Annotated in this window: 103 protein-coding genes, 5 tRNA genes and 2 pseudogenes (2 of these 110 only partly in view); 36 read left to right on the top strand and 74 right to left on the bottom strand. The window is 52.9% G+C overall.

Features of this window, described 5'->3' with window-relative positions; all coding sequences use genetic code 11:
* Nucleotides 1-522, top strand: the 3' portion of a protein-coding gene (locus EPIR_RS07455) for a YceI family protein (protein ID WP_157037514.1). Its footprint begins 51 nt before the window's first position; 522 of the gene's 573 nt are visible here — the last part of the coding sequence; its start codon lies off the left edge, out of view; its stop codon occupies nucleotides 520-522.
* 50 nt (nucleotides 523-572) lie between these two features.
* Here the strand turns inward: EPIR_RS07455 and trhO are convergent, their stop codons facing one another.
* On the bottom strand, nucleotides 573-1,625 hold the full coding sequence (trhO, locus tag EPIR_RS07450) for an oxygen-dependent tRNA uridine(34) hydroxylase TrhO (protein ID WP_023654725.1): 1,053 nt from the start codon (nucleotides 1,623-1,625) through the stop codon (nucleotides 573-575).
* Between the two features lie 209 nt (nucleotides 1,626-1,834).
* Here trhO and EPIR_RS07445 point away from each other — a divergent pair, with 209 nt between their 5' ends.
* Both EPIR_RS07445 and EPIR_RS07440 read left to right on the top strand, forming a co-directional pair.
* A complete protein-coding gene (locus tag EPIR_RS07445) occupies nucleotides 1,835-2,755 on the top strand; it encodes a Kdo(2)-lipid IV(A) acyltransferase (RefSeq protein ID WP_023654724.1) in 921 nt (306 codons plus the stop codon).
* A gap of 189 nt (nucleotides 2,756-2,944) precedes the next feature.
* On the top strand, nucleotides 2,945-3,343 hold the full coding sequence (locus EPIR_RS07440) for a MysB family protein (RefSeq protein WP_023654723.1): 399 nt from the start codon (nucleotides 2,945-2,947) through the stop codon (nucleotides 3,341-3,343).
* A 13-nt stretch (nucleotides 3,344-3,356) separates the two neighbouring features.
* Here EPIR_RS07440 and EPIR_RS07435 read toward each other — a convergent pair whose 3' ends face one another.
* The 3 genes from EPIR_RS07435 to EPIR_RS07425 form a co-directional block, all read right to left on the bottom strand.
* A complete protein-coding gene (locus EPIR_RS07435; RefSeq protein ID WP_048697092.1) occupies nucleotides 3,357-3,596 on the bottom strand; it encodes a YceK/YidQ family lipoprotein in 240 nt (79 codons plus the stop codon).
* Nucleotides 3,597-3,758: 162 nt separating this feature from the next.
* Complete coding sequence (mdoH, locus tag EPIR_RS07430) at nucleotides 3,759-6,317, bottom strand: glucans biosynthesis glucosyltransferase MdoH (protein WP_023654721.1); 2,559 nt, start codon at nucleotides 6,315-6,317, stop codon at nucleotides 3,759-3,761.
* A complete protein-coding gene (locus EPIR_RS07425; RefSeq protein ID WP_193387539.1) occupies nucleotides 6,310-7,845 on the bottom strand; it encodes a glucan biosynthesis protein G in 1,536 nt (511 codons plus the stop codon). The genes mdoH and EPIR_RS07425 overlap by 8 nt, the downstream gene beginning before the upstream one ends.
* A gap of 268 nt (nucleotides 7,846-8,113) precedes the next feature.
* Here EPIR_RS07425 and mdoC point away from each other — a divergent pair, with 268 nt between their 5' ends.
* Nucleotides 8,114-9,238, top strand: coding sequence for a glucans biosynthesis protein MdoC (gene mdoC, locus EPIR_RS07420; protein ID WP_023654719.1), 1,125 nt, complete (start codon nucleotides 8,114-8,116; stop codon nucleotides 9,236-9,238).
* Nucleotides 9,239-9,273: 35 nt separating this feature from the next.
* Here mdoC and EPIR_RS07415 read toward each other — a convergent pair whose 3' ends face one another.
* From EPIR_RS07415 to uvrY, 30 genes are all read right to left on the bottom strand, one after another.
* On the bottom strand, nucleotides 9,274-10,749 hold the full coding sequence (locus EPIR_RS07415; RefSeq protein WP_023654718.1) for a phospholipase D family protein: 1,476 nt from the start codon (nucleotides 10,747-10,749) through the stop codon (nucleotides 9,274-9,276).
* 86 nt (nucleotides 10,750-10,835) lie between these two features.
* Nucleotides 10,836-10,976, bottom strand: coding sequence for a hypothetical protein (locus EPIR_RS18875; protein WP_023654717.1), 141 nt, complete (start codon nucleotides 10,974-10,976; stop codon nucleotides 10,836-10,838).
* A gap of 482 nt (nucleotides 10,977-11,458) precedes the next feature.
* The gene (locus EPIR_RS07410; protein ID WP_023654714.1) at nucleotides 11,459-12,685 is read right to left on the bottom strand and encodes a beta-ketoacyl-ACP synthase; all 1,227 of its coding nucleotides are present in this window, start codon (nucleotides 12,683-12,685) and stop codon (nucleotides 11,459-11,461) included.
* Nucleotides 12,685-13,416: a 3-ketoacyl-ACP reductase FabG2 gene (locus EPIR_RS07405; protein WP_023654713.1), complete on the bottom strand. Its 732-nt coding sequence runs from the start codon at nucleotides 13,414-13,416 to the stop codon at nucleotides 12,685-12,687. Before EPIR_RS07405 ends, EPIR_RS07410 begins: the two co-directional genes overlap by 1 nt.
* Nucleotides 13,413-13,886 (bottom strand): hotdog family protein, encoded by a 474-nt coding sequence (locus EPIR_RS07400; RefSeq protein ID WP_023654712.1) that lies wholly within the window; start codon nucleotides 13,884-13,886, stop codon nucleotides 13,413-13,415. The genes EPIR_RS07405 and EPIR_RS07400 overlap by 4 nt, the downstream gene beginning before the upstream one ends.
* The gene (locus EPIR_RS07395; protein ID WP_023654711.1) at nucleotides 13,886-15,034 is read right to left on the bottom strand and encodes a beta-ketoacyl-[acyl-carrier-protein] synthase family protein; all 1,149 of its coding nucleotides are present in this window, start codon (nucleotides 15,032-15,034) and stop codon (nucleotides 13,886-13,888) included. The genes EPIR_RS07400 and EPIR_RS07395 overlap by 1 nt, the downstream gene beginning before the upstream one ends.
* A 2-nt stretch (nucleotides 15,035-15,036) precedes the next feature.
* Nucleotides 15,037-15,603, bottom strand: a complete 567-nt coding sequence (locus EPIR_RS07390; protein ID WP_023654710.1) for a DUF3261 domain-containing protein — start codon at nucleotides 15,601-15,603, stop codon at nucleotides 15,037-15,039.
* Complete coding sequence (locus tag EPIR_RS07385) at nucleotides 15,600-17,900, bottom strand: MMPL family transporter (protein ID WP_023654709.1); 2,301 nt, start codon at nucleotides 17,898-17,900, stop codon at nucleotides 15,600-15,602. Before EPIR_RS07385 ends, EPIR_RS07390 begins: the two co-directional genes overlap by 4 nt.
* Nucleotides 17,890-18,495: an outer membrane lipoprotein carrier protein LolA gene (locus EPIR_RS07380; protein WP_023654708.1), complete on the bottom strand. Its 606-nt coding sequence runs from the start codon at nucleotides 18,493-18,495 to the stop codon at nucleotides 17,890-17,892. The genes EPIR_RS07385 and EPIR_RS07380 overlap by 11 nt, the downstream gene beginning before the upstream one ends.
* Complete coding sequence (locus EPIR_RS07375) at nucleotides 18,492-18,914, bottom strand: acyl-CoA thioesterase (protein WP_023654707.1); 423 nt, start codon at nucleotides 18,912-18,914, stop codon at nucleotides 18,492-18,494. The genes EPIR_RS07380 and EPIR_RS07375 overlap by 4 nt, the downstream gene beginning before the upstream one ends.
* Nucleotides 18,908-20,617 carry a glycosyltransferase family 2 protein gene (locus EPIR_RS07370; RefSeq protein ID WP_023654706.1) on the bottom strand — a complete coding sequence of 570 codons (1,710 nt, stop codon included), beginning with the start codon at nucleotides 20,615-20,617 and terminating at the stop codon, nucleotides 18,908-18,910. The genes EPIR_RS07375 and EPIR_RS07370 overlap by 7 nt, the downstream gene beginning before the upstream one ends.
* Nucleotides 20,611-20,955 (bottom strand): 3-hydroxyacyl-ACP dehydratase FabZ family protein, encoded by a 345-nt coding sequence (locus EPIR_RS07365; protein WP_023654705.1) that lies wholly within the window; start codon nucleotides 20,953-20,955, stop codon nucleotides 20,611-20,613. Before EPIR_RS07365 ends, EPIR_RS07370 begins: the two co-directional genes overlap by 7 nt.
* Entirely contained in the window at nucleotides 20,942-22,273 is a 1,332-nt protein-coding gene (locus EPIR_RS07360) for a class I adenylate-forming enzyme family protein (protein ID WP_072066021.1), read from the bottom strand. Before EPIR_RS07360 ends, EPIR_RS07365 begins: the two co-directional genes overlap by 14 nt.
* Nucleotides 22,270-22,827 carry a COG4648 family protein gene (locus tag EPIR_RS07355; RefSeq protein WP_023654703.1) on the bottom strand — a complete coding sequence of 186 codons (558 nt, stop codon included), beginning with the start codon at nucleotides 22,825-22,827 and terminating at the stop codon, nucleotides 22,270-22,272. Before EPIR_RS07355 ends, EPIR_RS07360 begins: the two co-directional genes overlap by 4 nt.
* Before the next feature lie 19 nt (nucleotides 22,828-22,846).
* The gene (locus tag EPIR_RS07350) at nucleotides 22,847-23,095 is read right to left on the bottom strand and encodes an acyl carrier protein (RefSeq protein WP_023654702.1); all 249 of its coding nucleotides are present in this window, start codon (nucleotides 23,093-23,095) and stop codon (nucleotides 22,847-22,849) included.
* The gene (locus EPIR_RS07345) at nucleotides 23,088-23,378 is read right to left on the bottom strand and encodes a phosphopantetheine-binding protein (RefSeq protein ID WP_023654701.1); all 291 of its coding nucleotides are present in this window, start codon (nucleotides 23,376-23,378) and stop codon (nucleotides 23,088-23,090) included. The genes EPIR_RS07350 and EPIR_RS07345 overlap by 8 nt, the downstream gene beginning before the upstream one ends.
* 15 nt (nucleotides 23,379-23,393) lie before the next feature.
* Nucleotides 23,394-24,191 carry a lysophospholipid acyltransferase family protein gene (locus EPIR_RS07340; RefSeq protein WP_048697089.1) on the bottom strand — a complete coding sequence of 266 codons (798 nt, stop codon included), beginning with the start codon at nucleotides 24,189-24,191 and terminating at the stop codon, nucleotides 23,394-23,396.
* Entirely contained in the window at nucleotides 24,184-24,912 is a 729-nt protein-coding gene (locus EPIR_RS07335) for a beta-ketoacyl synthase chain length factor (RefSeq protein WP_023654699.1), read from the bottom strand. Before EPIR_RS07335 ends, EPIR_RS07340 begins: the two co-directional genes overlap by 8 nt.
* A gap of 280 nt (nucleotides 24,913-25,192) precedes the next feature.
* A complete protein-coding gene (locus tag EPIR_RS07330) occupies nucleotides 25,193-25,579 on the bottom strand; it encodes a hypothetical protein (protein ID WP_023654697.1) in 387 nt (128 codons plus the stop codon).
* A 219-nt stretch (nucleotides 25,580-25,798) separates the two neighbouring features.
* A complete protein-coding gene (locus tag EPIR_RS07325) occupies nucleotides 25,799-27,178 on the bottom strand; it encodes an efflux transporter outer membrane subunit (RefSeq protein ID WP_023654696.1) in 1,380 nt (459 codons plus the stop codon).
* Nucleotides 27,175-28,263, bottom strand: a complete 1,089-nt coding sequence (locus tag EPIR_RS07320) for an HlyD family secretion protein (protein WP_023654695.1) — start codon at nucleotides 28,261-28,263, stop codon at nucleotides 27,175-27,177. The genes EPIR_RS07325 and EPIR_RS07320 overlap by 4 nt, the downstream gene beginning before the upstream one ends.
* The gene (locus EPIR_RS07315) at nucleotides 28,260-29,948 is read right to left on the bottom strand and encodes an MFS transporter (protein ID WP_023654694.1); all 1,689 of its coding nucleotides are present in this window, start codon (nucleotides 29,946-29,948) and stop codon (nucleotides 28,260-28,262) included. Before EPIR_RS07315 ends, EPIR_RS07320 begins: the two co-directional genes overlap by 4 nt.
* 1 nt (nucleotide 29,949) lies before the next feature.
* Complete coding sequence (locus tag EPIR_RS07310) at nucleotides 29,950-30,381, bottom strand: MarR family winged helix-turn-helix transcriptional regulator (RefSeq protein WP_023654693.1); 432 nt, start codon at nucleotides 30,379-30,381, stop codon at nucleotides 29,950-29,952.
* Between the two features lie 292 nt (nucleotides 30,382-30,673).
* Complete coding sequence (locus EPIR_RS07305) at nucleotides 30,674-31,585, bottom strand: hypothetical protein (RefSeq protein WP_023654692.1); 912 nt, start codon at nucleotides 31,583-31,585, stop codon at nucleotides 30,674-30,676.
* 417 nt (nucleotides 31,586-32,002) lie between these two features.
* Nucleotides 32,003-32,088 (bottom strand) — tRNA-Leu (locus tag EPIR_RS07300).
* 12 nt (nucleotides 32,089-32,100) lie between these two features.
* Nucleotides 32,101-32,174, bottom strand: a tRNA-Cys gene (locus tag EPIR_RS07295).
* Nucleotides 32,175-32,245: 71 nt separating this feature from the next.
* Nucleotides 32,246-32,321: transfer RNA gene (locus tag EPIR_RS07290), tRNA-Gly, on the bottom strand.
* Nucleotides 32,322-32,486: 165 nt separating this feature from the next.
* Nucleotides 32,487-33,035: a CDP-diacylglycerol--glycerol-3-phosphate 3-phosphatidyltransferase gene (pgsA, locus tag EPIR_RS07285; RefSeq protein ID WP_023654689.1), complete on the bottom strand. Its 549-nt coding sequence runs from the start codon at nucleotides 33,033-33,035 to the stop codon at nucleotides 32,487-32,489.
* Between the two features lie 71 nt (nucleotides 33,036-33,106).
* A complete protein-coding gene (gene uvrC, locus EPIR_RS07280) occupies nucleotides 33,107-34,939 on the bottom strand; it encodes an excinuclease ABC subunit UvrC (RefSeq protein WP_048697085.1) in 1,833 nt (610 codons plus the stop codon).
* Nucleotides 34,932-35,591, bottom strand: coding sequence for a UvrY/SirA/GacA family response regulator transcription factor (uvrY, locus tag EPIR_RS07275; RefSeq protein WP_023654687.1), 660 nt, complete (start codon nucleotides 35,589-35,591; stop codon nucleotides 34,932-34,934). Before uvrY ends, uvrC begins: the two co-directional genes overlap by 8 nt.
* 468 nt (nucleotides 35,592-36,059) lie before the next feature.
* On the opposite strand from uvrY, the gene EPIR_RS07270 reads away from it, so the two are divergent.
* Both EPIR_RS07270 and EPIR_RS07265 read left to right on the top strand, forming a co-directional pair.
* Nucleotides 36,060-36,284, top strand: coding sequence for a DUF2594 family protein (locus EPIR_RS07270; RefSeq protein WP_023654686.1), 225 nt, complete (start codon nucleotides 36,060-36,062; stop codon nucleotides 36,282-36,284).
* A 101-nt stretch (nucleotides 36,285-36,385) separates the two neighbouring features.
* On the top strand, nucleotides 36,386-36,724 hold the full coding sequence (locus EPIR_RS07265) for a GlpM family protein (RefSeq protein ID WP_023654684.1): 339 nt from the start codon (nucleotides 36,386-36,388) through the stop codon (nucleotides 36,722-36,724).
* On the opposite strand, the gene EPIR_RS07260 is transcribed toward EPIR_RS07265, so the two are convergent.
* The 3 genes from EPIR_RS07260 to EPIR_RS07250 form a co-directional block, all read right to left on the bottom strand.
* Complete coding sequence (locus tag EPIR_RS07260; RefSeq protein ID WP_023654683.1) at nucleotides 36,721-37,356, bottom strand: Autoinducer synthesis protein expI; 636 nt, start codon at nucleotides 37,354-37,356, stop codon at nucleotides 36,721-36,723. The two genes, EPIR_RS07265 and EPIR_RS07260, sit on opposite strands and share 4 nt — an antisense overlap.
* A gap of 129 nt (nucleotides 37,357-37,485) precedes the next feature.
* Entirely contained in the window at nucleotides 37,486-38,208 is a 723-nt protein-coding gene (gene sdiA, locus EPIR_RS07255; protein WP_023654682.1) for an autoinducer binding domain-containing protein, read from the bottom strand.
* Nucleotides 38,209-38,966: 758 nt separating this feature from the next.
* A complete protein-coding gene (locus EPIR_RS07250; RefSeq protein WP_023654681.1) occupies nucleotides 38,967-39,890 on the bottom strand; it encodes a LysR family transcriptional regulator in 924 nt (307 codons plus the stop codon).
* 235 nt (nucleotides 39,891-40,125) lie between these two features.
* Between EPIR_RS07250 and EPIR_RS07245 the strand changes: the two genes are divergently transcribed.
* From EPIR_RS07245 to EPIR_RS07235, 3 genes are all read left to right on the top strand, one after another.
* Nucleotides 40,126-41,322 (top strand): MFS transporter, encoded by a 1,197-nt coding sequence (locus tag EPIR_RS07245; RefSeq protein ID WP_023654680.1) that lies wholly within the window; start codon nucleotides 40,126-40,128, stop codon nucleotides 41,320-41,322.
* A gap of 10 nt (nucleotides 41,323-41,332) precedes the next feature.
* Complete coding sequence (locus tag EPIR_RS07240; protein WP_023654679.1) at nucleotides 41,333-42,361, top strand: alpha/beta hydrolase; 1,029 nt, start codon at nucleotides 41,333-41,335, stop codon at nucleotides 42,359-42,361.
* A gap of 159 nt (nucleotides 42,362-42,520) precedes the next feature.
* The gene (locus EPIR_RS07235) at nucleotides 42,521-42,937 is read left to right on the top strand and encodes a cyclophilin-like fold protein (RefSeq protein ID WP_072066019.1); all 417 of its coding nucleotides are present in this window, start codon (nucleotides 42,521-42,523) and stop codon (nucleotides 42,935-42,937) included.
* Here the strand turns inward: EPIR_RS07235 and EPIR_RS18965 are convergent.
* Nucleotides 42,927-43,060, bottom strand: a pseudogene (locus tag EPIR_RS18965) (recombinase family protein); the annotation flags it as partial. The gene EPIR_RS07235 and the pseudogene EPIR_RS18965 sit on opposite strands and share 11 nt — an antisense overlap.
* Nucleotides 43,061-43,243: 183 nt before the next feature.
* Between EPIR_RS18965 and EPIR_RS07230 the strand changes: the two are divergent.
* Both EPIR_RS07230 and cycA read left to right on the top strand, forming a co-directional pair.
* Nucleotides 43,244-44,246, top strand: a pseudogene (locus EPIR_RS07230) (Tn3 family transposase); the annotation flags it as partial.
* A gap of 258 nt (nucleotides 44,247-44,504) precedes the next feature.
* Nucleotides 44,505-45,899 (top strand): D-serine/D-alanine/glycine transporter, encoded by a 1,395-nt coding sequence (gene cycA, locus EPIR_RS07225; RefSeq protein ID WP_023654675.1) that lies wholly within the window; start codon nucleotides 44,505-44,507, stop codon nucleotides 45,897-45,899.
* Nucleotides 45,900-45,959: 60 nt separating this feature from the next.
* Here cycA and EPIR_RS07220 read toward each other — a convergent pair whose 3' ends face one another.
* The 3 genes from EPIR_RS07220 to EPIR_RS07210 all read right to left on the bottom strand — a co-directional run bounded on the left by EPIR_RS07220 (nucleotide 45,960) and on the right by EPIR_RS07210 (nucleotide 48,915).
* Nucleotides 45,960-46,940 carry a metal-dependent hydrolase gene (locus EPIR_RS07220; RefSeq protein WP_023654674.1) on the bottom strand — a complete coding sequence of 327 codons (981 nt, stop codon included), beginning with the start codon at nucleotides 46,938-46,940 and terminating at the stop codon, nucleotides 45,960-45,962.
* A 24-nt stretch (nucleotides 46,941-46,964) separates the two neighbouring features.
* Entirely contained in the window at nucleotides 46,965-47,630 is a 666-nt protein-coding gene (gene rutR / locus EPIR_RS07215) for an HTH-type transcriptional regulator RutR (RefSeq protein ID WP_023654673.1), read from the bottom strand.
* Between the two features lie 355 nt (nucleotides 47,631-47,985).
* Nucleotides 47,986-48,915 (bottom strand): DMT family transporter, encoded by a 930-nt coding sequence (locus EPIR_RS07210; RefSeq protein WP_048697082.1) that lies wholly within the window; start codon nucleotides 48,913-48,915, stop codon nucleotides 47,986-47,988.
* A gap of 264 nt (nucleotides 48,916-49,179) precedes the next feature.
* Here EPIR_RS07210 and EPIR_RS07205 point away from each other — a divergent pair, with 264 nt between their 5' ends.
* Together EPIR_RS07205 and EPIR_RS07200 are read left to right on the top strand one after the other, a co-directional pair.
* Entirely contained in the window at nucleotides 49,180-49,410 is a 231-nt protein-coding gene (locus tag EPIR_RS07205) for a YccJ family protein (protein ID WP_023654671.1), read from the top strand.
* A 151-nt stretch (nucleotides 49,411-49,561) separates the two neighbouring features.
* Nucleotides 49,562-50,935: an NAD-dependent succinate-semialdehyde dehydrogenase gene (locus EPIR_RS07200; RefSeq protein ID WP_023654670.1), complete on the top strand. Its 1,374-nt coding sequence runs from the start codon at nucleotides 49,562-49,564 to the stop codon at nucleotides 50,933-50,935.
* Nucleotides 50,936-51,017: 82 nt separating this feature from the next.
* On the opposite strand, the gene agp is transcribed toward EPIR_RS07200, so the two are convergent.
* The 3 genes from agp to EPIR_RS07185 form a co-directional block, all read right to left on the bottom strand.
* Complete coding sequence (agp, locus tag EPIR_RS07195; RefSeq protein ID WP_048697079.1) at nucleotides 51,018-52,643, bottom strand: bifunctional glucose-1-phosphatase/inositol phosphatase; 1,626 nt, start codon at nucleotides 52,641-52,643, stop codon at nucleotides 51,018-51,020.
* A 356-nt stretch (nucleotides 52,644-52,999) separates the two neighbouring features.
* Nucleotides 53,000-53,087: transfer RNA gene (locus EPIR_RS07190), tRNA-Ser, on the bottom strand.
* Between the two features lie 243 nt (nucleotides 53,088-53,330).
* Nucleotides 53,331-53,418: transfer RNA gene (locus tag EPIR_RS07185), tRNA-Ser, on the bottom strand.
* Between the two features lie 228 nt (nucleotides 53,419-53,646).
* On the opposite strand from EPIR_RS07185, the gene yccA reads away from it, so the two are divergent.
* Both yccA and tusE read left to right on the top strand, forming a co-directional pair.
* Nucleotides 53,647-54,303, top strand: a complete 657-nt coding sequence (gene yccA / locus EPIR_RS07180) for an FtsH protease modulator YccA (RefSeq protein WP_012441807.1) — start codon at nucleotides 53,647-53,649, stop codon at nucleotides 54,301-54,303.
* 103 nt (nucleotides 54,304-54,406) lie between these two features.
* Nucleotides 54,407-54,733, top strand: a complete 327-nt coding sequence (tusE, locus tag EPIR_RS07175; protein ID WP_023654668.1) for a sulfurtransferase TusE — start codon at nucleotides 54,407-54,409, stop codon at nucleotides 54,731-54,733.
* Nucleotides 54,734-54,736: 3 nt separating this feature from the next.
* Here the strand turns inward: tusE and yccX are convergent, their stop codons facing one another.
* Nucleotides 54,737-55,015, bottom strand: a complete 279-nt coding sequence (yccX, locus tag EPIR_RS07170) for an acylphosphatase (RefSeq protein WP_023654667.1) — start codon at nucleotides 55,013-55,015, stop codon at nucleotides 54,737-54,739.
* Between the two features lie 88 nt (nucleotides 55,016-55,103).
* On the opposite strand from yccX, the gene rlmI reads away from it, so the two are divergent.
* Together rlmI and hspQ are read left to right on the top strand one after the other, a co-directional pair.
* Nucleotides 55,104-56,294, top strand: a complete 1,191-nt coding sequence (gene rlmI / locus EPIR_RS07165) for a 23S rRNA (cytosine(1962)-C(5))-methyltransferase RlmI (protein WP_023654666.1) — start codon at nucleotides 55,104-55,106, stop codon at nucleotides 56,292-56,294.
* 61 nt (nucleotides 56,295-56,355) lie between these two features.
* Nucleotides 56,356-56,673, top strand: a complete 318-nt coding sequence (gene hspQ, locus EPIR_RS07160; protein ID WP_023654665.1) for a heat shock protein HspQ — start codon at nucleotides 56,356-56,358, stop codon at nucleotides 56,671-56,673.
* A gap of 25 nt (nucleotides 56,674-56,698) precedes the next feature.
* Here the strand turns inward: hspQ and EPIR_RS07155 are convergent, their stop codons facing one another.
* The gene (locus EPIR_RS07155) at nucleotides 56,699-57,118 is read right to left on the bottom strand and encodes a CoA-binding protein (RefSeq protein WP_023654664.1); all 420 of its coding nucleotides are present in this window, start codon (nucleotides 57,116-57,118) and stop codon (nucleotides 56,699-56,701) included.
* A gap of 186 nt (nucleotides 57,119-57,304) precedes the next feature.
* Here EPIR_RS07155 and EPIR_RS07150 point away from each other — a divergent pair, with 186 nt between their 5' ends.
* A complete protein-coding gene (locus tag EPIR_RS07150; RefSeq protein ID WP_023654663.1) occupies nucleotides 57,305-57,943 on the top strand; it encodes a YccT family protein in 639 nt (212 codons plus the stop codon).
* 81 nt (nucleotides 57,944-58,024) lie between these two features.
* Nucleotides 58,025-58,483: a methylglyoxal synthase gene (locus tag EPIR_RS07145; RefSeq protein ID WP_023654662.1), complete on the top strand. Its 459-nt coding sequence runs from the start codon at nucleotides 58,025-58,027 to the stop codon at nucleotides 58,481-58,483.
* A 20-nt stretch (nucleotides 58,484-58,503) separates the two neighbouring features.
* Here EPIR_RS07145 and helD read toward each other — a convergent pair whose 3' ends face one another.
* Nucleotides 58,504-60,558: a DNA helicase IV gene (helD, locus tag EPIR_RS07140; protein WP_023654661.1), complete on the bottom strand. Its 2,055-nt coding sequence runs from the start codon at nucleotides 60,556-60,558 to the stop codon at nucleotides 58,504-58,506.
* 123 nt (nucleotides 60,559-60,681) lie between these two features.
* Between helD and EPIR_RS07135 the strand changes: the two genes are divergently transcribed.
* Both EPIR_RS07135 and yccS read left to right on the top strand, forming a co-directional pair.
* On the top strand, nucleotides 60,682-61,128 hold the full coding sequence (locus EPIR_RS07135) for a YccF domain-containing protein (protein ID WP_048697077.1): 447 nt from the start codon (nucleotides 60,682-60,684) through the stop codon (nucleotides 61,126-61,128).
* Between the two features lie 9 nt (nucleotides 61,129-61,137).
* Entirely contained in the window at nucleotides 61,138-63,270 is a 2,133-nt protein-coding gene (gene yccS / locus EPIR_RS07130; protein ID WP_023654659.1) for a YccS family putative transporter, read from the top strand.
* Here the strand turns inward: yccS and EPIR_RS07125 are convergent.
* Complete coding sequence (locus EPIR_RS07125) at nucleotides 63,267-63,896, bottom strand: TfoX/Sxy family DNA transformation protein (protein WP_023654658.1); 630 nt, start codon at nucleotides 63,894-63,896, stop codon at nucleotides 63,267-63,269. The genes yccS and EPIR_RS07125 overlap by 4 nt on opposite strands.
* A 412-nt stretch (nucleotides 63,897-64,308) precedes the next feature.
* Between EPIR_RS07125 and sulA the strand changes: the two genes are divergently transcribed.
* Nucleotides 64,309-64,815 carry an SOS-induced cell division inhibitor SulA gene (gene sulA / locus EPIR_RS07115; protein ID WP_023654656.1) on the top strand — a complete coding sequence of 169 codons (507 nt, stop codon included), beginning with the start codon at nucleotides 64,309-64,311 and terminating at the stop codon, nucleotides 64,813-64,815.
* A 349-nt stretch (nucleotides 64,816-65,164) separates the two neighbouring features.
* Nucleotides 65,165-66,232, top strand: coding sequence for a porin OmpA (gene ompA, locus EPIR_RS07110; protein ID WP_023654655.1), 1,068 nt, complete (start codon nucleotides 65,165-65,167; stop codon nucleotides 66,230-66,232).
* Nucleotides 66,233-66,321: 89 nt separating this feature from the next.
* On the opposite strand, the gene matP is transcribed toward ompA, so the two are convergent.
* Nucleotides 66,322-66,774: a macrodomain Ter protein MatP gene (gene matP / locus EPIR_RS07105; RefSeq protein ID WP_023654654.1), complete on the bottom strand. Its 453-nt coding sequence runs from the start codon at nucleotides 66,772-66,774 to the stop codon at nucleotides 66,322-66,324.
* A gap of 112 nt (nucleotides 66,775-66,886) precedes the next feature.
* Here matP and EPIR_RS07100 point away from each other — a divergent pair, with 112 nt between their 5' ends.
* Nucleotides 66,887-68,722, top strand: a complete 1,836-nt coding sequence (locus EPIR_RS07100; RefSeq protein ID WP_023654653.1) for an AAA family ATPase — start codon at nucleotides 66,887-66,889, stop codon at nucleotides 68,720-68,722.
* Nucleotides 68,723-68,790: 68 nt separating this feature from the next.
* Complete coding sequence (fabA, locus tag EPIR_RS07095) at nucleotides 68,791-69,309, top strand: bifunctional 3-hydroxydecanoyl-ACP dehydratase/trans-2-decenoyl-ACP isomerase (RefSeq protein WP_012441823.1); 519 nt, start codon at nucleotides 68,791-68,793, stop codon at nucleotides 69,307-69,309.
* 74 nt (nucleotides 69,310-69,383) lie between these two features.
* Here the strand turns inward: fabA and rmf are convergent, their stop codons facing one another.
* From rmf to rlmKL, 6 genes are all read right to left on the bottom strand, one after another.
* A complete protein-coding gene (gene rmf, locus EPIR_RS18165; RefSeq protein WP_023654652.1) occupies nucleotides 69,384-69,551 on the bottom strand; it encodes a ribosome modulation factor in 168 nt (55 codons plus the stop codon).
* 273 nt (nucleotides 69,552-69,824) lie between these two features.
* The gene (pqiC, locus tag EPIR_RS07090; protein WP_023654651.1) at nucleotides 69,825-70,391 is read right to left on the bottom strand and encodes a membrane integrity-associated transporter subunit PqiC; all 567 of its coding nucleotides are present in this window, start codon (nucleotides 70,389-70,391) and stop codon (nucleotides 69,825-69,827) included.
* The gene (gene pqiB, locus EPIR_RS07085; protein ID WP_023654650.1) at nucleotides 70,391-72,031 is read right to left on the bottom strand and encodes an intermembrane transport protein PqiB; all 1,641 of its coding nucleotides are present in this window, start codon (nucleotides 72,029-72,031) and stop codon (nucleotides 70,391-70,393) included. The genes pqiC and pqiB overlap by 1 nt, the downstream gene beginning before the upstream one ends.
* Nucleotides 72,018-73,292, bottom strand: a complete 1,275-nt coding sequence (gene pqiA, locus EPIR_RS07080; RefSeq protein WP_023654649.1) for a membrane integrity-associated transporter subunit PqiA — start codon at nucleotides 73,290-73,292, stop codon at nucleotides 72,018-72,020. Before pqiA ends, pqiB begins: the two co-directional genes overlap by 14 nt.
* A gap of 18 nt (nucleotides 73,293-73,310) precedes the next feature.
* Nucleotides 73,311-75,224, bottom strand: coding sequence for an ABC transporter ATP-binding protein (locus tag EPIR_RS07075; RefSeq protein ID WP_023654648.1), 1,914 nt, complete (start codon nucleotides 75,222-75,224; stop codon nucleotides 73,311-73,313).
* A gap of 6 nt (nucleotides 75,225-75,230) precedes the next feature.
* Complete coding sequence (rlmKL, locus tag EPIR_RS07070; protein WP_023654647.1) at nucleotides 75,231-77,348, bottom strand: bifunctional 23S rRNA (guanine(2069)-N(7))-methyltransferase RlmK/23S rRNA (guanine(2445)-N(2))-methyltransferase RlmL; 2,118 nt, start codon at nucleotides 77,346-77,348, stop codon at nucleotides 75,231-75,233.
* Nucleotides 77,349-77,472: 124 nt separating this feature from the next.
* Here rlmKL and EPIR_RS07065 point away from each other — a divergent pair, with 124 nt between their 5' ends.
* Complete coding sequence (locus EPIR_RS07065; RefSeq protein ID WP_023654646.1) at nucleotides 77,473-78,582, top strand: YcbX family protein; 1,110 nt, start codon at nucleotides 77,473-77,475, stop codon at nucleotides 78,580-78,582.
* 7 nt (nucleotides 78,583-78,589) lie between these two features.
* Here the strand turns inward: EPIR_RS07065 and EPIR_RS07060 are convergent, their stop codons facing one another.
* Together EPIR_RS07060 and pyrD are read right to left on the bottom strand one after the other, a co-directional pair.
* Entirely contained in the window at nucleotides 78,590-79,135 is a 546-nt protein-coding gene (locus EPIR_RS07060) for a cell division protein ZapC (RefSeq protein ID WP_023654645.1), read from the bottom strand.
* A 184-nt stretch (nucleotides 79,136-79,319) separates the two neighbouring features.
* Nucleotides 79,320-80,330 carry a quinone-dependent dihydroorotate dehydrogenase gene (pyrD, locus tag EPIR_RS07055; protein ID WP_023654644.1) on the bottom strand — a complete coding sequence of 337 codons (1,011 nt, stop codon included), beginning with the start codon at nucleotides 80,328-80,330 and terminating at the stop codon, nucleotides 79,320-79,322.
* 260 nt (nucleotides 80,331-80,590) lie between these two features.
* Between pyrD and ssuE the strand changes: the two genes are divergently transcribed.
* The 5 genes from ssuE to ssuB are packed head-to-tail and all read left to right on the top strand — an operon-like array spanning nucleotide 80,591 to nucleotide 84,867.
* Nucleotides 80,591-81,142: an NADPH-dependent FMN reductase gene (ssuE, locus tag EPIR_RS07050; protein WP_023654642.1), complete on the top strand. Its 552-nt coding sequence runs from the start codon at nucleotides 80,591-80,593 to the stop codon at nucleotides 81,140-81,142.
* A 13-nt stretch (nucleotides 81,143-81,155) separates the two neighbouring features.
* Nucleotides 81,156-82,118 (top strand): sulfonate ABC transporter substrate-binding protein, encoded by a 963-nt coding sequence (locus tag EPIR_RS07045; RefSeq protein WP_023654641.1) that lies wholly within the window; start codon nucleotides 81,156-81,158, stop codon nucleotides 82,116-82,118.
* A gap of 16 nt (nucleotides 82,119-82,134) precedes the next feature.
* Nucleotides 82,135-83,280, top strand: coding sequence for an FMNH2-dependent alkanesulfonate monooxygenase (gene ssuD, locus EPIR_RS07040; RefSeq protein ID WP_023654640.1), 1,146 nt, complete (start codon nucleotides 82,135-82,137; stop codon nucleotides 83,278-83,280).
* 10 nt (nucleotides 83,281-83,290) lie between these two features.
* Complete coding sequence (ssuC, locus tag EPIR_RS07035) at nucleotides 83,291-84,082, top strand: aliphatic sulfonate ABC transporter permease SsuC (protein ID WP_023654639.1); 792 nt, start codon at nucleotides 83,291-83,293, stop codon at nucleotides 84,080-84,082.
* Nucleotides 84,079-84,867 carry an aliphatic sulfonates ABC transporter ATP-binding protein gene (gene ssuB / locus EPIR_RS07030; protein ID WP_023654638.1) on the top strand — a complete coding sequence of 263 codons (789 nt, stop codon included), beginning with the start codon at nucleotides 84,079-84,081 and terminating at the stop codon, nucleotides 84,865-84,867. The genes ssuC and ssuB overlap by 4 nt, the downstream gene beginning before the upstream one ends.
* 57 nt (nucleotides 84,868-84,924) lie before the next feature.
* On the opposite strand, the gene pepN is transcribed toward ssuB, so the two are convergent.
* Nucleotides 84,925-87,540 (bottom strand): aminopeptidase N, encoded by a 2,616-nt coding sequence (gene pepN, locus EPIR_RS07025; RefSeq protein WP_023654637.1) that lies wholly within the window; start codon nucleotides 87,538-87,540, stop codon nucleotides 84,925-84,927.
* A gap of 263 nt (nucleotides 87,541-87,803) precedes the next feature.
* On the opposite strand from pepN, the gene pncB reads away from it, so the two are divergent.
* The 4 genes from pncB to EPIR_RS07005 all read left to right on the top strand — a co-directional run bounded on the left by pncB (nucleotide 87,804) and on the right by EPIR_RS07005 (nucleotide 93,404).
* On the top strand, nucleotides 87,804-89,009 hold the full coding sequence (pncB, locus tag EPIR_RS07020) for a nicotinate phosphoribosyltransferase (protein ID WP_048697174.1): 1,206 nt from the start codon (nucleotides 87,804-87,806) through the stop codon (nucleotides 89,007-89,009).
* A 166-nt stretch (nucleotides 89,010-89,175) separates the two neighbouring features.
* Entirely contained in the window at nucleotides 89,176-90,576 is a 1,401-nt protein-coding gene (gene asnS, locus EPIR_RS07015) for an asparagine--tRNA ligase (protein ID WP_023654635.1), read from the top strand.
* A gap of 299 nt (nucleotides 90,577-90,875) precedes the next feature.
* The gene (gene ompC / locus EPIR_RS07010) at nucleotides 90,876-91,982 is read left to right on the top strand and encodes a porin OmpC (protein WP_023654634.1); all 1,107 of its coding nucleotides are present in this window, start codon (nucleotides 90,876-90,878) and stop codon (nucleotides 91,980-91,982) included.
* A gap of 231 nt (nucleotides 91,983-92,213) precedes the next feature.
* Nucleotides 92,214-93,404, top strand: coding sequence for an amino acid aminotransferase (locus tag EPIR_RS07005; protein WP_023654631.1), 1,191 nt, complete (start codon nucleotides 92,214-92,216; stop codon nucleotides 93,402-93,404).
* 89 nt (nucleotides 93,405-93,493) lie between these two features.
* On the opposite strand, the gene EPIR_RS07000 is transcribed toward EPIR_RS07005, so the two are convergent.
* From EPIR_RS07000 to cmoM, 7 genes are all read right to left on the bottom strand, one after another.
* Nucleotides 93,494-94,123, bottom strand: coding sequence for an MBL fold metallo-hydrolase (locus EPIR_RS07000; RefSeq protein ID WP_023654630.1), 630 nt, complete (start codon nucleotides 94,121-94,123; stop codon nucleotides 93,494-93,496).
* A gap of 43 nt (nucleotides 94,124-94,166) precedes the next feature.
* Entirely contained in the window at nucleotides 94,167-94,715 is a 549-nt protein-coding gene (gene mepK, locus EPIR_RS06995; RefSeq protein ID WP_023654629.1) for a peptidoglycan L,D-endopeptidase MepK, read from the bottom strand.
* 176 nt (nucleotides 94,716-94,891) lie between these two features.
* Nucleotides 94,892-96,730, bottom strand: a complete 1,839-nt coding sequence (ldtD, locus tag EPIR_RS06990; protein ID WP_023654628.1) for a L,D-transpeptidase — start codon at nucleotides 96,728-96,730, stop codon at nucleotides 94,892-94,894.
* Between the two features lie 173 nt (nucleotides 96,731-96,903).
* Entirely contained in the window at nucleotides 96,904-101,352 is a 4,449-nt protein-coding gene (gene mukB, locus EPIR_RS06985; RefSeq protein WP_023654627.1) for a chromosome partition protein MukB, read from the bottom strand.
* Entirely contained in the window at nucleotides 101,353-102,078 is a 726-nt protein-coding gene (gene mukE, locus EPIR_RS06980) for a chromosome partition protein MukE (protein ID WP_023654626.1), read from the bottom strand.
* Complete coding sequence (mukF, locus tag EPIR_RS06975; protein ID WP_023654625.1) at nucleotides 102,059-103,381, bottom strand: chromosome partition protein MukF; 1,323 nt, start codon at nucleotides 103,379-103,381, stop codon at nucleotides 102,059-102,061. Before mukF ends, mukE begins: the two co-directional genes overlap by 20 nt.
* Nucleotides 103,374-104,162 carry a tRNA uridine 5-oxyacetic acid(34) methyltransferase CmoM gene (gene cmoM, locus EPIR_RS06970; RefSeq protein WP_048697172.1) on the bottom strand — a complete coding sequence of 263 codons (789 nt, stop codon included), beginning with the start codon at nucleotides 104,160-104,162 and terminating at the stop codon, nucleotides 103,374-103,376. The genes mukF and cmoM overlap by 8 nt, the downstream gene beginning before the upstream one ends.
* Before the next feature lie 127 nt (nucleotides 104,163-104,289).
* On the opposite strand from cmoM, the gene elyC reads away from it, so the two are divergent.
* Nucleotides 104,290-105,072: an envelope biogenesis factor ElyC gene (gene elyC / locus EPIR_RS06965; RefSeq protein WP_023654624.1), complete on the top strand. Its 783-nt coding sequence runs from the start codon at nucleotides 104,290-104,292 to the stop codon at nucleotides 105,070-105,072.
* Here elyC and EPIR_RS06960 read toward each other — a convergent pair.
* The 9 genes from EPIR_RS06960 to cmk all read right to left on the bottom strand — a co-directional run.
* Complete coding sequence (locus EPIR_RS06960; protein ID WP_023654623.1) at nucleotides 105,055-105,948, bottom strand: YcbJ family phosphotransferase; 894 nt, start codon at nucleotides 105,946-105,948, stop codon at nucleotides 105,055-105,057. The genes elyC and EPIR_RS06960 overlap by 18 nt on opposite strands.
* A 116-nt stretch (nucleotides 105,949-106,064) precedes the next feature.
* Complete coding sequence (kdsB, locus tag EPIR_RS06955) at nucleotides 106,065-106,811, bottom strand: 3-deoxy-manno-octulosonate cytidylyltransferase (protein ID WP_023654622.1); 747 nt, start codon at nucleotides 106,809-106,811, stop codon at nucleotides 106,065-106,067.
* Nucleotides 106,808-106,990, bottom strand: a complete 183-nt coding sequence (locus EPIR_RS06950; RefSeq protein WP_023654621.1) for a Trm112 family protein — start codon at nucleotides 106,988-106,990, stop codon at nucleotides 106,808-106,810. Before EPIR_RS06950 ends, kdsB begins: the two co-directional genes overlap by 4 nt.
* 276 nt (nucleotides 106,991-107,266) lie before the next feature.
* Nucleotides 107,267-108,247 (bottom strand): tetraacyldisaccharide 4'-kinase, encoded by a 981-nt coding sequence (gene lpxK, locus EPIR_RS06945; protein WP_023654620.1) that lies wholly within the window; start codon nucleotides 108,245-108,247, stop codon nucleotides 107,267-107,269.
* Entirely contained in the window at nucleotides 108,244-109,992 is a 1,749-nt protein-coding gene (msbA, locus tag EPIR_RS06940) for a lipid A ABC transporter ATP-binding protein/permease MsbA (RefSeq protein ID WP_023654619.1), read from the bottom strand. Before msbA ends, lpxK begins: the two co-directional genes overlap by 4 nt.
* A 36-nt stretch (nucleotides 109,993-110,028) precedes the next feature.
* Nucleotides 110,029-112,293 (bottom strand): ComEC family protein, encoded by a 2,265-nt coding sequence (locus EPIR_RS06935; RefSeq protein ID WP_023654618.1) that lies wholly within the window; start codon nucleotides 112,291-112,293, stop codon nucleotides 110,029-110,031.
* Nucleotides 112,294-112,492: 199 nt separating this feature from the next.
* On the bottom strand, nucleotides 112,493-112,780 hold the full coding sequence (gene ihfB / locus EPIR_RS06930) for an integration host factor subunit beta (protein ID WP_012441858.1): 288 nt from the start codon (nucleotides 112,778-112,780) through the stop codon (nucleotides 112,493-112,495).
* Between the two features lie 81 nt (nucleotides 112,781-112,861).
* The gene (gene rpsA, locus EPIR_RS06925) at nucleotides 112,862-114,535 is read right to left on the bottom strand and encodes a 30S ribosomal protein S1 (RefSeq protein ID WP_012668556.1); all 1,674 of its coding nucleotides are present in this window, start codon (nucleotides 114,533-114,535) and stop codon (nucleotides 112,862-112,864) included.
* Between the two features lie 153 nt (nucleotides 114,536-114,688).
* On the bottom strand, nucleotides 114,689-115,343 hold the 3' portion of the coding sequence (gene cmk / locus EPIR_RS06920; protein WP_023654617.1) for a (d)CMP kinase. 29 nt of this gene lie beyond the right edge of the window; the window shows 655 of its 684 coding nt (coding positions 30-684); its start codon lies off the right edge, out of view — the gene reads right to left on this strand; the stop codon is at nucleotides 114,689-114,691.

Below are 115,343 nucleotides of genomic sequence, written 5' to 3'. Positions count from 1 at the left end.
GCGGCCGCCAACGCAGCCGAGTATAAAATTGATAAGGAAGGACAGCACGCCTTTGTGCACTTCCGTATCAAGCACCTGGGATATAGCTGGCTGTACGGCAGTTTCAAAGATTTTGATGGCGCATTCACTTTTGACGAGGCGGATCCGAGCAAAGATAAAGTGAATGTCGTCATTAATACCGCAAGTGTCGATACCAACCACGCAGAGCGTGATAAGCATCTGCGCAGCGCTCACTTCCTCAATACGGGTAAATTCCCACAGGCGACCTATGTTTCTACCGGGGTGGTGAAAGAGGGCGACGGGCTGACCGTCAACGGTAATCTGACGCTGAACGGCGTCACCAAGCCGGTCAAACTGGCTGCCAGGATGATTGGTGAAGGCAAAGACCCGTGGGGAGGCTACCGCGCTGGCTTTGAAGCAGCCGGTAAAATTGCCCTGAAAGATTTCAAGGTTGAGACCGATTTGGGACCCGCTTCGCAGGAAGTTGACCTGATTATTTCTGTAGAAGGCGTGCGCCAGTAAAGGTTTGCAGCAGGGAATCTCACCGGGCGGTTGCCCGGTGAGAAAACGCATTACTCTTTCGGGGAAGGAATATGCATCGTCGTGCTTAGCAGGCCACGCGATTTGTTGAATATCTTGTTGCCATTCTCACGTCCCGCACGACGGGCGCGCTGCTCCTCAGGCGTCAGAGCCAGCTCCTCCATACACAACGGGCTACAGCAGTGATTAAACTTCACCGCGCAGGCCGGACACTGAATAAACAACAGGTGGCAGCCGTCATTCAGACAGTTAACATGATTGTCGCAGGATGCTCCGCACTGGTGGCAATGTGCAATCACGTCGTCAGAAATACGCTCACCCATGCGCTCGTCGAAGACAAAGTTTTTACCTTTAAAACGCACCGGTAAACCCTGTTCGCGCGCACGGCGGGCATACTCAATGATGCCACCCTCAATGTGGTACACATTTTCATATCCGTTATGGCGCATCCAGGCGCTGGCTTTTTCACAGCGGATCCCCCCCGTGCAGTACATAACGATTTTTTTATCTTTGTCCTGCTCCAACATATCAACCGCCATAGGCAGCTGGTCGCGGAACGTATCGGCCGGAATTTCCAGGGCATTGTCAAAATGCCCCACTTCATATTCATAGTGATTGCGCATGTCGACGAAAACCGCTTCGGGATCGTCCAGCATGGCATTCACTTCTGCCGCTTTCAGGTAGGCTCCGACATCGCTGGCATCAAAGCTTTCATCAGTGATACCGTCCGCCACAATGCGCTCACGGACTTTCAGACGCAGTACCCAGAAGGATTTGCCATCATCGTCCAGCGCAATGTTCATACGCAGATTGTCCAGCGCCGGATGAAATCCATACAAGGTAGTTTTCATCTCCTCATACAGGCTTGCAGGCACGCTGACCTGGGCGTTAATCCCTTCTGCCGCGACATAGACGCGGCCAAATACCTTCAGCCGGGTCAGCGCCACGTAAAGCGCATCACGGAATGCCCGCGGATCTTCAATGGTAAAATACTTATAGAAAGAAACTGTGGTGCGCGGCTCGGTTTCAGCCAGCATACGCGCTTTTAGCTCTTCATTGGACACAAGGTTATGTAACACTGGCATGGTGTACTTTCCTGAATTCAAATAGGGTAAATTTTTTTGCGCGTCTATAATACATTAGTTAACGTGTCATGTCCTTAGCCTCGGGGTATCGCCAATAAGACTGAAGCAGCAGATTATTTCAGTTTTCATATTTATGATGGCACAATAGGCCATAACTAAACTTTAATGAGCTTCATAATAGCTCCCTTTTTTGGACGTTCTGGAAACTCATGACTCAGCTGCCTCAATTTAGTCGTGCATTACTGCATCCCCGTTATTGGTTTACCTGGTTGGGTATTGCGCTTCTCTATGTGCTGGTGTTACTCCCCTACCCGGTGCTCTATTACATAGGGTGTGGATTAGGAAGGCTTTCCATGCGCTTCCTGAAACGCCGGGTGGACGTTGCCAGACGCAATCTTGAACTCTGTTTTCCACAGATGCCAGACGCCGAGCGTGAAGCGCTGGTGAAACGCAACTTCGAGTCGCTGGGCATGGGGTTGATTGAGACCGGCATGGCCTGGTTTTGGCCGGACTGGCGCATCACTAAATGGTTCAAAGTTAGCGGGTTGGAGCATATTAGTAAGGCTGCTGCCGACCAGAAAGGCGTACTGTTAATCGGTATGCATTTTCTGACGCTTGAGCTGGGAGCGCGGATCTTCGGCATCCACAACCCGGGTATTGGCGTTTATCGCCCCAATGATAATGCGCTGCTCGACTGGCTTCAGACATGGGGGCGCATGCGTTCGAATAAGAGCATGCTCGACCGCAAAGATCTGAAGGGCATGATCCGCGCACTGAAAAGTGGCGATATTATCTGGTACGCCCCTGACCACGATTACGGCCCGAAAAGCAGTGTGTTCGTGCCATTTTTTGCCGTTGATCAGGCGGCGTCAACTAAGGGCAGCTACCTGCTTATCCGCAGCGGCAATCCGGCAGTGATCCCATTTGTGCCACGCCGCCTGCCGACAGGTAAAGGCTACGAAATGGTGATCCTGCCTGAAGAGCAGACCATTCCTTTGGACGACGAAGCGGCGACGGCCGCTCGCATGAACCACATTGTTGAACACGGTGTATTGATGGCACCGGACCAATATATGTGGCTACATCGCCGCTTCAAAACTCGCCCTGAAGGCCAGCCTGCGCTTTACTAGATTGCCTTGGCAGGCCGGTTCTCCGGCCCGCCTTCCCCTCACTCTGTCTGTTACCAGAAAATCAGCTTAACTGTCGGCCACACGATTACCACTTTGTGCAGTCGCGCCATTTTTTTATGTTGCGCCCTTGCATCTTTGCGGATAGCGACAACAATTACCCTTTAGTTTATTCACACCACGGAGATAGCGATGAACCTTTATGCCACGCTGGAAGAAGCCATCGATGCTGCTCGCGAAGAGTATCTGGCTGCCAACCCAGAACAGGAAGAGGATGAGGCTTCAGTCAGCCAGTTTAACCTGCAAAAATATGTGATGCAGGATGGCGATATCATGTGGCAGGCCGAATTTTTCACTAACGACGGTGACGACGGTGAGTGCCTGGCCCTTTGTAGCGGTGAAGCCGCACAGGCGATCTTTGACGGCGAATTTGATGAGGTTGAACTGCGTCAGGAGTGGCTGCCGGAAAATACCCTGCATGAGTGGGACGACGGCGAATTTCAACTCGAGCCACCGGGTGATACCGAAGAGGGCAAGGCGGCAGCTGAAGAGTGGGAAGATGATAATAGCGAATCCGATAACCTGAACTGACCTCGCGGCGGCGCTAGTTGTATGGCCCATGTTGCGCATCTACCGGCAGCAATAGCGTATCCACAACCAGTGAAAGCGGCAGGTCGATGATAGCAATAAAACGCCACGGCTTATCGCGTACATCCCACTGCACGCCGGGATAATATTGATTACCGTGTCCTTGTCCGGGCACGGTTCTACTAATAATACTGCCACAGCCGCTTAGTACCAGTATGCTCAGACCCATCGCCATTGCGCGTATCAGCATTGTCATTCTCCCCTTCTCTTCATAAGTTACGCCTGCAAGCGCACTATTTTACCGCTTATTGGCCGGTCCACTGCGATTGCCAATGCAAAGAATGCGTAAAAAAAGCCGGAACACTGTGTCCCGGCTTTGATTCAATGGCCTCTGCGCTGGTACAACAACCAGACAGCCCTACTTGGCGTTATCCAACGCCAACGGATTGAGTTTCAAATTATGGTAGTAATCTGACCAGTCGCGATACTTGTCTGCATTCTGCCACAGGCGATAGTGCATGCGCGAAAGGGTGACCGGATCGCTAATCAGTGCCAGGCGACTGTCGCGGTCCAGATTAGCCGGAGAACCGCTTAACGCCTGCTCGACGCGCCGATCGCGGGCGAAATCAAGGATATCGCTCTGCAAGTGGCGCGAAGTCGCCATTGCGCTTGCCAGCGCGTTGAACGACGGATGGAAGAGAGCATGCATAAAGCCATTCTCCAACGCACGTTCGCGGTTAAGTTCGACGTAGCGATCGGTATCCAGCAGCTCTTGCGGTGGATTGTACTCTTCCGGGATCAGGAACAGCTTGCCGCGCTTAGACGCCTGTCCAAGTGTACGACGACTGGACCATACAGAAACAAACGGTGACAGGATCAGCGAGAAGACAATCGGTGACAGCCACCATAAGAAGTTAAGATCCAGCCAACCCATTCCACCGGCCCAGACCAGACCCAGCAGCATCTGCGAACCATGACGCTTAAACGCCTCGCTCCACGGCGTGGCGTCGTCATCACGCTGCGGTGAGTTCCATACCACTTCCCAGCCGAGGAATGCGCTGACCACGAAAACGGTGTGGAACAGCATACGCACAGGTGCCAGCAGCACTGAGAACAGCATTTCCAGGAACAGTGAAGCCAGCACGCGCAATGCCCCACCGTAGGGCTTCGCCCCTTTGCACCATACCAGGATAATACTCAACAGCTTCGGCAAAAACAGCAGGACCAGCGTCGTAGAGAACAGCGCGATAGCCAGTTCAGGTCGCCACTGCGGCCACACCGGGAACAGCTGGCGCGGTTGCAGGAAGTACTGCGGCTCCATCAGCGTATGCACCACCTGTAGGGCAGTAGATAACGCCAGGAACATAAACCACAGCGGTGCAGAGAGATAAGACATCACGCCAGTGAGGAATACCGCACGGTGAACCGGGTGCATCCCTTTTACCAGGAACAGACGGAAGTTCATCAGGTTGCCATGACACCAGCGACGGTCGCGCTTTAGCTCATCCAGCAGGTTCGGCGGCAGTTCTTCATAGGAGCCTGGTAAATCGTAGGCGATCCACACTCCCCAGCCCGCACGGCGCATCAGCGCGGCTTCGACAAAGTCATGCGAAAGGATAGAACCGGCAAATGAGCCTTCACCCGGCAGAGGCGCCAGCGCACAGTGCTCAATAAATGGCTGAACGCGAATAATGGCGTTGTGGCCCCAGTAGTGCGACTCACCCAACTGCCAGAAATGCAGACCGGCGGTAAACAGTGGCCCATAAACCCGGGTGGCAAACTGCTGGCAACGTGCGTACAGCGTGTCCATACCCGATGCTTTTGGCGACGACTGGATAATCCCCGCATTCGGGTTGGCTTCCATCATGCGTACCAGGCCATTCAAGCACCCGCCACTCATCACGCTGTCGGCATCCAGTACAACCATGTAGCTGTACTGACTGCCCCAACGGCGGCAGAAGTCATCAATGTTACCGGATTTGCGCTTCACGCGGCGGCGGCGGCGGCGATAGAAAATGCGCCCTTCCCCGCCCACATCACGCACCAACTCCATCCAGGCCTTTTGCTCGGCCATCGCGATATCAGGATTGTAACTGTCGCTGAGAATATACACATCGTAGTTGGCCTGTTCACCGGTACGGACTACCGACTCCCAGGTGGCGCGCAGACCTGCGAACACGCGTTCAACGTCTTCATTACAGATCGGCATAATCAACGCCGTGCGATGTTCCGGGTTGATCGGTTCATCGCCGCTGGTCAGATAGGAAATGCTGTATTTATCCTTACCGATCAGCAGTTGCAGGAAGCCCATCAGCGCGGTCCAGAACCCGGCTGAAACCCAGCAAAACAGTACGGCGAACAGGAACAGGATCCCGGTTTGCAGCACGTAAGGCAAAATTTGCAGTACCGACTGCTGCCAGTTCTGGTCGATCATCTCCATCGGATCGATTAACGCCCAGCCCTGATAAGGCAGAATGGTTTTCATGTACCAGGTCGCCACCACCGTCTGAAAGACGGTCAGGAACAGCAGGATATAGCGACGAATGGAGCCTACATGCCGCCATTTATCTTCTGCCTTCTGCTCTTCTTTGCTGGCATAACGTGGGGTGCTTTTGCGTCCACGTACGGCATCCCAGGCACGTGCAACCGGGTTGGTGCGCCACTCCTCGGGATACATTGAAGAACGGGTGTGCCTGGGCATCGCTTTCAGCGTTGTGCGATCCAGCGCATCTTTGTCAAACTGACGCCCCTCATCGACAGATTCAGGCCAGCTCATTTCGATACGTGCTTTGACCGACGCCTGGGGCGCATCATCAGGACGCGGTTCTACCGCCCCCCCTTCAGCCAACTGGTGATGCAGCTGGCTGAAGGTATCATCGGTGTTTTCAGGCGAAACGTCACGCAACGCCCCTTTCCGCTCTGGGGAGAGAGGCAGCGCATCAATATATTCAGCGGGTATTACGGTTGACTTATTCATTGGCAGGCAACTGATTGCTCCAGGTTTCCGTCAGCGTTTTGTCACCGTTCACCAGTGCAGCACGCATTTCCGTAGGTTGTTTGGTGTCTTTAACACGAATGCGCAGCATCAGACGCCAGCCTTTGGTCACCGGATTATAGCGGACGCTGTTCTCCACCAGTTCACCGTTATTACCAATGCTGACCTGAGGCGTCACCGGGGTGTTTTCCGCTAGCTTGCTCATTTCCGGGCCAACAAAATCAACGATAAAGGCTACGGTGCCGTCCGGTTGGCGCACAAGGTTAGACTGTTTTACATCGCCGGTAGAGCGAAGTGTACTCTTCACATAAGCCGTTTCCGGCGAATGCAGTTGGCTTTCATCACGGGTGAAATGCAGACGATAGGCAAATTTCATCTCTTTACCCGCTTCAGGCAGACTTTCCGGGGTCCAGAATGCCACGATATTGTCGTTGGTTTCATCCGCTGTCGGGATCTCAACCAGCTCCACGCGCCCTTTACCCCAATCGCCCTGCGGTTCTATCCAGCCGCTTGGACGCAGATCGTAACGGTCGTCCAGATCCTGGAACTTATCAAATTCACGCCCACGTTGCAGCAGGCCGAAACCGCGTGGGTTTTCAACGGTAAAGGTACTGACCGCCAGATGTTTCGGATTATTCAGCGGACGCCAAATCCACTCACCGTTACCGGCATGGATCGACAGGCCGTTAGAATCATGCAGGGCCGGACGGTAGTTAACCTGAGAAGAAGGCTGATTGGCACCAAAGAGGTACATGCTGGTTAATGGCGCAACGCCCAGCTTACCAATCTTGTCACGCAGATAAACCTTTGACTGCACATCGACAGTGCTGTCTTTACCCGGAGTGATCAGGAAACGATAAGCCCCCGTAGCACGCGGCGAGTCGAGCAAGGCATAAATGACCAGGTGTTTATCCTGCGGTTTTGGGCGTTCAATCCAGAACTGCTTGAAACGCGGGAACTCTTCACCAGAAGGCAGAGCGGTGTCAATGGCCAGGCCACGCGCAGAAAGCCCATAAACCTGCCCGGCACCGATAACGCGGAAATAACTGGCGCCGAGGAAGCTGGAAATTTCATCTTTCTTATCTTTGCTATTTAACGGATACAACACTTTGAAACCGGCAAAGCCGAGGTTTTTCAGCGTGTCAGCATCGTGTGGGACGTTACCAAAGTTGAAATACTCTGGGGAGTATTTGATCTCGCGCACGCTGTTTGCGGTCACTTCATTAAGACGTACCGGGGTATCGAAGTACATACCCTGATGGTAGAATTCAAGTTTAAAAGGGGTCTTGAGCTTACTCCAGTATGCTTTGTCATGGTTGAACTGGATCTGCTGGTAATTGGCGTACTTCATTTCACGCAGCTGCGAAGGAAGATTGCTTTTCGGCGCTTCGAAGCTCTTCCCGGCTAAATCCTTCGCCTGTTTCGCCACATCGTCAATGCTGAAAGCCCAACTGCTGTTGGCATACATTGAAAACAAAACGGCAGCGCCAACCCAGCGCAATTTCATCAGTTGTGGTTTATTGTTCATTTTAATCCGGACATCCCCCCATTTCGGGTGCTTTAACAATTAATTCATCTTAAAGGATAATTTAGCAATCCGACAGCCTGACCGCGTTTTTGTTCCGATATTCTGATTCACGAAACATCCAACTCTTACGCTTTTAGCGGAACCAGATTCGACTGATAGTATACGCTTATTCACCCGGTTAAAGTAAGCGGTAAGCTTTAGGCTGATTAAGGATTCATTTAGCAGATAACGCATTGAATAATGGACATTTATGACTAAAAAAACACAGCAAAGAGAGTACTTCCTTGATTCGATTCGCGCTTGGTTAATGTTATTAGGGGTGCCTTTTCATGTGTCGCTCATTTATTCTACTCAAAGCTGGTCGGTAAACAGCAGCTCACCGTCCGAGTGGCTGACGTTGCTGAATGATTTCATCCATGCATTTCGCATGCAGGTGTTCTTCGTGATATCGGGATATTTCTCCTACATGCTGTTTCTGCGTTACAACCCCTGGCACTGGCTGAAGGTGCGCACGGAGCGGGTTGGCATTCCGATGCTGGCTGCCATACCGCTAATCACCCTGCCCCAATTTTTCATGCTCAAAGAGTGGACCAGCAAGATTGGTGACTGGAGTAGCATGACGTTTTATCAGCAGTACAATGCGCTGGTTTGGGATTTGATTTCCCACCTGTGGTTTCTGTTAGTGCTGATGCTGCTCACCGTGGCGAGTTTTTGGCTTTTCGCTTTATTGCGCGACAGTAAGAGAGAAAAATCAGAGTATTCCGAACTAGGATGGGGCCGCCTTACCCTCTGGATACTGCTTTGCAGCCTTTCATGGTGTATTTTCCGCCGCACGCTGTTTATCTTTGCCCCGCAGATCCTCGGCGATGCGCTGTTCAATATGGCGGTGATGCAGACGTTACTTTATCTGCCGTTCTTTGTTCTGGGGGCGATGGCGTGGAAATATCCCGCAATTAAAGCCCTGTTTGTTCGCCCGATACCCTGGACCTTTGTCGGCTCCGCCCTGGCATTCGTCGTTTATGTCGCCAATCAAACGTGGAGTCATGGTGAAGGCTGGCTGTATGAAATCGATGCGGTGACATCAATGCTGATGGGGCTGTGGATGATCAACGTCGTGTTTGCATTTGGCCATCGCCTGCTGAATTCGCACTCTCCGCGTGTAAAGTATCTGGTCAACGCGTCACTTTTTATCTATCTGGTACACCATCCGTTAACCATTCTCTACGGCATTCTTTTCGTCAATGAAATCGGTAACAACACGGTGGGTTTCTTTGCCGGACTGGTGTTTGTCTTTGGCATCTCATTTGTGCTGTATGAAATCCATTTGCGTGTTCCACTACTGCGTTTCCTGTTTTCCGGTAAAGCGCAGCGTTAGCCTGTTAGCGGGGCGCGCGCCCCGCTAACAGCGGTTCATAACAGCCACTCGATCGGCAAACGCGACACAAGGCGGACTAACAGACGCTGCATCAGTCGCGTTCGTGGCTCATGTTTATGCACGACCTCTTTCTCCGGGTCGCCCGGATATTCCACCCAGTTTATGCGTCCCCAGCTATCCAGGCGGAGCGTCCAGGCCTTGTCGGGCATATGGGCCATAAAGCGCTGATGAATTTGCGTCGCCAGGCTTTTACTCTCAATCACCAGTCCCATTTCTGTGTTCAGCATTGCCGAACGCGGATCAAAATTAAACGAGCCGATAAACAGCTGCTGATTATCTACGCTGAACGTTTTGGCGTGCAGACTGGCTCCTGAGTTGCCGGTTAAGCCACGATCGTGTGGCGAATGAACCATCCCGTCATGAGGCTTTAACTCATACAGCGTCACGCCGTGACGTAATAGTTTTTTGCGCCATTTGGCATAACCGGCATGCACGACGGAGACATCATTAGCCGCGAGTGAATTGGTCAGAACGGCGATTTTCACCCCGTTACGCACCAGCGAAAGCAGCTGCGCCACTCCGGCGCGCGTTGGGACAAAATAAGCAGAAATAATATCGAACTGGCGCTGCGGTTTGCCAATTGCAGACAACATGCGCTGCGGCAAGAGTGTACTGGTTCTGGCACGCCCCAAACCTTTGCGCGGATCGTCACTTAACAGGCGGGTATTGGCCCAGATAAACGGCAAAGAACGGCCTTCAAGCTGGCTGACAAACGGCGACTCATCCACCCGTTGCAGATAGCGCTGTACCTGGGACGTTTCGCGCCACGCCTGCGGTAGCGTTACAGCAGAGAGTTCACCGGCATCCTCGTCAACGACAATGTTCAGAGGCGCAACGGCCCGACTTTGCCAGTAACGGGCAAAATCCTTTGCCACCTCCCCGACAACCGGCCCCACAGCCAGCACGTCAAGATCGGTAAATAAAGGTTCGTCCCCGGCGGCAAAATACTCATCGCCAATATTGCGACCGCCAACGATAGTCGCCGTGTTATCGACGGTAAAACTTTTGTTATGCATACGCCTGTTCAGACGGGCGAAATCCGTGATGTAGCCAATGGCGCGCAGAGTACGGAACGAAAAGGGATTGAATAAGCGTACGTCTATATTGGGGTGACGATTCAGTTCGCTCAGCGTTTCATCAAGCCCACGGGTATTGTTATCATCCAGCAACAGCCGCACCTTGACCCCGCGCCGGGCGGCAGCCAAAACGGCGCTGAACAGTAACCGTCCGGACATGTCGTTTTGCCAAATATAATACTGAATATCCAGCGACCGTTCGGCCATTGAGATCAGCAGATAACGGGCGGCAAAGGCGTCCAAACCCTCCGTCAAAGGGAAGATGCCGCTATGTTCGGGATGTTGCTCCGCCAAAGGTATGACGGCCTGCGCCAGCCGTGGACGCGCAGTCGCCGCCGAAGAGCCGGCATCCGGCGACTGATGTTTCTCGGTCATCGACGATCCTTGAGTTGATTAGGGGGATTTTGCGGCCAATGAGCTATTGTACAAGGGGTGTGAGTCGTCATTCGTTGCTGACAGCATCAGCATACCCAAAGAGTGATAACGAGAACAAAAGCGATCAGCGTAAAGGAGGTGATGGCAAAAACCATAATAGTAAAAGGAGCATCTTCTAACGGCACTGGCTTTTCTTTTCCGGACTCAGTTTCAGAATTGTTTTTCATAGTAAACCACAACAGACCGGCAAAACATTCCTGTTATGGGGCCAGTAAAATGAAAGACGTCCGTTTCACAAGGAGGTTAAGAGTCACTCACGCTAACCCGACACAGGTCAAAAGAATAGCTCTCTGCCCGGTAAAAAAGGTGGCACGTGCAGGCAGTGGAGGATAGCACAAAGCCGGAATTGATTAACTAAATAAATCGATTTCATCTTGTCACTAATCACACAACCCTGGAAAATTAACTGAGCCATAAGCATTAGCGCCACTCTCCTCGAAACGGTCAGGTCAGATTATTAGCCATTTAAATTAAAAATTTTTTTCCATTGAGGAACATTTTCGCTCTTTTAAGCTGATTTTCCCGGCAAAACCAGTGCCTCTGCTAACCCCGTGCCGCCTGAATCAGATGTTGGAAATCAGCGGCTGGGCCATTGCAAGATATCGCCCCGGAGCAACAGCAGGTTCCGCACGCGCCTGGCGCAGCGCTGTCAGCGCCAACGGCGGAAAATGAGCGAGGTATTAATGCCACCAAAAGCAAAGTTATTGGACTGAATGTAATCCGTTTGCAGCACACGCGGCTGTTGCACAATGTAATCAAGCTCTGCGCAATCCTGTGCCGGCTGCGTCAGATTCAGCGTCGGTGCGAACCAGCCTTCACGCATCATCTCAATGCCCATCCACGCTTCCAGCGCGCCACAGGCGCCGAGCGTATGACCGAAATAGCTTTTCAGTGACGAGATCGGCGTGCCGTTACCAAACACAGCTGCCGTGGCGTGACTTTCCGCCACATCACCGCGATCGGTAGCCGTGCCGTGCGCGCTGATATAACCAATATCGCTGGCGTCCAGCCTTGCGGTGCGTAGCGCCCGTTCAATGCAAATCTGCATGGTCTCACGCTGCGGCTGGGTAATATGCGCCGCATCGCAGTTAGTATAAAAACCCACGATCTCCGCATAGATGGTGGCACCGCGAGCCTGCGCATGTTCCAGTTCTTCCAGTACCAGCGTTCCGGCACCTTCACCAATCACCAGCCCGTCCCGACTGGCATCGAACGGTGACGGCGTACTCTGTGGCTGGTCATTGCGCTGGCTGGTGGCAAACAGCGTATCAAATACCGCCGCTTCCGACGGACAGAGTTCCTCTGCCCCTCCTGCTACCATTACCGTCTGGTAACCATGACGGATCGCTTCCCATGCATAACCGATCGCCTGGCTGCCGGAGGTACAGGCACTCGATGTAGGGATCACCCGCCCGCGCAGCCCAAAGAAGAGTCCGGTATTTACCGCAGTGGTATGCGGCATCATCTGCACATAGGTAGTACCGGTAATGTTATTAGTGTGTTTTTCCGTCAGCATGGTGGCAAACTCGCTTACCGGGCCGGTACTTCCGGTCGATGAACCGTAAGCAATGCCGGTTTCGCCGCTGGTCAGCACCGCATCGCCCAGCAGCCCCGCCTGCTCCAGCGCCCGCTCGCTGGCACGGGTTGCCATCAGCGATACCCGCCCCATCGATCGGATGCGCTTGCGGGTGTAGTGTTCCGGCAGAGTGAAATCATCAATCGGCGCGGCCAGCAGCGTGTTCAAACCGTCATATACCCGCCACTCCGGCATTTTGCGCACGGCGTTATTTCCCGCCAGCAGGCGCTCTGATACCGCCTGCCAGCTTTCACCAAAGGCGGTGACGCCGCCCATTCCGGTGACGACGACACGGCGCATCACAGCATGCCCCCGTTGATTGAAATCACCTGACGGGTGACATACCCGGCAATATCCGACATCAGATAGCTCGCCAGCCCGGCCACCTCTTCCGCCGCACCCATACGTTTCATCGGGATCATCTTTAACGCTTCCGCCATCGCCACCGGCTCCATCTGGGTCATAGCGGTATCGATCAGTCCGGGAGCGATACAGTTAACGGTGATTTTGCGCTTCGCCAGCTCAATCGCCAGCGCCTTGCTGGCACCGATAATTCCGGCCTTCGCCGCGCTGTAGTTGACCTGTCCCCGGTTGCCCATCATGCCCGATACCGATGAGAGCGTAATGATACGTCCGCCCTGGCGCAGGCCGATCATTGGCATGACACACGGCTGGATAACGTTATAGAAACTGTCGAGATTGGTGTGGATCACGCCGTCCCAGTCGTCACCGGTTAGCGCGGGAAAGGCACCATCGCGGGTGATACCCGCATTGCTGACCACGCCATAATAGGCCCCCGAGCCTTCAATATCGGCTTCCAGCCGGGTGCGGCACTGTTCGCGGCTGGCGATATCGAAGCCCAGCACACGGCCAGCGCCACCCGCCGCTTCAATCTGACGCAGCGTTTCTGCTGCACCCTGCTCATCACGGTGAAAATGTATCACCACGGTGAATCCATCAGCAGCCAGCCGCAGTGCAATTGCACGGCCAATGCCTTTACTGGCCCCGGTGACTAAAACGGTACGCGTCATGGCTGAAAATCCTGTTGCATAAGTTGTTGAAGTTCCTGATCGTCAGGCTGATAGGTATTCAGGCGACCGCTGGCCCAGATTTCATCATCGATGGTAATGACACCGTTAAAGCTGCCTATTTTTTCATCGCGCATCAGCAGGCTGACGTGAATGTCCAGCAGGCTACCCGGCGGAAATTGCGCCTGCTGACAGCGGTAGCCCCGTCCGCCCAGCAGCATACCGGGACGGGGCGTGCTGTGATGCTGGCGGCCGTGCCAGCCGGACCAGACGCCAATGGTCTGGGCAATGATCTCCATGCCAAACCAGGCCGGTAGCGCACCCTGCTGATTGAGAAAAGGGGCCAGCACGCCGTCTGCGCTAACCCGCACCTGGCAGCGTGCTTCTTCTTCAGCGACCAGTAATACCCGCTCGATTAGCACCATCGGTGCAGCGTGCGGCAGATAGTGTGCGGCCTGTTGATACTCTGACATTACGACTTTCCTAAAATCACGCTGGTATTGTTACCGCCAAACGCGAATGAATTACTGATGATAACCGGCCGTTCCAGTGGGGCTGCGCGAGTCAGCAGCCCGCAGTCAGGCAGGCTGTCGTCCTGCACACTGCCGCTGAAGTCCTGCGGTGGCAGCAGCAGGTCGCGCGTCAGGATCAGCCAGCACAACGCCGCTTCCACGATCCCGGCCGCGCCGAGCGTATGTCCGGTTAAATGCTTGGTTGAACTACAGGGCACACGGTTACCAAACAGTTCAGCGATAGCTCCGGCTTCCATCCGATCGTTTAAGCGCGTGGCAGTACCATGCAGATTGATATAGCCAACCTCTTCCGGCGTCAATCCGGCCTGTCGTAACGCCATTGTAATGGCGCGTTTTGCCCCCTCACCGCCGGGATGGGGGGCCGACATATGCCAGGCATCGGACGATTCACCCACGCCGAGGATCGCCACCGGCTGCGGGTCACGGGTCAACAGCATCAGCGCCGCCCCTTCGCCGATGGTAATACCATCGCGCTGCTCGCTGAACGGCACGCAGCGTCGGGAAGACAACGATTCCAGACTGTCAAAGCCATTGAGCGGCATGCGGCTGAGCGTATCGGCTCCGCCAACGATGGCCACGTCAGCCAGTCCGGCCGCAATCAGCCGCTGCCCGCTGATCAGCGCCCGTGCGCTGGATGAGCAGGCCGTTGACAGCGTATAGGCCGGGCCGCTCAGCTGCAGATAGTGCGCCAGAAAACGTGAGGAGTCCCCCAGCTCCTGCTGCGCGTAGTGATAGTTTGTGCTATCTCCGCTAATAAAGCGCTCGCTCATATCCAGGCCGGAGGTGCTGGTGCCCATCACCACCGCCACGCGATCGGCACCATAGCGCGCCACCGCCGCACGTACCGCCGGTTCGATTTGCGCCAGTGCCGCCAGCAGCAGCTGATTATTCCGGCTGGCGTGAACCGCCAGCCGCTGCGGTATGGTGGGCAGCAGCGCGTCGACGCGCCCGGTCCAGCAGGGCTTATCACCCACCAGCCAGCCGCTGTCGCGGCGCATCCCCGGAGCGGTTCCGGCACACAGGTTATCGGCCATCTCATCGGCCGTTGCGCCCAGCGCGCTCAGCATACCCACCGCAGAAATATACATCGTTACCCGTCCAGGTTTTGAATCAAAATATGATAGCCGAAGGCAAACTGCTGCACGCTAATCGGCAAACGCTGCGTACCGCGTTGCTGATAACGGATCTCGGTCACCAGTTTTCCGTCAGCATCACGCAGCTGGCGGCTGTCGTCGCGATCCTGCAACGTCCAGCCGGGTGGCAGGCGAGACTGCCAGGCGGCCAACGGCCAGTGACTGAGCATGATATCCGCCAGCACCTGCCCGGGCGGTGGCATTTCCGGCAGTACCAGTGATTGCTCGCTGTGGATGCCGTTAGCATCATAGGTCACGCGGAACAGACGAATGCCCAGTGATGACAGTCCGGCCAGCGTCAGCTGCTGCCCGTCCGCGCTAAGCAACACCAGCAGCGACTGCTGCTTGCCTTTGAAACGCCCCGTCAACAACTGCTGCTGGCTGAACGGAGGGGCAATTTGCGGTGGCGGCAAAATAACGCGTACGCCGGGCTTCAGCCACGCCTGTGGTCGGGCCGGGTCGGCTCTGTCCGCACAGCCCGTCAGTAGCCACGCGCAACACATCAGTGCCAGCAGGCGCTTCATTTTTTTCTCCTTTTCACCGGCATTGCCAGCGGTGCCAGCACAAACGCGGTAAAAATACCGCTACACAGCACGATGCCGAAGCTACTGATAGCCTGAGTGCTGCTGAATACCAGCATGCCAAGCGTCAGCAGCGTGACAACCATCGCCAGCGTCACCGCCAGCAGTGAGGTGATCGGCGTGCCGCGCGGATTAGCGAAAAACAGGGTGTAATTGATGCCGATCCCCAGTACCAGCACCAGCGCCAGCAGTGAGAACAGATTCAGCGAGTGACCGGAGAACGCCAGCGCCGCCAGCCCGCCCCCCAGCGACAGCAGGGAAGGTAGCATATTCACCAGCCCCTGCCGTACGCCGAGGCGCAGCACGTTACTGAGGGCAATAGCCGCCAGCGCTGCCGCCAGCAGCCATCCCAGCAGCAGGCGATAAAAGCCAAACAGCGTATCAAAGGTCTGCTTACGATCGATCCAGCTGACGCCAGGCAGGCTGGCCGCCAGCTGCGCCAGTGCGGCACCATTGCTCACCCCGCTCAGGGGCACCAGCACGCCGCTGCGCCCATCCTGCAACGTCAGCCATAGCAAACGCCAGCCTGTGCTGTTCTGGCTGGCAAGCCAGACTGCCGGTGTCAGCGGCGTGGCGCGGAGATCGGGAACCTCCACCGCTACGCCAGCCTGCCGCAGACGGTCAATCACCGACGGAGCAGCCAGCTGCAGCAGCTGCAGGTCCTGCTGCTGCCGCGCCAGCGAGGAGAGCGGCAACAAACGATAACCGGTCAGCCAGCGCAGCCTGCGCGCCTCCTCAAGTTTCGGCTGCAGCGCCTCCAGCCTTTGCAGCGTCTGCTCCGGCGTGTCGCCGTGTACCGCCAGCCAGGTTTGCTCTGCGCTTTGTCCGGTCAGTGCCGTTACCTGGCGCTCCTGCGCCAGCAGCGATGCAGGCAGCGCCTGTAGCTGTGAGATATCGTCATCAATACGCAGCTGGCATAACCCGGCCAGCGAAATTGCCGCCAGCACTAGCGGCAGCCCGACGCGCAAACGTTTATTGCGCCGCCATGCGGCCAGCCAGCGCCCCATCAAAGCCACTGCCGGCACCGGTCGCACCGGCAGTCCTTTCACCAGCCACGGATACCAGCAGATCACCGTCAGGCAGGATGCGCTAAGCCCGGAGGCGGCAAATACCGCCAGCTGGCGGATAGCAGGAAACGGTGCCAGCAGCATCACCAGATAAGCCAGCGCGGTGGTGCCGAGCGCCAGCAGCAGCGTACGCTTCACCTTATTCATACTTTGCCACGCGGTGGCTTCGGCACCGTGAACCATCCGCTCGGTCAGGTAATAGAGGGTATAATCCGCCGAAATGCCGACGATACTCAGACTCATCACCAGCGTCATCAGGTGCATTTCACCAAAGCACAGCAGCGTCACCACGCATCCCGCCAACGCGCCCATTGCCACCGACAGCGCACACAGCAACAGCGGACGCGGCGAACGAAATAGCGCAAACACCAGCAGCAGCACGCCGACAAGGGTTGCCACGCCGAGGGTGGAGACATCATGCCGCGCCTGTTGGCTGGCGTAGTCACTGAACCACACCGTGCCGCGTGACAGGATCTGTGCCTGCGGATAGTGCTGCTTAAGCTGGCGTTCAAGCGCCTGTAATTGCGTGACCACCGCGTGGCTCTGCTGCATATCGAACGAGCTGCTGGCCAGCTCGCCATAAATAAAGTACCAGCGCTGGCCCTGCTTATCGCGGGTGCTCAACCAGCCGTTACTCAGAGCCAGCTGGCTGGCACTTTGCTGAAGCGCCAGCTGCGCGCCGCGCACAAGTAGCAACGGATCGTGACTGATTTCCTGGCCACTGACACCGGAAAAGGCGGAGTAAAGCTGCGCCAGCACCCAGTCCGCCTGAGTCGTCCCGCCCTTTTCAAGCCGGGTGCGGGTGGCGGCGTCGATGGACGTGTTGCGATACTGCCAGGCAAACTTCCCCCATGCCTGCTGCTGCGCGTTATCCAGCGGCCCTTTGACCTCTTTCAATACGTCCAGCTGCCGCAGGCGCGCGAGAAAGGCCTGCACCACCGCCGGGTTGTCCTGCTGACCGCCGCTGACCAGCCACACCATCTGCCTGTCGAGGCGCTGCATAAAACCCTGCTGCAGGTCGTCGGGCATTTCTGCCAGAGTCTGCGCGGGTAACAGCGCCAGTACGCTGCTGTTGATCCGCGCCTTTGGCAGCAGGACACACAGCGCCGCCAGCAGCAGCAGGCAGATAGTCAGCCAGCCAACGGCCAGCGATCGTGAGTTATCAGAAAACAAAACGCTGCTGCTCTTCTTCGCTCAGCCGCAGCGGCGTCAGGCGCTGATGGCTGAAGGTGATGTCGGTGCGGTCGCCCTGACGGTCGTTTAGCCGGATGGCGTCCAGATACTCTGCGCCCTCTAACGTGATGGTATTGAACAGCTTGTCCAGCGGAGAGGTCACCGGGGTCAACACCAGACGCCAGCGCTGTTGACCAGCATTGGTGAAATCCAGCGCAAAGTTCTGCTCCAGCACCCGGCGATCTGCCTGAAATAGCGCACGCAGCAGGTGGTTGAACTGGAACATCTGCGGATTGCTGTCGGCGGTGATAATTTCCGCCGGTTGGCCCCCTATCACCTGAACCATACGCTTTTCATCCAGTACCAGCGTCAGTGGAAACGGCTGCGTCTGTTGCCACCACAGGCCTTTGTCCTGGACTATCAGCAGCTGCCCGCTGGATTTCAGCGGCTGCGCCATGCCTTTAATCGTGCGCATCTGGCTGAAATCGGCCCGCACTATCGGCTGACTGGCAAAGCGCTGCTGCAAGGCTTCCAGCGTCACCGCCTGCGCGCTGATGCTGAACAGCGCCAGCAGGATGAATATCATTCTGATCATGGGGTCACTCCTAAGCGCTCGAACAGGACTGGCGGTGAAACAAAGCTCAGCCCGCTCTCACCCTGCGCGACGGCGACCTGAATGGTATATCCAGTGGTGGTTCGCTGACCGCTGGCCGCATCGAAAATCTGATAGGCGATGCGCAGACGGTTTTCCACCTCTTCAATGGTGGCGCGCACGCGGATGCGCTGCTCAAAAGTCAGGGTTCCGCGATATTTCACCCGGGTATCAACCACCGGCCAGAGGTAGCCGGAGGCCTGCATCTCACGGTAGCCGTAGTTAAATTTACCCAGCAGCGCTTCACGCGCAATCTCGAAATAGCGAAAATAGTTGCCGTGCCACACCACGCCCATCGCATCCACATCGTGGAACGGGACGGTCAGCTCAACGTCAAGCGAGAAACGTTCATCGTTCAGCACCCAGGCTCCTTCTCTTTTTCCGGTAGTGACGATCCCGGCAGTTGCCAGAAATCAAAAAAGTTAAACCAGTCGAGCGGTGAGATCAGCGCATGGTGTTCCAGCCGCTGCGCATAGCGATCTACCGCCTGCTGCAATGCTTGTTGGCGCGCGGCGCGCGGCAGCTCCAGCGGATCGGCAAAGGGTTCGCAGTGCACACGCAATATGCCGTCCTGACGCAGAGCGAACATCAGCAGTACCGGACAGCGCAGCGCCGCCGCCAGGACAAAGGGTCCCTGCGGGAACGGGGCTGGTCGCCCGAGAAATTCGCTCCATACCACGCGTCGGTTACCGCCGCGCTGGCGGTTCACCGCAGTACGATCGCCGACTATTGCCACCCATTCTCCGGCGTCCAGCTTTTCACGCAGCATAATCGCCGTCTCCGGGCCGATGTCGCTGACTGGGATCAGGTTGACGCTGGCCCGCGGAGCAACCTCATCCAGTACCTGTTTGAAACGCTGAGCGTGGTCGGTAAACACCAGGGCGTTAACCACCAGCCCGCTCACCTGCTGAGCCAGCGCGCGGCAGGCTTCAATATCGCCAAGATGAGAGGCGAGGATCAGCCGCCCACCGGGTTGAGCACGTGCGATCACGGCTTCAGCACCGGGAGCAAAATCAATCTCTTTACCCCAGCGCAGATCGCCGCGCCAGCCGGCAATTTTATCCAGCATGGCATCGCCAAAGCGCAGAAAATGATGAAAGCTGTTGCATGGCCGAGGCAGCGTCGTGCGCTGCCGGACGGCGTGACGACGCACGGCCTGTAACCACTGCTGAGACGCCTGGCGCTGCTCGCGCCCGCTCAGCCAGTAAACGGCGGTAACCGGCCACAGCAGCAGGGTAAACAGGCCACGGCCGAAACGACGATACACGGCAAGCATCAGGCGCATGCCCCACAGCCCTTTACGCTCTTCGGTCGCCGACCAGTGCTGTGGCTGGCGCTGGCGCAGCAGCTGCGGAATACGCGGCAGCATGCCAAAAAACAGCCGGGTGTGCATCCACGAGATGCGTAGATTGTCACGCAAGGCATCGAAATGTGAGATCCCATCATGAGGATAGGTCACTCGCGTGGTGATAAAGCGGCTCGGCGTGCCCGCCCAGTAGAGACGCACCATCATTTCCGTATCAAAGTCCATGCGTTGACCGATGGCATGGCGCTCTGCCAGCGCCAGCGACGGGGCCAGCGGATAGACGCGAAAACCGCACATGCTGTCTTTAAGGGTAAAAGAGAGGGTTTCTATCCATACCCAAAAATGGGTGATATAGCGGCCATACAGCCGGGCGCGCGGAACGGAGTCATCATACAGCGGCTGCCCCGATATCAGGCAGTGTGGCTCATCACGCGCGGCCTGTAGCAGTCGGGAAGAGTCTTCGATCTGGTGCTGGCCATCGGCATCCACCTGTAGCGCATGGGTAAAGCCCTGGCGAGCGGCAGCAGCCAGACCGGCAAGCACCGCCGCCCCTTTTCCCTGATTGGTAGCCAGACGATGCAGCTGCACGCCCTCGCCCGCCAGCGCAGCCAGCTGGCTGGCACAATGCGCATCGCTGCCGTCATCGACGATCAGCACCGGCAGACCAAGCGGTGCCAGCCGTGACAGCACCGAACCGATCGTCGCCCCGTGGTTGTAGCACGGGATCACCACACAGGGACGGAAATCATCCGCTAACACAGGCGGATCCTTCCACTGCTGGCCGGGTGCAGCGTCTGCCCCGTCACCCGCTGGTACTGAAAGCTCAGGCCTTTATCATCCTGCCAGGTGAGCGTCAGTTTCAGCGTTGAGCCAGGCATAACAGGCTGTTGGAATTTGATGTTATCCACCGCAGCAAACTGCATGCCGGGGACAAGCAGCGTTGTTCCATAGTGAATAACCCAGTCCAGCTGTGCCACGCCGGGTAAGATGGCACCATCGGGAAAATGTCCTCTGAACCAGAAAAGATCGGGGTCGACGCGCAGCAGCAGTTGTGCTGCACTCCCCTGTTGCTGAAGCGAAAGTTCAACGGGCAGCATAAAATAGCTCCTCTATTTGCGTCCAGTCACGCTTGCTCTGACTGTTATGCGGGATAACGCTCACCACGCGCCAGAAGCGCGGCACGGCCGCCGGTTCCAGCCAGCGCTGCAGCTCCAGACGCCACAGCCGTTTCAGCGTGTTCAGGTCACCGCCCGGCGGGTGTAGCTCCAGCACCACACCGATGCCGCTGCGATTGCCTTTAGCGATCGGCAGTGCCGCCACGTCGGCAATCTGTGGCAGGGCCAGCAGACGCCGCTCTATCTCACTGAGCGACACGCGTTTATCTTCAATTTTAACAATGCGATCGTAGCGCCCGCAAAGCTGGAAGCCCGTGTCATCAAACGCCAGCCGGTCATCCAGCATCAGCCCCCGCTCCTGTGGGATCAGCGCCGACTGCGCCCACCAGCGAAGCTGCGCGTCCTGGCTGAACCTTACCCCGCTAAACGCTTGCCACGGCGCATCGTCCTGTCGGCGACGGCGGTGGGCAAGCACGCCGGTTTCGCTACTGCCGTAAATCTCTTCTACCGGCTGTCCAAGCCAGGCAGCCACCGCCTGCGCATCGCGCCAGGCCAGCGCGCCTCCAGCCGAGACCGTCAGCACGCATTCAGGGGCCGGTAGTGAAAAGTCAAGACGGCGTAAAAAGGCCGGGCTGCTGATAAACGCGTAACGCCCGACAGGCGCGGCGGTCAACTGCTCACTATAGGCGATCTGACGGCTGTCAAACGGCAGCCCCAGGGCAAGTGGCAAAATAATGCGGAAAGTCAGCCCGTAAAGATGCTGATGGCTCACCGAAGCAATCAGCGTACAGCCGTTGAGACGATCGCCCCAAAGCGCATGCAGCCAGCGCGCCTCTTCATCCAGACAGGTGATGGGTTTGACCACCTGACGCGCCGAGCCACAGGAACCGGAAGTAAATATGACCACCACGGCATCTGGTGCAATAGCGGGCAGCGCACGCGGCACCGCCCCGTTTGCTTCTTCCACCTGTAATATCGGGCAGTCAAGATCGATGAGCTGGTCGCTAAGCAAGCCGTCGAACTCTGTCGCCTGTTCCGCCAGCAGTGCCGGGCGGCAGTGGCCAGGGATCAGCGGCGTTTTGCCAGCATGGAGCGCCGCCAGCAGCGCAACGCTGAACAAATAAGCGTCTTCAAAATAGAGCGCCCAGCGTTCTCCCGGCTGGGTAAGCAGCCGATTACCCAGCACCAGAACCTGTTGTTGCCACTGGTGGCGGCTCAGGATGCTGTCGCCGCGCCGGGCAACGATGCCAACGGGCGGCGCGGTCAGCCAGGTCGCTATCGGCAACGCTGTCCCTGTCACAGTGAGGCCCGCATACGCTGGCGCGCCAGCCACTCGCACATCATCAGCAGCCCGATTAACAGATAGCTGATGAATCCATTCCACAACGTCCACCAGAAGAGAGAATTCAGTAAACAGGTGATCAGCGCCATCGCGCCATTGAAGATAAAGAACAGGCACCAGAGTTGCGTGACGCGCCGGGTATAGACGATAGCACGCGGCGGCAGTTCTGCCTCATGCAGCCGGGCCAGGCGTTCAATGACAGGCATCGGACTGAATAAGGAAGCCGCGAACAGCAGCAGCAGAATCGCGTTCACCGCCAGCGGATACCACAGCAGCAGATGATGGTTGCGCAGCAGGATACTGGCGGCGCACAGCCCGGCTCCGCCGAGCGCCAGCCACTTGCCGGCAGCAGCAAAGGCCCCGCCCTGCTGGCGCAGACCCAGCCAGCGCAGGATAAACGGCAGCGCCAGCAGCACCAGCATCCAGCGTGCCGTTGGATGGCTTAATGCATACCACACCAGTACGGGCCACAGCAGCAGCAGTCCATTCGCGCCCTTCAGTACAGCGTTCATCAGTGAATGCCGCCCACGGTCAGCCTGCGCGCATCAGCAGATCAACGGCATCCACTACGTCCTGCACGGTGCGCACTGATTTAAAAATTTCCGGTTTGATTTTGCGACCGATACGTTTTTGCAGGTGAACCACCATATCGACGGCATCGATGCTGTCCAGATCGAGATCCTCATAGAGACGTGATTCTGGTTTGATATCGTCAGCGTCAAGTTCGAACAGCTTAACCAGCAGGTCGGTTATTTCCTGGTAAATTTCATGCTTATCCATGACGGTCTTCTCCTGTCAGCGCCAGCGATGAACGCCGGGCAAGAATAAAGGCCGCAAGGCTGGCAACGGAGTAAAAATGCTGGCGCATCTCTTCACTTTCCGCTGACAGCACTACGCCGTAGCGTTTTTTTACCGCCAGCCCCAGCTCAAGAGCATCTATCGAGTCAAGGCCAAGACCGTCACCAAACAGTGGCGCATCGGTGTCAATATCGTCCACGTCCGTCTCTTCCAGATTAAGCGTGTCGATAATCATCTGTTTTAGTTCAAGCGATAACTCTTCCATACTGGTTCCGAATAATTATTGATGTTCTGGTGTTAATGCGTGTTGCAAATACTGAGTCAGATGACGCACGGCGCGTGGCTGCATATCACCTTCCCCGGCAATAAAGGGTTGACTGGCTATTCGTTGTTGTACCCTGACGGTAAACAGTGGTTTTGCCAGCGGCACCTGATACCAGCGGCTCTGCTTGTCCAGCATACGCTGGGTACAGATGATATGTACCAGACGCAGATCGCAGCCGCAGCGAACGGCGAGATTGGCCGCGCCGCGTTGCAGTTTCAGCGCTTCACCGTAACGGGTACGGGTTCCTTCAGGAAACAGGATAATCGCATCTCCTTGATCAAGACGCTGCTGACTTTCTGCTAACAGCGTCTCCCCCTGACTGTTCACCAGGTAGTCGGCTGCGCGGATCGCGCCGCAGACAAACGGGTTTTTCAACAATCCGGCCTTGACCAGACAATCCGCTTCCGGCATGACAGAAGCCAGCAAGACGTAATCAAGCAGCGAGGGATGGTTAGCCACAACCAGGCAGCAGCGATCCCGTGCCAGCAGCTCGGCTCCTTCAATGCGGTAATCAAATACGCCTGACCGGCGGCAGCAGTACAGAAACAGACGAAAACTACACGATATACTGCGCCGTGCCATGCGGCGGCGGCGCTCTGCATCACGCACTACCAGCAACAGCAGATTGAACCAGACCAGTGATAACAGCAGCCCACCAAGGCCAAACAGCGCAAAACACACGCCGGTCATCATGATGCGCCAGCCGCGATTCACTGCGCCATAACAGCGGTGTATCCGCCCTGATTCAGTCATAACGACATTGCCATTGCCAGAGACAGCGGTCACCGGGGAGGGAAAATTCAGCCTGACGCCCCAGCTGCGCATGCAGAAACAGCAGGCTTTGCGGCAGACTGGCCTTACGCGGCCCCCTGTCAGGCTGGCTGCGGCATTGGCACTGTTCACCCGGTGCCAGCAGTAGCGCCACCGCATAGGCGGCAAACAACGCCTGATCGGAGAGATGCGCATGATAAATATCGGGGATAGCGCCTTCAAAGTCCACCAGCAACACCTGCTGATATCCTGCCTTATGTAACGCTGCGACCTCAAGCATGCCCTGCTGAAAAGAGTCGGCGCCAGCCGCCAGCGACGTGGCAACCAGCGGTGCCTGGGCGGCAATGGTTAAACTGCCTACTGCCGCATTGTGCACCGACATGGCGAAGTCGGTGGGCGACACGCTCTGCTGCTGCGCCAGGGCACTGAGAATGCGTAAGTTGCGCTCCAGCTCGCCGTGACGGCTGGTAAATACCAACGCATCAACCGCACTGCGGCGCAGTAGCGTCAGTCCACAATCTACGGCAGCCCGACTGCCAGCCGTAAGACGGCGCGCGGCCATCATCGGCAGCTGGCTACATTTTGCCAGCGGCTGGGAGCTGTCGATAACCGCAGGCTGTTGCGCCCACCGCACCCAGTCAGCAGGCTGATGCAGTCCGGGAGCGCTCGCCTGCCAGTCGAGGAGTGTAAAGGCTAAATTCATACCAGATCCTTCTTCCGACCCGGGAAGCCCGCGATGAGTTGGCATTGGTTAGTGGATACCGCGCCGCAGCGGGTATTTGACGCACTGATGATGGCTGCGAAGCAGGCAACGGAGCATAGCGATTCTCCCTGACTGCTGATGCGCGGAAAAGACTGAAACTGCGATATATTATCCGATTTACCGGCTGTTGCAGGTACTCAGGTTGTCGGCACTGACGCCGGATCCTTTAGCCCTTGTATCAACCGATGTCGCCGGGATAACAGACGCGTCATTCCGGCAATCATTGCCCCTGCTCACTGGCCAGATGCAGCTGAATGTCTCTGTCGAGGTTGTTGACCCAGCGATTATAGTTGCGGTGAATTTTGCCCGGTGCGGCCAACAGGTTGTTGCTACCAACATAGTTAATCGAGTAGCTATTTGCATCATAGGTAATGCGAATATCGGCGGTATGATCGCGCTGCATCAGGTGCCCGCTAATCACGCCAGGCTGCTGTGGTCGCATAATCCACTGGCGATCGCGCCCGGCGGCAAGGATGGCGGTTTTCATTTGGCTATCGCTGTAGCGAACCGAAAGCGTTTGATTGATATTTTTTACCGGCTCGGTACGTGTGCAGCCTGCCAGCGCCAACACGCATAGCAGCGCGATAAGAAGAGGTTGCTTTTTCATCGTATCCCTAAAATAATCCCGCCACGTTTGCCATTGATTCTGAACCATAGCGGCACATGCAAAAGTAAAACTTCTACATATCTCAAATCACTAAATGTAAAGATCGGTATAATAGCACTCGTTGCTAAGTGATGAAAAGCATTAAAGATTGTGACCGGCTGTCGTTGACTTAACCTATAGTTTTCAGCGGGTTTCAGACCAACGGCAGCAGATATATCATCATGGTCGCCAGCCGCCGCCAAGCGCACGATAAAGGTCTATCTGCGCCAGCAACAGATTGTTTTTTGCCTGCACCACGCTGAGCTGGGTGCTGAACAGCGTTCGCTGGGCATCCAGTTCATCAAGGTAGGAGGCGTAGCCGTTCTGGTAGCGATTTCTGGCGATACGCAGCGCCTCCTGAGCCACCTGCTGCTGGAGCTGCAACTCATCCAGCTGCTGCTGGTAGCGTTCGATGGCATCCAGATCGTTGTTCACTTCGCTGAATGCCGCACGCACCACTTTTTCATAGTTGTACAGCGCCTGATTGCGCGTTGCCATCGACACATCGACCTGCGCCGTCAGCGCTTCACGATTAAGCAGCGGTGCCAGTATGCTGCCACCGACGCTCCACAGCCGGAACGGGTTATCGACCAGCTGATGCAGTACCGAGCTTTGCAACGTGCCGCTGGCGGTCAGATTCAGCGACGGCAGCAGGCTGGCGCGTGCCGATTGCAGCGATGCATCTGCCGCCAAAAGCTGGCGTTCGGCCTGCACAATATCAGGCCTGCGCTGAAGGAGTTGCGATGGCATCACGGCTGGCAACGTTTGTACTGCCAGGTGTTCGAAGTGATTCTGACGCGCGATCTGCCGTGGGTTCATCCCCACCAGAATGCTCAGGGCATTTTCCTGCTGGGCTATCTGATGCCGTAACAGTGGGATCTGCGCTTTCGCCGCCTGATATTCAGACTGCGACTGGAGCCATTCCAGTCTGGAGGTGTAACCCGTTTCAAACTGACGCTGAGCCAGTTTCAGCGAGTTGTTGCGCGATGCCAATGTGGCTTCGGTTACGCGCAGCTGTTCATCCAGCGAAACCAACGTCATATAGCCAGAAGCCACCGAACTGGCGATGGTTAACTCGGCCGCCGCAGCAGCAGCCTGCTGCGCCGCCAGGGTTGCTCTGGCAGCATCGATACTGCTGCTGCGTTCACCCCATAAATCGACCTGGTAGTTGGCCTGTAGCAGCCCCTGGAAAACCGAATATTGATAAGGCTGCCCGGTCACCGCCGAGATGGCCCGCGCCCGGCTACTCGCCACGCCGGCATCCAGCGTGGGGAAGTTATCCCCTTCTGCGCCACGCAGTTGAGCACGATACTGATCGACACGGGATCGCGCCGTCAGTATATCCGGGTTATGGTGCAGCGCCTGTATAACCAGCTGGTTCAGTGCGGGATCGTTAAAGGCCCGCCACCAGTCTGCCTCAACCGCCGCGCCAGGCCCCACCTGATTACGCCACTGCGCGGGGATCGGCAGCGATGAGGGAGCCCGTTCAACGTGGGTGGCACAACCCGACAGCGCCGCCGCGAGCGTCATCACACTGAGCGCTTTGGCAAGAGGGCTCATTTTTTCACTCCATCCTGCGCATCCGCAGTATCGATACTCACTTCCACCGACATTCCCGGACGCAGGCGGGCAGCATTATCGCTGGTGATTTTAATCCGCACCGGAATGCGTTGCGCGATTTTGACAAAGTTACCGGTGGCATTATCCGGCGAAATGGCGCTGAACTCCGATCCCGCTGCGGGAGAGATATACTCCACTTCCCCATTAAAGCGTTCACCATCCAGTGCATCAACGGTGAAGCTGACCGGCAGGCCGGGGCGGATACGCGCCATCTGTGTCTCTTTCATATTGGCGATTACCCACATCTGTTGCGGAACCAAAGAAGTCAGTCGGGTTCCGGCCGTCACGTATGCGCCCTGCCGCACCGCAATCTGCCCCAGCTGCCCGTCCCGTGGCGCAATAATTTTGGTGTTATCAAGATCGATCTGCGCCAGCTCAAGTGCAGCCTGCGCATTGGTCACATCCGCTTCCAGTGAGGCACGATTGACAATGGTGGTTTGCAAATCCTGACGCGAGACTTCAAGCGTGGCCTGAGCCTGCTCGACTCCGGCCAGCATCTGACTGTTGCTGGCGCGTGAAGCATCACGCTCACGCACTGATAAAGAGCCATCGGCAACCAGATTTTCCACACGTTTCAGGTCCAGCGTGCCTTTCAGCGCCTGTGCTTTCGCGTTTTGCAGCGCGGCCTCATTGCGTTTGATCACCGCTTCGGCACTGCGCCGCTGCTGCTGGTTATTGGCCAGCGCGGCTTTTTTCATATTCAGCTGTGCGCTGGATTGATGCACTCGCTGGCGATAAATGCGGTCATCAATCGTCATTAGCAGTTCGCCACGGTGTACCGGCTGAAAATCCAGCACGTTCACCGCCGTGATATAGCCACTGACCTGCGGGCTGATAAAAGTCACCTGCCCGCGTACATAGGCGTTTTCCGTTGACTGCGTCTGGCTGGTAAACGGCGGCAGCTGCCAGGCATAGAGGATGACCAGTACGCCGACCAGCGCGATGCCGGAGCCCAGGGCAATGGAGATAATCCGCAGCTTATTATTTCGCTGGCGTTCAGCAAGCTGCTGTTCCTGTTGACTCATTGTTTCTCCGTGTTCATTTGTTGCATGGCACGCTGTTCCGATTCCGCTTCGCGTTTTGCCTGCTGCCAGTTGAGGTAGCGCAGGCGCGACAAGCGCCACAGCACCCACAGTAAAGTGACTCCCGCTAATACGGCAGTCAAAATATACACATCGTTATAGGCCAGTACGTTTGCCTGTAGTGTCGCCGCAGCTTGTAGCTGCGTGGTGCTTTGTGCACCGAACAGAGTACTATCGCCAATCTGGCTGGCAAAGAGATTGTTGTACTGCATCAGACGGTCGGTAACGTTGGGATCAAGCAGCGATAGCCTGTCGCCCAGCAGGCTGGAGTGATATTTTTCGCGCCAGGTCTGAAAGGTGCCGAGCAGGGCCGAACCCATCAGCCCTCCCAGGTTCTGGCTCATGCCGAACAGCACCACGAAACTGACCAAGTTTTTTGGCTGGGTGACGACGCTGCTGACGCCCAGCAGCATGGCCGGGGCAATAAAGAATGAGGTGCTGAAACCGAGCAAAAACTGGCTGAAATACATGTTATTAGCTCGGGTCAGTGGGCTGGACTGCGCATCCATCAGCGAAGCCACCATCACGATGATCAGCGACAGCACAATCGGCCAGATGAGATGCTTAGGGTTAATCGTTAGCGCACTGCATATAATCCCCGCCGCGACGCCCGCAAGGATCGCCAGCGCCAGTCCCTGCATCTGATCGTTCTGCATCCCGATCTGTTGCAGGTAACCAATTGCGCCCGTATTTTGCTCCGCGAGCATAATGCGCAGCAGGATCATCACAATACCCAGGCGGAATATCGCCCCGTTACCGAGCCAGCGCGTGTTGATCAGTGGGTTGCTGCGGTTATGCTCTACCAGCACCGCTGCCGTCACCAGTACCAGTCCCAAAGCCAGGCAAATGCCCAGCCACGGCGTGCTGGTCCACCACTCAATGCGCCCCAGCGACAATACGCCGCAAAACAGTGCCATGCCCGGTGCCATCAGGAAGAAGGTGAGAAAATCTTTTTTCTCAAAGACTTTCGTGCGTTCGCCGGGTGGCAGTTTGAGGATCAGCACCGCGCCCAGCGCCATCAGCGCCAGGCCCAGCTCGAATAGATAGAGTCCGCGCCATTGCTCCAGCTGCAACAGTTCGGTAGAGAACAGACGCGCCAGCGGGATCGCCAGCTGAGATGCCCCCAAACCGATCGCTAACGCCTTTAGCCGGTGTCTGGCTGGCCATGCCTGCACCTGATAGTAAATACCCAGCGAACTGAGCGCGGCCCCCACCATACCGTGAGCCGCACGCACGATAATTGCCGAACTAAGATCGTTAACCAATAGATGGAAGAAGGCAACCAACACGTAGAGCACGAGGAATGCTTCGGTAAATACGCGCAGACCATACTGTTGACGAAATTTGACCAACAGCAGGTTAATGGAAATATTGCCCATCACATACACCGCCGGTAGCCAGGCGATTTCATTGTTATAGGCACCGAACACACCTTGCAGATTGGTCAAATTGGCGGTGACCAGCGCATTACTGAGCGCCCCGGTGATACAAATCAGCAGGCCAACAATACCAAAGGCGATGCGCTTATAAGCGGGATGATTCGGTGTAGAAGGCGAACCCGGCAACATCGGTTTCTCACCGGGTGCCCACTCGCGCGGTGCATAAGGATTAGCTTTATCACCCGACACGTTACTTTGCCTCGGTCGCCGTCAGCAGTTGCTGCAAAACACGCTGGGTGGTTGCCAATTCAACAGGATCGAGCCCGGACAGCAGTTCGTGGCGCAACGCATCGGCTTCGGTTTTCAGCCGCTGATTAAGCAGCTCCCCTTTTGGCGTGACGTGCAACAGACGTTTACGGCGATCTTCCGCTGGCTGAACGCGCTCTACCAACTGCTGTTTGACCAGGCGGTCGATCAGCGGCACCACGCTGGCATCCTCAAGCCCGAGCGCCTGCGCCAGCGCTTTCTGGTTCATCGGCTGCTCCTGAACCGCAATGGTCGCCACTGCCATCCAGCTGCTCATGCTAAGGCCATTGTCTTTCATCCGCCGATCGATCGCCTGACGCCAGGCATTAGCAGTGAGATGCAGTAACCGCGAGAAGTTGAGTTCATGAGAGTTCAAATTATGAGATGCCTGATTATTAGAGATCTAACTAAAACGTCCGGCCATTATAACCCTGCCCGGACAGGCTATGGAAGCCAGTGAGCCATCAGTTTAGATAATAGTTACCGTCTCTGCCAGGGAAGGTTACGTTACACCGAGGAGTCATATCATGTTGCGCACGGTGGGATAACATACCTTTTTTGTAGAAATCTCAGCCCTTTTGTGACCTGCCCTCGCCCCAGAGTTACGGCAAATACACTTCACACCAAGTGAATATACCCGCTTTGTATGATAGTGGCTGAACGATCGGTTATGCGTGGTTAAACGACTTATTTAGCCATTTTTCGAGGTGTTGAAAACACTTTACAAAACCTTTTTCGATTTTTTCATCATAAGTTGTATCAGCCCGGACGGTGGAAGGTACTGTGGATGGCTTATTCGCCCGAGGTTTAACTGAATGAATATGGCTGCGCGCCTTTGGCTGATGTGCATTGCAATCACTGCTGACAGTATGACGTGGCCGAGTTTTGTTTTCACTGGGTTGGTTATCCGGGGTACCCATCGGTAACAAAAAGACACTTCTGGAACCTAATGAATAATTTCCAGCACGCACTAACCAGCTCTTGAGTGTCAGTATATAAATGCCCTCTTCCTTTGCAACCCTACTGATAATCTCATTTTTACTTATCTCTCGGAGGTTTTGCTGCTGCGAGCAGAGATCGTTCACCCTATTAACGCAATGCTTTTTTAGCCGCATTAGCGTGTGGAAACGGCTCTGCTTAGCGATCTCTCTGGCATTCCCCCGCTTAATCATCTCTCTGGCATCGCCTCGCGCAATCGACCATCTGTAGACTGTCGGATAAGGAAGACAATATTTTTTTGCCACTTGCACAATTGTGTGGGTTAACAGCTCTTGTTTAACCTTGTTAACAAATTCAGTGTCATATGTCCGTCTGCGACAAACCTTAGGCTGACTGGAATGGGATGACGAAGATGCTGCAGCCCGAGCAGGCTTTACCGCCTCCAGGTTGTTCATAACGAGGGTGCCACCTTGGGCAGTTTTCAAATGCTCATTATCTGCCCGCAGAAAAACCGGACCAATCAGAACCTCGCTTATCTGGTTCAGAAAGCTGGCATGCTGGACGGTCGGTGAACTGTTTCGGCTCGTCCTGCCGCTGGTATCTTCCCTATGAGGCGGCTGCAATAGATTAATATTAAACATAAATATTCCTGAATGAACGAGCCACAAGTGTTATTTAAATGCACGACATCAGTAGCCGTATATAGAAAAACGCTTCTCGATCTTTGAGGCATCTACAGATAACTCATCATAAATTTGGCAGCAGAAATGATAAGCTTCATTTAAATAATTAATTAAATCAATAACTTACATTATAAACAAGGGCGATGCCGAAGTATAAGTAGAGTCATAAAATGGGCATCAACACAGACTTGTATCACAACGGTGCCAATGTGCAGTTTGCCAGAATTTACCTGCCCCACAGCGCGGGGCAATTCGTTCGCCGCCGCCCTGCCGCCATTTTGCTGCCAATCCCCAAATGACAGACACAAAAAAACCGCCCTTTGAGGCGGTTATGATATTGCTTTAACTACTTGTTTTTATTCTTTTTTCAGAAAATGGTGCCCGGGGTGGGACTTGAACCCACACAGCCATAAGCCGAGGGATTTTAAATCCCTTGTGTCTACCGATTTCACCACCCGGGCCAGGGTGTAAAGTGGAGGCGCGTCCCGGAGTCGAACCGAGGTAGACGGATTTGCAATCCGTAGCATGGCCACTCTGCCAACGCGCCTTAATTCTTACATTCATAAGAACACTTTTCTTATGATTTTATTTGGGTGTGAAGATAAGTTAGGCAAAATTTGGAGCGGGAAACGAGACTCGAACTCGCGACCCCGACCTTGGCAAGGTCGTGCTCTACCAACTGAGCTATTCCCGCTTAGCCTGTTCTGCATGATGTAATGCTAACAGAACTTGCTGATTTGCCTTATCTTCTGGCAGACATTGCCGCCTTTCGATGCGCTGCATTCTACTGACTTGGAGGAATGAGTCAATATAATTATCCTCACAATGTCACCGTTTGCTGCTTTTTAAATCGCTTCGATCAGTGTTCGAACAAATCACGGCGTGATGCATTCAAATATTGGAACATTGACCAAAAAGTCAGCACGGCAGCAATATACAATGCCGCCACGCCGATGCCTTCGACAAGACTATTTGGACGCCACAACAGCGCGAATAGCGCCAACATCTGCGCGGTAGTTTTCACTTTACCGATCCACGATACCGCTACGCTGCTACGTTTACCAATCTCCGCCATCCACTCGCGCAGCGCAGATATGATGATCTCGCGGGCAATCATCGTTGCTGCCGGCAGCGTAATCCACCAGGAGTGGAAATATTCGGCGACCAGCACCAGCGCCATCGCGACCATCACTTTATCAGCAACCGGATCGAGAAAGGCACCGAATCGTGTCGTCTGCTTCCAGCGACGGGCAAGAAAGCCATCAAACCAGTCGGTGATCGCGGCGAAGATAAAAATTAACGCGCAAACCAGCGGAGCCCATTGAAATGGCAGGTAAAAAGCCAGCACAAAGAATGGGATTAACACTACGCGAAACAGGGTGAGCAAGGTCGGAATATTAAGTGGCATAATTATGCTAACTGTCTGGGCAAAGTCCAATTTGACTCTATGTTCCTACATTGCTCCAGGTGTTGCAATGCTTAGTGTTTCAGCGCATAGAAGATTTTTTCAGCCAACGCGATTGAAATCCCCGGCACACGGGCAATCTCCTCCACCGACGCGTTAATGAGTGGCTGCAACCCCCCCATATATTTGAGCAGCACCTGACGACGCTTGGGGCCAATGCCTTCAATCGTTTCCAAGGCACTGGTATTTTTTACCTTCGCGCGTTTATTACGGTGTCCTGTAATGGCATGATTGTGCGAGTCGTCTCGAATATGCTGAATAACATGCAGTGCCGGAGAGTCTGGCGGCAGAGAAAAGCCCTCCCCTTCTGGCACAAGGAAAAGCGTTTCCAGTCCGGCCTTCCGATCGGTGCCCTTTGCCACACCCAGTAACAGCGGGTGTGATTTATCCCAAGTGACGTCCAGTTGAGCAAAAACCTCTTTGGCCTGTGCCAGTTGACCTTTTCCGCCATCTATCACGATCACATCCGGAATTTTACTCTCTTCAATGGCTTTACCATAACGGCGACGCAGCACCTGGTTCATTGCCGCATAATCATCGCCGGGGGTGATGCCGCTGATATTATAACGACGATATTCATTACGTAGCGGCCCATTGGCGTCAAATACCACGCAGGAAGCAACGGTTTGTTCACCCATCGTATGACTGATATCGAAACACTCAATGCGACGAATAGCCGGCAGCTTCAGCGTTTGCGCCAGTTCTGATAAGCGCTGATGGATTGTTGAATGCTGGGCCAACCGGGTGGTAAGAGCAGTCGTGGCGTTGGTGCGCGCCAGTTTCAAATAGCGGGCGCGATCGCCGCGCGGTTTACTTTGAATACTGACTCGTCGCCCCGACAGCTCCGTTAACGAAGCGGCCAGCAGATCTTTCTCCGGTAGCGTAAAGTCAATCAGGATATCCGTGGGTAGCGTTCGTGCCTGGCTCCCCTGCAGGTAAAACTGACCAACAAAGGTTTGCACCACTTCGGCCAGCTCGGTACCGCTGGGGACTTTGGGAAAATAGCTGCGGCTACCAAGCACTTTTCCCTGTCGGATAAACAGCACATGCAAACAGGCCATGCCAGAGTCAAATGAGACGCCAATAACATCCATATCGTCGCCCTGATTGGAAACAAACTGCTTTTCCGTGACCCGGCGCACCGCCTGAATTTGATCGCGCAAGCGTCCTGCTTCTTCAAAGCGCAGGTCGCTGCTGGCCTGTTCCATTCTGGCTACCAGCTTGTTCAATACCTGGTCATCCTTGCCGGAGAGAAACAGGCGTACATAATCAATCTGACTTGCATACTCTTCTTCGGTGACCAACCCTTTGACGCATGGCCCGAGGCAGCGTCCAATCTGGTACTGTAAGCAGGGACGCGATCGATTACGGTACACGCTGTTTTCACACTGGCGTACCGGGAAAATTTTTTGCAGCAGGGACAGCGTTTCACGCACCGCATAGCCATTAGGGAATGGGCCGAAGTACTCGCCTTTCGCATGTTTAGCACCGCGATGGCTGGCAAGACGGGGATGGTGATCGGCACTCAGAAAAATATATGGATAAGACTTATCGTCGCGCAACAGCACGTTGTAGCGTGGCTGATAGAGCTTGATATAGTTGTGCTCCAGCAGTAGCGCTTCGGTTTCAGTATGCGTTACCGTTACGTCTATCTGCTCAATAAGCGCCACCAGCGCTTCCGTCTTACGGCTGGCGAGGTTGCCGCGAAAATAGCTGGAAAGCCTTTTTTTGAGATCTTTTGCTTTGCCGACATAGATAACCGTACCACCCGCATCGTACATTCTATAGACGCCCGGCTGGCTGGTAACTGTCTTCAGAAAAGATTTAGAATCAAACACATTACTCACTGCTGATTAACGGCTCCGCACTAAACAGACCATGTCGAATGGCCAGGTGCGTCAACTCTACGTCACCACTTATATTAAGTTTGCTAAACATGCGGTAGCGATAGCTGTTGACGGTTTTTGGACTCAGATTGAGCTGTTCGGAAATTTCAGTCACTTTCTGGCCTTTGGTAATCATTAGCATAATCTGCAATTCGCGTTCGGACAAACAGCTAAAGGGTGATTCTGCTCTTTGCGGCTCAATCTGGCTAAGCGCCATCTGCTGAGCAATATCAGAGGCAATGTAACGCTGCCCTGCATTTACCGAGCGTATGGCACTGACCACCTCCTGCGGCGCGGCACCTTTACTCAGATACCCGGAAGCTCCTGCCTGCATCACTTTGGCTGGCAGCGGGTTTTCAGTATGGATGGTCAGCATGATGATTTTACAATCTGGCGCGTAACGTATAATTTTCCGTGTCGCTTCAAGGCCACCAATACCCGGCATGTTCATATCCATCAGCACCACATCAGTACTATGAGCACGGCACCACTTTACTGCATCTTCGCCACAGTTAGCTTCACCGACAACTTGAATGCCCTTAATATCTTCCAGGATGCGTCGAATACCTGCGCGCACCAGTTCATGGTCATCAACAAGAAAAACGCTAATCAAACGATGCTCCCTAAATAGCTAAGGCAGGTAACTATTGTGACAATGGCAGGTCGATTATCTTACTCCTTTTTCCATGCTGTTAGAACAGAAATAATGGTTCGGTCGATGCAACCTAAAATCGCAGATATTATTATATAAATCTAAAATGAGAAAATTACCTTAGGGGTTGACATTTTTATGATGAACTTTAATATCGATAAACATGTATCACTCAAAAATAAATTTCCATAATAACAACAACTTATCTTTACTAAATGTGATTTATTCGTTCAGAATTTCAAATATTGCCTCATTTTTCTGGCACCACAGCTTTAATCCAGCCTCTACGCTGATTCGCAGAGGTTTAAACGGGTATTCTGCATTCTACTTATGCTTAGATTACCCGAAGCAGTTATATGATATACTTTTCACAACTTCAGTGGCTGGCACAAGTGCTGGCTACCGCGTATATGATTATCGGGAGACACTATGAGTCAGATTGACTTTTCAACCAGCGAAGAAGCGCAGACGTTAGCTAATGAGGTGACCTGTATGAAAGCCCTGGTCACGCTGATGCTTAAAGCCATGGGTCAGGCAGATGCCGGTAAAGTCATTATCAAAATGGAGCAATGCATCGCCAATCTGGAAGACCCGCAGCAGGCAGAAGTATTCACAAACACTATCCAGCAGATAAAACACGCCTTTCGCCAGTAATTAACACAAATCGACAGGCTGCCAATAGCAGCCCGAAAAAAGCCCATTGCTTTTTCAACAGTTTTATCACATTTTGATGTTTTAACTGACTGAACAGAGCAATGGGATTACTTTTCAAAGCCATATTGGGTGCCGCCGTGGTGGTGTTGATCGCCATTCTTTCCAAAACGCGTCACTATTATCTTGCCGGGTTGATACCGCTGTTTCCGACTTTCGCCCTGCTCGCTCATTTCATTGTTGCCAGTGAACGGGGTACTGAAGCGCTGCGCACCACTATCATTTTCGGTATGTGGGCCATACTGCCCTATTTTGTTTACCTGCTGTCGCTGTGGTATTTTTCTACGATGATGCGGATTCCTACGGCACTGCTAACGGCCGTTTCATGTTGGGGGTTAACAGCGTGGCTACTGATTGTGGTGTGGTCAAAATGGCATGGCTAGTCAATATGATGCCCGTGCACGCCAAAATTAACGGAAACGTCGAAAGTGGGTAAAACTTCCTCAGGGCTGAAGTGCCGTGCACCGTCGAACTTTTCAGCCAGACGCGGCTGATTCACCGGAATTTTTACCGCAAACAAATTATCTTCGGACTGAACAATACCCGGCATTAGCGTTTGATAACTAATTTCGTATTGGTCGAGTATCTTTTCCAGTAAGGGCGTTGCGGCACTGTGCAGATACCGCAAGCCTAATCCTTCAGCCAGCTGTGTCGCATGCCACAGGATCTTCAACGGCAGTTCAGCATCGATTTCCGTCCTGGCAGAGAAGCGTGACATTTCCCAGACTGCGTCATTTTCACCGACACAGGGTTCCCTTCCCGCTTCCAGGCCCCCCCCGTCCGTAAGCGGTTGGGCCATTAAACGCGCATAGCCACAAATTCCATGCTTTTCGCTCCAGGCAATCAAACAGATAACATCGGAACAATCGTAACGATCGTACTCCTGCCCGGGCGCACTCAAACGAGAAGGTATCGACCATCCTTCCCCGCTGGCAAAAACGCTGTAGCGATAACTACCCAACTTAGCCAGTAACGAGGATGGCATGTCCTTGATCCTGGTTTGGATGATTCTCATTTATGATCCCCTGTCGCAATCCACAGTTAGCGCCTCTCCTGACGGATTGGACAGCTTGATGACGTTGGGGGCAGGGTAGACAACCGCCTGAAAATAGGGAACTACCAAACTTGGTAGTTTCACCCTCTTTCAGATTAAACCGATTGCGGCCGCATAGGAGGCAATTTGCGTTTTGTTGGGTGCGTTGAGCCTTTTCTGCATCTTTTTCTGGTGAAAATTTACCGTATTTTGGGAGATGGAAAGGATCAGCGATATTTCCGCCGATGTTTTTCCCTCTGCTGTCCATTTGAGAACTTCCAGTTCACGTTGGCTTAAATCCAGTTTGATGGTCGCCATAGAAATATCATCAACATCGATCAAAGCAGTCATTGTTAATTCCGATATATACTGAATTTTCAGCTCAACCTCGGGAGTCAACTCGATGTTTTTAAGTGGATTTGCTGTCGACATTGATAAGATACCCACGGATCTATTGCTGGCCATCACCGAGCAGGAAAGACCATGATAAATCCCGTGCATTCTGGCATCTTCAAAAACCCGCTGACCACTGCTTAAAGCTTCATCATCCCAAAGCCACACCTTACCGGGCAAACTACAAATTTTCAGCACCGGATCGAGTTGAAAAAAATCTTCACGCCAATAATGCTCGAGCCAGTTTTTGGGATAATTACTATAAAGAAATGTCTTCGGCCGGGTAAACGGCACCGGATGCCGAATAAAAAGTGAGTAAAAATCGAGTTCCAGTTCTCTTAACTGCTGCTCAATGATATGGGTAATGTGAGCAATTCCACTTCCACTGTCGTAAGCTGATTTTATACCGGCTCGCCAAATGAAATAGTTTTCAGATGTCATTTACACCTCAGCGGAGAAAGGTAAAAACCTTAACCTGAATGATTATTCTGTATGAAAGATGCCGTTAAAGAGCCCTAACCGAGCCGATTTTTATTGCAACGAGTGAGCCAAAAGGAACCAAACTGAGTCACAGTTTCGCAGAAATCGTGAGAATAGGCTTTACGCTGAAAAACCAATAACAAATGTGATTAGTTTTTATCTCCTTCAGGAGTATACCGCGTTTCTATTCAGCCTTAACACGCCCTCTAAGGATAGGATTTTTCCTATAAACATTCAATAATTTTGACGGGTTAATTGTTTTGTTGATTCACTATATTTTTGTTGTATTGCCGTGATTACATCAGGTCAAAAGTGCGACTTTCAACATTGACGGCCGCAAAAATCCTCAACATGGAGGCAACATATTCAAATTTTGTTAGCATTTGGGTTACTGGCAATAAGTTAGCTATATTGTAGCGTCTTCAGATTCATTGTTGTCAGCTCCTCTCTCTAAGCCATCATCTTTGCATCTTTCCTTAATGACATGAATCGCTCCGGTTTTCTTCTGGTAATCTTGAATGCGACAAAATGACCATTGCTCAGGCAGCTCCCGGTCACGTCCTGGTAAGGCTCCGTTTGAGGAACGGAAAATATTGTACGGCAAGGCTATTTTTTAACCACGCCTGCCTTTGAAAAAGCGACTTTGCAATCGTAAATTCCACCTTTGAGGGATACCTGGAATTTATAATCTTTCTGACTATTGAATTTAGGTTCAAAAGCTACACTGTCAGTGACTCACTGGCAGCTTTGCGTTTTCGACTTACCCGCAGCGCTTCAACGACCAGTGAGAATGCCGGAGAGGGTTGTTTCCTGCTGGGATAATATAGGTAGTAGCCAGGAAATGGTTTGCACCATTGCTCCAGTACACGAACCAGCCTTCCGTCTTCAATATGAGTTTCAAACTCTTCTTCTGGCAAAAAAGCAATCCCGAATCCCGCAAGCGCTGCATCGACAATATGTTCAGATGTATTAAATATAAGCTGCCCGCTGACACGTACGTTGAGACCGCCCCCTTCCTGATCAAAATCCCAGATATACAACCCGCCTGACCTGACCATCCGTTGATTTATGCATTGATGTTGCGTCAGCTCATGGGGTGTACCAGGGACTGGATACCTCGAAAAATAATCCGGAGATGCCACTGCGGCCATACGCAGTTTGGGGCCAATGGGGACCGCTATCATGTCTTTATCAATGGTGTCACCCAGTCGAACGCCCGCATCAAAGCGGTCTGCCACAATGTCGCGAAAACCATGGTTTGCGTCGAACTCGATGTTAATATCCGGATACTCATGTAGCAGTGGCGTCAGTTTTGGCAACAGCGTGCTGTGCAAAACATTGGGTCCACAGGTGATGCGGACTGTTCCTGCCGGTTTATCACGCAGTTCGGTCAGAATATCCAATTCGGTTTCAATTTCATCAATATGACTACCTATAGCCAACAGCAGTCGTTCTCCCGCTGACGTCGGTGATACGCTGCGGGTGGTTCGCGTCAGAAGGCGAATTTGCATACGTTCTTCAAGTGCAGAAATCGCCTGACTGAGGGCGGGTTGAGTGACACCCAACTGTGCAGCGGCACGGGTAAAACTGCTTTCACGGGCGACGGTGACAAAATAAAGAAGGTCGTTAAGGTTGCGTTTCATCAAATGCATCCCCTCATTAATAAGCGGTAGTTATAAAGCCATTAAGCATTCATTAGCTAGTAATGATGCACCTTGCGTGTAAAATTTCCAACAATAGAAGAGTCGATAATGGTGAATTAATCCCGTTGCCCTTTTCTTCGTGCTTAACCTTTCATTTTCTGACGCTATTCCTGTGAATAGCGTCCGGCCCCGGCTTACCTGAAAACCACCGGGGGGAATTCGGAGTCAGCAATTTATGTCCACATCGTCGAGAGACTCATATCTTCACAAAGAGCACGCGTATTGGAGCGGCGTATTAGCAATGACGTTATGCGTCTTTGCGCTAATTGCTTCGGAATTTATGCCTGTCAGTCTGTTAACGCCTATATCCGAAGAGTTAGGTGTCAGTGAGGGACTGGTTGGCCAGGGGATCGCCATTTCCGGCGTGTTTGCGGTAATAACGAGTCTCTCTATATCTACACTGGCCGGGGGACTCAACCGCAAGATATTGCTGTTGAGTATGACTGCATTGATGGCGATTTCCGGAGCTGTTGTCGCGTTAGCGCCCAGTTATCTGATTTATATGGTGGGTCGTGCGCTGATCGGTATTGTTATTGGTGGATTTTGGTCGCTGTCTGCCGCAACGGCTATTCGCCTGGTCCCGCAGCATCAGGTTCCCCGCGCACTGGCTATTTTTAACGGGGGCAACGCGCTGGCAACTGTTATAGCCGCCCCACTGGGGAGTTATCTGGGATCCGTTATCGGCTGGCGGGGTGCATTCTTTTGTATCGTTCCGGTCGCGGTGATTGCTTTTATTTGGCAGTGGTTCAGCCTGCCGACAATGCCAGCGGATAAAGAAGATAAACGTACCGGCACTGTTTTTCGCCTTTTTGCTAACCCTGTTGTGGCCATTGGGCTTGCAGCCTGTGGGTTGTTCTTTATGGGGCAGTTTTCTTTGTTTACATACCTGCGTCCGTTCCTTGAGACAGTAACGCAGGTGGATATCACCACGTTGTCGTTCATCTTGCTGACCATCGGTGTCGCTGGCTTTATTGGTACCCTGGTGATTGGCATATTTTTGAAATCCGGCTTTTATTCCACGCTTATTGCTATCCCTTTCCTGATGGCGGTCATTGCCGTTGCCCTGATTGCTTTTGGTCACAGCATATGGATTGTTGCACCGCTGCTTGGCTTATGGGGATTAATCGCCACTGCCGCGCCTACCGGTTGGTGGACATGGATCGCCAGAACTTTGCCGGAAGATGCGGAGGCTGGCGGTGGTCTGATGGTTGCCGTGGTGCAGTTGTCCATCGCACTTGGCTCAACAATCGGCGGCTTAGCATTTGACCACAGCGGCTATCAAAGCACTTTTACCATCAGTAGCCTCTTATTAGTGATAGCGGCTGCCTTAGCTTTATTGACGTCACGTAAAGATTTCCACCACATCCGATGAGGAATTCCTGATGAGAATATTTACCCTACTGTTAGGGCTGTTAATCAGTTCATTTGCTGCCACAGGAGCCGATATGTCTAACGAAGCAGATAATTTTTACAAAAGCGATAAAGTCTCGCAGAAAAAAGTGACTTTTAAGAATCAATACCAGATGAATGTTGTCGGCAATCTGTTTATGCCTAAAGGGATGGATCAGAACGCTAAAAAACCGGCAATTGTCATTGGTCACCCAATGGGAGCGGTAAAAGAGCAAAGCTCAAACCTGTATGCACAGAAACTGGCGGAGCAAGGATTTGTAACGCTGGCGATTGATCTTTCCTTCTGGGGAGAAAGCGACGGAAAGCCTGGACATCTGATTTCACCGGAGATTTACTCAGATGATTTCAGTGCCGCAGTCGATTATCTGAGTACTCAGCCTTACGTAGATCCGGATAAAATTGGCGTGCTGGGTATTTGTGGGAGCGGAAGTTTTGTTATCAGTGCCGCCAAAATTGACCCGAGAATGAAGGCTATTGCCACGGTCAGCATGTATGACATGGGATCTGTCTTCCGGAACGGGCTTCATCATTCGGTTACACTTGAACAACGTAAGGCGTTTATTAAATCCGCTATAGAACAACGTGTTGTTGAGTTCAAGGGCGGAGAAATTACCTACATTCCAGGCACTGTCAACAAGCTTGATGACTCAACGCCTGCAATACAGCGAGAGTTTTTCGATTTCTACCGTACAGCCCGTGGAGGTTTTACGCCTCAGGGTGAGAAAGAAGAGCTGACCACAAAACCGATGTTGAGCAGTGTAGGGAAATTTATGAACTTCTATCCGTTCAACGATATCGAAACCATTTCACCACGCCCAATGTTGTTCGTCACCGGCGATCGGGCACATTCGAAAGAATTTAGCGAAGATGCTTACAAACGTGCTGGACAGCCGAAAGAGTTATACATCGTGTCAAGCGCAGGCCATGTCGATCTGTATGACCGTACCGATCTCATCCCTTTTGCTAAGCTGGCATCATTCTTTAAAGCTAACCTCAAATAGTGTCTGAAGTCGCATCCTGCTGGGTGCGACTAATTTTCGCGGTGATCACCATATGAAATATCTGTATGCCTTAATATCTTGCCTGCTTCTTGCAGGTACCTTTGCAAGCCATGCCGTACCTCGACCCCGCCGTTTGAGATAAACACAATGACCGTTAAAATGAACATTAACGGCCAGCAATCTTATGTCAGACTTCACGACAATCCTGCGGCTAAAGCATTTGTTGATGCTTTACCAGTGCAATTTGGAATGGATGAGCTGAATGGTAATGAGAAGTTTGCTGACCTTCCTCATGCGTTGCCTGCCAGCCCGGAGCCTCCAGGCTCCATTCAGGCTGGCGATCTCATGCTGTACGGTAAGCAAACGTTGGTTTTGTTCAATAGATCATTTGAATCCTCATACCGCTATACACCAATTGGGAAAGTTATTAACCCAGAGAGCCTATCCGCTGTAATGGATAAAAAAAGAAAGTATGGGTTGAGCTTGATAACCATTAAAGCAGCGATATTTAGTTCATGGGCTCATGCAGGTAGAGGGCATGGATCCTGCATATTTGAGAACAACTTTATCCGGTAGCCTCGGATGTTTCCTTAATACAAAGTTTTTTTACCTGCCGGCAGTACATCACTTTCTGGTGTCGTTCATAATCGGCCTGTTTCCCCGATATTTACCCAGCGTATGTGCCCGCTCGATAAATACGCTCTGATGAACCTTTTTTCACCGCATTATCACATTTAGGTTATGTCATTCACCGTGTATCGTCTTGTTTTGATTATGGCATCAGGATGTACCCTTATGCGATACCCGTTTTGTTTAAAATACCGCATGGAATAATATAGATCGCCTTAATGCCATTGAAGCACTGGCGCTAGCGGAACTGGTAATGCTCAGAAATCGCGCCCGCTGGCATCATTATGGGGAGATGGTTCAACCTCATCTTCTGACGACCAGAACTTTAGGGTGGCCAGTCATGGCTACGATGCAGGGCAGGTCAACCTGATGTCCGATCCGGAGCCAGGCGTACAGTTCTATACGCACATTTCTGACCAGTACAGCCCGTTTTATACCAAAGTTATCAGCCGCGTTCGAGACGCCACCCACGTACTTGATGGATTGCTGTATCCCGAAAGTGAGCTTGAGATCGCCGAGCATTACACCAATACGGCAGGCTTTACGGAGCATGCTTTTGGGCTGATGCATCTGCTTGGAGTCGCTTTTGCACCAAGGATCCGGGTTTTTTACGATAAACGGTTATTTATTCAGGGTAAGGCTGATAAATACCCTGCGCTCCAGTCAATTATTTCCACAACAGCACTGAATATCAAAAGAAATAGAAGCCCACTGGAATGAAATTCTCAGATTAGCGATTCCAATAAAGCAGGGAGCGGTGAGCGCTTTTCTAATGCTGAAAAAGCTGGCCAGTTTTCCGAAACAGAATGTGCTTTCTACAACACTAAGGGAAAATGGTCGCATCGAGCGCACACTGTTTATGCCGAATTGGTTCCGTGATCCCGCGTTGCGTCGCAGGATTCAGGCCGGTCTGAACAAGGGAGAAGCCCGGAACGCCCTTGCCAGAGCAGTCTTCGTGCACCGTCTTGGCGAAATAAGGGATTGAGGTCTGGAAAACCAGAGTTATCGCGCCAGCTGACTTACGCTAATTACCGCCGCGATAACATTATGGAATATCGTATATATCGAGAATGTCATTAACCTACTGAAAAGGAAGGGGGTACATCTTAATAAACAATTGCGGTCACACTTGTCTCCGCCAGGTTGGGAGCATATTAATGTGACAGGCGACTATATCTCGCGAAAAAATATAAAATTAGCAGAAGGGAAGTATCGACCTTTGCGACCAATAGGTATCAGTCAGTACAAAAAATAACCTTAACGTACAATGTTTCCCGTTTCCCAAACGGAGCCCTGGTATAATTAACAGCCTTTCTCCTCTTCATTTTTGCCTTAAGTTGAGAGCAATGCCGGGTTTTTAATCAGGCGACACATCGTATTCGCAGTTTAGTCTCAATTTTGCTTTATAGCGGAGAGTTTTGCGTTAAGCTCTTGAACGCACAACGCTGACATATTCTGATACGTTAAAAGCCAACAGAGCTTTAAATTCAATAAAACTGGACAGGAAAACATAATGGTCGATCAATCAAAAGAATCTATCGCCTGCGAGGAGGCACCGGACACGCTCCGGCGCAACCTCCATAATCGTCATATTCAGCTAATCGCCATCGGGGGCGCTATTGGTACCGGACTGTTTATGGGGTCGGGAAAAACCATCAGTCTTGCCGGCCCCTCTATCATATTTGTTTATATGATCATTGGTTTTATGCTGTTCTTCGTGATGCGTGCAATGGGCGAGCTGCTGCTGTCAAATCTTGAGTATAAATCCTTCAGCGACTTCGCCGCCGACCTGCTGGGCCCCTGGGCGGGTTACTTCACCGGCTGGACCTACTGGTTTTGCTGGGTGGTTACCGGCATTGCCGATGTCGTTGCCATCAGCTCCTATTTCCAGCTCTGGTTCCCCAGTTTCTCTATATGGATGAGCGCTCTGCTGTGCATCTTCGTGTTCTTGTCTCTAAACATTGCCACGGTTAAGCTTTTTGGCGAAATGGAGTTCTGGTTTGCGATTATCAAAATCGTCGCCATTGTGGCGCTGATCGTTACCGGTATTGTGCTGGTGGCGATGCACTACCCTTCTCCGGGCGGTAGCCATGCGGCATTGAGCAATATCTGGGATCATGGGGGCATCTTCCCGAAAGGTTTAAGCGGATTCTTTGCCGGTTTCCAGATCGCAGTGTTTGCCTTTGTTGGCATCGAACTGGTCGGGACGGCAGCGGCAGAAACTCACGATCCGAAAACCGTGCTGCCGCGTGCGATTAACGCTATCCCTTTACGCATCATTATGTTTTATGTCTTGGCGCTGATAGTGATCATGGCCGTGACGCCCTGGGATCATGTCGTCGCCGATCGCAGTCCATTTGTTGAGATGTTCGTACTGATTGGTTTGCCGGCAGCCGCGAGTATCGTCAATTTTGTGGTGCTGACTTCCGCCGCATCATCCGCTAATAGCGGTATCTTCTCGACCAGCCGCATGCTGTACGGTCTTTCGCAACAGGGCGTAGCACATCGCAGTTTTGGGATACTGTCGAGCCGTGCCGTGCCCACCACCGGGCTGTTCTTTTCCTGCTTGTGTCTGCTGGGAGGCGTGGCGCTGATTTATCTGATCCCGAACGTTATGACGGTGTTTACCCTGGTGACCACCGTCTCGGCTATTTTGTTTATGTTCGTCTGGACCATCATTCTTTGCTCATACCTGGCGTATCGTAGAAAACATCCACAGCGTCATGAGGCCTCCAGTTATAAAATGCCTTTGGGCAAATTTATGTGCTGGGTGTGTCTGGCATTCTTCGCCTTTGTGCTGGTTCTGCTGACATTAGAAGAAGATACGCGTCAGGCGCTAATGGTCACACCGCTATGGTTTGTGATGCTGGCAGCAGGATGGTTCTTGCGTAAGCGTAAGACGAGGTAATTACAACTGGCTCGCGAGACAGATAATCGCGGGCCAACGCTGTTGTTTCCGTTAGTTTCTTTAAAATCTTGACCACAGTTTACCCAGCACCTTCCCTAACGGAAGGTGCTGATGCTTCACGCGCTCGGGTTTACCTGATGAATTATCCAGTGGTTCTGGGCCAAGATCGAAGGTAAATGGATAAGGTGACTCTTCCCCTATCCGCAGATCGGTGATTTCAACCCGGTTATCCACTCTCTTCATGGCAAAGAAACCGCGACTAAACCATGCCACACGCTGCACGTACCTGTTAGCACTGTACTGTTGATATAACTCCCATCCTCTTGCATGCGTACTCAGCACCAGCGGTTTAAACGGACTGAGTAATGAATAGAACCCTTCCAGATAGCTTTCAGGTGTCATCACTACGATCCGCCACTGCAACGTATTAAATGCTGTGGGCGTCACCAATAATTGTCTTACATCACCTTGCTGCATCAGAAGCTGACGTTGCGCGGCCTGGATGACCCACGTCTGCGCCGCCATACTCCAAACCAGATACGAACAACTGAAAATCAGCCCCGACAAGTTACAGCGCCAACCTTTTCTGTTGCGCCCAACCAGTGCTGCCACCAGCCCGAACAATAGTGGCAGGATATACAGCGGGTCGATAACAGGCATGCAGCCAATGGCAAATGGGCGATCGCTGAAAGGAAGCGCCAGCTGTGTGCCATACACCGTAGTAAGGTCAAGGAAAGGATGGGTGATCAGCGCCAGCCAAACGGCAGCCCAACAGCGGACAAAGGTTGGCGACTGACGGAATATGTACCTGAAAAAAGCCGCCAGCAACGGAGAAACCAGTGTCAGCCAGAGCAAAGCATGGCTTTCGCTGTGGTGCTGAGTCATGTTGTGAACGGCATCACCGTGGTCGATAACCCTATCCAGACCAGGCAGTGTTGCGCACACCGCACCGACCAATGCCGCCTGCCACATCGGCATCCTGCTGCCTAACAAGGCGACGGTGACGGCTGCGCCCAGTACTAACTGTGAAACGAAATCCATTGTCGCTCCCGGTAATCTGTCTGTTTAGCGTACGCGTATCCCCTCAATCACCATGCGTTGGACATTTTCCACCGTCTGTTGAAAGAAGTGTTCATCTTGAAGGGTCTGCCCGGTTATCGCCTGTACCTGAGTGGCAAAATCCGCATAGTGCTGGGTGGTGGCCCATAGCATAAAGATCAGATGATAGGGCTGCACAGGCGACAGTTTCCCTTTTACTACCCAGGCTTCTATGATCGCGGCCTTCTCTTCTACCAGGTGACGCAGGTCGCCTGCCAGCTCCGCCTTTAATAATGGCGCACCCTGTAACATCTCCAGGCAAAACAGTCTGGATGCCTGCGGATGATCGCGCGAAACCTCCAGCTTCAGACGGATATAGTCACGGATAGCATCAAGCGGAGGCTGGTCGTGGCGGAGCGCACGCAGCGGGGTTAACCAGACATCCAGCAAATCTTTCAAAACCGCTATATACAGCTCTTCTTTTGAAGGAAAGTAATAGAGAAGATTGGTTTTTGATACATTAGCTCGTTCAGCCACCTTATCAAGGGTGGTGCCATGAATGCCGTACTGCGAGAAAAATTCCAGTGCGGCGCTTAGAATAGCCGAACGTTTCGCGGCCACCGCGCGTGCACGGCGCGTAGGGGCTTTAGCCGGTAAAAGATCGATAGAATTCACCTTGAGTTCATAATCCATATGTGTTCAGAGATAATAGCAAATCGCCTGGGACATCACTATGCCCTTTAATTAAGCCGCAATGCCAGTTAATTGTGTAGACATTATTGACCCCAAAATTCGTTTTCGCGCGAAAAAGCTAAATTTAGTCAGTAAAAAATTCATATATAGTTTTGTATATTGCTTTTTTAGTTACTGCCTCATTATATAAGGCATACCCCGAATTTCATTTTTCACTTATTCAGATAGCCTGATATGAAGATAAGCATTATTATATTTGGCGGAAATAAAGACTGATAAATTTCTCATAATGCGCCGCACGGCATCCCCTCTTTGAAAAGAACAACATTCGGGAGAACCGACGAGAACGAAACCATTATTGCCGCGCCGCTGCCTGAGTGTCCTGATTGTTCACTTTGATCTTCTTTTTGCGCTTTAGTTTCAGTTCGCTAACCAGTACCCCAAGTATGATAAAAGCGCCCCCCAGCAGGGCAATCGCCGGCAGGCGCTCTCCAGCAATGCGCCCAACAACTCCAGCCCATACGGGTTCACCGGCATAAATCACCGTAGCGCGAGTGGGTGAAATGCTGCACTGCGCCCAGTTCATCGTGACCTGGATGAGCGCGCTGGCAATGCCCAGACCAACGGCGCTAAACAGCAAATATGGACTAAACGGCGGCACCGACTCGCCGATTGGTAGCATGATGATAAAGCCGAACAATGAGGCAACCCCCAGTTGGACCACTGTGACACGCTGCACGTTGACCTTACCTGCACAGGCACCAATCAGGATAATTTCTGCCGCTATTGCCAGCGTGCTGATTAAAGTCGCTATTTCACCGACGTTAAACGCCGTCGCCCCACCCTCAGGACTCGCCAGCAGCAGCAAACCAGTAAAAGCTAGCATCACGCCAATCCATGACATCAGGCCCGGCATGCGGCCAAGAAATGCCCACTGTAGCAGTGGCACAAGCGGTACATACAGCGCGGTAATAAACGCAGATTTACTGCCGGAGAGGGTCTGCATGCCATAAGCTTGCAAACCATAACCACAGCCAATGGCTAAACCAATTAATGTTCCGGCCTTCACCTCTTGCCAGGTGATAGCGCGCAATGTTCGCCACGATATCAACGCCAGTAATACAGTAGCCGTGGCAAAGCGCACCCCGATAAACCAGAACGGGCCACTCACGGTCATGGCATGATTCACAATGAGAAAAGTACCGCCCCAAACCATAGTGATCAGGATTAGCACCATTTCCTGTGGTTTCATGGCAAATTTATAACGTGAGAAATACGCTGACATTGTTCGGCTCTTCTGAATTTTGGCCTCATTTTGCGCGATCGGCACTTTAAGGGCAAGAACAGCAGGTGCAACTACTGACGCCAATTTGTTAAGCGGCGTTTATTTGCCGGATACTGAGCCTTTCCATCGTAAAAGGCGCGTTTTTCACCGCGATTAGTCGGATATTTTGTACAAAAATTGATCGAATAACAGGCAGAGCGCTCACTATCTTCTATACTGAAAAATCGGATCCAAAACGGATAATATCCACCACAGGAGATCGTTATGGTAACGCAACAATCCAAAGCTCATCGCGTTGGGGAATGGGCAAACGTGCGCTCCACTTCAACAGAAATTGCCGAAGCTATTTTTGAAGTCGCAAATTACGATGAAAAGCTGGCTGAAAGTATCTGGGAACAACAGGGTAGTGATGAAGTCCTGCTACGCGCCTTCGATAAAACCGACAGCGACGTCCTCACTTGGGATAATAAAGTCGTTGAGCGTAAAAACGTTTAACTCCCCATCGGGTGAGTCCCTCACCCGCTTTTCTCCTCCTTCAGACTGGTCTGATAAGTCGCCATGTTGAAGACTTATCTACTACGCTTAATCCCAACATTTTCAATTTTGACAGCCAGAGTTCGGCTGATTACTCACCAAGGAGCGCGTTATGCCATATCAAACGATCAATCCCGCAAGTAATAAGCTCATCAAATCCTGGCCTGACCACAATGAGAGCCAGGTAGAAAAAGCATTAGCCACTGCTGATGCGTTATATCATTCAGACTGGTCAAAAGGTGATATTCAGCCTCGTTTACAGGTGCTGAAAAAAATGGCTGACTTGATAGACAGCCGCACTGAAGAACTGGCGAAGGCGGCCAGCGTGGAAATGGGTAAACTGCTGGCGCAGAGCCGTAGCGAAGTTGAACTTTGTGCGCAAATTGCCCGCTACTATGCCGAGAACGCCGAGCGTTTTCTTGCTCCGAGCCGCTATCCCAGCGAGTTGGGTGAGGCCTGGGTTGAGCACCATCCGATAGGTGTACTGGTTGCTGTCGAACCCTGGAATTTCCCGTTTTATCAGCTGATGCGCGTATTGGCCCCCAACCTTGCAGCCGGGAATCCGGTTTTGGCAAAACATGCCAAAAATGTTCCCCATTGCGCGACACTGTTTGAACAACTGGTGACTGAAGCAGGTGCTCCACAAGGTGCCTGGACTAACCTGTTCGTTAGTAACGAGCAGATCGCGACACTTATCGCCGACGATCGTGTGCAGGGGGCGGCCCTGACGGGTTCCGAGCGTGCAGGCAGTGCCGTTGCACAACAGGCAGGCAAATACCTCAAGAAAACCACACTTGAGTTGGGCGGTAATGATGTTTTCGTGGTACTGGAAGATGCCGACTTGGAAAAAGCGGTTGAGGCCGCCGCCGGGGCACGTCTGAGTAACTGTGGACAAGTGTGCACTGCTGCCAAGCGCTTCCTGATACACGAAAAGATTGCTGACCAATTTATGGCAAAATTCACCGCTGCCTTTAAGGCAGTAAAAATTGGCGATCCGCTGGATGAATCCACCACGCTTGGCCCTCTTTCTTCTGCCGAAGCGCGAGACGGTTTAGATAAACAGGTACAGCAGGCTGTGGCTAAAGGGGCAAAATTAGTCCTGGGTGGTGCACCGGTTGCGGGAGAGGGTTGTTTCTATCAGCCCACGATCCTGACCGACATCAAACGCAGCAATCCGGCGTATTTTGAAGAGTTCTTCGGCCCGGTAGCTCAGGTTTATGTCGTAAAAGATGATGATGAAGTGGTGAAGCTGGCCAACGATTCCCATTACGGTCTGGGTGGCTCAGTGTTTACGCAAGATATCGCGCGCGGTAAAGCACTAGCATCTCGTATTGAAACAGGCATGGTTTACATCAATTCCGCCACGAATACCTCAGCCGAACTGCCTTTTGGCGGCGTCAAGCGCTCCGGTTTTGGCCGTGAGCTTTCTGACTTGGGCATTAAAGAGTTTGTTAACCAAAAACTGGTCGTAGTCAGCAAGGATTGAGCCACCAAGGCGCACTTCACCACGGTGCGCCCCGCTCTGAACTGGATGGGGCGAGGCAAAAACAGGCTCGCCCCCTGATGAGTTAGCTTTTGTTGACGTGCTCTTTGTCATCAGACGCTTTTCTACCCACCGTCCCCTTCTCTGCTGCTGCGTTATCGCCAGCAGCTTTATTTTGCTCTGGCTTAGCCTGAGTGGTTTCCGCCGCAGCCTTGTCAAGCGCCGCCTTTGCCGCAGCAGCTTTGTCCGCAGCCATTTTCTCGGCTGCCACTTTCTCCGCGGCGGCTTTATCGGCAACAGCCTGCGCAGCGACAGCTTTTTCTGCAGCCACCTTCTCGGCAGCGGCCCTTTCCGCAGCGGCTTTATCTGCGGCTGCCTTTGCAGCAAGCGCTTTATTCACCGCAGTATCATTATCAGCTGGTTTCACTTCATTAGTCGCAGCGGGTGCAGCCACCTCAAGCGGCGTTCCCAGCAGCGACTTATTCAGCACCTGTGTAAATTGATCCCAACCACAGAAACCATTGGCATCAGTCGGACAGCCAGCCATTTGCAGAGTCACACGCTGCGGAGGATTGCTCAACGACAGCGGTTGTTCATCCCGTAACTGTGATGAGGTCTGATAAACGTATTCCACTTTTACCAGTTCACGGTCATTTTTCTTATCATGCCAACGCTGGAACTGCACCATACCGCCAATCGGCGTTTGCTCATTTTGTTCTGGCAATGTGTAGGGTTTGAAGTCGAGCGCACTCAGCAGTGAGGCGATATTCGAATCATGCCCCACCAACAGCGTTACCAGCGGCGCGGTGGCTCTATCCTGATCAACCAGCAGGCTGCGGATGTAATCGACCAACGGAGCCGCAATTTCACGCGCTACCACGGGCGATGAGAACAGCGAGTTCTGATAGCCATTTTTTATCGCCGCCAGTTCTTGCCATTGCTCGGGGGTTTTGATCTGCCCCCAGGCCACCTGCTCCATCGGAAAACCTGCGTAATATTGCAGGGTGAAGGCATCCACCAGCGAATTACCTACCTTCAGAGGGCCAGTGACATTAGGTTCTTTTCCATTTTCTGCCGTAAAGGTGTTCTGATTATTACTGGAGAGATCGCACTGTTTTTTGCCGTTACAGGCCGGGGAACTTTTATAGTTGATGATTTTTTCCAGGCGCTGGAATGCAGAGTTAAGCGCCAGTTTTTCGCTTTCGCTGTTGATAGCCGTTAGCGCTTGTTTATTAAACTCTTCACTGCTATTGGTAATGACCGGGTTGAATATGGGATCCATGCTACCCATCGCATCCTGATGCGAGACGGGAATATCGCACCCAGGGAATGCACCGGTGACAAAGAACTGTGCAGTCGCAACGGTGCGCTGCAGGCTATTGGCATAGGCATAAATTGCATCGGAACTTGGGCATTCACCCTGTTTGGCCAGTCCCTGTTGCTCAAGCCATTGGCGAGTATAACGGCCCATATACACTTCCAGCACGCCGCCTTTGGTAGTCAGTTCACCGCCTGGAACATCCCATTTTGGCCACGCTTTTTGGGTCGCCTGCTCAAGGAGGCTGCCATTATTCGCTAAGGGGGCTCGCAGGTTATGTCGGCTCATCATCAACACTTGTTCCAGCTGATAGTCGCTATCTGCTGCCCAGGCAGGAACCCCAGAAAATGCTGAACAAAGGGCCAGGGTGCAAAGGCTGAACTTTTTAATCATGTTTTTGTTCCATTGATTCATAGGGAATGAGCCTGCTGACCAGCAGAGCCTGCCGCTCGGGCCGCCACTCGCAACTTCACGCAGACTGCGGGTTAACCACTTTGCAAAGCATATCATCAGAGGCTCGGATCAATCATAAGTGAGTAAGAATATAACAGATTCTAAACCGGTGGTTGAGTCGCCTGAAGAGCAGTAAAAGAAACAAGATGTTTACGGCGGGGCTGTTGAGATCCCTTTTGAACAGGGTCAATGGTGAAGGTTCTGGTGCGTGCAGCCATAAAGCCGGGCAATGGTCGATGAGGAAAAAAGTGCCAAACAAAAACCCCGAGATTTTGCAATCTCGGGGCTGAATTTGATGGTGGAGGAGTAGAGATTCGAACTCTAGAACGGTTTCCCGTCGCCGGTTTTCAAGACCGGTGCCTTCAGCCACTCGGCCACTCCTCCACACGGTTATCAATTACTGAGATGTTCTCCCGCTAACTGATGGGGCGCATTATAGGGGATGTTTTTTCATTTGCCAACGTTATTTTTTGCTATTTTGTTGATTTTATGAGCATTTGAATTCAACAGGCAAAATAATCGCCAGTCACCTTAACGGGGTTGGTGGCAGCTAAGTTCAAAGATCCCCGGATATTTATTCTGCACATAACAAAACGGGCCAGCTTTACGCTGACCCGTTAAATTTGATGGTGGAGGAGTAGAGATTCGAACTCTAGAACGGTTTCCCGTCGCCGGTTTTCAAGACCGGTGCCTTCAGCCACTCGGCCACTCCTCCACGTTGGGCGGCACTATAAACACCTGCGATGAGCTTGTAAAGCAGCTTTTATTTCAGTTGCGTAAAAAAAAACCACACGGCGCGCATCTGCCGTAATTATCAACAAAATGCCGACAAAACCAGCGCCCCCCCGCGTAAAGAAGGGTAAAACGGCTTCCCCCGTCATTTTGCACTCCTTATGCTCACCGACAGACATTTTCCAACTTCAGTCATCCTGAGAGGTGCTTTATGGATCGCATCGTTTCCTCCACGCGCGACAGCTCACTGCTGAGTACGCACAGAGTTCTGCGCAACACCTATTTTCTGCTTGGCCTGACACTGGCATTTTCAGCTCTGACCGCCACGCTGAGTACCGTATTCGCACTGCCGGCACCGGGGTTGATTCTGATGTTGGCTGGTTTTTATGGCCTCATGTTCTTAACCTACCGCCTGGCTAACAGCCCGAGTGGCATTCTCGCCGCATTCGCTTTCACCGGCTTCCTGGGCTACTGCCTTGGCCCCATCCTGAACAGTTTCCTGTCTGCCGGAATGGGTGATGTTATTGGTCTGGCGCTAGGCGGTACTGCGCTGGTGTTCTTCTGCTGTTCGGCTTATGTACTGACCACCCGCAAGGATATGTCATTCCTGTCCGGCATGTTAATGGCAGGCTTCGTTGTCCTACTCATCGCCGTAGTCGCCAATCTGTTCCTGAATATTCCCGCTCTGCATATGGCAATCAGCGTATTGTTCGTGCTGTTCTCTACCGGCGCAATCCTGTGGGAAACCAGCAACATCATTCACGGCGGCGAAACCAACTACATCCGCGCGACGGTTAGCCTGTATGTCTCTATCTATAATATTTTTGTCAGCCTGCTCAGCCTGCTGGGAATGTCCCGCAGCAACTAAGCCCTTCCGGCTGTCACGGAGGCCCTGCATATGCGGGGCTTTATTTTTGCCGCAACAAAAATTTGTTAGACTAGGCCCCGGTCAACAAGGGTGAGGCAAGACAGTGCAGTTTAATGGCAAAGAAATAGCGCGAGATGCGCAAGGTTATCTGAAATCCACGACAGACTGGAGTGAAGGTCTGGCTCTGCAACTGGCGGCAGAAGAGGCGATTGAACTGAGCGAAGCTCACTGGGAAGTTGTTCATTTCGTCAGGGCATTTTATCTGGAGTTTAATACCTCTCCTGCCGTGCGCATGTTGGTCAAAGCGATGGCACAGAAGTATGGCGAGGAAAAAGGCAATAGCCGCTATCTTTTTCGTCTTTTCCCCAAGGGGCCGGCCAAACAGGCAACGAAAATCGCCGGCCTGCCGAAACCCGTTAAGTGTCTGTAGTGCTTAGCCCGTAATGAATCCCTGTGGGAAATGTGCGGGATGCCAGGGCTCAACCAGCACCTTATCAGCACGCGCGCCGCAGGGGCCACCGGCTTTCAACCATGTCAGCAGTGACTCTACCTGCTGCGCTTCTCCGCAGGCACCGACCTCGACACTGCCATCATCCAGGTTTATTGCATAACCACACACATCATGCTTGTGCGCTTCAAGCCGGGTACTGTAGCGAAACCCCACGCCTTGCACCCGACCGTGCACCCACGCACGAACACAGATGATTGCCATTTTCCCTCCACTGACCAAGACTCATTGCTTTTTTACCGATGGCACCGGACAATATCGTCTGATTTTCTTAGATTAAGCATAGCAAAACATGACCGTTCGTTTAATTCTTACCAAAGGACGTGAAAAATCCTTACTTCGTCGTCATCCGTGGGTGTTCTCCGGTGCCGTTGCCCGTATGGAAGGTAAGGCCCAGCCGGGAGAAACTATTGATGTTTGTGACAGCCAGGGTAAATGGCTGGCGCGTGCAGCCTGGTCTCCTTCATCCCAGATCCGCGCCCGTGTCTGGAGCTGGCAGCAGGATGAATCGATAGATATCGACTTTTTCGTACGCCGACTCAACGCCGCACAACAGCTGCGCGACTGGCTGGCGCAGCGAGACAATCTGGATAGCTATCGCCTGATCGCCGGTGAATCTGATGGACTACCGGGGATCACTATCGACCGTTTCGGTAACTACTTGGTGTTGCAGCTGTTATCTGCCGGTGCAGAGTACCAGCGCGCGGCGCTCATCACTGCGCTGCAACAGTGCTACCCTGATTGCGCAATTTACGATCGCTCTGATGTCAGCGTGCGCAAGAAAGAGGGACTGGAACTCACTCAGGGCGTCGTGCTGGGTGAGGCGCCACCGCCTCTTCTGCCCATTACCGAGCACGGTATGAAGCTGCTGGTGGATATTCAGACCGGACATAAAACCGGCTATTACCTCGATCAGCGTGACAGCCGTGTAGCAACCCGTCGCTATGCTCAGGGCCGCCGCGTGTTGAACTGTTTCTCCTACACCGGCGGCTTCGCCGTATCTGCCCTTATGGGCAACTGCAAAGAGGTCATCAGTGTTGATACCTCGCAGGCGGCGCTGGATGTCGCGCGTCAAAATGTTGAACTTAACGGGTTGGATGTCAGTAAAGCTCATTTTCAGCGTGATGACGTTTTCAAGCTGCTGCGCCGCTACCGTGATGAGGGTGAAAAGTTCGATTTGATTATTATGGACCCGCCAAAATTCGTGGAAAACAAAAATCAGCTGATGGGAGCCTGCCGGGGTTATAAGGATATCAATATGCTGGCAATGCAGTTACTGAACCCAGGTGGGATGCTGCTGACTTTCTCCTGCTCCGGCCTGATGGCGACCGAACTGTTCCAGAAAATCCTTGCGGATGCGGCCGTCGATGCTCAGCGGGATGTGCAGTTTATCGAACAGTTCCGACAAGCCGCCGATCACCCGGTGATTAGCAGCTACCCGGAAGGGATGTATCTGAAAGGTTTTGCCTGCCACGTCATTTGACTTGAAAACGTCGTTACCGCCTCCATATAGACCTAAGTACAAGGTTTATTCGGAGGTTACGATGATTGCCAGCAAATTTGGTCTTGGACAACAGGTACGCCATCAGCTACTCGGCTTTCTGGGCGTGATCGTTGATGTTGATCCGGAATATTCATTAGAAGACACGGAAATAGACGATATTGCCGCCGGTGAATCGCTGCGAGGTGCTCCGTGGTATCACGTTGTGATGGAAGATGATGACGGCCAGACGGTGCAAACCTACCTGGCTGAAGCTCAGCTGTCATGGGAAATTCCAGGAGAGCATCCTGAGCAACCCTCAATGGATGAACTTGCAGCCTCTGTTCGCCAGCAGCTTCAGGCGCCAAGATTAAGAAACTGAATAGCCCCGCCCTGTGCGGGGTGTTTTACTGTTGTTTCTCCAGCCCCAAACGCGGGATCTCAATTTTGGGACAGCGATCCATCACAACCTGTAAACCCGACTCTTTCGCTAACACTGCCGCCTGATCATTGAGCACGCCAATTTGTAGCCATAATGCCTTGGCATGAATGGCTATTGCCTCCTGCGCCACTTCCCATGCCGCATCCGATTGACGAAAAACGTCGACCATATCAATCTCCACAGGAATATCTGCCAGTGCAGCATAAACAGTCTGCCCCTGAAGTGTTTTTCCGGCCAGTTTCGGACTGACAGGGATAACCTGATAACCCTGTGTTAGCAGGTATGCCATCACCTGATAACTTGGACGTGCGGGGTTGTCACTGGCCCCCACCAATGCAATCGTTTTTGTCGACAACAGAATGTCAGCGATAGTTTTATCATTCATTTTAGCCCCCTGTTTCAAACCGCTTATGAACTCTCATTGTGGCAAACCCGACGAGATGAAAAATAACATTTAGCCTGTTTACGACTCGTAGCACAAATAAGTATGTTCAAATGTTAATATGCTGCCATACTGAAAGACTTTGATACACTCGTATCAGTCCCCTATTTGTCCCACTTTGGAGTAACAATGAAGCTGCGTATGGCCATCACCGCGCTACTGGCAATGCTGGTGGCAGCAAACTCACTGGCGACAACGCTGAAATTGTCTGTTGATATTAACCTCCTGGTTCTGGATGGCCATAAAATTTCGGGTTCGCTGCTGAAAGGAGCGGATGGGCTGGAGCTGGAACGTGGTGAGCATCAGTTATTATTTCAGGTAGAGAAAAAAGTTAAAAATTCCGCGCAGGCCACCATAAACTGGAAATCATCACCGCAAATTGTCACCTTTACGGCCCGCAGCGCTTCAGTGGTCATCAACCTACCGGAATTAAAAACGCTGCATCAGGCCAAACATTTCGACAGCAAACCTCAGTTCACCCTGATGAATGAACAGGGCACTGAAGTCGATGCCAGGCGCGATCGCTTAGCGACCGGGGCGCAGAGTGGTTTCGAGCAGGCGATGCTGATCTACAATATGTCGGGCAAAGTGGCATCGGTGCCACGCTTTTCGAAAACGCTGCCGATGAAAGCTCCGGCGGGCAATATCCCCGACATAACCAGCAGTCTTCAGCCTGAACACCCCGTGCTGCGCCTGTGGTTTCTTCAGGTTGATACCGCCACGCGTCAACGCCTGATTATGGTGATGAACGCCCTGCATACCAGTTGATATCTGTGTGGTTGCGGGACTACACTTAACCTTCTGTTTGCTCATTCCTTTTTGCCCTATCCAGCTAACCAGGATCTCTGAATGGATCAGACTACCCGCACCATCCAGGCACAAAAACACATCGCGCTGGTGGCTCATGACCACTGCAAAACCTCTTTGATACAGTGGGTTGATATTCACAAAGAAAAGCTTCAGCATCACACCCTCTACGCCACCGGCACGACAGGCAATCTGGTCCAGCGCACCACCGGCCTGGCCGTTACCGCCATGATGAGCGGCCCGATGGGCGGTGACCAGCAGGTAGGTGCGCTGATTTCAGAAGGCCGCATCGACCTGCTCATTTTCTTTTGGGATCCGCTCAACGCCGTGCCGCACGATCCTGATGTTAAGGCCCTTCTGCGTCTCGCGACAGTATGGAACATACCGGTCGCCACCAATCTCGCCACCGCCGACTTTATTATCCAATCGCCGCTGTTTGACCAGCCGATGGAAATCGCGATCCCAGATTATCAGCGCTATCTGCAAGAACGTTTAAAATAATGCATCACTACAGAGTCGTGTCAGGGTTTGCGCAGTGTTGGCACGCCCTGTTTACTCAACTCCGCGACAAAGACCGAAGGCGCATCACCGTCATACAACAGCCATACCTGCTGCCGGGCGCGAGTCATCGCGACATAAGCCAGCCTGCGCTCTTCGGCATGCGGAAAATCCTCGGGGATCGGTAGCAGTGCGTCTTCCATCACCGACTCTCTCGCCTCTGCGGGGAAGCCATCCTTACCCTCCGAAAGTCCCAGCACAATCACATAATCCGCCTGTTGGCCCTTGCTGGCATGGACCGTCATAAATTCGATGTTTAACTTCGGCCAGCGGGTTGCAGCTTTATTCAGCACCTCTGGGCGCAAATGGTGATATCGCGACAGCAGCAAAATCCGTTCATCGGGTGTAGCGTATCCACTGATTTTGTTCAGTAACGGCTCCAGCTGCTCCTCCGGTAGCAATGAAATCGACTTTTTATTTCCTTTACTAAGGCCGTTGAGCGGTTTTTTTAGTTGAGCAGGGTTGGCCTGTATAAACGTGTTGGCCACTTCGCCAATGCGTTGGTTAAAGCGGTAGGTGGTATCCAGCACACAGCGGTCGCCTGCGCCAAAATAATGATGGAAGGAGGTGGTTAACGCCATTTCAGCACCACTGAAACGGTAGATGGCCTGCCAGTCATCGCCAACGGCAAACAGTGAGGTTTTCGTATTCTGTCGACGTAATGCCGTAAGGAGTGCCGCACGTTGTGGTGAGATATCCTGAAACTCATCCACCAGGATATGCTTCCACGGGCTGATAAAACGCCCCTTATCCAGAAGGTTTACCGCCTGATGAATCAATCCGGCGAAATCGGTAGCCCCCTCTTCTTTCAGTGCGCCTTTCCACGCCTTCATTAAAGGAGCCATTAATTTTACGCGTTTAGTGAAAAGCACCCGTATCTCTTCCGGGGCTGACTCGATCATCTGCGCCTGAGCGCCCCCGTGCATACGCATTAATCCTAACCAGCGCTCCAGACGACTGGCAAGCCGGCGCGCAAGCCGATCGTCTTGCCAAAAAGTACCGTCAGGCACGTCCCAATCAAGCTCGTCAGTCAGCCATTGACGCCAGCCGTTTGCCTGGGCTTTCTTCTCACTACATTGCTGACGCCAAACCTTAATCAGCAGTGCCTGCCGGGTGTCACTATCGGTTTCCAGCTTGCTGATAGCTGGGGATTTATTGCTACTTTGTTGAATGATATGCAGCGCCAGCGCATGAAATGTTCGTGCCTGGATTTCATCCGTCCCCAGACGTGCCCGAATACGCTCGTTCATCTCATCTGCGGCCTTGCGACCAAATGCCAGTAATAAAACCTGATCGGCACTAGCCTGCTTGCGCATCATCAACCAGCCGGCACGCGCCACCAGTACCGACGTTTTACCACTGCCTGCCCCCGCCAACACCAGCACAGCCTCTTCACCATTAACCACCGCCCGCGCCTGGGAGACATTTAGCGGCGAGGGTTCAACCTGTGTAAAGAAGTCGGCATGTTGTTCCAGCATACGCTCCGTCCATTCGGCGTTGCGTTTGCTACGCTGGCATTCACCATCGTTGAGCCATTTCAGGCAGAATTGATAGGCTTCGCGGCAGTTGTCAAATTCATCAAGCCGTTCGACCGGCAGCGGTAGACGCTCAAAAGCCTGGTGAATTGCCCGCTGCCAGCCAGCCATATCGCCACGCGACAGCCAGCGGTCCTGTCGTTCAGCCTGACCAATTTGATGCTCCTGCTCGGCAAGCACCGTGGCGGAAACATCACTCATTTCACTGCTCCACTGGTGCCATAACTGGCTGAGATGGTGGTAGAAGCGCTGAGTTTCATTCCATTCGGTGCCATGAAGACGCACGACCTTACCGTCTGGTAACGTGAACTCCAGTTCCCCCCAAACCAGTCCTCGTTTACATTTGATCGCATGCAGCTGGTTGAAAGGGATCATATATTTATGCTTTTCACCGCTGACCTCGATGCCTGCGGTCAGCAGCCGCACCCGATTGTAAGGGTGCTGCGCCAGATGTTTGCCCAACGATGTCGCTTTCAGTTCCATTCCGATGCCCTGGCTGCGGTTAATTTAATCATCAAACAGTTTAACTGGTTGCAGTATACCTCTACCGCGCCTGAACGAGGTACAATCAATAAATTAGACCATTTTAAAGAGGAATCTCCTGCCATGCGCACAGTATTGAATGTTCTGAATTTTGTGTTGGGTGGTTTTATCACCACTCTCGGCTGGCTGCTGGCAACGGTTGTCACCATCATCTTCATCTTTACCTTACCGCTCACGCGTTCTTGCTGGGAAATTACCAAACTGTCTTTGGTTCCTTACGGTAACGAAGCAGTACACGTTGATGAGTTAAATCCCACGGGTAAAAATGCATTGCTGAACTCCGGCGGGACTTTGCTGAACATTCTCTGGCTGGTTTTTTTCGGTTGGTGGCTATGCGTTACGCACATAATGGCGGGTATTGCGCAGTGCTTAACCATCATCGGTATACCTGTGGGTATCGCCAATTTCAAAATTGCCACCATCGCACTGTGGCCAGTGGGTCGCCGCGTCGTGTCGGTTGAGGTAGCGCGGGCAGCGCGTGAGGCCAATGCCCGTGCGCGTTTTCGTTGAATAACCACGATGATGTTTGACAACTTGCGCCAGCGCGCTTTTAACAGTGCCTGGCTCTACAATATTCGTATTACCCTGGCACTGGCTGGAACCACCCTTATGCCCTGGTGGTTGCATCAGATTACATGGACTATTCCCCTGACCCTGGGGGTGGTAGCAGCTGCACTGACCGATCTGGACGACCGCCTGAGTGGCAGACTGCGTAATCTTATTATTACGCTGATCTGTTTCTGTATTGCTTCCGTTTCGGTTGAGCTGTTATTCCCCCATCCCTGGCTGTTTATCGCCGGGCTTGCTGTGTCCAGCTGGGGGTTTATTTTGCTTGGAGCCCTCGGCCCACGCTATGCCACCATCGCGTTCGGCGCACTGCTGATCGCTATCTATACCATGCTGGGAATTAACCTGTTCCCTCAGTGGTATCTGCAACCTGCCCTGCTACTGCTGGGTGCCATTTGGTATAATCTGCTAACGTTGGCCGGGCATCTGTTATTCCCTATCCGCCCGCTCCAAGAGAGCATATCACGCTGCTTTTCCCAGCTGGCAGGTTACCTGGAAGCCAAGGCCAACCTGTTTGACCCCGACCTGGGAGAGGACGATCGTCAAACGCTGGTTGATATGGCAATGGCCAATAGCCAGCTGGTTACACAATTGAATCAGGCTAAAGCCTCGATCCAGTCGCGGTTGCGGGGTGACCGTGGCCAACGTGGCACTCGCCGCACTCTTCACTATTATTTCGTTGCACAGGATATCCATGAGCGGGCCAGCTCATCCCATGTCCAGTATCAGGTGCTGCGTGAAACATGGGGAACAAGCGATATCCTGTTTCGCTTTCAGCGCCTGCTGACGCTACAGGCCCAAGCCTGCCACCAGCTTTCGCGCACCATTCTGCGACGCGAAACTTATCATCATAGCGCTCATTTTGAGAGAGTCTTTGCCAATTTGCAGGCTGCCCTGCATCGCCTGATGAGCAAGCAGCCCGGCGGCCCTGAAGTTAAAGCAATGAATTACCTGTTGAACAATTTAAAAGCCATTGATGCCCAGCTGGCAACCATCGAATCCGAGCAGATTCTGGCCGAGGCGAACACACAGCAGAACCATACGCTGTCCAATGAGGGTCTGACGGGTTGGAGTGATATCCGTCTGCGCCTCAGCCGTCATCTTAGTCCGGAGTCACCGCTGTTTCGTCATGCGACACGACTTTCACTTTTGCTGTGTACGGGTTATGCGTTGATACAAATCACCGGCCTTCAGCACGGGTATTGGATATTGTTGACCAGCTTGTTTGTCTGCCAACCAAACTACAGCGCCACCCGTCGTCGCCTTGCGCTGCGCATCATTGGCACCCTGGCGGGGATTGCGCTGGGATTACCCCTACTATGGCTGGTGCCTTCGGTTGAAGGTCAACTGATATTAATCGTTGCCTCCGGCGTGCTGTTCTTCGCATTCCGCCACGTTCAGTATGCACATGCCACGATGTTCATCACCCTGCTGGTGTTATTATGTTTCAATCTGCTCGGCGAAGGTTTCGAAGTGGCATTACCGCGAATTGTAGATACGCTTATCGGCTGCGGCATCGCCTGGCTGGCGGTGACGTTTATCTGGCCTGACTGGCGCTTTCGGCGGCTTACGGCTGTGGCCGATCGCACGTTGAAGGCAAACTGCCGTTATCTGGAGGCGGTTCGGCTGCAATATCACCAGGGCAAGGATAACCGTCTGGATTATCGTATTGCACGACGCGATGCCCACAATGGTGATGCAGAGCTAGCCTCAGTAGTATCCAATTTGTCGGTAGAGAACAAAACAGATCGGGCTGTGCGTGATGAGGCTTTCCGACTGCTATGCCTCAATCATTCATTTCTCAGCTACATATCTGCGCTGGGAGCGCACCGTGAAAAGCTGGAAAATGACGCTCTGCTGCGACTGATGGATGATGCCGTAAGCTATGTCAACAATATCCTGAACTTAGCAAATGCAGATGATAGCAAAGCGAAAAAGATGATGGATAACCTGGCAGCATGCCTTCAGCAGAGCGAAGCTGATACAGAAACGAAAGAGCCACTGGTTCTACAGCAGATGGGTCTGCTGGTGGCTCTTTTACCAGAGATTGCCCGACTAAAAAGCGATCTCTCTTTGCACGACTAGTTCCCTGAATGCATTATATTTTCCTCCTGCTGACCGTAACGGCTAAACCAGCTGCGCAGCTCTTCCTTTACTGCCAGTGGCAGCACTTCGTAGTGCTGCCCGGCAATGGCCCCCTGTAGTGCAAGCAAAACGGTTAGTCCCACATGTTTATTACATGCGTGCAACCGGAGCCAACAGCTCTTAGCCCCTTGCTCTTTCAGCATCTCGATACTGGAAACACCTACCTGACGCAACAGCATTTCCATACGAATGCCGATATTGGGTAAATCCTTAAGTCTCCGGTTTTTTCGCCGTTCCTGCTGCTGTTTTTGCGCTCCCAGCAGACAGATCTGTGAGAACGAAAGTAACAGGTCGTCATCAGACCACAGTGACCGATCAACTCGGTAATAATTAAGATCCACCGACACGCCACGTTTATTCAGACTTAAAGCTTCCATTTTGCGTTCTGTGATATAAGGCTGTATCTGCTCACAGGCCCGCAGATAGAGTTCACCTTCCGCCACTACCGCAAAAACGGTTTCCCCCACAGACAGGGAATAACCTCCAAACTGAGTCCGTGATTTGACCTCGCCAAGCTGGGCCAACCGCTGTTTAGCTTCTTCTGTCTTACGTCTTGAACTGTCCATGATCTCTCCCTGTATCGATTAGAAAATTCGTCTTTATCTCTCTGAATTAGAGAGTTAAAAAGTATGCAATCTTGATTAAGGGTTCAATGAAAAATTCACGTCTGGCCGGTTTACATTATGATTTTGCGAGATGCTACGAAAAAACATTCGGCGGCTGTGAAATATTTTGGTAGCTCGCGCAATATCGGCAAAGCTATTTATTCATTCATCTGTCGGCAGAAGAAAGTTGTTATCTGCCCGCTGCTTAAAATTCGCATGCAGGCACGCCCAACCCGATACAGCCTGATCATGATGAGTGAGGTGTGATTGACATAATGAATTTTCGACTCGGCGTACAGCAAGATTGAGGTTGATCTTTGCTCAATAGCACTATACTGTATATCCATACAGTCAACTGGTGGGCGAAGACATTATGCGTACTCATTCATTAAAAACTCAATCTGTTAAACGCACTCAGCACGTTTCCACACCGGCGATCATTTCACCTGTTTGTGCCAACGGCTTAATTAGCGAACTGATTTATAATGAGGATCATCCCGGTATGACTCAGCTACTGCTGCTGCCACTATTGCAGCAACTGGGTACGCAGTCTCGCTGGCAGTTATGGTTAACACCACAACAAAAACTTAGCCGTGACTGGTTACTGCGTTCTGGCCTTCCCTTGGATAAAGTGATGCAGTCTCCTTGTTGCGACACCATCACCACGGTAGAAGCGATGATCAAAGCATTACAGACAGGGAACTATAGTGTCGTTTTAGGTTGGCTGGCAGACGAAATATCTGTATCAGAACGCCAGCGTTTGCAGCAGGCGGCGAAGTCCGGCCAGGCATTGGGGCTGATTATGCGTTCTGAATGCCGTGTTTTACCCTCGTCAAGACCTCTGAATGGGTTAAAAATTCAATCAAGTTTGTATCATTAAGTAAAAACGAGAATTTTCCTAAATTTTTTTTTCAACAAGCCCTCTTCATGCAACAAATTTAGTCTGGGCGCGGCGTAACAACGATTTAGTGACCCCACGTGACTCCTTTTTTAGCAAAAAATTCACCCTCAAATGTTAAATTTTATGTCTGAAGCCTCTTTTTTTTACCGAGCATCGTCACATCGCACTTGTAAGTTTGCTGGTACGTTGTAGACTTTAGCTCGCCAGGGTGCTCAATAACCTCCATTTTTTGGAAGAGTCATAATCGAGCTTTACAACCCGGCGAAGGATTAAACCAAAGAGCTAATTTTAAGCTCATTGCCTATTTGGATGATAACGAGGCGCAAAAATGAAAAAGACAGCTATCGCAATTGCAGTGGCACTGGCTGGCTTCGCTACCGTAGCGCAGGCCGCCCCTAAAGATGACACCTGGTACACCGGTGGTAAGCTGGGTTGGTCTCAGTACCATGATACTGGTTACTACGGTAACGGTTACCAAAACAACGATGGCCCAACCCACGAAAGCCAACTGGGTGCTGGTGCATTCCTTGGTTATCAGGCTAATCAATACCTCGGTTTCGAGCTGGGTTATGACTGGCTGGGCCGTATGCCTAACAAAGGCAACGAAACCAACGGTGCTTTCAAGGCACAGGGCGTTCAGCTGGCAGCTAAGTTAAGCTACCCAATTGCTGACGATCTGGACGTGTACACCCGTCTGGGTGGTATGGTATGGCGCGCTGACGCAACTCAGACCAACCCAACCTACGGCCGCATCAGTAACCACGACACCGGTGTTTCTCCACTGGCAGCCGTTGGTGTTGAATATGCACTGACCAAAAACTGGGCAACCCGTCTGGACTACCAGTGGGTTAACAACATCGGTGATGCAGGTACCGTTGGTACGCGTCCTGATAACTCAATGCTGAGCGTTGGCGTTTCCTACCGTTTCGGTCAGGATGACGTAGCACCAGTTGTTGCTCCGGCTCCAGCTCCAGCTCCAGTTGTTGAAACCAAGCGTTTCACTCTGAAATCTGACGTGCTGTTCACTTTCAACAAAGCTTCTCTGAAGCCAGAAGGTCAGCAGGCTCTGGATCAGCTGTACACCCAGCTGAGCAATCTGGATCCTAAAGATGGTTCTGTTGTTGTTCTGGGCTACACTGACCGTATCGGTTCAGAGCAGTACAACCAGAAACTGTCAGAGAAACGTGCTCAGTCTGTAGTGGATTACCTCGTTTCTAAAGGCATCCCTGCTAACAAGATCTCTGCACGTGGCGAGGGTAAATCTAACCCTGTTACTGGCAACACCTGTGACAGCGTGAAGGCTCGTAAAGCTCTGATCGACTGCCTGGGTCCAGACCGTCGTGTAGAAATCGAAGTTAAAGGCATCAAGGACGTTGTGACTCAGCCACAGGCTTAAGTCGCTCCGCTTTGAAAAAACCCCGCTCATGCGGGGTTTTTTATTGCCTAAGCAAACGCACTACAGCACATTCACCATCCGTTTTTGCTCTAAGATTTACCGAGGATAGCCTGTAAGTCGTGCTTCAATGACGACATTTGGTTGGCATATTGCTCTTTACGCTCTGCATCTTCAATGAGCTGCACGATTGTTTCAGATAGCGTACTGTCTCGCCGTTGAGCCAGCGCAGCCAGGCGCTGCCACACCAAATATTCCAAATCTATTGATTTTTTGCGGGTGTGCTGATGCTCTGCATTGAAATGGCGCTTACGCCGCGCACGAATAGTCTGCTTCATACGGTTTTCCAGCATCGGATTGATGTGCAGATTTATCCACTGCAACACATCAACCGGCCGATTCTCCATAAGTAGCAGTTCATCGACGACGGCCTGGGCCGCACTTGACTCGATATAGCGCGTGATCAATTCACCTTCCCGGTGTTTTTTGACCAGGTATTTCCATTTCCAGCCGCTTTCAAGATTTTCCAGTTGCTGATATTTCATCGGGATCTCATGCTGACCATATAACAGTTTAAGAATAACAGTTTTTTTTCATGTGGCCGCAAAGAAAACAGATCCCAGCAGATGATTGTGCAATCAGAACAGTGCTAAGCGCATGTGTACGGTGCTTAACGGGCTGAAATCGCGTATAATGCCGCTTTTATTCATTTCAGAAAATACGATAACTTTGACCAACTACCGATTAGAGTGGCGCGCCCTACAGCCCGATACCGAACGTTTTCAGCATCTGCCCCTGACGGCACCTGCTGCCGATTCAGGTTGCCTTGCGGTCGTGCAGGCACGGCTATGCAACGGCCTGAATCTGTTACTGCAAACCCGGGCTAAAGTACCGCTGATGCTGGTCAAAAGTCCTGAGAGCCCCACATACCTTTCTTTGCTGCAGAATATAGTTTCTGCAATGGCAGAAGAAAATCAAGACGGTGCGGCGATGCTGTACGGTGGCCGCTACCAGGTTACAGAGCGCGAGGTAAGCTGGCATGCGGCGCAAGCAGCAGGGGATAACTTCGCCAGCGAGGGAGGGGTGCATCAGGCTGGCTGGATCGAACCTGAGCAGCTTTTTGGCTGCGTGCGCATCCATCATTCAACCCTGGCCCTTTCACCTGGTTTAGTGCATCAAGCCAATGGCGGGGTGCTGATCCTTTCTCTGCGCACCCTGCTTGCCCAGCCGTTAATGTGGCTGCGCCTGAAACAAATCATGGTTAATCAGCGATTTGAGTGGCATTCACAGGACGAAACCCGCCCGCTGCCGCTGGACATTCCGTCAATGCCGATGCAGTTTCGACTGGTTCTGATCGGTGAGCGCGATGCCCTGGCTGATTTCCAGGATATGGAACCTGAACTGGCCAACGTGTCACTGTACAGCGAGTTCGAAGATAATATTCAGCTGGTCGATGATGAAGATATCAACCACTGGCGGATATGGGTACAGAGCGTCGCAGAAAGTCTGGACTGCCCTGCCCCGGCTACCGATTTCTGGCCCGTATTAATCCGCGAAGCCGCGCGTTATACCGGCGACCAGGATACGCTTCCGCTGGATCCTGAATGGATCGGACGCCAGCTTCAGGACGCCGCGCTATACAGTGAGGACTCCGCGCTGAGTGCGCAAAACCTACAGGACGCCCTGAGCACGCGTGAATGGCGTGAGGGCTTCCTGTCAGACAGGATGCGCGACGAAATTCTACAGGAACAAATCCTGATTGAAACTGAAGGCGAAATGATTGGTCAGATTAACGCCCTGTCAGTGTTGGAGTTTCCCGGCCATCCGCGCGCATTTGGTGAACCTTCGCGTATCAGCTGTGTGGTGCACGCGGGTGATGGTGAATTCACGGATGTAGAGCGTAAGGCCGAGCTAGGCGGAAATATTCATGCAAAAGGCATGATGATCATGCAGTCCTGGCTAATGGCCGAGTTAGAGCTTGAGCAACAGCTGCCGTTTTCAGCCTCACTGGTATTTGAACAATCTTATTCAGAAGTCGACGGCGACAGCGCCTCGCTTGCCGAGCTCTGTGCGCTTATCAGCGCCCTTGCGTTGCAGCCGATCAACCAGCAGATTGCGGTGACCGGCTCCGTCGATCAGTTCGGTCGCGTACAGCCGGTAGGCGGAGTGAATGAAAAAATTGAAGGTTTCTTCCACATCTGTAACCTGCGCACGCTTAACGGCAATCAGGGCGTCATCATCCCGGCGGCCAACGTTCGTCATCTTTCCTTACAGCAAGACGTTGTCGATGCTGTGCGCGACGGTAAATTCCATCTTTGGGCGGTATCCAGCGTTGATGAAGCCCTGCCGCTTTTGACCGGCAAAGAGTGGCATAAGGAGCAAGGAGCTTGCCTGCTCCAGGCGATACAAGAGCGCATAGCGCAAATTACCTTGCAGGATGCCCGGCACCGTCCCTGGCCTCTGCGCTGGCTAAACTGGTTTAATCGAAGCTAATCGGACTTGTTCAGCTTACAGCTGTAAGCTAGAATCCGAAATTCACTTAAAGAAGGCTTATTGAGAATATGGTTGATAAACGCGAATCCTATACAAAAGAAGATCTGATTGCTTCAGGTCGCAGTGAACTGTTCGGTGCAGGAGGCCCACCATTGCCATCCGGCAATATGTTAATGATGGACCGCGTTGTTAAAATGACCGAAGACGGCGGCAAATATGACAAAGGCTTTGTTGAAGCTGAGCTGGATATCAACCCGGACCTGTGGTTCTTCTCCTGCCATTTCATCGGCGATCCGGTGATGCCTGGCTGCCTGGGGCTTGATGCCATGTGGCAGCTGGTTGGTTTCTACCTGGGCTGGTTGGGTGGAGAAGGTAAAGGTCGCGCGCTGGGCGTTGGTGAAGTGAAATTCTCTGGCCAGGTGCTACCAACGGCGAAAAAAGTTTCCTATCGAATTCATTTCAAACGCGTTATCAACCGTAAGCTGGTAATGGGCGTGGCAGATGGTGAAGTTCTGGTAGATGGCGAAGTGATTTACACCGCTAGCGACCTGAAAGTGGGTCTGTTCAAAGACACCGCCGCCTTCTGATAAACGTTTTCCGCATAGCCGACATATGAGAACCTCCGCCGTGGCGGAGGTTTTTCCTTTTCAGTGAACAGGTGTTACGCGGTAACCGTCCTGTCCTCCATGGCTTGTCGCCAACCTCCCAACCAGTGAGATCGAGCCTCCAGCATTTGATAAGGGCACATCTCTTTTGAACGCCCGGTAATGCCTGCGTGATAACCTCGTGAATGTGCCCGATCAAGACGATCTCGTTTCTGTCTCTTCATGCCGCGTTTCCCTCATTTTAGTCTGGTGGAATCTGGTGGAAAGAAAACAGTGGTTACTTTACGAGCAACCACGATTAAATTTTTACCGCGACTGACAACAAAAATCAATGAGAAAATGTCACGAGAGTGTCATATTTGTGAGCCAGCCTAAACTTTTCTTTTTCCGTTGCGACAAAATAAAAAATTATAACCCTATGATTTATAAAAAAACCTTTGACCGTGCAACCGCTCGAGTTGCAATAATCAAAGGTTTAGCCGGTCTTAATCTATAGGTTATTTATTGTTCGCAATCATCGTGTTAGCAACCTGCCCTGCGACCTGTTGCCAGCCGACAGCCAGCGTTCTAACCAGAGCATCATAGCCATCTTCTTTCTGCGGCAGTGCTAGCACAAATGGCTGCTTGAACAATTTACCGTCAACTTCCAGCATCCACTCACCGCTGACGACGGCATGACCGTCATAACGGCCGTGGAAGCCGCTCACGGTAACGTTTAGCGTGTCATGCTGCTGGCCAGGCGGCGTGGAGGAAATGAGCGCCTGCGGCAACGCGGCACTGAGGTTGCTTACCAGCGTTTGCTGCAACTGCTGATCCAGCGGACTGGCCCACTGATTATTCGCGGCGATAACGTACTGGACATCATTACTTTGATAAACCACACCGCTACCTGCCAGATAATCCGGCACCGTGACTCGCTCAACCCAAAGCGGCCGGGAGAGCGCCGAACTGCTGCTGACGGCAGCGCCGGGCGCGGCCATCGGTAGCTGGTAGTAGACGCTTTGTGGGGTACTGCTACAGGCGCTCAGCGTCAGGGCAAGAGCGACAGGGATCCATTTCATCATTATTTCGCCCTCTTCGGCTGTGGGTCTTGACCCGGTTTGGCTTCAAACACCAGCGCATTACTTTTGCTATTAAGCGTCTTCAGTACCGGCTGCAATTCGCGCAAGACCTGATCAAGGCGCTGCATATCACCGACCATCTTGCTGTAGGCTGGCGATCCCGGCTGGAAGCCCTTCATGCTGCGGTTAAGCTCGCGTAAGGTGCTTTGCATATCAGCAGGCAGCTCTTTCATCGACTGGCTTGATGTCAGCTGGTTAAGATTATCCAGCGTTTTTTGCATCTCACGCAGCGTGCGCTGGCTTTCCTTCAGTGTTCCTGCCGCTTCATTCAGCAGTGGATTAAGCGGAAGACGATTAATCTTGTCCAGTGACTCCATCAACTTCTGCTGAATTTGTGCCAGCCCCCCACTAACGGTCGGGATCACGCTGTAATTTGCAAAGGTCGCCGGGTCGGACACCGGTTTGGCATTATTGTAGAAATCCAGATCGATATATAATGCCCCAGTCAGCAGATTGGCAGACTTCAGCGAGGCGCGCAGACCGGCAGCGACTCCATCTTTCAAATGCCTTTCAAAGTTGAAATCGTTGCCCAGCTGCGACTGGAAACGATCGGGCTCGATGCGGATCAGTACCGGAATACGATAATCATTATTCAGACGCTGTGCGATCCCCGGCATGGTGAACGGGACATCCGCAACAGTACCGAGGCGGATGCCACGGAATTCAACCGGTGCGCCTTTTTGCAGACCACGGATAGAATCGTTGAAGAACAGCAGGAAATCTTTATGTACGCTGTACAACGAATCCTGAATACTGCGCTGGTCGTTGAACAAGCGATATTCCGATTTGTTTTCTGCGGGCGTGCCCAAGTCCCATCCGGATGGAATGTCAAAACTCACGCCGCCGCTAAACAGCGTGGTGAGCGATCCCATTTCGACGCGCATACCTGAAGCCGACATATCTACCGCAATGCCGCTGTCTTTCCAGAAACGGACATTATTGGTCACAAGACGATCGTAGGGGGCTGTAATAAACAGCTGATAGGTCATCATGCGTTTATCTGCATCAAAAGCGCTGGTTTCAACCGAACCCACTCGATACCCACGGAACAGCACCGGGTCGCCCGCTCTCAGCTGCCCGGCTTTTTCACTGTCGAGAGTGATGCGAATGCCTTTAGCATCGGGTGGAGCCAGCGGCGGCGTATCCAACAGAGCATAGCGCTCTGCTTTTTCGCCTTTAGCTCCCGGCTGCAACTCAATGTAGGCTCCCGAAAGCAGCGTACCCAGCCCGGTTACCCCTTCAGTGCCTATCGCCGGTTTCACTACCCAGAACGCGCTGTCTGCGCTCAGCAGTTTTTCCATACCGGAATTGAGCCGTGCCTTAATCTCAACATGGTGCAAATCGTCAGTCAGCACGGCACTTTCCACCGTCCCGACATCAACACTGCGGCTTTTGATCTTGGTTTTGCCGCCTTCGATCCCTTCAGCATTGGTGGTAATCAGGGTAACCATCGGCCCCTGATGGCTAAAGTGGTAAAAAATAATCCATGCTCCGATCAGCACAGTCACAATGGGGATGATCCACACGGGTGACCAGCGCTTAATCTGTTCAACTCTGGCTGTTCCGTCGTTATTGTCCGTCACTTGCAGGCTCCTCAGTACTCTTTTCTCTTGCCCGGTCCCAGGTGAGACGGGGATCAAACGTCATAGCGGCAAACATTGTCAAGATAACCACCAGCGCAAATAATAGTGCCCCGATAGCAGGATAGATATTCATCAATCTTCCGATACGAACCAGTGCTGACAACACGGCAATAACGAATACGTCAATCATCGACCAGCGCCCGACAAACTCCACTACTTCATAAATTTTGTGCATGCGTTCACTGTCTTTCCTGTTGCTTTTCTGGCCGTTAGCATCCCAACATAACCAGCCAATGGCGATCATTTTCAACGATGGAACCATGATACTGGCGATAAAAATCACCAATGCCACCGGATAAGATCCTTCGCTCCACAACAGGATCACACCAGCCATAATCGTTGAGGTGATTTTATTGCCTAGCGCCTCGGTGATCATAATGGGCATCAGATTAGCGGGGATATAGAGCAATACAGAGGTCAGAAGTAATGCCAGCGTCCACTGTAAGCTATGTTTACGTCGAGGATGACCGCGTGTGGCACAACGCGGGCAAACGACCGCATCGCCCGGCAGCACCGCCGTGCAACAGCGACATGAACGCAATCCCTGGCGCAAGCCGCTCACCGCAGGCTTTGGCTTAAAGGGAAGAAGTGGCATCGGGGCGATGCGCAACCACAAGCTGCGGCGATCGATACACTGAAACGCCCGGAGTTGCAGGATACAAAACAGGCACCACGGGATAAAGCTGGTGCCGATACCAATATCGCCGTAGGCCATCAGCTTAACAAAACTCACCAGAACACCGGCGAGGAAAATCTCCGCCATCCCCCAGCTTTTCAGATGAAACAGTACCCGCGCCATACCACGCTTCAGCGGCTGCGGCATCTGTGCCGAATTAACCAGCAGCAGGATCGTCAGCATACAGAAAGCAGGAACGCCCTGAACAAAGAGCAAAAACATCGTGGCCAGGCTGCTGTAGTTGTCGCTAACCATCACTCTGGGTATACGTATCAGGGTGATTTCACTGCTCAGGCCAGCGACCTGCATATTGATAAAAGGAAACAAATTTGCCAGCAACAGCATGAACAGTGCCGCTAACGCGTAGGCAGTTGGCCGCTTGCGCGGCTCAACCCAATTTGACTGTAGCGTGGTGTGACAACGCGGGCAGCTTGCCTTACTGCCCGGCCGGATATCGGGCAACTGTGTCATCAGGTCACACTGCGGACAAAGCATCCATTGATGCGTGTGGTGCGACGAACACATATTCAACCCTCAGTCTGACTAACCGCCGTTTTGTAACGACTCCAGATATTCCCAACGTTCGAAAGCAACTTCCAGCTCCTGCTCGGACTGCGCCAGTGCATCCAGCACCGGTTGAGTAACGTCGTGGGGCTGATTGAAGAAGTTCGCATCAGCAACCTGTGACTGATAAGACCCCAACTTAGCCTCTAACTCTTCCATCTTTTTCGGCAGCTGCTCCAGCTCGCGCTGCAAATTATAGCTTAACTTGGCAGCCGGTTTTTTTACCGCTTCCTGCCTGGCGCTGGTCTGAGGCGCTGCGTTACTGCTGCCTTTGGCTACCGCACGATTCTCTTTCCACGCCCGGCGTTGCAGCTGGGCATCATGATAACCGCCGACAAAGGCACCGATATCACCGTTACCGTCGAAAATCCAGCATTCGGTCACGGTATTATCAACAAACTGACGATCGTGGCTCACCAGTAGCACCGTACCCTGGTAGCCGTCAATTAATTCTTCAAGCAGTTCAAGCGTTTCCACGTCGAGGTCGTTGGTCGGCTCATCAAGGATCAACAGGTTGCTTGGTTTTAAAAACAGTCGAGCCAGCAACAGGCGGTTACGCTCACCGCCGGACAGCGCACGCACCGGCGTCATCGCGCGTTTCGGATGGAACAAGAACTCTTGCAGATAACCCAGAACGTGGCGCGGCTTACCGTTCACCATCACTTCCTGTTTACCTTCCGCCAGGTTGTCCATCACCGTGCGATCCGGGTCCAGTTCGGCGCGGTGCTGGTCGAAATAAGCCACTTCGAGCTTAGTACCGATGTGCACCCGTCCGCTGTCAGCTTTTAACTGATCGAGCATCAGTTTAAGCAGCGTGGTTTTCCCACAGCCGTTGGGGCCAATCAGCGCAATTTTATCGCCCCGTTGCACCTGACGTGAGAAGTCACGCACCAGCTGTTTTCCGGCAATGCCGTAGCTGACGTTTTCCAGTTCAAAGACAATCTTGCCGGAGCGGCTCGCTTCTTCAACCTGCATGTTGGCTTTGCCCATCACTTCACGACGCTCCGAGCGCTCACGACGTAATGCCTTTAGCGCACGCACACGGCCTTCGTTACGGGTACGACGCGCCTTAATGCCCTGGCGTATCCACACTTCTTCCTGTGCCAGCTTGCGGTCGAATTCAGCGTTTTGCATCTCTTCAACGCGCAGCGCCTCTTCTTTGCTGGTCAGGTAGAGATCGTAATCCCCCGGCCAGGAGACCAGTTTGCCACGGTCGAGATCGACAATACGCGTCGCCATATTGCGGATAAACGATCGGTCATGCGAGATAAAGATAATGCTGCCCTGGAAGGTTTTGAGGAAGGTCTCCAGCCAGTCAATGGTTTCAATATCAAGGTGGTTGGTCGGCTCATCAAGCATCAGCACCTTTGGATTGCTGACCAGTGCGCGCCCGAGCGCCGCCTTACGCAGCCAGCCGCCGGAGAGTGACGACAGCTGCGCGTCACCGTCAAGGCCAATCTGTTTCAGCACGTCATCAATACGGCTTTCCAGCTGCCACAGATTCTGGTGATCCAAAATCGTCTGTAGCCGCGCCATCTCATTGAGGTTTTTGTCACTCGGATCTTCCATCACCAGATGGGAGATCGCGTGATAAGCCTTGAGATGCTCCGCCTGTTCTTCAACGCCTTCGGCGACAAAGTCATACACTGAACCCTGCACGTTACGCGGCGGGTCCTGCTGTAGGCGCGCAACGATCAGATCCTGCTCATAAATGATGCGCCCGTCATCCAGCGGCTGTTCGCGGTTGATGATTTTCATCAGGGTGGATTTACCCGCCCCGTTACGCCCGACCAGACAGACACGTTCGTTTTCTTCGATATGCAGTTCGGTGTTATCTAATAACGGCGCATCGCTGAATGAGAGATAAGCGCCGTGAATACTAATGAGTGACATAAAACTTTATTCCTTACCGGCGTGAGTAATCAGCCAGCAGTTATGAATGTGACGGTTACGGGCGAAATCCTGCGACTGCGTTTTGGCGGTGATCTCGTTGGCCACCAGGCCCAGAGCTTCCATTCCGGCGAAGTCCATTTTGAAACCGCGTTTATTGTTAGAGAACATCACAGTGCCATTTTTCCGCAGCAGACGCTTCAAATCCTTCATCAAATCAAGATGATCGCGTTGGACATCAAAGCTTTCATCCATACGTTTGGAGTTTGAGAATGTCGGTGGATCGATAAAAATCAGGTCAAACTGCTCGTCAGCGTCGCGCAGCCAGCTTAGGCAATCAGCCTGCATCAGGCGGTGCTGACGCCCGGAGAGACCGTTCAGACGCATATTGCGCTCGGCCCACTCCAGATAAGTGCGCGACATATCAATGGTGGTGGTGCTGCGTGCGCCGCCCAACCCGGCATGCACGCTGGCGCTACCGGTGTAGGCAAACAGGTTGAGGAAATCTTTGCCCTTGCTCATTTGCCCCAGCATTTTACGCGCGATGCGATGGTCGAGGAAGACGCCAGTATCGAGATAATCGGTCAGATTAACCCATAATTTCGCGTTATACTCCGAGACTTCGAAGAAATCACCCTTTTCACCCAACTTCTGGTACTGACTTTTCCCTTTCTGTTTCTCACGGGTTTTCAGCACCAGCTTATTCGCGGGCAGATCCAAAACGCTAAGCGTGGCAGAAATGACATCAAACAGGCGCTGACGCGCTTTCGCCGGGTCAATTGTCTTCGGCGGTGCGTACTCCTGGATCACCACCCAGTCAGCATAACGATCGACCGCCACATTATAATCTGGTAGATCTGCATCATATACGCGATAACTTTCTATTCCTTCCTGACGCGCCCACTTGTCCAGTTTTTTAACATTTTTACGCAGGCGGTTGGCATAATCTTCCGCAAGTTGCCCTGCCGGAGCGCCCGTAGGATTCTCCGCCAGCTGGTAATTTTTCTGTACGCAGTCCAGAGGACCATTTTTCGCTTTAAACTGACGCTCGGCGCGCAGCTGCAGGCAGCTTAATAACTCCGGAGAGGCGCTGAACAAGGAGAGATTCCAACCGCCGAAATGGGTCTTCATGATACGCCCCAGCTGGCCGTGCAGGGCAATCAGCGCAGGCTCACTGTCCAGTCGTTCACCGTAAGGAGGGTTACTCAACACGGTGCCGACCGGGCCTTGCGCCAGCGGATTAGTCAGTTTTAATACATCTTGGGTGGTGAAGCCGATCAGGTCAGCGAGCCCGGCGTTACGGGCGTTGATACGCGCACGTTCGATAACGCGGGTATCGTTATCGTAGCCGAAGAAGCGCGACGGTGTTGCCAGAGTCCCCTGACGTGCACGTTCGTGGGCTTCACGCGTGACGTCACTCCATAACGACGGGTCGAACTTGCTCCAGCCGGTAAATCCCCAGTGTTTACGCTGTAACCCCGGCGCACGATCGGCAGCAATCATCGCCGCTTCTATCAGCAGCGTGCCGGATCCGCACATCGGGTCGACCAGCGGCGTACCGGCCTGCCAGCCTGAACGTAACACGATGGCGGCAGCCAGATTCTCTTTCAGCGGGGCCTGCCCGGTCTGTTGGCGATAGCCGCGCTGGTGCAGGCCGTCACCGCTAAGATCCAGGGCAATACTGGCGGTATCTTTATTCAGCCAGACGTTAATGCGGATATCCGCCTGATCGCGATCGACATTCGGACGCGGCAAATTTTTACGCGTAAAGCTGTCGACGATGGCATCTTTAACCTTCAATGCACCGTACTGGCTGTTACGGATCACCTCATTCAGGCCGCTGAAATGCACCACGAAGGTCTTGTCGCTGCTAAACATCGCTGGCCAGTCAATGGCCTGCACGCCAAGATAGAGGTCGAGGTCGCTGTAAACCGAACATTCGGTTAACGGCAACAGGATGCGTGAGGCCAGACGGCTCCACATCAAACTTTGATACATCAGACGATCGCTGACCTGATAATGTACGCCGCCCTGAACGATCTGACAGCCTTCCGCTCCCAGCGTTTCCAGTTCATTTTTTAACAGCTCTTCGAGCCCACGCGCCGTACTGGCAAACAGAGAATTCATAGCTTCACTTATCGTCATCATAAAATTGCTGCGCATTATAGCTAATCATGGCTTCATGTCATAAAGTTAGCATCTTTTACTGCATAAATGCCTGTCAAGAACGGCGCAACGCTTTGGAGAATTGATGATTAGTTTGACACGTTTATTTGTGCACCCGGTCAAATCAATGCGCGCCATGCAGGTTTCACATGCTCAGGCATTAGCCAGCGGGCTGGCGTTCGACCGCATTTTTATGCTGACCGAACCCGATGGCACGTTTATTACTGCGCGTCAGTATCCTTCTCTGGTGCTGTTAACGCCGGCGCTGGTTGTCGACGGCCTGCATCTCAGCGCCCCCGATGGCAGTAGCGTTAACGTGCGTTTTGCTGATTTCCTGGCATCCCCGTCCCCGACCGAGGTATGGGGCAATACGTTCACCGCCCTTATCGCCCCGGACAATATCAATCAGTGGTTAAGCAACTTCTTTCCGCGCCCGGTACAGCTGCGTTGGGTAGGACCAGAAATGACGCGCCGGGTAAAACGGTTCACACAGGTTCCCCTCGGGTTTGCCGATGGCTATCCTTACCTACTGGTCAACGAGTCTTCGCTACACGATGTGCAACAGCGCTGTCCGGCAGGCATCAGAATGGAGCAATTCCGTCCTAATCTGGTCGTGGGTGGCGCGCAGGCATGGGCGGAGGATAAGTGGTCATCCCTGCGGATCGGCGACGTCATTTTTGATGTCGCGAAACCCTGTAGCCGCTGCATATTGACAACGGTCAGTACGCAGCATGGGCGAAAGCATCCAGGTGGCGAACCGCTCAACACGCTACAAGGCTTTCGTCGCGCGCTGGATGGCAGCGGCGATATCGATTTCGGTCTTAATCTGCTGGCGCGGAACAGCGGCGTACTGCACGTTGGTGACGAAATAGAGGTTTTGTCCACGCACACAGCACGAGCCTATGGTGCCGGGCAGGTGAATGAGGTGCCTAAGGTGGCCCCTGATACGTTCAGCGAAGTGCAAATAAACTGGCAGGGACAGCACTTTACCGGCAACAATCAGCAGGTCCTACTTGAACAGTTGGAAATGCAGGGAATAAAAGTCCCTTACTCCTGCCGTGCAGGCGTCTGCGGCAACTGTAAGGTATCCCTGGTCAGTGGCGAGGTCAGGGCTATGAAGAAAAGCGCTCTGCGCCATGACGGAACCTTACTTAGCTGTAGCTGCATTCCGGCAAGCGATTTGGTACTGCGTTAACCATCATTTAAATCGCGTGTGCAAAATGCAAACCGTCTACTTTTTGCAAGGGCAGCAGGCGGTCGTGCATGATTTTAATCGCATCCCCCAGCAACATTTCCCGGCCAGCCACATTCAACTGTGGCTGTGCCAGCAGGCAAAGTGCGGCGCTTTCGCCAGACTCCACCACCAGCAGCATGGCCGTTTCACCGCTTGCGGAGACCTTAACGCAGACCAGTTCACCACACACCGGGGAACAGCCGGGCTGAAGACGGGTATCAAAATGCCAGCTTTTAGGCATCAGGGGTTTCAGGAAGCGCGTCGCCACCAGTGCATTCAGCACCAGTTCAGCACGCCGATCGTCGCTGAGTTCAGTTTCGCGACAGCGTTCCTCGAAGGTGAAAAACAGTGCGGCATCATCAACGCTAAAACCGCAAACGTTGAAGGCATCAGGGGTTAGCATCTTGCGCGGAAAACGAGAACGAAACAACATGCCGTCAGCAAGGTCGAGCATCATACGATCGAGTTCTGCATCAAAAAACCAATGCCATTTATCGCCTGGTTTAATCTTCATGAAAGCTTCCTGTATTCATACTTGGTTACAAACAGCCGAAAGAAGATCAGCGCTTTCAGCAAACAGAAAGCAATTTCAGCAACTCCACACGCTTTTTTATGATTAATTATGGTGTCTGTACTGGGAAATATAGACGAGCCAGCGGCGAAAATAAAGCCCCCGGCTTATTTAAACGTCAATCAGGTTAGAGGTGAGTCACAATATCCTTTACCAGAGCTGGCCCTTTGTATATAAAGCCGGAATATATTTGTACCAGCGAAGCACCTGCCGCAATTTTCTCCCGGGCTGAAATCAATGAATCAATTCCCCCAACGCCGATAATAGGGACGCGACCCTGCAATTCAGCCGACAGACGACGGATGATTTCAGTGCTGCGCGACTGAACCGGTCGACCACTTAACCCCCCCGCTTCATCGGCATACTTCAGCCCTTTAATCAGTTCTCGGTCGAGAGTGGTATTAGTGGCAATAACGCCATCAATATGATGACGCACTAAACTATCTGCCACTTGGATCAATTCTTCGTCAGAAAGGTCTGGGGCGATCTTCACGGCTATCGGCACATATTTATGATGGATTGTTTGTAAATCGTTTTGTCGGGTTTTTATCGCCGCCAGCAAATCATCCAACGCCTCACCGTATTGCAGAGATCGTAAACCTGGCGTATTCGGCGAGGATATATTGATAGTGATATAGCCTGCGTAAGGATAGATTTTATCCATGCAAACTAAATAATCCTCTTTACCCTGCTCTACCGGGGTATCTTTATTTTTGCCAATATTGATGCCGAGAATACCATCGAAATGGGCTTTCTTGACATTCTCCACCAGATTATCCACCCCGAGGTTATTAAACCCCATACGGTTGATAATTCCTTCGGCTTCCACCACACGGAACATTCTGGGCTTGTCGTTACCCGGCTGCGGACGTGGCGTGACCGTGCCTATCTCAATAAAACCAAAGCCCATTGCACCAAATGCATCGATACATTCGCCATTCTTGTCCAACCCGGCAGCCAGTCCCAACGGATTTTTAAAGGTGAGTCCCATGCAATCAACCGGCTTAGAGGGAAGCGACTGATGGATGAGCTTGATCAGTGGGGTGCCTGAAAGGCGTTTTAGCTGCTGCAAAGTCAACTCGTGTGCACGCTCCGGATCGAGCCTGAAAAGCGCCTTACGAACGAAAGGGTAATACATGGTCACTCCTGCGGTCCCGGTGGAAGTCGGGGAAGGATTATCCGGGTTTCTCCCGGCAAAGGGAAATGACCTGGCGCAAAAGCTTTTAAAAAAATATCCGTTTTGCAAAAAGATCGCGCTTCACGCCCAGCGCTATATGTGAAAAGCGGCTTACATTTGCCGAATAAATCATTTAAGCCCCCCGAAGTGCTCTGTCAGGATAACTCCCTATTAGTTCTTAAATTCAGTCAATCAATAATTTTTGGTTATAAGGAGGCGTTATGCGCGTTATTACTTTGGCAGGAAGTCCCCGCTTTCCTTCACGATCTACCGCGTTGCTTACCCTGTGCCAGCAGGCTTTGGAGAGGCGCGGCGTCGAGGTTATCCCGTGGAATTTGCATAACTTTCGTCCCGAAGACCTGCTGTATGCCCGATTCGATAGTCCCGCTTTGCAGGCATTAACGCAAGATTTGCTGTCTGCGGACGGGGTGATTATTGCCACTCCCGTCTACAAAGCGTCATTTTCCGGAGCATTAAAAACGCTGCTCGACCTGCTACCCGAGCGTGCGCTGGAACATAAGGTGGTGTTACCGCTGGCCACCGGCGGCACCGTAGCCCATATGCTGGCGGTCGATTACGCATTGAAGCCCGTGCTGAATGCACTGAAAGCGCAGGAGATTCTGCATGGCGTCTTCGCGGACGATACGCAAATTACTCACATCGCCAGCCAGCCAGAACTGTCACCGCTGTTGTCAGAACGTTTAGCAGAAGCGGTTGATACCTTGTGGCATGCCCTTGCACGCCATCGTCAGCCGTTGGCAACGGCCGTTTGATCCTGGAGCGAATATGACCTTTTTTTCAAAAGTATTAACCAGCATTTTCGTTACCGGCCTGCTGGCAGCGGGCGCCGCGAGCGCAGCATCCCAGAATGCACCGAAGCAGATCCGCATCGGCTATCAAAAAGGGTCTGTCGGCATGGTGCTGGCGAAGTCACATCATTTATTGGAACAACGCTTTCCTGATACACAAATCAAGTGGGTGGAGTTCCCTGCCGGGCCGCAGATGTTGGAGGCACTCAACGTCAACAGCATCGATCTGGGCAGTACCGGTGATATACCGCCGATTTTCGCTCAGGCTGCCGGGGCTGACCTGCTCTATGTTGGCGTCGAACCACCTAAGCCGTTATCCGAAGTGATCCTCGTACCGGAAAACAGCCCGATCAAAACTGTCGCCGAGCTGAAAGGACATAAAGTTGCACTTCAGAAAGGTTCCAGCTCCCATAATCTGTTGCTACGGGCGCTAAAGGAGGCAGGATTGAGCTTCAGCGATATCAAACCTGCTTTTCTGACGCCCGCAGATGCCCGCGCTGCTTTCCAGCACGGTGACGTTGATGCCTGGACCATCTGGGACCCGTATTACTCCGCAGCGATTCAACAGGGTGGTGCACGCATACTGAAAGACGGCAAAACATTGAACCTTGTCGGATCGTTCTACCTTGCCACCCGTTCATTTACGCAGGAAAACGGTCAGTTCCTTCAGCAGGTGCTGGATACTTTTAGCCAGGCGGATGCACTAACGCGCAGCCAGCGTGAACAGAGTGTGGAACTGCTCTCCACGGCGCTAGGGTTACCCGAAGCGGTGGTTACCAGCTATCTCAATCACCGCCCTGTTACCAACACTATCAACCTGGTGAATGAACAAACGGCCCGGGCGCAGCAGCAAACGGCTGACCTGTTTTACGCCAGTCACTTAATGCCGGTGAAGGTCGATATTTCCAGCCGTATCTGGCATGGCCCTTCATCCAATTAGTTAAGGAATATAAAAAATGAGCCTTTCCGTATTCTGGTTTCTGCCGACTCACGGCGATGGTCAGTATCTGGGCACCAATGAGGGCGCGCGTCCGGTGGATCACGGCTATCTGCAACAGATTGCCCAAGCCGCTGACCGTCTGGGATTCGGCGGTGTGTTAATTCCAACAGGCCGCTCCTGTGAAGATGCCTGGCTGGTCGCCGCATCGCTGATCCCGGTCACCCAGCGTCTGCGTTTTCTGGTGGCACTGCGCCCGGGCGTGATCTCTCCGACTCAGGCGGCACGTCAGGCGGCTACGCTGGACAGATTATCTAATGGCAGAGCCTTGTTTAACCTGGTGACCGGTGGTGATGCCGAAGAGCTGGCGGGTGATGGTGTGTTCCTCGATCATCGCGAACGCTATGCCGAATCTGCGGAATTTACCCGCGTCTGGCGGCGTGTTCTTGAAGGGGAAACGGTCGATTACGAAGGAAAACACGTGCATGTGCGCGGCGCGCGGCTGATGTTTAAACCGGTACAGCAGCCGCGTCCCCCGCTGTGGTTCGGCGGCTCTTCCGAGGTGGCACAGGATCTGGCCGCAGAGCAGGTTGATGTCTATCTGACCTGGGGAGAACCCCCCGAACAGGTGAAAGAGAAAATTGGTCAGGTGCAGGCTAAAGCGGCGGCACAGGGGCGCAAAGTGCGTTTCGGTATTCGTTTGCATGTCATCGTGCGCGAAACCAATGAGGAAGCATGGCAAGCCGCCGATCGTCTTATCTCACATCTGGACGATGAGACTATTGCTAAAGCGCAGGCGGCACTGGCACGTACCGATTCAGTCGGACAGCAGCGTATGGCCGCGCTGCATGGCGGCAAGCGCGATCGCCTGGAAATCAGTCCCAACCTGTGGGCCGGGGTTGGCCTGGTGCGCGGCGGAGCCGGCACGGCGCTGGTTGGCGATGGCCCAACGGTGGCGGCCCGCATGCAGGAATATGCCGATCTCGGCATTGAAACCTTTATTCTTTCTGGTTACCCGCATCTTGAAGAGGCGTATCGCGTTGGTGAACTGCTGTTCCCACACCTCGATCTTGCCGTGCCGGAGATGCCTAAACCGGCAGCAATTCAGGCCCACGGTGAGCACGTTGCCCACCAGTTCGCACCACAAAAAGTATCCCAGAGCTAAAGGGTATCAAATGACCAGAACCTTGACCCACATTAGAAATTCTTTGCTGCCGTGGACGCTGCCGATCGTGCTGGTGGTGGTGTGGCAGCTGGCGTCATGGTCGGGCTGGCTTTCGACACGCATTCTGCCCTCGCCCGAAGCCATTGTCGTGACTTTTTGCAAGCTATCTGCCAGCGGCGAGCTATGGCAACACCTGGCGATCAGCAGCTGGCGAGCCGTCATCGGATTCAGCATCGGCGGTTCCATTGGCCTGCTGCTCGGATTAATCACCGGAATGTCTAAGCTCGGCGAACGCCTGCTGGATACGTCAATGCAGATGCTGCGCAACATACCGCATCTGGCACTGATCCCGTTGGTTATTCTGTGGTTCGGCATCGATGAGTCTGCCAAGATTTTTCTGGTGGCGCTCGGTACGTTATTTCCGGTCTATATCAATACATGGCACGGCATCCGCAATATTGATCGTGGGCTGATAGAGATGGCGCGCAGTTACGGTTTGTCCGGCTGGAGCCTGTTTATTCAGGTGGTGCTGCCGGGTGCTCTGCCCTCCATTATGGTCGGCGTGCGCTTTGCGCTCGGCCTGATGTGGCTAACGCTTATCGTGGCTGAAACCATTTCTGCCAATTCAGGCATCGGCTATCTGGCGATGAATGCCCGTGAATTCTTGCAAACGGATGTGGTGGTGGTGGCCATTATTCTTTATGCCCTGCTGGGTAAACTGGCTGACGTTAGCGCACTGCTGCTGGAACGCGTCTGGCTACGCTGGCATCCGGCGTATCAACTGAAAGAGGAAACCCCATGAGCGAATTAACCGCCCCTCCGGCACGTCTTAATGCCGGTACGCCATTAGTCATCAAGGGTATCAGCAAGCAGTACCACGGACGTACAGTACTGAATACGCTTGATCTGCATATCCCATCCGGCCAGTTTGTTGCCGTGGTGGGGCGCAGCGGCTGCGGCAAAAGTACCCTGCTACGCCTGTTGGCCGGGTTGGAAAAAACCAGCAGCGGTGAACTGCTGGCCGGCTCGGCTCCACTAAGCAACGTGCGCGAAGATATCCGCCTTATGTTTCAGGATGCGCGCCTGCTGCCGTGGAAAAGCGTTATTGATAATGTTGGCCTCGGACTGAAAGGCAAAAGCTGGAAAGATGACGCCCTTGCGGCGCTTGAGGCCGTTGGCCTGGCCGACAGGGCCTCTGACTGGCCTGCTGCCCTGTCCGGCGGCCAGAAACAGCGTGTTGCGCTGGCACGGGCGTTAATCCATCGTCCCGGCCTGCTGCTGCTGGATGAACCGCTGGGCGCCCTGGATGCACTGACCCGCATTGAGATGCAGGATCTGATTGAAACTCTGTGGCAACAGCACCATTTTACCGTGCTATTGGTGACGCATGACGTCAGTGAGGCGGTGGCACTGGCCGATCGGGTACTGCTGATTGAGGAAGGGGATATTGGTCTGGATCTGTCAGTCGACCTGCCACGCCCGCGCCGTAAAGGATCGGTCAGACTGGCAGAACTGGAAGCTGAAGTATTAGATCGCGTGATGAAGCGCACTCCTCCCGCGAGCGAAAAGCGTTACGCACAGCGCTAACGGCTCAGATAAGAAAATGGACGACCTCTGTCGCCCATTTTCTTTTCAATATTTCAATCAGGCACTCAATGCCTTACTGATTTTCTCAAACAGATCGCCCGATAGCTTATCCAGACCTTTCAACTGTTCAAGGGCCTGGCGCATCAGCTCCTGGCGGGTTTCGTCATAACGTTTAAGCCGAATCAATGGCTCTATCATTCTGGCCGCTACCTGCGGGTTACGCGTATTCAGATCGGTGAGGATCTCGACCAGCAGCTGATAGCCACTCCCGTCGATAGCATGGAACGCGCCCGGGTTCAGCTGCGCAAAGGCACCGATCAGCGAACGAACGCGGTTCGGGTTACTCAGAGTAAAGGAGCGGTGATGCAGCAGCGCCCGCACCTGCGTGACGACATCTTTCGCCGGGCTACTGGCCTGTAAGGCAAACCATTTATCCATCACTAAACCATCATGATGCCAGCGGTTGTCGAACTCCTTCAGCAGTCCGGCACGGCACGGCAGCTGCGCCGACACCGCCGCTGATAACGCGGCAACGGTATCCGTCATGTTATTGGCATTGTGGTATTGCGCGTTGACCAGCTTATCCGCAAGTTCCCTGTCACCGAAAGCCAGATAGCTCAGGCAAACATTTTTTAGCGCACGCTTACCGATATCCGCATGTTCAATACGATAGTCCGCCGTCAGACTGGCGTGATATACCGCCAGTAGCTCATCGGCCAGCTCATTGGCAAGCGTGCGCACCAGCGCCTCACGTACCACAGAAATCGCCTGCGGGTCGATAGTGTCGAACAGCTCGGCTATCTCATTTTCTGTCGGCAGCGTCAGGATCAGGGCCATCAGGGCCGCATCGCCCCCCTCTTCCAGCAGCACGGCGCGGAAAGCATCGGCGACATGCAGCGGAAGCGACAGCGGCTGTCCCTGCTGGTGGCGGGAAACATTTAACCTGATGTAGTTAGCCATCAGGCTCTGCGCCGCGTCCCAACGCGCAAAATCATTACGCGCATGGCGCATCAGGAAAGTCAGCTGGGCATCGCTCCAGGGATAATCGAGCTTCACCGGCGCGGAAAACTCACGCAGCAATGAAGGAACCGGCTGGAAATAGACGTTATCAAAGACAAAGGTCTGGAACCCTTCAGTGACATTCAGGACATGATGTACCGGGTGACCGTTGTGCTGTAATGGGATCACTTTACCTTCGCCATCGTACAGCTCAATATCCAGCGGAATATGCAACGGCAGCTTCTCTTTTTGATCGGCAGTCGGTGGCGTCATCTGGGTCACGTGCAGCGTGTATTGCTCCAGTTCCGGGTTGTAGTCGTCGCGGATTGACAGCACTGGCGTGCCCGACTGGCTGTACCAAAGACGGAACTGTGACAGATCGACGTTGGATGCATCTTCCATCGCCTGAACAAAATCATCACAGGTGGCGGCGCTGCCGTCGTGGCGTTCAAAATAGAGCTGGATCCCTTTCTGAAAATGCTCTTCGCCCAGCAGGGTATGCATCATACGGATCACTTCTGAACCCTTTTCATACACCGTCAGGGTATAGAAGTTGTTCATTTCGATCACCTGCTCCGGGCGGATAGGGTGCGCCATCGGGCTGGCATCTTCGGCAAACTGCGAACCGCGCATCACACGCACGTTATCAATACGGTTTACCGCACGGGAACCGAGGTCGGAGCTGAACTCCTGATCGCGGAACACCGTCAGACCTTCTTTCAGGCTAAGCTGGAACCAGTCGCGACAGGTGACGCGGTTACCCGTCCAGTTATGGAAGTATTCATGACCGATCACCGCCTCAATGCCGAGGTAATCTTTGTCGGTAGCGGTTTCAGCTTTCGCCAGCACATATTTGGAGTTAAAGACATTTAGCCCTTTGTTCTCCATCGCGCCCATATTAAAGAAGTCGACTGCAACGATCATAAAGATGTCGAGGTCATATTCCAGCCCGAAGCGTTCTTCATCCCACTTCATGCTGTTCTTCAGCGAGGTCATTGCCCATTCTGCGCGATCGAGGTTGCCGCGATCGACGAAAATTTCCAACGCCACGTCGCGCCCTGAACGGGTGATAAAGCTGTCGCGCAAGACATCAAAATCACCCGCTACCACCGCGAACAGGTAACAGGGTTTTGGGAAGGGATCGTGCCACTTCACCCAGTGACGTCCATCTTCAAGCTCGCCACCGTCCATGCGGTTGCCGTTGGAGAGCAGATAAGGATAAGGAGCCCGGGCAGCGATAATGGTGGTGGTAAAGCGCGCCAGCACGTCAGGACGGTCGAGATACCAGGTGATATGACGGAAACCTTCCGCTTCGCACTGGGTGCATAGCGCTTCGCCAGACTTGTACAACCCTTCCAGGGCAGTATTCTTGTCTGGATGGATATTATTAACAATCTTCAGGGTGAAGGTCTCGGGCAGCTGTTGCAGCACCAGATTGCCCTCCTCCAGGTGGTAATGCGGCCATGCGCAATCGTCAACATGCAGCGATACCAGGGTCAAATCTTCACCATTAAGACGCAGCTCGACGCCGCTGGCACCCAGACGTTTAATCTGGCTGACCGCCGTCACTTGGGTGGTGCCGGCATCAAGGTTAAAAGTCAGATCGATATCGGTAATCGTATAATCAGGCGCCCGGTAATCATGGCGGTTTTTAGCTTGCGGCAGTTGCGTCATAAGTCCTTCTCACGTCAGTAATAAGTTAACCTGTAAAGTCTATTCCTGTTATCGCCATGTTGCCACGTTCAATCACGTGCAATCGCGGCGATGGTGGAAAAATGCGCGATGCACCTATGCAAACTCGGCGATCCTGCTTATGCAGACCGCTCTAATTTTGTTGCGCTCAGGTTCACTAAATGCATATTCGGGTTATACTCCTGCGACTTTACTTTATTTGAACCAGGGATAACGCTCTTCGCCAGAGGATGCTGAAACGCGCCATGACACGACACGCTGCCCCGATTTTGACAACGCTTCTCGATACCGATGCCTACAAACTTCATATGCAGCAGGCTGTCTTTCATCGTTATTATGATGTTACGGTCACGGCTGAGTTCCGCTGCCGGGGTGACGATATGCTCGGCATCTACGCGGATGAGTTAGTCCAACAGATCGCGAATATGGCCTCGCTGACGCTGACCGATAACGAGTTTGCTTATCTTTCCAGCCTGCCGTTTTTCAAAGCCGACTATCTGAACTGGTTACGAAATTTCCGCTACGATCCTGACCAGGTTAAGGTACAAAACCTTCAGGGAAAACTGGATATCCGCATCAGTGGCCCCTGGCGCGAAGTGATTATGTGGGAAGTGCCGCTGCTGGCACTCATTAGCGAAGTGGTTCATCGCCACCGCTCACCACAGGTCACCCCGGAGCTGGCCGTCAGCCAGTTAAGAAGTAAACTGGAGCAGTTTAAACAGCTCACATCTGACCTGGATATGTCACGTTTTCGCCTGATGGATTTTGGCACCCGCCGCCGTTTCTCACACGATGTGCAGCTGGCCGTGGTCAGCACGCTGAAGCAGGATTTTCCCTGGCTGGTCGGTTCCAGTAATTACGATATCGCGCATCGATTAAATATCGCCCCGGTGGGCACACAGGCGCATGAGTGGTTTCAGGCGCATCAGCAAATCAGCCCAACGCTGGAGGATTGCCAGCGGGCAGCGCTCCAGGCATGGCTGGATGAATACCCTGACCGGCTGGGTATCGCCCTTACCGACTGTATTACCATGGATGCTTTCCTGCGCGATTTTGGCAATGAGTTCGCCAATGCTTACCAGGGGCTACGCCATGATTCTGGCGATCCTTTCGAATGGGGTGAAAAGGCCATTGCCCATTATCAGCAGTTGGGCATTGACCCACTGAGCAAAACGCTGGTGTTTTCTGACAATTTGGACCTGGATAAAGCCGTTGCGCTATATCGCCGCTTTGAGCAGCGCATCAATGTTATCTTTGGCATTGGTACGCGTCTAAGCTGCGATATACCACAGGTCAAGCCGTTGAATATCGTCATAAAACTGGTTGAGTGCAACGGCAAACCGGTCGCCAAACTCTCGGACAGCCCCGGAAAAACCATTTGTCACGACAAAGCCTTCGTGCGCGCCCTGCGCAAGGCGTTCGATCTCCCACTGGTTAAAAAGGCCAGCTAGGAGTGCACCAGGGGGCAGATCACGTCTCGCCCCCTGACGATACCTTGCCGAATAAATCTTCCCTTCCTCCGAATTTCTCTTGTTTCTCATTCGCTGACAAGTAACATAGCGATACCCTAAATTTGGGGTATTCCATTCCGATTCAGATTAATAGTGAGAGACTGATATGAGCGTTGTGCCTGTAGCGGATGTACTGCACGGCCGGGTCACGGTAGACAGTGAAGTCACCGTACGTGGCTGGGTGCGTACCCGAAGAGATTCAAAAGCCGGTATTTCCTTCATCGCCGTTTATGACGGTTCCTGCTTTAATCCGGTTCAGGCTGTCGTCAATAATTCTCTGAATAATTATCAGGATGAAATATTACGCCTGACCACCGGCTGCTCGGTTGTCATTACGGGGAAAGTGGTTGAGTCACCGGGCGAGGGTCAAAGTTTTGAAATTCAGGCGACTCACGTCGAGGTGGTCGGTTGGGTCGACGACCCGGATACTTACCCAATGGCGGCGAAGCGCCACAGCATCGAATACCTGCGTGAAGTTGCCCACCTGCGTCCGCGCACTAACCTGATTGGCGCAGTAGCGCGCGTTCGCCATACCCTGGCACAGGCGCTGCATCGCTTCTTTGACGAGCAGGGTTTCTTCTGGGTGTCCACTCCGCTGATCACCGCTTCTGACACGGAAGGTGCGGGGGAAATGTTCCGCGTTTCCACGCTGGATATGGAAAACCTGCCGCGTACGCCGGAAGGCAAAGTCAATTACGATGAAGACTTCTTCGGCAAGGAAGCGTTTCTGACCGTATCTGGTCAGCTAAACGGCGAAACTTACGCCAGCGCCATTTCGAAAATCTATACCTTCGGCCCGACCTTCCGCGCTGAAAACTCGCACACCAGCCGACATCTGGCAGAGTTCTGGATGCTGGAGCCGGAAATCGCCTTCGCCGATCTGGAAGACAACGCGGCTCTGGCAGAAGCCATGCTGAAGTACGTCTTCAAAGCGGTTCTTAACGAACGGGCTGATGATATGGCTTTCTTCGCGGAACGCGTAGACAAAGATGCGGTTTCCCGCCTGGAGCGTTTTGTGACAACTGATTTCGCCCAGGTGGATTACACCGAAGCTGTCGAGATCCTGCTCGCATCCGGCCAGAAGTTTGAGAATCCGGTTTCATGGGGTATCGATCTCTCCTCTGAACACGAGCGCTACCTGGCGGAAAAACACTTCAAGGCTCCGGTAGTGGTTAAAAACTACCCGAAAGATATCAAAGCATTTTATATGCGCCTGAACGACGACGGCAAAACCGTCGCCGCCATGGACGTGCTGGCACCGGGGATTGGAGAAATCATCGGCGGCTCCCAACGCGAAGAACGTCTTGAGGTGTTAGATGCACGTCTGGAAGAAATGGGGCTGAATAAAGAAGATTATTGGTGGTATCGCGATCTACGCCGTTACGGCACCGTACCCCATTCAGGGTTTGGGCTAGGTTTCGAGCGATTAATCGCTTATGTCACCGGCGTACAAAATGTAAGAGATGTTATCGCCTTCCCACGTACTCCACGTAACGCGACATTCTGATTTCTGCATTAAATATAAGAAATTCATATATATACTAAGGCCAGCCTCGCTGGCCTTTTTTTATTTTTGTAAATTTAGAGATGACTCACAAAGTTCCGCAACTATTACATTTTGAAATACATTTTTTCTAATTGTTACCAGAATAGGAGGTTAGTAGCATTTTCGGGCTAGATTAACCGGGCTACGAATGGAAAGATGCCTTCAGACACAGGAAGACACCAAACTCTCTTCATGGTTCTGTAAAGAATTGTTGTTGGCAGTGGCAGGTGTTCAAATAACTCCAATGAGGGTAATAAATAATGATGAAGCGCAACATTCTTGCAGTAGTGATCCCAGCTCTGTTGGCAGCGGGTGCCGCTAACGCTGCAGAAATCTATAACAAAGATGGCAACAAACTGGACCTGTACGGTAAAGTTGATGCGCGTCACCAATTTTCTGATTTCAACGACGAAGATGGCGATGAATCTTACGTTCGTTTCGGTTTCAAAGGTGAAACTCAGATCACCGACCAGCTGACCGGTTATGGTCAGTGGGAATATAACGTTCAGGCAAACGTCTCAGAAGCAGAAGGCACATCAGGTTCTAAAACCCGTGTTGGCTTCGCTGGCCTGAAATTTGCTGATTACGGCGCATTCGACTACGGCCGTAACTACGGCGTGGGCTATGACCCACTGGCATGGACCGATATCCTGCCGGTATTCGGTGGTGATTCTGGTTACTCAGATAACGGCATGGTGGGTCGTTCTAACGGTCTGGCTACCTACCGTAACAGCAACTTCTTTGGCCTGGTTGATGGTCTGGACTTCGCTCTGCAATATCAGGGTAAAAACGAAGAGAGCGCAACCGGTCGTCAAATCAAGAAAGCCAATGGCGATGGCTGGGGCAGCTCGGTTACCTATACCACCCCGGTTGGCGTAGCGGTTTCTGCTGCTTACACCAAATCTGACCGCACCAACGGTCAGCAGAAAGCCTACTTCGCAAACGGCAGCAAAACGGCTGAAACCTGGTCTACTGCGGTTAAGTATGATGCCAACAATGTCTATCTGGCGGCGATGTACGGTGAAACCCGTAACAACACCTATATTGATACGGGCAAGGTTGACGGCGTTCAGATAGACGGCATGGTGAACAAAGAGCAGAAATTCGAAGCGGTAGCGCAGTATCAGTTCGACTTCGGCCTGCGTCCATCCCTGGCTTACGTACAGTCTGTCGGTAAGAAGATTGAAAACTTTGGCAAACAGGATCTGTATAAGTACATCGACGTAGCCACCTACTACTACTTCAACAAAAATATGTCCACCTACGTTGACTATAAAATTAACCTGCTGGATGAAAACGACTTCACCCGCGCTACCGGTACTTCTACCGACAACACCGTTGGTGTTGGCCTGGTTTACCAGTTCTAATTGCCACCGTGACGCAGTAAAACTGCGGCATAATGTGCATTATCAAACGGGGCTTCGGCCCCGTTTTTTATTGGCTTGCATTTTAAGATTTTGGTTACTGCCACCCGAAATTTTTTTCATATTCGGTCTTCAGACCTGACCTTTTTTTGACGCAAACGGTTGGTAATTTATCCATTATGGCGGTAACCTGAGCCAACACTTCGCTTTATTTTAAGCTAACGGACTCCAATTATGTTTGAACGTATTGCAGCTGCACCCGCCGACCCCATCCTTGGCTTAGCCGATCTATTCCGCGCGGATGAACGTTTGGATAAGATCAACCTCGGTATTGGCGTGTACAAAGATGAAACCGGCAAAACGCCGGTACTCGCCAGCGTAAAAAAAGCCGAGCTGTATCTGCTGGAAAACGAAATAACAAAAAATTATCTGAGCATTGACGGGATCGCCGATTTTGCGCGTTGTACCCAGGAACTGCTGTTTGGTGCCGATAGCAAACTCATCGACAGCCGACGTGCGCGTACCGCTCAAACGCCTGGCGGCACTGGCGCACTGCGTGTTGCAGCCGACTTTATCGCTACACAGACCAGCGCAAAACGCGTCTGGGTGAGTAATCCAAGCTGGCCAAATCATCAGAACGTGTTTGCTGCCGCCGGGCTGGAAGTCTGTGAATACGATTATTACGATGCTGCCAGCCACGATCTGGATTTCAATGGGATGCTGGGCAGCCTGAATGCTGCCCAAGCCGGTGATATTGTCCTGTTCCACGGCTGTTGCCATAACCCGACCGGCATTGATCCTACTGCTGAACAGTGGGCGCAGCTGGCAGAACTGTCACTGGCTAAGGGATGGCTGCCGCTGTTTGACTTTGCCTATCAGGGGTTTGCCCGAGGCCTTGAACAAGATGCTGAAGGCCTGCGTATCTTCGCAGCCAGCCACAAGGAACTGATCGTATGCAGCTCATACTCGAAAAACTTTGGCCTTTATAATGAGCGTGTCGGCGCATTTACCCTGGTTGCCAGCGATGCTGCCGTGGCCGATACTGCCTTCAGTCAGGTAAAAGCGACCATCCGTGCTAACTACTCTAATCCACCCGCGCACGGTGCCGCCGTGGTTGGTACTATCCTGAGCAACAGCACGCTGCGTGCAGAGTGGGAGCAGGAGCTAACCAGCATGCGCGAACGTATTCAGTGCATGCGCCAGCTTTTTGTCAAAACGCTGAAAGAGAAAGGGGCAAAGGGTGACTTCAGCTTTATTATTGCGCAAAACGGTATGTTTTCGTTCAGCGGCCTGACGAAAGATCAGGTGGTTCGCCTGCGCGATGAGTTTGGCGTCTATGCGGTAAACTCCGGTCGCGTTAACGTGGCGGGAATGACCGAGGATAATATGGCTCAGCTATGTGAAGCGATTGTCGCAGTGCTGTAATCTGATAAGCGGCACGAACCGGTGGGCCGCTCATGCCTCAAAACGAAAACAAGCCTGCAAATGCAGGCTTGTTCTTTTTCTACACGCGACTATTGCAGAAAAGGATTGCTGATTCGTTCGCGTCCCAGCGTCGACATAGGCCCATGGCCTGCAATAAAGGAGACGTCATCACCCAGCGGCAGCAGCTTGTGGTGAATGGATGCTATCAGGTCATCGTGACTGCCCTGTGGAAAGTCTGAGCGCCCTACGCCACCGTTGAAAATCACATCGCCGGAGACCAGCAGACGACCTTCGCGGTCGAAGAATACAATATGACCCGGCGTATGCCCGGGACACAAAAGGACTTCCAGCACGGTATAACCAACCTGTACGTTTTCCCCCTCTTCCAGCCAACGGTTCGGGGTAAGTGGTGCGCACTCGTCAAAACCAAACATCTGGCTTTGCTGCGGTAAAGCGTCCAGCCAGAATTTATCTGCCTTATGCGGCCCAATAATCGATACGCCGTAATGCTCAGCCAGCTCTGCCGCCGCTCCCACATGGTCAAGATGACCGTGTGTCAGGAGAATTTGCTTGAGCGTTACGCCCAGCCCGGCGATTTCATCTTTAATTTTCTGCGCATCCCCGCCAGGATCCACCAGTGCAGCTTCACCCGTTTCAGGGCACCAAATCACTGAACAATTCTGTGCGAACGCAGTGACCGGTATGATGTGAAAGTCCATAATACTCCGTTACCAGCCGCCACAAGACAACCGGAATTTCAGGTTACCAGTGCCGAACCGGCCCGGTATCAATATGCACAAAGTTACTTCGTGGGTAGTATCCTACACCACCAGAGCGCAGAGAAAGCGCGGCTTTGCGGATATTGCTCAATGTAATCCCTTCAATATGGAAATCCATCGCCTGACCCAGCGTGTGATAGCTATGTTTAGCCACGCCATCACCGCTTTCACGCAGCATATTATTGGTTGCCAACGAACGGTAGCCAGAAATAAGCTGAACGGGTTTACGGGTATTAAGCAGAGTTTGCAAACGGAACAACTGATCGAAAAGATGAGGGTCGATACTTTTACTCTTATTTGCCCGATAATCTCGGAAAAAGTGGTTAAGGCGTGCCAGCTCGGATTTATCGTAGCTTTTACCGTTAAAAAACTCGGTTTTGAGACTTTCACCGGTATGAAGATTATTCAGAGTCAGTATTCGGGGACGTGCGGTAGAGAGCGAGGCAAAAGCCTCGCGCGGTAATAGTGCGACACCCAAGGCGGCTCCGCCCAGAGTCAACCACTTACGGCGATGAGAGTCGATCTTATCCATAAAGCTGCATTACCTGGCTAAAAGGTTCAGAGTTGTGCATTTACTGCGCTGGCTGGAACCTTACCGGGCGCGAAAACATCCGTCAACCCGCTATAAACGAAAATGACGCATTGGTTCAATTGTTGACCCAATGCGCCCTTATACTTCTTGGCTAAGAACTTCTGGTTAATCAGCTATTAGCGCAATAATTGACCAGCCCGTGCCAGCACCTGAATACCTGAACGCGCAGTGTAGTCATAATTGTAAATATCTGTACGAAACTGGGGTTGACCATCATCTGCGACCCAGGCGGTCAGATAATAGAGGTTGACCGGGATACGATGACGAATAGTCACAAAGCGAGTATCGCCCTCTTTCAGCGTACTGGCGATACGCGTGTCGTTCCAACCCACATCCCGCAACAGTAAATTAGCCAAATCGGCAGCGCGATTCACCCTTACGCAGCCGGAACTCAGAGCGCGTATATCTTTCTGGAACAGGCCATGATTTGGCGTGTCATGCAGATAGATGGCTTCAGAGCTCGGCATATTGAACTTGTAACGCCCGAGCGAGTTGGTAGCGCCAGGAGCCTGACGGATGCGGTATGGGAAGGAAGCGGCAGAAACCATGCTCCAGTCTATCATTGAAGGATCAACCACTTGCGCTTCACTGCTCCAGCCTGAAAGTAGTGTGTAGCCGTGCTTATAAAGGTACGTCGGATCCTGTTTTACCTTCGGAACGATATCCTTGCGTATCAGCGAGGTAGGAACGTTCCACGGTGGGTTAAGCACCACATTGTTCAACGCGCTGCGCATCAATGGCGTTTTGCGGTCCGGTCGTCCGACAATCACCCGTGACGCGAGGATTTCATGACCATTGACGTAATAAGCCAGCGAATAGTTGGGGATGTTTACCATTATACCGTTGTGCATGTCATCAGGAAGCAGACGCAAACGCTGGATGTTCAATGCCAGCAGCGTGGCACGCTGCTGTGGAGAAGCATTCAACCACTCGCGGGTACGCTGGCCGATCGCGCCATCAGCTTCCAGGCCTTGCCAGCGTTGAAAACGTTTTAGCGCCTCCACCAGCTGCGGCGTATACGTATTGGCCACATTACCCTGCGCCGCCTGTCCGTTGATGCTATTTGCCGTTGCGGTATTTCCTGACAGACTCGCCGATGGGCTGACTACGCGATGACTTTCAGTCCCTGCCTGCGTGCCTGAATCCGGCTGCACATTGTCATCATCGTGGACCAGTGGGGCATCGACATCCCCCACGATCTCCGCCACAGGTTTAGCGGGTTCATTTTCTGACGACATCATGCCATTACGTTGCAGAATATCGCGCAGGGCCGATACGTCGTTACTGATCTGGCCCGGACGCAGCGTCTGCTTATCGATGAGCCGGGGCCACGGACGACTATCCGCCGCCAACAGCGTTTTCAGCGCCTGGTGCATTCGCGGATACTGCGGATGCTGGGGTGCCAGTGAAAGCACAAAGCCGTTGATATTGCCCTGCGCCAGCGCACGCTGCCACTGATTAATCGCCATTATCGATGGTGCTTCCATCCTGTAGGGCACATTGCTGTATAGCCAGGACTCACCTTTGCTCGGCACGTTGGAGGTAAATTGCAGATAACCTAACATGGCATCAGACAGTACCAGATCGCGGGCCAGGCCAGTAATAGCGGGATCGGTAAGCGCCTTTACCCACTGAGAAAACTGCGGCTGAACGCCGGAGAGAGCCACTTCAGCCAGCTGTTGCTGGAATTGTTTGACCGCCTGCTGATCCTGCCACATTAGCTGCATACGATTGTTGGCGTAAAGTGGAGCAAGATTTTTCAGGTAAAATAGCGTTATGCCGTGAGGTAAAGCGGCGATGATCTGCTGCTGACTTTGCGTCACGCTGATGGTTGACAGCGCCGGGGCGGCAACGGGTGGAGTACCTGCCACAGCGCCTGGTAAAACGACTAGCCCGGAAAGCAGGCAACAACCCACCGCAAGCGCATGGATAGATAATGATTTCTGCAGCGACATTCCCTGCTCCCTGTTTCAGTCAGCTTATTAATAAAAATAACGATTAATCGTTGTTATAAGTATACAAACAGAAAACGGCATTCGCCTGTTACGTTACAAATGCCGTTATTGAGAGTAATGCCCCGTTGGTCAATTTACCACTTGATAAGCACTATTTTTTTCCTGTACCAATACTATGCGCCAATATCTGCACTGCCCGTTACCGAACTTGGGTCTGCGGCAAAACCGCGCAAGCCGACCACATGCACATGTTCAGTATTATTGAATACTTTACGTACAAGTTTATAGGTCGTGCCTTTTTCCGGACTGATATTTTCCGGCGCGGCAATAATCAACTGCATTTCCAGGCGGTCGCAGAGTTCAAACAACGTGGCAATCGATTTTGCATCCAGACGCGCGGCTTCATCAAGGAACAGCAAACGACACGGCGAGATATCTTTACCGCGTAGTCGCCGTGACTCCTCTTCCCAGCTTTGCACCACCATCACCAGGATCGACATCCCGGTACCGATAGCCTCACCGGTGGAGAGTGCACCACTTTCCGCACGAAGCCAGCCGTCGGAACCACGGCTGACTTCCACTTCCATTTCAAGATAGTTGCGATAGTCTAGCAGCTCTTCGCCGATGGTTTGCGGCGTACGCTGCCCCATATCGATCTGTGGATTCAGACGCTGATACAGTTTCGCCAGCGCCTCGGAGAAGGTCAGGCGGTTACTTTTAAACAGATCCTGATGCTGCTCATGCTGTTCAGACAAGACGTCCAGCAATGTGGAGTGCGCTTCGCGCACGTTAACATTCAGACGCACGCTTTTCACCTGACCAAAACTAACGGCCTGCAAGCCCTGATTCAGCTGGCGGATGCGGTTCTGTTCGCGCTGGATCGTTTTGCGAATAATATTCGACACGCTGCGTGAACTGATAGCCAGCGTTTGCTCACGGGCGGTCAGCTCTTCGGTCAAACGATTCAGTTCAATTTCCATCTGTTCAATCGCTTCAACCGGATCATCGGTACGAATGATGTCCTGACGAATACGTTCGCGCAGATGCTGGTATACGGCGATATAGAACTGAACTTTTCGCTCTGGTCGTTTTGGATCTTCAGACAGGCGCAGCACGTCTCGCAGATGTTCATTATCCGCTACCGCCAGACGCAACGCTCCCAATGCTTTGTCCGACATAGAGCGCAGCTCGTCACCGCCCAGATAAGCCAGTTCGCGGCGGTGCAGACGGCGTTCCACGCCATTATCCTTCACCAGACGCAGCACCGCGACCCAGCCAGCCTTAGCGTTGACAACCTGTTCACGCCCCTGCTGGTATTCGCGTTCAAGACGACGGAGTTTTTTCTGTAGCGCGTCTATTTCGGCCTCGCAGAACGTCAGCTGTTTTTCCAGCTGATTGCGCCGCGCACGGTTATTGCTTAATGCGCTGTAGAGTTCATCACGACGCAGACGCGCACGCTGTTCGGCGCTGGCATCAGCCTGCACGCCAATATCCTGCATCTCCTGCTGTAGCTCTTTCAGCATATCGCGCTTGGCATCATACGAACTTTTCAATGAGGCCAGTACCTGTGAATATTGGGTTAGCTGCGATTGATGCTGGCGCAGCTGCTCGCGGGCACGGGCGCGTTCGCTTTCAGCCTGTTCCAGGCGCTGGCGCAGTTTTTCATTCAGATCGCTGGTGCCATTGAGCATGCCCGCCGAATCGATATAACCAAAGTGCGCCCGGCGCTGCACCACTTCCGTCAGGGAAAACGCCTGCTGGCGCGCATCGCGCTGCTGCTGCTGCGCCTGCTGATAGTCCAGCGTTAGCTGTTCATGCTGCTCCGGGTCGCTTTGCAGAACGGACAGGATAGGTTCCAGCTTGGCGAGCGATGCGCCGTGCTGCTGTACAAAGCGCGCGGCTTCCTGCGCTTCAGCCAGTTTCTCCTGAATCTCTTCGTGACGGTCCTGTAGCGTGTCATCCAGCAACAGGCTGACACGCGGCAGCAGGCGGTTAAGCTGGGCTACGCCCTCTTTCGCCTGTTCAAACTGCTGGCGCTGCTGCTGATTTTCGCTTTCATGATTGCTCAGCTCTCGCTCAACTTCATTACGGCGACCGTTGAGCTGACGTAATGCTGCCTCCGGATCGGGTTCAAAAGCAACGCCGATATGGCTGCCGATAAAGCGGCTGAACGACTGATGCAGTCGTTGAATTTTCTGCACGTCAAATGACAGGGTGGCAAAACGTTCGGCCAGCGTTTCACGCTCGGCACGTAGCACGTCCAGCTGATTTTCACGCGCCGCTCGGCCAAAGAGCGGAACTTTAGGGAAGCGTGAATAGCGCCACTGACGGTCACCCGCCTTGACGACCACCGCTTTGGTCAGCTCCTCAACATTAAACACGCTGTCATCAAATGACTGCGGGTCGCCTTCTATCAGGTAGAGATCTTCCGGGCAGTCGTCCAGACCATCAAGCTGTTCGCGGATCAGCGACAGGTCAGGAACCACGATGGCATGGCGTGCCGGGCCATACAGCGCCGAAAAGTATGGCGCATCGTCAATGGTGACATCGTCATAAATTTCCGATAGCAGCACGCCGCCAAAACGTTCCGCAAGGTGATTCAGACGTGCATCTTCTGAACCGCCTGGCTGGCTAAGACGCTCGATCTGCTGTTCGATCTCGCGCTTACGCGCCGCGATGTCGTCGCGCTCCACCGTTGTTTCGCGCTCACGCTCCAGCAGCTGCTGCATGAACTCAGTCACCTGCTGGCTGTTTTCCAGAGCCTGCCCGGTTTGTTCACTCAGCTGGGAGAGGATCTCTTGAGCTGCCAGCCACTGTGGTGCCTGCTTCGTCAGTCGCGCAACACGTTCGCGTAGCTGTTCCAGCTCCTGACGCAACGTCATGCGCCGTTCTCCGGCATCCGCTACGCTTTCATTGAGGAGTTCAATCTGCGCCTCAAGTTCGGCCTGAAGATTTTCCAGATCGGCGGCATCAACCTGCTGGCCATAACGCTTGCAGAAGTCGCTCAGCAGACGTTCAGCGTCTTGTTGTTCACGTACACGCTGTCCCAGCTCGCTAATGCGGCTACGCAACGGCTGTAGCTGTTCAGCATGGTAGCGCTGGTTGCTGGCATCGCGCAGCAGATCGCGCCCCACCTGCCATGCGTCACTGCGGCTGACCGGGCCGGCAATACGGGTCACCAGTTCATAGGCCTGCTCGAACTGGCTGTGCGCGGCCTGCGCCACGCTCATTTTCTGTTCCAACATCAGGAGTTTGTCGGTCGCTTCCTGCTCTTTCGCCTGGAAAGTTTCCTGCCACTCCTCGGCGTTATCGACGCTAAGATCGCGCAGCTGACAGATATCCTGAGCACGTTGTAACGCCTGTAACGCCTGTTGATACTGAATAGCGCGGGTTTGCTGAACGTCCAGCGCCTGCTGATAATCGGCCAGCTGGCTTTTCAGTTCATCAACCTCCAGCTCGGTGGCTTCACTGCGCGCTTCATTTTCTTCCTGCACTTCACGCGCTTCTGCCACGACCTCATTTTGTTCTTCAAGGCGGAAGGTCAGCTCTTCAAGATCGGCATCATAGCGGTCAATCTTTTCCTGCTGGCGCAAAGCGGTCTGCACCAGGTTCAGATGATCGCTGGCTCCCTGATAATCGGTTTCCAGATCGCTTTCGGCCGCATTATGTTCTGCGAGTTCACGCGCCATTTCGATATGACGATACTGTTCGCTGGCGCGCTGCTGGCGGCTGGTAAACAGATCATTGCGCAGTAACAGCGCGCCATCAAGGTGGATGCGCCGCTCGTTGGCGTGACGCATGTAGTCAGCCGACACATAGTTGGTGGCTTCTGAGATCAGATGTTTAAACAGATCGCGATCGGATTGGGTGACGCGGATCGCCTCCAGCGTCATGCGGTTTTCGCGCAGCGCCGATTCCATATCCTGGAAAGCTTTACGCACGCCGCTGTTTTCCGGCAATAAATAGTCACGCAGCGAGCGAGTAATCGCGCTGGAAATACCGCCGTACAGGGAAGCTTCAATCAGGCGGTAGTACTTACTGCGGTCGGCAGCGGTGCGCAGGCGGCGCGCCACAATACCGAGGTCAAACATGACCGAGTGGTAATCCGTAATGGAGTTGTACTGCTTAAACTGTACGCTCTCCATCGCTTCAAACTTCTCTTTCAACTCGCTAAGCGGCAGCACGCGCGCCTGACGAGCACTGACCGTTTCGGTCAGGATCTCGGTTGGATTAATCGCCGTTGGCAGACCGTGAATACTGAACGGTTTGATATCCACTTTACGGTCACGCCCCGCAATCTGCTGCAAACGTACGCCGACAATCACGCGCTGGTGAAGTGAGTTGACCACGTCCAGCGCCGCATAACACACGCCGGGACGCAGTTTACCGTGCAGGCCTTTATCGCGTGAACCAGAGGTCGCGCCCGCTTCGGTGGTGTTACGAAAATGTAACAGCGTCAGGTCAGGGATCAGCGCGGTAACAAAGGCCGCCATAGTGGTCGATTTACCGGCACCGTTGCCGCCTGACAGCGTTGTCACCAGTTCATCAAGATCAAAAGTACGGGCGAAGAAACCGTTCCAGTTAATCAGCGTCAGTGAGCGAAATTTGCCACGTTCAATCATTTACTCTTCCTCCGCACTATCCGGCGCACTATTTTCCGCTTCATTATCGCCCTCTTCACCGTCATCACTCAGTGCCGGGCCACCGTCAAGCTGCACCGCTTCACCATCACGGATCATCCGCAGCTGCGCATCACGCGCATCGTCACCGCTGCGCACATCGGCCCCGAAGCGGAATACCGATTCGGTAATACGGAATTTGCTGCTGTCATTACCCATAAACCACACCATACCGAGGCGACGAAGGCGGTTTAATGACGCGCGCATCTTTTCCTGTAACTTTTGGCGGTCAAGGTCAGAACCGGTGGAACGCTGATTAACCAGCTTCAGCAGTTTGCCCTCATCGGCCAGCGACATCAGCTCATCGTGCAGCTCCTGCTGGCTGAAGATCCCTTCATTGGCCAGACGTTCCGGGCTGAGATAGAGATAGCAAAGAATTTTCCCCACCATCATGTCCAGTTCGGAAAGCACCGAACGTGGGATAAGCGTGGTAGAGCGTGGGCGCAGGTAAAAGAACCCTTCGGGCGCACGGATAAGTTCCACGTTGTAGCGGGCATAGAACTCTTCCAGGAACTCCTGGTAATCCATCAGAAATGCGTGATTATCCAGCTCTTCAATACCAATATGACGCCCGGCACGCAACTGGCTATCCAGGGCCGGAAAAATCGGGCTGGCCAGGGCCTGTGCCAGTCTGACCGGCATCACTTGTTCAATATTTGTCGATGACATGTGCCTGCACCTTGGCTCCGTAATCATTAATAGCCTGCCACTGAGCAGCCAGGCCGGAGAAATCTGCTTCGGCCACGCCTAAGCGTACGGCCTGATCGACAACAATACGCGCCACGTCAAAATGACGAATGCGCGGATATTGTGTCAGGTAATCGCGCATCACCGCGCCGAGATCTAACGGCTTTTTCTGCGCTTTATAGTCAGCCAGCGCTTCTTCAATCATCGCCGCCAGCTGTTCGCGAATTTCATTGAACTCTTCATATTCCAGCTCGGAAGGCAGTTCACCCGTCACCTCTTCATTGCGCAACACCAGATCTTCATCACGCATATCGTAAAGGCGCTCGGCGTTCGCGTGGGTGAGTGCCCACGGCATGTCGAAGTAGTTTTGCACCGACAGGCGCAGTCGCTGGGCAAAAACGCGGTTCTTATCCATATCGATGGCGGTACGAATAAATTTATGCACATGACGGTCGTAGCCAATCCACAGATCCATCGCCTGTTGGCCCCAACTGATAATGCGGTCGAGCTTGTTTTGCAGGTCAAAGACCAGCTTATCGACAAAGCCGAGATCCGGGCTGCTCATCGTTGCATCCTGAATGCGAAGCAGGTTGGCCTGAAGTTTATCGCCCGCGGCTTCCAACGTATCCTGCAATTCACGCAGCGTGCCGGAGGTTTCGTTCAGTAGCAGTTCGCAGCTGGAGATGGCGGCGCGCCAGTCTTTATTCAAAAGCTGTGCGATATCGTCTTTTACCGCCTGTTGTTGCTCATCCATAATGCGCTGGGTGATATCAATACTGTCGAAGATCTCCGCCACCGAATATTTTAACGGTGCGAAAACGTTGCGATGCCAGTGGAACTCATCGCCATCTTCATCGGCAGCATCTGCTGCGCGCTTCAGCTCACTGGCGACGATCGACAGCTGCATTGACAAACGCAGGGTGGAAAACTCACGCTGGCGAATATAATAGTCGGTAATGCCAATGCCGAGCGGCGTCAGGCGATAGATGGCATGCCCTTCAGAGTGTTCACTGGTAAAGCGATTCAACAGGCGCTGACGCACCATGTCATTGATAGCATTGTTAGCACGTACCACTATCGTTTCGCTGGTTTGCTCAAATCCTTCGCTGACGTGGCGAAATGCATCAATCAGTTCGCCTTCACTCATTTCCCCATCCATACGCTCACCGTTGAGGGTGGCGATCGCCAGCAAAAAAGCCAGACGCTCGGTCGGCAACGAGACGGAAAAATCATTTTTTCGCGCCCAGGCCACCAGTTCAGGTACTGTCTGGGAAAAATCACTCATAGTTCGTCTGCCTTATGGGTTTCCGCGCGGTAACGTGGATGTAACGCCCTAAACTTAAAAATGGCTCCTGGCGGCAATACTGCTTCTCCAGGGCCAGTACCTCATCAAATCGGTCACTTTGTTTGGTTTTATCGCGCAGATAGTCGTGGAAAACCCGAATGCCGGTTTTATTTTCAATCACGAATCCGCACGCTTCCAGCCAGGCATAAACCTGCTGCGGATCGCGTGGGTAGTCGGGAGACAGCGTTTTCTTTTTACGTTTGTTCAGCCCCGCCTGCAAATAGCCGAAATTGCCCAATACCATCGTTTGCATCAGCAGACCATTCAGGTTGTAAAACATCAGGGACAGTACGCCGCCGGGTTTAAGCGCCTGATACAACGCGGCGAGTGCCTGCTGCGGTTCCACGATCCATTCCAGCACCGCATGAAACAATACCAGATCGACCGGGTTAGCCAAATGCTGGTTGATATGCTGAGCGCCAGTTTGTTTGAACTGCATGTTAGCACTCACGCCTTGCTGTTGTGCAAGACGCTGAGCACGCGCCAACATTTCTTGTGAAACATCGCACAAAAGTACCTGATGCCCACGCGCGGCAATACCGCACCCGGTTTGCCCCTCGCCGCCTCCGGCATCAAGTACCGACAGCGGCCCGGCCGGATACGTGCTTAACAGCGCATCCAGATCCTGCCAGAGGATCGCCTGGCGAATACGCCCTTTAGTGGTGCCATAAATGTTCTGCGAGAATTTTTCGGCGATATCATCAAAATTGCGATCCTGCATGCAAGCAGCTCCGGCTTTCAGGGCGTGATTCAGCAGGGTATTTTGGCATACACTGGCAAATAATGAACCTTCCAGTCGCAGCTTTACGCCTGGGTGATGTTTTTTCGGACAAAAAGAGGTCAGCTTCATGTTTTTTACCCTAAAAAAAATCATTGGTGGCCTGCTGCTTCCGCTACCCATCCTACTGTTAATCATGGGACTGGGACTTTTCCTGCTCTGGTTCAGTCGCTGGCAGAAAAGCGCCAGAACGCTAATCTCCGTCGCCTGGCTGATTTTACTGCTTATTAGCCTGCAACCGGTTGCCGACAGACTGTTAGCTCCGTTGGAAAATCGCTACCCAACCTGGCACAATCAGCATCCACTGGATTATATCGTGGTGCTTGGCGGCGGCTATACCTGGAACCCGCAATGGGCGCCCAGCTCCAATATGCTCAATAACAGCCTGCCACGCCTGGCTGAGGGTATCCGTATCTGGCACGACAATCCTGGAGCAAAACTGATTTTTACCGGGGGTAAAGCCCAGGGCAATCCGTTAAGCTCTGCCGCAGTCACTGCCAATACGGCACAATCCCTCGGCATCCCCGCCAGTGCCATTGTCATTCTTGACCGCCCCCGCGATACGGAACAGGAAGCACACGAAATCGCAAAAATTGTCGCTAACCGTCCATTCGCGCTGGTCACTTCCGCCAATCATCTGCCCCGGGCCATGCTTTATTTCCAGCACGAAGGATTGCAGCCCTGGCCTGCGCCTGCCAATCAGTTGGCTATTGCTTCACCACTTAATCTCTGGGAACGTGTGTTGCCATCCTCATTCTGGCTCGGTCACAGTGAACGCGCCGTGTATGAGAATATCGGGCGTTTGTGGCAGTGGCTGAAACAGCTTAATGAGCCATCAGGTAAGCCACGGTAGCAGTGAACGCGTGGCGAGCCTGAAACGTGCGTGATCGAACTGCGCGCAGTGGATCAGGCGCGCCACTTCTTCCCAGATAATATAAAGCCAGCGGCGTGCAACAAATCCTTCTGCTACCGGCGCAGATTGCAAGTATTCACCAATCACTTCATCCCCTATCCCGGTTTCACACAGTGAATAGAGTTCAAATTCACGCGGAGCCCACTGAACCGGACCAGGATTAATCATTGCCAGCAAACGATCGCTCCTGGCTTCTCTAAGCATGTTGTTCAGCGTGAGATTTCCGTGTATCAACACGCAGGGATCGTCAAAGCCCACAAACAGTGAGGCCAGACGAGCGCGGCTGCGGAATAATATCTGCCAATCTTCCATGCCGAGGCTGGTCGGGCGCATATAGTTCAGGCTGGCCCATAACACCTCTATACGTTGCGCGTACCAGGCGGGCCAGCTGTTTTGCTGGGTGCTGTCGACGTTGCCGACCAGGCCCCGGCTATCGATGCGATGCCATGAGAGCAGCCCAACCACTATTTGCTCACGCAGCTGCCGCCAGCGGTCTGGGGCGCGCATTGGCATCTCAAGCGGAAAACCGCTTATTCGCTCGATCAGTAAAACTTCATGCCGTGGCATCTGCTGGCTGATAACCAGACCATGCACTATCGGGACGCGCACTTTCCCTTCACGCGCCAATATCGACAGCTTGTGCGCTTCCTGTCCTGCGGCACCCTGCACTCTGAAATACCTGGCCACTAGCGGCAGTGGCTGGCCGCTGCCGTCATACAGGGTATACAGGCTGGCATAAGGCTGCTGGCTAATGCATTCAACCCGACTGACAGGCTCACCCAGCACCAACGCAAGTTCAGAGCGCAGCTGTTCCATCTTCCTTCCTCACTGGCAAAAAGCGATATGATGGCGCGGCGAAGGAGCATTTGCGCCAGGGTGAAGCAGGTTCACGAGAGGCGTTACGGGCCGCCGCAACGGCTCCGCAAAAAAATTTATTTCATGGCTGCGCGTACACGCAACAGATCTTCAGCCGTATCCACACCCGCACTGGGAATAGCTTGCGCCACATCAACATGGATCTTTTCGCCGTACCACAGCACGCGTAACTGTTCCAGCAGCTCAATCTGTTCGAGCGGGCTGGCTTCCCAGCGCACATAGCGGCGAATGAAACCGGCGCGATAGCCGTAGATGCCAATATGACGCAGGAAGTGGTCGCCAATACTGTCCTGAGAAGTGGCAAAACGCTCACGATCCCACGGGATGGTCGCCCGGGAAAAGTAAAGCGCATTACCCTGTGCATCACGCACCACTTTCACGGCGTTGGGGTTGAACGCTTCTTCCACAGAGTCTACAGGCACTGCCAAAGTGGCCATCCCTACGCTACGCTGAGCGAGGTTTTTTGCTACCTGTTGGATAATCACCGGAGGGATCATCGGCTCATCACCCTGGACGTTAACAATCACCTTATCATCGGGAAATTGATAGTGATCGATCACTTCTGCCAGACGTTCTGTACCCGACTGATGATCGGCACGAGTCATGCAGACCTCGCCTCCGGCTGCTTCAACCGCGCGCGCCACGTCAATATGGTCGGTTGCCACAATCACTCGCTCGGCACCTGATTCAAGCGCCCGCTCCATAACGTGAACCACCATCGGCTTACCGTGTATATCCACCAGCGGTTTCCCCGGCAGACGGGTAGAAGCAAAACGGGCAGGAATAATGGCAACAAAACTCATGGATGGCTCTCTTCCAGCGTCAGCGCACGCGCCTCGACTTCCAGCAACACGGGAATACCATCCCGCACCGGGTAAGCCAGACCGTCAGGTTTACAAATAAGTTCCTGCTGTTCTTTGTTGTAATAGAGCTTGCCGTGACATACCGGGCAAGCGACGATTTCAAGCAGACGATGATCCATAATTCCTCCGTAAGGGGCCCGCTAATATAAGCCGGTAGGTTAATCGCGTCAGAATATCATAGCTGTCGTACCGGAAGTTACCCAGGCTGCTCGAAATTTACAGGCAGACGAGCCGGCCATCGTGTGGCTCGACCTGACGACTTTTGACAACGCTGGCAGACTTATTTTGCCAACTGGCGGCATAACCAGCAGATAAACGTGGTATCGCGCGATTTCTGGCTGGAACCGGCCCAGCCAGAAATGGCATCAGAAAATCGTTATGGGGGGCGGCTGATGTTAACCTGCTGATAATGCAGTGATCGTGGTTAGCAGCACCTCAGCCTCTGCTGCGGGCAGAGAGGCATCTACCGGCAAATACCACCAGTTATCAGCAGCAAAAGAGCTGGCTTTTACGGCATCTTTTTCGGTCATTAGCAGCGTTTGACCCGTTGAGGTGAGTGAATTCAGGCTATCGGTGCTGTAGTACTGATGGTCAGCAAAAGCGACCTGCTTGATCGGGATCACTCCCAGCTGCCGCAGAGTATTAAAAAAGCGTGGCGGATGGCCAATACCCGCCATTGCCACTATATTATCCAGTTCAGCAGCGGGCCGCCGCTCGCCGGATTTCAGGTTCACGGCCAAACCCGGCTTTAGCTGCATGCCCATTTCACCGGGCAAGGCTTTACCACCATTGGTGACTATTGCCGTCACACTGTGCAGGCGGGAAGCGCGTTCACGCATTGGCCCTGCCGGGAGCCACCAGCCGTTACCAAAACGCCGTTCACCGTCAATCACTACGATCTCAATATCACGCGCCAGCGCATAATGCTGCAATCCATCATCGGTAATGATGATATCGACTGCCGCGCTGCACAGCACCGCTTCAACCGCCTGACGCCGCACCGGCGCAACGGCCACCGTTGCGCCGGTGCGCTGATAAATCAGTACAGGTTCATCACCAGCTTCATCAGTGGTCGTTTGCGGCCCCAGCACCAGCGGATAATGCTCTGCCTTGCCGCCGTAGCCGCGCGACACAACGCCAACGCGTAACCCACGTTGCTGCAACGCTTGCACCAGCCAAATAACTACCGGGGTTTTGCCATTGCCCCCTGCGGTAAGGTTACCTACCACTACCACCGGAACGGGCGCGCGCCACGCCTTACGCCAACCCCAGAAATAACTGAGGCGCATAACATTGCTTATCAGCCCGTAGAGAAGGCTAAAGGGAAGCAGCAGCAAATAGAGTGAACTACGCCCACTCCAGATTCGTTCAATCATTGGCCAAATTGCATCTTATGCAACTGCGCATATGCACCACGCTCTGCCAGAAGATCTTCATGTGTACCGCGCTCCACAATCTGACCATCTTCTACCACAATGATCTCATCCGCTTTCTCAATGGTAGAAAGACGGTGCGCAATCACCAGTGAAGTACGGTTCTTTTGCAGTTCATCCAACGCAGACTGGATGGCACGTTCAGATTCGGTGTCCAGCGCGGAGGTGGCCTCATCGAGGATTAAAATCGGGCAGTCTCTTAACAATGCGCGGGCGATGGCAATGCGCTGGCGCTGACCGCCGGAGAGCAACACGCCATTTTCACCAATCATCGTATCCAGGCCCTCATCCATCTTGCTGATAAAGTCCATGGCATGCGCCATCGTCGCAGCCTTTTCGATATCTTGACGACTGTATTGCTCATGACGGGCGTAGGCGATGTTATTCGCCACGGTATCGTTGAACAGATGGACATTTTGCGATACCAACGCCACCTGATTACGCAATGAGGCAAGCGTGTATTCACGCAGGTCGTGTCCGTCCATCAGAATGTTACCGTGCTGGATATCGTAAAAGCGCGTCAGCAGGCTGGCCATAGTTGACTTGCCGGAACCAGAACGTCCGACCAGTGCCACAGTTTTTCCCGCCGGGATCGCCAGATTGATATTTTTGAGCGCGGGCATATCGCGCCCCGGATAGCTAAAAGTGACATCGCGGAATTCGATATCGCCCTTTGCACGCTCAACATTGCGTTTACCCGTATCCACTTCCTGCTCACTGTCGAGGATGGAGAACAGCGTTTGGCAGGCTGCCATTCCACGCTGGAACTGAGCATTGACGTTAGTCAGAGATTTTAACGGACGCATCAACGCGATCATTGATGAAAACACCACGGTGATCGTACCGGCTGTTAGCGTATTCATCACGCTCGGGAAACTGGCGGCAAACAACACAAATGCCAGCGCCAGTGAAGCGATCAGCTGAATGATGGGATCGGAAATTGAAGACGCAGAAACCAGCTTCATTCCCTGCTGACGCATGCGGTTGCTGACGCGGTTAAAGCGCTCACTCTCAATGCTTTGACCACCAAAAATCAGCACTTCTTTATGCCCTTTCAGCATCTGCTCTGCGCTGGTGGTCACCTGCCCCATCGTATTCTGCATATTTTTACTGATATTACGGAAACGCTTGGATACGGTGCGAATAGCAAAAGAGACCACCGGAGCCAAAACAATCAGAATTAAAGACAGCTGCCAGCTATAGTAAAACATCAGTATAAACAGGCCGATGATTGAAGCACCTTCACGTACGACCGTGACTAACGCGCTGGACGAAGAGGAGGCGACCTGCTCCGAATCATAAGTAATACGCGACAGCAGTGTCCCGGTGGACTGCTGGTCAAAGAAGGCAACAGGCATGCCCATCATATGGCTGAAGAGGCTACGGCGCATCTTCATCACCACGTTGCCCGACACCCATGAAATACAGTAGCTGGAAGCGTAACTGGTGATACCACGTATCAACATCAGGCCGATAACAGCAAGCGGCATCCACAGCAGCACCGAGTTATCAGCTTTACCAAAACCATCATCAAGTAAAGGCTTCAGCAATGACAGCATAAGTGTATCGCCCGCCGCATTGAGGATCAGTGCGACTGCGGCCACAATCAACCCCGTCTTGTATGGCACAATCATGGGCCAGAGACGACGGAATGTCTGCCAGGTGGAGAGATCTTTATCCAGATGCATTGTTTAACCAGCTTTAGTTGAAAATAGCCGCTTATTCTAGCCGGAATCCCTGGGTACGCCAAACCACTGATGATACCAACGGTTCATTATTTGTTCTCTTAGCCCAATAAGTTGCCATCGATGCGCATAAAAGCGCGCGCTCAACTGGCCGGAAAGCGCGGTGTCACGCCATTTGACGCCATTTTCACCGTAGCGGCGAATAATCTGTGTCGCGGGCAAACGCCAGGCGCTGTAGCGTGCAGCAGAAGCCATTGCTGCACTTGCAGAGACGGCGCGCAGAAAAGGCCCGGTGGAGGAGGTTCGGCTGCCATGATGTGGCGCCTGGAGCAGATCGACATGCAGATCGTCCCGCCGTTCCGCGACCAGTTTCTTTTCAGCTGGCGCTTCAATATCCCCTGTTAACAGTACCCGCCATTTTCCATCCGTGACTAAGACCACACATGATTGGTCATTACCTTCACCTTTTGCTTCTATTGGAGGCCAGAGCACGTGAAACCCTAAGCCTTGCCAACGCCAGTTATCTCCCTTACGGCAGGAAAGATGACCCGGTTTGGCCAGCGCGCTCCGCACGCTGGCTTGGGGGAATGTGGCCTGCATACTGGCCAGCCCGCCGATATGATCGAGATGAGCATGGCTGATAATAATGTGACTCACGCGTAGCCCCTGCCAGGCAAGCCAGGGCAGGATGTGGCTACGGGCTGCATCGCCACCGGGCCAGCGATTGCCGGTATCATACAGCGTAGCCTCGCCGTTACGAGAGATCGCCACCGCCAGCCCGTGCCCTACGTCCAGCATATCTACACGCCATTCCGGCTCGGGCCATAATGAACGCCAGCTGCATAACAGCAATGCCGTGCTCGCGATGCTGGCTGTTGAAGTCCGCCACCAGCCGAAGCGCAGACAGACTAAAATCAACCAACACAACAAGCTGGCGACGCTTAGTGCCTGATCCACAGGCAACCAGCCATGTGGCAAGTGTTGCAAGGGCATAAACACCAGTGCCAGAGACCGATCGACGCCATACCACAGTGGGGCAGAAATCCAGGGAAGCGCATTGCAAACTAATGCCACCAAAATCAGCGGCACGGTGACCAATGAAACTAGCGGAACCGCCCATAGATTAGCCACCAGCGCACTCAGGCTGATACCATGAAACAACAGTGCCTGCAAAGGCATCAGCAGCAGCAGCATTCCCAACTGAAGGTGTAGTAAACGTAGCGGTAACCAGTACCACCGCCGCAAGAAACGCACGGGTAGTGGAAAAGTGTGATACCAAAGCAGCAGGGCAGCCACAGCCATAGCCGACAGCCACAAGCTGTCTGAGAGCAGGCTAAGCGGGTCAAAAAAAAGGATCAGGGCAATACAAAGGCTCCATATCTGCCAAGACTGACAGTAAATGCCACGCAACCGCAGGATGCTCCACACAAGTAAAGCCAGCATGGCGCGCATTGCTGGTGCATTTCCACCTGAAAGCCAGCTGTAGATCAAAGCCACTAAAAGACTGCAAAACAGCGGTAACCGATAACCGATATATCTGACGGGAAAAGTAAACTGCATGCCGCGCATTAGCAGCCATCCGAAGCTGGCTGCAAGGGCGATATGCATCCCTGAAATGGCCATAAGATGCGCTGTACCGGTTTCACGTAATAGCTGGTTAATATTCTTGCTGACGTCGTCCCTTTCACCAAAGGCCAGCGCGGAGATTAGTCCCTGCCACGGCAGATGGGCATAACTTTTTTTACCTGATTCAATCAGGCGGCCACGCCAGCTACATTCTGCCGCGATAATCTTAGCGCTTTTCACTCTGCCGGTTAGCGGCGTATGGGTCGCGAGGGCAAAACGTTGGCGATCGAATCCCCCTTCATTTAGCTGCGCATGCACCGGCCTGAGCATCAGTTGCATCAACCATCGCTGGCCGGTGCAGAACGCGATACCCTGTGACTTTAACTTTACGTTGGCATAAACGGGTGGGAACACTAATTTGTCCCGATAGCTCAACAGGCGTATTTTTAACCTGTCGCCGTCCGGCTGTATACTTTCAATCTGCACTTCAGCTTCGATCGGCGTGCGGGATAACTCATTAATTTGCTTCAGCGCAGACTGCCCCGCTGTCATCGCCCAAACAAACATAACTATCGTTAGCGCCAGAAATTTTGTCAGCTTCCCCGGGCACAGTGCCAGAGTAAGAGAGAGCAACAGGATGACAAGCGTCATGCCAGACCCCGGTAGATGAGACAAAAAGTTGAGCGGCAGCGTTGCGATAATAACGCTCCACGCAATATGATTAACCGTCAGTGGCATACGCTCTCCCTGTTCAAGACAGGTTAAGTGTGCCGTATCTTCGGGTAGCAAGCAGCCAGAGAAGAGTAGATGTGGATAGCAGCGCGCAGAGAGTTTGCGCGGTTACAGCAAGTCACCAGATTTCTGCGACAAAAAATACAACATTTATTTAAAGCAAAAAAAACGACACCTTAGTGTCGTTTTATCGATAAATTGCTTATCAGCCGCCGTAAATATTGGCGCGATCGCGCAACTCTTTTCCTGGCTTAAAGTGTGGAACGTATTTACCTTCCAACTCTACTTTGTCACCCGTTTTCGGGTTACGACCAGTACGAGGTGCACGATAGTGCAATGAGAAGCTGCCAAATCCCCGGATTTCGATGCGTTCACCCTCTGACAACGTCGTTGCCATATGTTCCAGCATCTCTTTTACCGCATCCTCAACGACTTTCGCCGGAATATGAGATTGCTGGCCAGCAAGCCTTTCAATCAGTTCTGACTTGGTCATAAAACCTCCGGTTAATCCCTGACAGGAATAGTTATGACAGTTAACGACGGTAACAGGGCAGCTTACGCTGCCCCTAAGCAATTACTCGCCTTTAGCTGCTTTGAATGCTTCAGCCATAGCGCTAGAGAAGTTGCCTTCTTCCTGTTTGGTGTTAACAGTGTTGATGGCTTCTTTCTCGTCTGCCTGGTCTTTAGCACGAACAGACAGGCTGACAACGCGGTTTTTACGGTCAACACCGGTGAATTTGGCTTCAACATCATCACCAACATTCAGAACCAGAGTTGCGTCTTCTACACGATCCAGCGATGCTTCAGAAGCACGCAGGTAGCCTTCAACGCCATCAGCTAATTCAACTGTAGCACCTTTGGCATCAACTGCAGTGACTTTACCGTTAACAATTGCACCTTTCTTGTTCAGAGAGATGTAGTTGTTGAACGGATCTTCTGCCAGCTGTTTAACGCCCAGAGAGATACGTTCGCGCTCTGCGTCAACCTGCAGAACCACAGCTGCGATTTCGTCGCCTTTCTTGTATTCACGAACTGCTTCTTCTCCGGTAGCGTTCCAGGAGATGTCAGACAGGTGAACCAGGCCGTCGATGCCGCCGTCAAGGCCGATGAAGATACCGAAGTCAGTGATTGACTTGATTTTACCTTCAACACGGTCGCCCTTGTTGTGGGTTTCTGCAAACTGCTGCCATGGGTTAGATTTGCACTGCTTCAGACCCAGGGAGATACGACGACGTTCTTCGTCGATGTCCAGAACCATTACTTCTACAACATCGCCCACGTTAACAACTTTAGATGGGTGGATGTTTTTGTTGGTCCAGTCCATTTCTGAAACGTGTACCAGGCCTTCCACGCCTTCTTCGATTTCAACGAAGCAGCCGTAATCAGTCAGGTTGGTCACACGACCAGTCAGCTTGGTGCCTTCTGGGTAACGTTTAGCGATAGCAACCCATGGATCTTCACCCAGCTGCTTCAGACCCAGAGAAACACGGGTACGCTCGCGATCGAACTTCAGCACTTTAACAGTGATTTCGTCGCCAACATTGACGATTTCGCTTGGATGCTTAACGCGTTTCCAAGCCATGTCAGTGATGTGCAGCAGGCCATCAACGCCGCCCAGATCAACGAATGCACCGTAGTCAGTGAGGTTCTTAACGATACCTTTAACTTCCATGCCTTCCTGGAGATTTTCCAGCAGCTGATCGCGCTCTGCGCTGTTCTCGGATTCGATTACCGCACGACGTGAAACAACGACGTTGTTGCGTTTCTGATCCAGCTTGATGACTTTGAACTCAAGCTCTTTGCCTTCCAGGTGCAGCGTGTCACGCACTGGACGCACGTCTACCAGTGAACCTGGCAGGAACGCACGGATGCCGTTCAGCTCAACTGTGAAGCCGCCTTTAACCTTGCCGTTGATAACACCGGTAACAGTTTCAGCGTCTTCGTAAGCTTTCTCCAGCGTGATCCAAGCTTCATGACGTTTAGCTTTCTCACGGGACAGCAGGGTTTCACCGAAGCCGTCTTCTACTGCATCCAGGGCAACGTCAACTTCGTCACCAACCTGAATTTCCAGTTCGCCGGCTGCGTTCTTGAACTGCTCTGCAGGAATTGCAGACTCAGATTTCAGACCCGCATCAACCAGAACGACGTCTTTGTCGATAGAGACAACAACGCCACGAACGATGGAACCCGGGCGGGTTTCGATTGTTTTTAGGGATTCTTCAAATAGTTGAGCAAAAGATTCAGTCATATTGATAATCTTCAGGATTCTTCAATTTAACGTCCACCTGACATCCTGACGGGTGGGGTTGTTTCACATGCCCCATGACGTCCATATCACAGGGTTAGATAAATCATTCGGCGAACTGTTGCTTATCACAATAGAAATAAGCATAGCCGAAAATTACGCCAAAGCGAGTTTTTCACGCGCATAGTTTAGCGCAATTTCAATCACCTGCTCAATCGACATGGTAGTCGAATCAAGCACTAAGGCATCAGCTGCAGGCACCAATGGTGCAATGGCGCGATTGCGATCGCGGTCATCTCGCTCTTTTATCTCAGATAAAAGGCGCTCAAAGTTAACACTAAAGCCTTTCTCCTGCAACTGCAGCATGCGTCGGCTGGCACGCTCTTCAGAACTGGCATCAAGGAAGATTTTGACCGGAGCATCGGGAAATACCACCGTTCCCATATCGCGTCCATCAGCAATCAGCCCCGGCAATTCACGGAAACCACGCTGGCGGCGCAATAGTGCTTCGCGCACACGGGGAAACGCGGCGACACGAGATGCTGTGTTACTAACATCCTGGGTACGAATCTCTGTAGAAACGTCCTCACCCTCCAGAATCACCTCTATCTCACCGTTGTGAGAAACAAAACGTACGTCAAGATGAGCGGCAATCGGCACCAGCGCCTCTTCAGAGCTGATATCCACCTGGTGATGCAGCGCGGCTAAAGCCAGTACTCGATAAATTGCGCCGGAATCCAACAGGTGCCACTGCAATGCTTCAGCCATTGCTTTACACAATGTCCCTTTGCCTGCACCACTCGGGCCATCA

The organism is Erwinia piriflorinigrans CFBP 5888, assembly GCF_001050515.1.
Classification (GTDB): Bacteria; Pseudomonadota; Gammaproteobacteria; order Enterobacterales; family Enterobacteriaceae; genus Erwinia; species Erwinia piriflorinigrans.
The sequence above is the reverse complement of the archived record's forward strand: the minus strand, read 5'-3'. Positions and strand labels throughout refer to the sequence as shown.

Excerpts from the sequence above, each read along its gene's own strand:
- hspQ (WP_023654665.1), top strand. The coding sequence starts at position 56,356 with ATGATTGCCAGCAAATTTGGTCTTGGACAACAGGTACGCCATCAGCTA.
- EPIR_RS07200 (WP_023654670.1), top strand. The coding sequence starts at position 49,562 with ATGCCATATCAAACGATCAATCCCGCAAGTAATAAGCTCATCAAATCC.
- EPIR_RS07260 (WP_023654683.1), bottom strand. The coding sequence starts at position 37,356 with ATGAGAATCATCCAAACCAGGATCAAGGACATGCCATCCTCGTTACTG.
- yccS (WP_023654659.1), top strand. The coding sequence starts at position 61,138 with ATGATGTTTGACAACTTGCGCCAGCGCGCTTTTAACAGTGCCTGGCTC.
- EPIR_RS07075 (WP_023654648.1), bottom strand. The coding sequence starts at position 75,224 with ATGTCACTCATTAGTATTCACGGCGCTTATCTCTCATTCAGCGATGCG.
- EPIR_RS06950 (WP_023654621.1), bottom strand. The coding sequence starts at position 106,990 with ATGGATCATCGTCTGCTTGAAATCGTCGCTTGCCCGGTATGTCACGGC.
- EPIR_RS07065 (WP_023654646.1), top strand. The coding sequence starts at position 77,473 with ATGATTAGTTTGACACGTTTATTTGTGCACCCGGTCAAATCAATGCGC.
- mukE (WP_023654626.1), bottom strand. The coding sequence starts at position 102,078 with ATGTCATCGACAAATATTGAACAAGTGATGCCGGTCAGACTGGCACAG.
- rpsA (WP_012668556.1), bottom strand. The coding sequence starts at position 114,535 with ATGACTGAATCTTTTGCTCAACTATTTGAAGAATCCCTAAAAACAATC.
- EPIR_RS07330 (WP_023654697.1), bottom strand. The coding sequence starts at position 25,579 with ATGAAAAAGCAACCTCTTCTTATCGCGCTGCTATGCGTGTTGGCGCTG.
- pyrD (WP_023654644.1), bottom strand. The coding sequence starts at position 80,330 with ATGTATTACCCTTTCGTTCGTAAGGCGCTTTTCAGGCTCGATCCGGAG.
- lpxK (WP_023654620.1), bottom strand. The coding sequence starts at position 108,247 with ATGATTGAACGAATCTGGAGTGGGCGTAGTTCACTCTATTTGCTGCTG.
- EPIR_RS06935 (WP_023654618.1), bottom strand. The coding sequence starts at position 112,293 with ATGCCACTGACGGTTAATCATATTGCGTGGAGCGTTATTATCGCAACG.
- pqiC (WP_023654651.1), bottom strand. The coding sequence starts at position 70,391 with ATGATGAAATGGATCCCTGTCGCTCTTGCCCTGACGCTGAGCGCCTGT.
- ompA (WP_023654655.1), top strand. The coding sequence starts at position 65,165 with ATGAAAAAGACAGCTATCGCAATTGCAGTGGCACTGGCTGGCTTCGCT.
- EPIR_RS07210 (WP_048697082.1), bottom strand. The coding sequence starts at position 48,915 with ATGTCAGCGTATTTCTCACGTTATAAATTTGCCATGAAACCACAGGAA.
- EPIR_RS07145 (WP_023654662.1), top strand. The coding sequence starts at position 58,025 with ATGGATCAGACTACCCGCACCATCCAGGCACAAAAACACATCGCGCTG.
- ssuD (WP_023654640.1), top strand. The coding sequence starts at position 82,135 with ATGAGCCTTTCCGTATTCTGGTTTCTGCCGACTCACGGCGATGGTCAG.
- ihfB (WP_012441858.1), bottom strand. The coding sequence starts at position 112,780 with ATGACCAAGTCAGAACTGATTGAAAGGCTTGCTGGCCAGCAATCTCAT.
- EPIR_RS07005 (WP_023654631.1), top strand. The coding sequence starts at position 92,214 with ATGTTTGAACGTATTGCAGCTGCACCCGCCGACCCCATCCTTGGCTTA.
- asnS (WP_023654635.1), top strand. The coding sequence starts at position 89,176 with ATGAGCGTTGTGCCTGTAGCGGATGTACTGCACGGCCGGGTCACGGTA.
- ssuB (WP_023654638.1), top strand. The coding sequence starts at position 84,079 with ATGAGCGAATTAACCGCCCCTCCGGCACGTCTTAATGCCGGTACGCCA.
- ssuC (WP_023654639.1), top strand. The coding sequence starts at position 83,291 with ATGACCAGAACCTTGACCCACATTAGAAATTCTTTGCTGCCGTGGACG.
- EPIR_RS07445 (WP_023654724.1), top strand. The coding sequence starts at position 1,835 with ATGACTCAGCTGCCTCAATTTAGTCGTGCATTACTGCATCCCCGTTAT.
- mdoC (WP_023654719.1), top strand. The coding sequence starts at position 8,114 with ATGACTAAAAAAACACAGCAAAGAGAGTACTTCCTTGATTCGATTCGC.
- EPIR_RS07135 (WP_048697077.1), top strand. The coding sequence starts at position 60,682 with ATGCGCACAGTATTGAATGTTCTGAATTTTGTGTTGGGTGGTTTTATC.
- msbA (WP_023654619.1), bottom strand. The coding sequence starts at position 109,992 with ATGCATCTGGATAAAGATCTCTCCACCTGGCAGACATTCCGTCGTCTC.
- EPIR_RS07205 (WP_023654671.1), top strand. The coding sequence starts at position 49,180 with ATGGTAACGCAACAATCCAAAGCTCATCGCGTTGGGGAATGGGCAAAC.
- ssuE (WP_023654642.1), top strand. The coding sequence starts at position 80,591 with ATGCGCGTTATTACTTTGGCAGGAAGTCCCCGCTTTCCTTCACGATCT.
- EPIR_RS07335 (WP_023654699.1), bottom strand. The coding sequence starts at position 24,912 with ATGAATTTAGCCTTTACACTCCTCGACTGGCAGGCGAGCGCTCCCGGA.
- ompC (WP_023654634.1), top strand. The coding sequence starts at position 90,876 with ATGATGAAGCGCAACATTCTTGCAGTAGTGATCCCAGCTCTGTTGGCA.
- EPIR_RS07000 (WP_023654630.1), bottom strand. The coding sequence starts at position 94,123 with ATGGACTTTCACATCATACCGGTCACTGCGTTCGCACAGAATTGTTCA.
- EPIR_RS07235 (WP_072066019.1), top strand. The coding sequence starts at position 42,521 with ATGAACATTAACGGCCAGCAATCTTATGTCAGACTTCACGACAATCCT.
- EPIR_RS18875 (WP_023654717.1), bottom strand. The coding sequence starts at position 10,976 with ATGAAAAACAATTCTGAAACTGAGTCCGGAAAAGAAAAGCCAGTGCCG.
- helD (WP_023654661.1), bottom strand. The coding sequence starts at position 60,558 with ATGGAACTGAAAGCGACATCGTTGGGCAAACATCTGGCGCAGCACCCT.
- mukF (WP_023654625.1), bottom strand. The coding sequence starts at position 103,381 with ATGAGTGATTTTTCCCAGACAGTACCTGAACTGGTGGCCTGGGCGCGA.
- EPIR_RS07435 (WP_048697092.1), bottom strand. The coding sequence starts at position 3,596 with ATGACAATGCTGATACGCGCAATGGCGATGGGTCTGAGCATACTGGTA.
- EPIR_RS07240 (WP_023654679.1), top strand. The coding sequence starts at position 41,333 with ATGAGAATATTTACCCTACTGTTAGGGCTGTTAATCAGTTCATTTGCT.
- mepK (WP_023654629.1), bottom strand. The coding sequence starts at position 94,715 with ATGGATAAGATCGACTCTCATCGCCGTAAGTGGTTGACTCTGGGCGGA.
- EPIR_RS07060 (WP_023654645.1), bottom strand. The coding sequence starts at position 79,135 with ATGAAGATTAAACCAGGCGATAAATGGCATTGGTTTTTTGATGCAGAA.
- EPIR_RS07355 (WP_023654703.1), bottom strand. The coding sequence starts at position 22,827 with ATGAACGCTGTACTGAAGGGCGCGAATGGACTGCTGCTGCTGTGGCCC.
- EPIR_RS07155 (WP_023654664.1), bottom strand. The coding sequence starts at position 57,118 with ATGAATGATAAAACTATCGCTGACATTCTGTTGTCGACAAAAACGATT.
- sdiA (WP_023654682.1), bottom strand. The coding sequence starts at position 38,208 with ATGACATCTGAAAACTATTTCATTTGGCGAGCCGGTATAAAATCAGCT.
- cycA (WP_023654675.1), top strand. The coding sequence starts at position 44,505 with ATGGTCGATCAATCAAAAGAATCTATCGCCTGCGAGGAGGCACCGGAC.
- EPIR_RS07250 (WP_023654681.1), bottom strand. The coding sequence starts at position 39,890 with ATGAAACGCAACCTTAACGACCTTCTTTATTTTGTCACCGTCGCCCGT.
- pepN (WP_023654637.1), bottom strand. The coding sequence starts at position 87,540 with ATGACGCAACTGCCGCAAGCTAAAAACCGCCATGATTACCGGGCGCCT.
- EPIR_RS07305 (WP_023654692.1), bottom strand. The coding sequence starts at position 31,585 with ATGTTTAATATTAATCTATTGCAGCCGCCTCATAGGGAAGATACCAGC.
- EPIR_RS07440 (WP_023654723.1), top strand. The coding sequence starts at position 2,945 with ATGAACCTTTATGCCACGCTGGAAGAAGCCATCGATGCTGCTCGCGAA.
- EPIR_RS07415 (WP_023654718.1), bottom strand. The coding sequence starts at position 10,749 with ATGACCGAGAAACATCAGTCGCCGGATGCCGGCTCTTCGGCGGCGACT.
- EPIR_RS07410 (WP_023654714.1), bottom strand. The coding sequence starts at position 12,685 with ATGCGCCGTGTCGTCGTCACCGGAATGGGCGGCGTCACCGCCTTTGGT.
- rmf (WP_023654652.1), bottom strand. The coding sequence starts at position 69,551 with ATGAAGAGACAGAAACGAGATCGTCTTGATCGGGCACATTCACGAGGT.
- EPIR_RS07390 (WP_023654710.1), bottom strand. The coding sequence starts at position 15,603 with ATGAAGCGCCTGCTGGCACTGATGTGTTGCGCGTGGCTACTGACGGGC.
- EPIR_RS07100 (WP_023654653.1), top strand. The coding sequence starts at position 66,887 with ATGTGTACGGTGCTTAACGGGCTGAAATCGCGTATAATGCCGCTTTTA.
- cmoM (WP_048697172.1), bottom strand. The coding sequence starts at position 104,162 with ATGCAGGATCGCAATTTTGATGATATCGCCGAAAAATTCTCGCAGAAC.
- rutR (WP_023654673.1), bottom strand. The coding sequence starts at position 47,630 with ATGGATTATGAACTCAAGGTGAATTCTATCGATCTTTTACCGGCTAAA.
- mdoH (WP_023654721.1), bottom strand. The coding sequence starts at position 6,317 with ATGAATAAGTCAACCGTAATACCCGCTGAATATATTGATGCGCTGCCT.
- EPIR_RS07220 (WP_023654674.1), bottom strand. The coding sequence starts at position 46,940 with ATGGATTTCGTTTCACAGTTAGTACTGGGCGCAGCCGTCACCGTCGCC.
- fabA (WP_012441823.1), top strand. The coding sequence starts at position 68,791 with ATGGTTGATAAACGCGAATCCTATACAAAAGAAGATCTGATTGCTTCA.
- pgsA (WP_023654689.1), bottom strand. The coding sequence starts at position 33,035 with ATGCCACTTAATATTCCGACCTTGCTCACCCTGTTTCGCGTAGTGTTA.
- kdsB (WP_023654622.1), bottom strand. The coding sequence starts at position 106,811 with ATGAGTTTTGTTGCCATTATTCCTGCCCGTTTTGCTTCTACCCGTCTG.
- EPIR_RS07265 (WP_023654684.1), top strand. The coding sequence starts at position 36,386 with ATGGGATTACTTTTCAAAGCCATATTGGGTGCCGCCGTGGTGGTGTTG.
- EPIR_RS07380 (WP_023654708.1), bottom strand. The coding sequence starts at position 18,495 with ATGATCAGAATGATATTCATCCTGCTGGCGCTGTTCAGCATCAGCGCG.
- EPIR_RS07340 (WP_048697089.1), bottom strand. The coding sequence starts at position 24,191 with ATGACTGAATCAGGGCGGATACACCGCTGTTATGGCGCAGTGAATCGC.
- matP (WP_023654654.1), bottom strand. The coding sequence starts at position 66,774 with ATGAAATATCAGCAACTGGAAAATCTTGAAAGCGGCTGGAAATGGAAA.
- EPIR_RS07365 (WP_023654705.1), bottom strand. The coding sequence starts at position 20,955 with ATGCTGCCCGTTGAACTTTCGCTTCAGCAACAGGGGAGTGCAGCACAA.
- trhO (WP_023654725.1), bottom strand. The coding sequence starts at position 1,625 with ATGCCAGTGTTACATAACCTTGTGTCCAATGAAGAGCTAAAAGCGCGT.
- mukB (WP_023654627.1), bottom strand. The coding sequence starts at position 101,352 with ATGATTGAACGTGGCAAATTTCGCTCACTGACGCTGATTAACTGGAAC.
- agp (WP_048697079.1), bottom strand. The coding sequence starts at position 52,643 with ATGATTAAAAAGTTCAGCCTTTGCACCCTGGCCCTTTGTTCAGCATTT.
- EPIR_RS07345 (WP_023654701.1), bottom strand. The coding sequence starts at position 23,378 with ATGGAAGAGTTATCGCTTGAACTAAAACAGATGATTATCGACACGCTT.
- yccA (WP_012441807.1), top strand. The coding sequence starts at position 53,647 with ATGGATCGCATCGTTTCCTCCACGCGCGACAGCTCACTGCTGAGTACG.
- sulA (WP_023654656.1), top strand. The coding sequence starts at position 64,309 with ATGCGTACTCATTCATTAAAAACTCAATCTGTTAAACGCACTCAGCAC.
- pncB (WP_048697174.1), top strand. The coding sequence starts at position 87,804 with ATGACACGACACGCTGCCCCGATTTTGACAACGCTTCTCGATACCGAT.
- EPIR_RS07350 (WP_023654702.1), bottom strand. The coding sequence starts at position 23,095 with ATGGATAAGCATGAAATTTACCAGGAAATAACCGACCTGCTGGTTAAG.
- EPIR_RS07405 (WP_023654713.1), bottom strand. The coding sequence starts at position 13,416 with ATGACGCGTACCGTTTTAGTCACCGGGGCCAGTAAAGGCATTGGCCGT.
- pqiA (WP_023654649.1), bottom strand. The coding sequence starts at position 73,292 with ATGTGTTCGTCGCACCACACGCATCAATGGATGCTTTGTCCGCAGTGT.
- rlmI (WP_023654666.1), top strand. The coding sequence starts at position 55,104 with ATGACCGTTCGTTTAATTCTTACCAAAGGACGTGAAAAATCCTTACTT.
- elyC (WP_023654624.1), top strand. The coding sequence starts at position 104,290 with ATGTTTTTTACCCTAAAAAAAATCATTGGTGGCCTGCTGCTTCCGCTA.
- EPIR_RS07270 (WP_023654686.1), top strand. The coding sequence starts at position 36,060 with ATGAGTCAGATTGACTTTTCAACCAGCGAAGAAGCGCAGACGTTAGCT.
- EPIR_RS07320 (WP_023654695.1), bottom strand. The coding sequence starts at position 28,263 with ATGAGTCAACAGGAACAGCAGCTTGCTGAACGCCAGCGAAATAATAAG.
- EPIR_RS07395 (WP_023654711.1), bottom strand. The coding sequence starts at position 15,034 with ATGTATATTTCTGCGGTGGGTATGCTGAGCGCGCTGGGCGCAACGGCC.
- EPIR_RS07400 (WP_023654712.1), bottom strand. The coding sequence starts at position 13,886 with ATGTCAGAGTATCAACAGGCCGCACACTATCTGCCGCACGCTGCACCG.
- EPIR_RS07325 (WP_023654696.1), bottom strand. The coding sequence starts at position 27,178 with ATGAGCCCTCTTGCCAAAGCGCTCAGTGTGATGACGCTCGCGGCGGCG.
- EPIR_RS07045 (WP_023654641.1), top strand. The coding sequence starts at position 81,156 with ATGACCTTTTTTTCAAAAGTATTAACCAGCATTTTCGTTACCGGCCTG.
- rlmKL (WP_023654647.1), bottom strand. The coding sequence starts at position 77,348 with ATGAATTCTCTGTTTGCCAGTACGGCGCGTGGGCTCGAAGAGCTGTTA.
- EPIR_RS06960 (WP_023654623.1), bottom strand. The coding sequence starts at position 105,948 with ATGGAACAGCTGCGCTCTGAACTTGCGTTGGTGCTGGGTGAGCCTGTC.
- EPIR_RS07150 (WP_023654663.1), top strand. The coding sequence starts at position 57,305 with ATGAAGCTGCGTATGGCCATCACCGCGCTACTGGCAATGCTGGTGGCA.
- ldtD (WP_023654628.1), bottom strand. The coding sequence starts at position 96,730 with ATGTCGCTGCAGAAATCATTATCTATCCATGCGCTTGCGGTGGGTTGT.
- yccX (WP_023654667.1), bottom strand. The coding sequence starts at position 55,015 with ATGGCAATCATCTGTGTTCGTGCGTGGGTGCACGGTCGGGTGCAAGGC.
- EPIR_RS07125 (WP_023654658.1), bottom strand. The coding sequence starts at position 63,896 with ATGGACAGTTCAAGACGTAAGACAGAAGAAGCTAAACAGCGGTTGGCC.
- EPIR_RS07245 (WP_023654680.1), top strand. The coding sequence starts at position 40,126 with ATGTCCACATCGTCGAGAGACTCATATCTTCACAAAGAGCACGCGTAT.